The sequence below is a fragment of the Belnapia mucosa genome, assembly GCF_016775475.1.
Lineage (GTDB): Bacteria > Pseudomonadota > Alphaproteobacteria > Acetobacterales > Acetobacteraceae > Belnapia > Belnapia mucosa.
Window position 1 is genome coordinate 55,031 of sequence record NZ_JAEUXJ010000011.1, and the last position, 112,077, is coordinate 167,107.

Sequence of the window (112,077 nt, forward strand, 5' to 3'; positions counted from 1 at the left end):
TCCACGCCTCGGTCCGGTCGTGCCGGGCGGTGAGGGAGAAGACCATCGGCCGGCCGCAGGCCTCGGCGACGCGGCGGAGCATGGCGAATTCGGTGGCCGCATCCGGCAGGTTGAAATCGGAGACGACTTCGAGAAAGCCGGCCCCCACCTCCTTCAGCCCAAGGGCGATGCCGGTCAGCTCATCCTCCTGGGCGCGCAGCGTCGGCGTCGGGTCGCCCGCCAGGGTCTTGTGGCTGATGGTGCGGCTGGTGGAGAAGCCGAAGGCGCCGGCCCGCACCGCCTCGGCCACGATCTGCCGCATGGCGGCGATGTCGGCCTGGTTCGCCGGCTCCAGCGCCAGCGCCCGCTCGCCCATGACATAGACGCGCACCGCGGCATGGGGGACGAGGGCACAGAGATCGATATCGCGCGGCCGGCGGTCCAGCGCGGCCAGGTATTCCGAGAAGCTCTCCCAGGTGAAGTCGAGGCCCTGGGAGAGGACGGGGGCGGGGATGTCCTCCACCCCCTCCATCAGCTCGATCAGCTTGGCCTCCTGCCCCGGCCGGACCGGAGCGAAGCCGACGCCGCAATTGCCTATCACCGCGGTGGTGACGCCATGGATGGCGGAGGGCGCCAGGTGGCTGTCCCACACCGCCTGGCCGTCATAGTGGGTGTGGATATCGACGAAGCCCGGCGTCACCAGCTTGCCGCTTGCGTCGATCTCCTCCGCCCCGCGCGGCAGGCCAGAGCCGATGGCGCTGATCCGCCCGCCGCTGATGGCGAGATCGGCGACGAAGCCCGGGGCGCCGGTGCCATCGATGATGGTGCCGCCCCGGATGACCAGATCCTCTGCCATGGCCCGCTTCCCTTCCCGTGTCGTTTGGCGGGAAGCCTAGGCCCTGGCAGGGGATGCGGAAACCCTAATCCGGGACCGCCGCCGCCTCATAGCCGACCGGCACCGGCACCGGCACCGCCGCCGCCGGCGCCGTGCTGCGCAACACGTTGCGGAGCTGCGCCAGCATGGCCTGCGCCGCCTCGCCCAGCTCTTCCTCCGGTCCGGCCACGCTCTCGACGGCGGCCAGGGCCCGGACGCGCTCTTCCGGCTCCGGCAGCAGGGCCGGCAGGCTCGCCAGCGCCTCGGCCGGGGCCATGCCGGCGATGACGGTCTGCTGCCGGATCATCGCCTGGCGCTCGGCCGGGGTCATGGCGGCGAAGGGCAGCTCGGTCGTCAGCAGGGCGTTGGAGCGGGCGAGGCGCGAACGGCGGACGCCGCCGCGGGCCCGGGCCAGCAGGATCATCATGCGGATGACCGCCGCGGCATAGCCGCCCTCCTGCATTCGGCCGAGCGCCTCGCGCACCTCGGGCGCTTCGGCCTGGGGGGCGGGGGGCGCTTCCTCCACCGGTTCGGTCCCGCCGACGCCCATCGTCCCGAGCGCGCCATAGAGGGCGTGGAAGGCATATTCCGTCCAGCCATCGCGGATGTCGCGATACATGTCGAAGCTGCGCTCGACGGTATCGGCCCAGAGATTCTCCCAGAGCCGGAAGGGGTTGGTCGGCGCTGCCGGGGCGCGGTTGCGCCGCGCCGCCTCCGCCATGGCCGGCACCGCCGCCATGGCCGGATTGTGGTCGCTGAACAGGGTCCGCCGCAGTCGCATCGGGTGCATCTGCCGGCGCAGCTCCGCCGTCTCCTCGGTGGCGAATTGCCGCAGCACTGGCGAGACGAAGAGGTCGTACACGGACTGGTTCAGCGCCGAAATGCGGGCGACCAGCGGGAAGGCCTCGTTCTTGGCCTCGCCGCTGCGGGCACGGATATGCTCCATGCTCCGCTCCTTCAGCTCGACATGCCAGGCGCTCCCGGCCGTGAGGGGCGCATCGCCTTCGGTGGAGATCACCATCTCGTAGAGGCCGGGCGCGACGCTGTCGATCAGCTGCAGCGTCTCGGCGATCTCGGTGTGCTCCTTCAGCGCCACGGCGCCGGAGACGAAGATGCCGAGATGGCCGATATCCTCATGCACGAGGTAGACGATGGTCTGGCCGAGCGACTTGATCTCATGCTCGTCGCGATAGACATCGGCGATCCAGCGCAGCGCCTGGCCGGGCGGGGTGATGTTGTCGCCCGCCGAAGCGAAGACCACGACCGGGCTGCGCACCGCGCGCATGTTGAAGGTGGCGCCGCCGCCGGCCGAGATCTCGCCGCGGGAGAAGCGGTTGCCGATAAACAGGTTCTCGACGATCCAGCGGATCTCGTCGCGGTTCATCAGGAAGTAGCCGCCCCACCACTTCTCGAATTCCAGGAAGCGCGGCGTCTCCCGGTCCACATTGGCGTAGAGGTTGTAGTATTTCTTGAACCAGGTGTTGGCGGGCGACAGGCTCTCGAAATTCAGCACGAGGTTGGCGCCGTCGAAGCGGCCATTGCCGAGATCGGCCAGCATCGCCGCCGGCCAGGACCCGCCGGCGAGGCCGCCCAGATAGCGCATCGGGTTCCGTCCGCGCTCGCCCGCCCAGTAGGACAGCGGGGCGCCGTTCAGCACCAGCGCGCCGGTCAGGTCGGGCTGCGAGGCGCCGAGCATCATCACCGCCCAGCCGCCCTGGCAATTGCCGATGACGACGGGCTTCGGCGCCTCCGGATGCAGCTCATGCACGCGGCGCAGGAAGACGCCTTCGGCCTGGGTGATGTCGAGGATGGTCTGGCCCGGCTCCGGGTCACGGAAGAAGATAACGAAATAGACCGGATGGCCGCGCCGCAGCGCGACGCCGACCTGGCTGTCCGACTTGAAGCCGCCGATGCCGGCGCCATGGCCGGCGCGCGGGTCGATGATGACGAAGGGGCGGAGCTTCGGGTCCTGCGGCGCCGCGCCCTCCGGCCGGCGGATGCGGACCAGGGCGTAGTTGCAGGGCCGCGGAAGGCTGCGGCCATCCACCACCATGTCCCATTGGAAGAACAGCACCGGTGGGCAGCCCGCCGCCTCATGCTCGACGAAGGTGTTGCCCGCCTGGCGCATGGCATCGAGGAAGAGGATGCCCCGCTGCGTCGCATCCACCGTGTATTCGGCTGCGGCCCGCATGAGGGAGAGCGGGTCGGCCGGCACCGGCGGCACGGAGGGCAGGTCGCGCGGCGTCAGGGCCTCGGCCTGGCGCGCGGCGACATCGGCGAGGGTCCGGGCCTGGTCCACGGCGCGGGACATGGTTTCAGCGCCGCGGGCCAGCATTTCGCGGCCCGGAGGGGGAGTGACGACGGTCATTGGCGTGTCCTGATATATTGGTTGGATGCTGCGTCGCAGCATCCACGAAGTCCAGTGCCATGCGTGTGGTCGGGACGGGGACGATGGGGCACGGACAGTGTTCTGGGTTCCTCTCCGGGCGGAACGCCCGGCGGCGCAACGGGTGGGTTGACGATGCCGTCAACGCTGCAATGCAGCAGAAGTTGGGCCGTCACGTCTGGGTCAGCGGATCAGGATGTAGTGCATGCTGAAGTCGATCGTCACGCCATTCGGGTCGGCGCCTGGCGGAAAGGCCGGCAGGGTCGCGTTACGGAACATGGCCATCGTCTGATAATCCAGCCAGACCGAGCCCGAGGGGCTGGTCAGCCGCACCGAGCGGACCTTGCCGTTCGGATCGGCGATGACCTGGACCCGGCTGCGGCCCTGATGGCCGGCGATGACGGCGCTCTCGGGATAGCGCTTGTTCTCCTCCACCCAGCGGCGGAAGGCGTTGCGCCAGTCCGGCCCGACCTCGGCGCCCTTCACATCCGCCTCGGAATCCGGCGTGTCCCGCCCGCGTGAGGCAAGCGGCCCCGGCGTCAGGTCGAGCCGCGGCCGGGCCTGGGCGCTCGGCCGCGACGGCTGGCTCGGCGGGGCGAGGCTGCGCGCCTCGGGCATCCAGACACCCGGCAGGCGCTGGGTTGGTGCCGCCGGTACGGGTGGCCGCGGCTGCGCCATCTGTTCCTGCCGCGGCGCCGGCGGGGCCGGGGGCGGCGGGGGCGGCAGCGGCAGTGCGGCCACCGGCGGAGGAGGCGGGGGCGGTGCGGTCTCGGCCGGGGCCACCTCGCGCGGCGGGGCCGGGGGTGGTGGCACCGAGGGCGCGGGCAGGGGCGGCGCGGTGGCGAGGGGTGGCGGCGGGACCGCCGGCTGGGCCGGGGCGGGCGGCGGCGGGGGCGGCGGCTCCGGCGCCTGCATCTGCGGCAGCGCCTCGCCCGTCGGGTCTCCCGGCCGGTCAGGCGCGCCGGACTGGTATTCCACCTCGAAGGAGGGGGGCGGCAGCGGCTCCGAGGGTTTCGGCCGGGTCAGCGTCGCCAGCACCACCAGGCCGAGGAAGCCGAGATGCAGCAGGACCGAGCCGACCAGGCCCGGCCGCAGCCGGCGCCACGGCCGCTGCCGGCGCGGGACGCGGCGGCGGCCAGCCCGCACCAGGGGCTCGGCTCGGAGGATCGGTCCGCTCACGCCCCCGGGTCAGCCCTGGCCGGAGCCCTTGGGCGACGGGCCACTGCCCATCGGGTTGAACATCCGGAACATGGTGGCCATCGCATCCCGCATCTGCTCGGGCGGGGCCAGCGGCATCCAGGCCTTCAGCAGCGCCTCGGGCGAGACAGCGGCGACACCTTCCAGCATCTGCTCCTGCATCTTGGCCAGCACCGCATCCTGCATCGGCCGCAGGTCGGGCAGGCCGAAGAAATGGCGCGCCTCCTCCGGCGTGCAGTCGATCTCGATATTGACCTTCATGGGACTCCAGGGCTCCGCAACGGCCAGGGCCGATATGGACCGGCACCGCGCCGCAGGCCAGCGCTGGTTACGTTTTGTTGGCAAGGCTTAACGCAAAGGACCCCACGCCCGGGGCCTAACGCCAGGGACGGGTGCGCCATAGCTCCCCATAGCGCCGGTCCTCGCCGGCGGCGAATTCGCGCATGGCGGCGCCGTCGCGGTAGCGGAGGACGACATAATCCCGCTCCGCCTGCGCGCGGAAGGCCGGGTCGGCGGCGGTGGCGGCGATCGCCGCCTCGATCCACTGCAGGATGGCGGGCGGGGTGCCGGCGGGCAGGACGATCCCCCGCGCCGCGCCGGCCACCGCATCGAAACCCTGCTCGCGGAAGGTCGGGATGCTGGGCACCCGGTCCCAGCGGGCGCCATCCATCAGGCCGAGGATGCGCACCTCCCCGGCTTCATGCTGCTTCACCGTCAGGCTGACGGTCGAGACGCCGCCCAGCACATGCCCACCCTGGACCAGTGCCAGGGCCTGGCCAGCGCCCTGCATGGGCACCCAGGTGAAGCGGATGCCGGCCAGGTCCTCCAGCTGCATGAGGGCAAGCTGCGGCGCCCCGCCCGCCCCGGCCCCGGCGATGGCGATCCGCTCCGGCGCCGCCCGGGCCGCGGCGACCAGCTCGCCGAGGCTGTGATAGGGCGCGGTGGCGGCGACGAAGAGGGTATAGGGCTCGTCGGTCAGCATCCCGGCATAGTCGAAGCTCCCCAACCGGTAGCGTGGGCTGCTGTCATGCAGGGCGGTGACGAAGGCGGGGAAGGAGGCGAGCGCCAGGGTATGCCCGTCCGGCCGCGCTGCCGCCGCCTCGTTCAGCATGATGGTGCCGCCGGCGCCCGGCCGGTTCACCACCGCGACCGGGGTGCCTAGCGCCCGTTCCAGGAAGGGCGCCGTCAGCCGAGCCGCAATATCGATATTCCCACCCGGTGCGAAGCCGACCAGGAGTTGGATCGGCCGGTCCGGCCAGGCCAGGGCGGGCGGGGCGACCAAAGGGGCGAACAGCAGCAGGGCCAGCAGCAGCAGGATGCGCATGCGGAAGGCTGGCACCTCGCCGGCGCCAGCGGCAAGCCCCCGCCGCAGGTTGCGGCGCAGCGCAGCTTCGCTAGGCTGGCCGGGCCGCAGCCGGACGGAGCACGCGATGCTGAAATTCAGCAATTTCCTCTTCACCGAAAGCCGCGAGCCGGCGAGCGATGCCCGCGTCATCCAGGAATGCCTGGCGGAGGCGAAGCTCTGCGACGAGCTCGGGGTCGAGGTGATCTGGCTGGCCGAGCACCATTTCGACGGCAATTGCGCCTATGTCGATCCCACCACCTTCGCCGCCGCGGTGCTGGCGGCGACCAAGCGGGTGAAGGTCGGCTTCGCCGTGGCGCAGGTCTCGCTGCACCATCCGATGCGGCTCGCCGAGCAGATCGCGCTGCTCGACAATCTCGGCCAGGGGCGGCTGATCGTCGGGCTCGGCCGCGGCACGGCCTACAACGTCTATGAATACCAGGGCTACGGCATCGACTGGCAGGAGGCGCATGACCGCTATGCCGAGGCCGAGGCGATCATGCTGGAGGCCTGGACCAACCCGCAGGGCGTGACGCATCGGGGCAAGTTCTGGGACATCAAGGCGCCAAGGCTGCGCCCCGACTGCTTCACCAAGCCGCATCCCACCGTGCTGCGCGCTGCTTCCTCCGAGGAGGGGGCGCTGCATCTCGCGCGGCGCGGCCTGCCCTTCATGATGAATGTCCAGTCGCTGGAAGCCACCCGCCAGCGCCTCGCCGCCTATCGCGCCGAGCTCGCCACCGCCGGTCATGACGAGGCGCATATCGCCCGCTGCCTGGAGGAGAGCTGGGTCTGGCGCAATGTCGTCGTCGCCGAGACGGATGCGGAGGCCGCGCGCATCGGCATCCCCGCCTTCGAGGCGATGCAGGAGCAGCGCCGGGTGATGCGCGAGCGCGTCTATGCCGAACAGGGCATCCGCATGGTGAAGGAGACGGTGCCGCCCGCCCGCGTCCAGGTCGAGAGCGCGCTGATCCATGGCTCCCCGGCGACCGTGGCGGCAAAGATGGCAGAGATCGACCGGACCGGCGCCGGCGGTGTCATCTGTTCCTTCCGGCTCGGCCCGATGCCGGCGGAGGTGGCGAATGAGTCGATCCGGCTGTTCATGACCCGCGTCGCGCCGGAATTCCAGCCGCGCGCCGCGGCGGCGGAATAGGCGCCGGGGCAGGGGACCCCGGCGCCGCCTCGGCGATCAGCTCGAGGAGCGACCGCCATGGCTGTTCTGACCGCCCTTGCGGCCGGCTTGGGCGGCCTTCTCGCGGTCATTGGCGAAATTGCCGGGGTTGTTTTCCTTGCCCTGATGCGTGCCGCCCATATGCCCGGCCTCGCGGGCCTTTTCGCGGTCATTGGCGAAGTTGCCGGGATTGCTCTTCCCGCCGCCGCCAGAGCTCTGCTGGTTGGCCATCGGTCGTTTCCCTTCTTCCTTGTGCTGAGGGAGGGTTTAGTCTGGTCCTCCCGTTACCGTTAACGCGACCGGGCGCCGCTGTTTCCGCATGTCGTGCGAAACTGTTGGCGACCCGGGAGGAAGCCCGTCCATGACCGAGGCATCTCCGGCCGATCTCCTCCGCGACCTCTGGCGGCAGGCGGGGCTTGCCCCGGGCGCGCTCGGCGAGGTGGTGCTGGAGGGACGGGAGCCGGCGCTGCCCTCCTCCTTCCGCATCGGCGCGCTGGCCCAGGCGACGATCGGGGCGAGCGCCGCCGCCGCCGCCGCGGTGCATCGCGCGCGCGGCGGACCGGCCCAGGCGGCGCGGGTCGGGATGCGTCATGCAGCTGTCGAGTTCCACTCCGAACGCTATCTCGCCTTGGCTGGCGGGGATGCCGGGGCGCGCTGGGACAACATCGCCGGCACCTATCGCTGCGGCGACGGACGCTATGTCCGGCTGCACACGAACTTCCCGCATCACCGCGCCGGCACGCTCGCCCTGCTCGGCTGCGAGGGCAACCGCGAGGCCGTCGCCGCCGCGCTCTCGCGCTGGGAGGCCTTTGCCTTCGAGGAGGCTGCGGCCGCGGCCGGGATGTGCGTCTCCGCCATGCGGAGCTTCGCCGAATGGGACGCGCATCCGCAGGGCCAGGCCGTGGCCGCCCTGCCACCGCTGCGGATCGAGCGCATCGGCGATGCGCCGCCAACCCCGCTGCCGCCGCTCGCCGACCGGCCGCTCGCCGGGCTGCGGGTGCTGGAGCTGACGCGGGTGATCGCCGGCCCGGTCTGTGGCCGGACGCTCGCCGCGCATGGTGCCGATGTGCTGCACATCTCCGCCGCGCATCTGCCGAGCTTCGACGAGCTGCTGGTCGATACCGGGCGCGGCAAGCGCACCGCCCGGCTCGACCTGCGCGACCCGGCCGGGCAGGACCGGCTGCGGGCGCTGGCGGCCGGCGCCGATATCTTCCTCCAGGGCTACCGGCCGGGCGCCGTCGCCGGCCACGGCTTCGACCCGGCATCGCTGGCGGCGCTGCGGCCGGGCATCGTCTGCACCTCGCTCTCGGCCTATGGCGAGGTCGGGCCCTGGGGCGGGCGGCGCGGCTTCGATTCGCTCGTGCAGACCGCCTCCGGCTTCAACCATGCCGAGGCGGAGGCGGCCGGCACCCTGCCGGAGCCCAAGGTGCTGCCCTGTCAGGCGCTCGACCATGCCTCCGGCTATCTGCTCGCCTTCGGGACCCTGGCGGCGCTGCTGCGGCGGGCCGAGGAGGGCGGGTCCTGGCTGGTCCGCGTCTCCCTCGCCGGCACCGGCGCCTGGCTGCGTCGCCTCGGCCGGCTGGAGGGTGGCTTCGCCGCCGCCATGCCGCGGATGGAGGAGCTTGGCCCGCTGCTCGAGGAGAGCGAGAGCGGCTTCGGGCGGCTGACCGCGCTGCGCCATGCCGGACAGCTCGACCTGACGCCGCCGCGCTGGGTGCTGCCCTCCATGCCGCTCGGCAGCCACGCCGCCGAATGGGCTTGATGGCGGCGTCCGGCGCCGCCATGAGGGGCTGATACCGGGAAGGACACCAAGGATGATCCGTAGGACCCGCTGGCCATTGCTGGCCGCGCTCTGCCTCTTCGCGCTGCCCGTGGCGGCGCAGAATTTCCCCGACCGGCCGGTGCGGCTGGTGGTGCCCTATACGGCGGGCGGCGCCACCGATGTCGGCGCCCGCGTCCTGGCCGAGGCGCTGGCCCAGGTCCTGCCGCAGCCGGTGCTGGTGGAGAACCGGGTCGGCGGGGCCGGCATGGTCGCCGCCGAATATGTCGTCCGGGCTCCGGCCGATGGCCATACCATCCTGTTCAACAACACCAGCCATGCGGTGCTGCGCAAGGTGGTGCCGAATGCCGCGGTCGATCCCATCCGCCAGCTCTCCACCGTCTCCATCCTGTCCGAGATGCCGATGGTGATGCTGGTCTCGAACGACTTCCCGGCCCGCGACGGACGCGCCTTCATGGAGGCAGTGCGGGCGGCGCCCGGGCGCTACGACTATGGCTCGACCGGCGGCGGCGGCACGCTGGGCATGGCGGCGATGCTCTTCCTCCGCTCGACCGGTCTCCAGATGAACGAGATTCCCTATCGCGGCGGCGCGCCGGCGACGCTCGACCTCGCGGCCGGGCGGATCGCGCTGGTCTATGACATCGCGCTGACCGGCCTGCAGACCCACAAATCCAACCAGGCCCGCGCCTTCGCGGTGACCAGTCCGGAGCGCAGCGCGGCCGCGCCCGAGGTACCGACCTGGCGCGAGATCGGCGTCGATGCCGAGATGGTGGTGTGGCAGGCGATCTTCGTCCCCGTGGCGACGCCGGCCCCGATCAAGGCGGCGCTGCATGCCGCGGTGGCGCGGGTGCAGGCCGGCGAGGCGCTGCGGCGGAAATGGGCCGAGCTCGGCGTGGACCGGGTGCTGGCCATGCCGCCCGAGGAGTCGGACCGCTACGTGCTGCGCGACGTGGAGCGCTGGGAAGCGCTGATGTCGCGGTAACGCCGATCCTGCAGCTTTCGGACAAAACCCCCTTCCGGGGCGTTTTCGTCGTCATGGCCGGGCTTGACCCGGCCATCACCTGCCGCGGTCCAGCCCGCGCATGACGAAGGGGGATCAGGCTTGCTGGTCCCGCCCCGGCTCCAGCAGGCTTTGCAGCGGCGGCACGCCGGCTTCGGAAAAGCGGCACCATCCGTTCGGCACGGTGATGCATATATTCCTATAAATGCGCTGCGCCGCCGGCGCAAGCCTAATCGGCGGTGATCCCGGCCTCCCGCACCAGCACCGCCATCGCCGCGCGTTCCCGCTTCAGATACTCGGCAAACTCGGCCGGGCTGTTGCCGAGGCCGATGGCGCCGAGGGCGGTCAGGCGCTCGGCGACCTTGGGCTCCGCCAGCGCGGCGCGGCAGGCGGCGTGCAGGCGCTCGGCGATGGCGGGCGGCAGGCCGGCGGGACCGTAGACGCCGTTCCACTCGGTCTGGTCGTAGCCGGGGAAGCCAAGCTCGGCGACGGTCGGCACATCGGGCAGGGAGGGGATGCGCTCGGCGGTCGAGATGGCGAGGGTGCGGAGCCGGCCCTCCTGGGCCAGGGCCGCGGCGCTGGCGACGGTCGCGAAGCCGAAATCGACATCGCCGGCCAGCACCGCAGCCAGAGCCGGTCCGCCGCCGCGATAGGGCACATGGCTGAACTCCACCTTGGCCCGGTCGGCCAGCACCGCGGTCGCGATGTGGTTCGAAATGCCATTGCCGGAGGAGCTGTAGGTGACGCGCCCCTTCTCGGCCCGCGCCTTGGCCAGCAGGGCGTCGAGGCTGCGCAGCGGGCTGTCCGGCCGGACCACGAGAATCAGTGGATAGACGGTGACGCGGCTGATCGGGGTGAAGCCGGTGGCATAGTCGAAGGGCAGGTTGCGGAAGAGGAAGGGCGCCACGGCCTGGTTGGCGGCATCGACCAGCAGGGTGGTGCCGTCCGGCGCGGCGCGCGCGACCTCCGCCGCGCCGATGGTGCCGCCGGCGCCGGCCCGGTTCTCGACCACCGCCGGCTGGCCGAAGAAGGCGGTGAAGCTCGGGGCAAAGAGCCGGGCGGTGGTATCGGCGCCGCCGCCGGGGGAGAAGGGGACGATCAGCCGCACCTGACGCGTCGGGGCCCATTGAGCGAGGGCGGGCGTGGCGAGAAGGGAGGCGGCGAGGGTGGTCAGGCTGCGGCGGGTGGTGCTGGGCATGGCTGTTTCTCCCCGGTCGCGGCGATGGTGGCGGTGCGCGACATGGGGCGCAACGAGCGGGGCGGTCCCTCGCCCGCAGGCCCTTTCAGGTTCCTTGCGCGCATCGCGGCGAACCGCGCAAGGCCGGACGCATTGAGCTCAGGCTGCGGCGCATCGCATGGCTGCCCGGCGAATGCGAGGACAAGGGCACCCCATGAAGCGTCGAGGGTTTGCGAAGGCCGCCAATGCGGGCATCGGTCGGATCGAAGGTGCCGTGCCGCTGGACCGGCCGGGCTACGCGATCGAGACCGCCATCGCCCGGCCGGCGCAGATCGCAGGGCGTCCTGCGGCAAAGATCGGGGATGCCCTGCATGGCACCGGATTTGGCCACCCCATCCACCCGATGCTGGTCACCATCCCGATCGGAACCTGGACCCTGGCGCTCGGGCTCGACCTCCTGGCGGCGCTTGGTTACCGCTCGCGCGGCGCGGCAGCCGCGGCCGAGATCGCACTGAAGGCCGGCTCCGCGGGCGCCGTCGCCGCGGCGGCGACGGGCCTGGCGGACTGGCAGCATGTCAATGGCCGCGACCGCCGCGTCGGCCTGGTCCATGGCATCGTCAACGGCACCGCGCTCGCCCTGACCCTGGCCTCGATCGGCCTTCGCGGGCGGGGTCGGCTGCGGGAGGGAAGGCTTGCCAGCGCCGCCGGCTGGGCCTGCATGGCCGTGGGCGGCTATCTTGGCGGGCACATGGTCTATCGCCGGCGGATCGGCGTCGACCAGGCGGATCGCAGCCCGGAACCGCGCGACTTCAAGCCCGTGCTGCCGCTCGCCGAGTTGGCGGAGAACCGGCCGCGGCGGGTCGAGATCCGGGACGAGGATACGCGGCAGGATATCGGCGTCGTCCTGGTCCGCCGCGGCGGGCGGGTGCATGCCCTGGGTGCGCGCTGTTCCCATATGGGCGGGCCGCTGGACCAGGGCTGGGTGCTCGGCAACGCGCTGGTCTGTCCCTGGCATGGCTCGCGGTATGACCTGGAGACGGGGTGGCCGGATACCGGTCCCTCGACCTGCCCGCAGCCGCGCTACGAGGTCCGCCTGAGGGACGGCATCGTCGAGATCAGGCGTGAGCAGGAGCCGGGTGACGAGGTCGTCACGGCCGAAACCCTGGCGGCCGCGCCCTGCAACGCACAGCCGGCAGGCACCCAAGCGGGCCGGAAGGCCGACGAGGTGCTGGTGGAGCATCATCAGCTCATCCGCCGGCTGTTCGAGACCATCGAGGCGACGCCGCGCCAGGCGTCGGAACGCCGCGAGCTGATGCGGACCCTCGCCTCGGAGCTCGAGATCCATGAGCATATCGAGGACCACATCTTCTATCCGGCGGTTCGCCCGGTCAGCGAGGATGTCTCCATCGCCCATTCCGAGCATCGCCAGCTGGCCGACCTGCTCGCCATGACGCTGAAGCTGGATACGGCGAGCCCCGAGTTCGACGAGCATCTGCGGGCGCTGCATGCCGCGGTGGACCACCATGCAGGCTCGGAGGAGCGATCGATGTTCCGGGAAGCCCAGCGCCTCGGCGATGCCCGGTTGCGGGAGCTGGGCCGGGCATTGGAAGCGATGATGGAGGAGCAGCGGGTCGGGCGCTTCCAGCGGGCCTTCCGGGACCTCAAGATCAGGCTGCTGGAGGGGGCGTAATGTCCTGGGGTCTTGCTGTCAGGTCCCAAGCCGGCGCGTCAGCATATCCGCCAGCACGGCGTTGAAGCTTTCCGCTGCCTCATAGGCCACCCAATGCCCGGCGCCGGGGATCAGGCCGGTCCAGGCCTCCGGCTGCACCTCGCGCAACGCGGCGAAGCGGCGGTCGATCTCCGGCCAGGCGATGGCGTCGCGCTCGCCATAGATCAGCGCGACCGGGACGCGGGCCTTCGCGATCGCGTCCTTCAGGCTGGTGGTGCTGGCGAAGCCGCGGCTGCGGAACCGGGCGGCGACCGTGTTCGCCTCCTGGATCTCGAGCGCCAGGGCATCGATCCGCCCGGGATCGGCGAACATCAGGGTCGCCAAGTTGTGGCGATGCGCGGCGATGCGGGCCTCGCCGGTCTCGCTGCGGACCTTGACCAGGGGCGTGATCTGCCGCGCCAGGCCGAGCGCGCCGGCACCGACCAGCGTCACGCTGCGCAACTCCTCCCCCGCCTGGGCCGCGACATGGCCGGCCAGCAGCGCGCCGAAGGAGAAGCCGCAGAGGTCATAGCGCGCCCCGGCCAGCACATCGGCCAAGCCCTCCCGCAGGATGGCCGCGACCGGGGCCGGGCTCTCGGCGCGCGGCGGCATAGCGCTGTCGCCGAGGCCGGGGAGGTCCGGGCAGACCAGCAGCCGGCCGCGCGACAGCGCCTCGATATTGCGCGCCCAATGCCGCCAGGAGCCGGAGCCGCCATGCAGCAGGACCAGCGGCGTCCCGCCGCCCGGCTCGCCCCAGACCCGCCAGACCATGCGGCCTTCGCCGCAGAGCGTCTCGATGCGGCGGGAGGCGGCCTCGAGCCGCGCCAGGAATTCCGCCATGCCTGTCCGCTTCCCCTCAGTTATCGCGGTGCAGCATCGGGCGGGCGGTGGCCGCTGTCCAGGCGGGCTCAGCCCTTGCGGTTGGTGAAGCGGGCATTGCCAAGGCCGGTGCCGATGGTCAGCACGCCCCAGTGCTTCACATCGCCCATCCAGGGCACCTCGCTCAGCCCCTGCACCACCGCATCGTTGTGCATGACGACGACGGTTCCATGGCCGCCGATCTCAGGCAGGGCGGCATGCAGCTTGGCGGGCAGGTTGAAGCGATCGCTCTCCCAATTGCCGGGCAGGTTCTGGGCGCCATGGGCGATGCTGCCATCCGGCTCGATATGGCCCGGGCAGCCGATGCCGATGAAGGGCGCGACGGCGAGGCCGCGCTTCTCCGCCTTGTGCAGCATCGCCTGCAGCATGGCGACCAGCCGGTCGATCGCCGCCTCGCGGTCCGGCTTGTCCTCGCGGTGGCGCCAGATCTCGCTTTCCCAGATGCAGGCCTCGGAAAGGTCGGGCGCCTTCTTGAGATGCGGCCGCACCAGCCCGACCCGGATGTTGGATCCGCCGATATCGACCGCGAGCAGCGCATCATGGCCGAGGAAGATCCAGGGCGGGGCGAGCTGCGTGGCGCCGATCATCCCCGCCTCGTCCGGGTCATGCCGGATCGGCACCAGCTCGACCGTGATCTCCTCGCCCTTCAGCAGCATGGCGGCGCGGCCGATCGCCAGTTCACCGACGCGGCTGCCGCGCAGGCCGCCGCCGATCACGATGCGTTCGGTGTCCTGCCACTCCTTCAGCTTCAGCAGGCGCTTGCAGACCGTGGCGAAGGACTGGGCGAATTCCTCGACCACGCCATGCACCAGGCCGGCCAGTTCCGGGTCGCCCTCGGCAAGGAGCTTGTCGAGCTGGCGGCGGGGGATCGTTTCGGGCGCGGCGTCGCCGAAGGGGTCCTCCTTGTCCACGGCCTTCAGGCGCTTCCGCCATTCCGCCAGGATGGCGCGGAAGGCGGTGCTGCTGGCCTTGTCACCGAGGAAGCCCTCCGGCGTGCGGAGCGTGGCGTTGGCCGTATCGACGGTGACGGCCGGAAGCTCGGTCGCGCCATGGGCGGGGAAGCCGGGGGGATTGGGCCGGCGGGCCTGTTCGGTCATGCGGCGCCAACGCCGCTGGCGCCTGGCCGTTTCGCTTCAGGCTCGGGGTAGCGGATCGTGACCACCTCCAGCGTCTCCAGGCCCTGCGGGGTGCGGACCCGGACCAAGTCGCCGATCCCGGCGCCGAGCAGGGCCCGCGCCACCGGCGAGACCCAGGAGATGCGCCCCTGCGCCGTATCGGCCTCATCCACGCCGACGATGGTGATCGTCACCTCGCGGTCATCCTCCCGCGCATAGGTGACCGTCGCGCCGAAATAGACCTTGTTCCGCCGGGGCTGGGCGGCGGGGTCCACCACCTGGACGCGCTCCAGCCGCTTGCGGATGAAGCGGACGCGGCGGTCGATCTCGCGCAGCCGGCGCTTGCCATACTGGTAGTCGGCATTCTCCGACCGGTCGCCGAGGCCGGCGGCCCAGGAGACGACCTCGACCACCTTCGGCCGCTCCTCGGACCAGAGGCGGTGCAGCTCGGCGGTGAGCGCGGCATGGCCGGCGGGGGTCATGTAGAAGGGCGTGCCAGGGGGCAGGCCGGGCGGACCCGCCTCCTCGTCCTCGTCATCCTCGCTCATGGCGTGGCGAGCAGGCGGCGGAGGCCGAGGCCGACCGGGACCATGCCGGGGATGACCTCGCGGCTGAAGCGGGCGATGGCGGCGAGCGCCGCGGGGCCATGGCCATTCGGGACGGGGCCGGGGATGGCGAGCGCCGGGCGGAGCGCATCGGCTTCCGCCGCAGCGAGGTGGACTGCAGCCTCGCGCCCCGCGGCGATAGCGGGCGGGTCGAGCAGCGCCCCGGCCCAGCCGGGCAGGGCGGCGAGCAGGGGCGGCCAATGGGCGAGATGGAGGTAGAGGCTCGGCACCACCGCGCCGCCATGCCGGGCGGCGAGGCCCCGCACCAGCGCGGCGATGGCGGGCGGCAGGTCTTCCAGCCGCGGAAGGGGCGGTGGCGGGGGCAGCATGGCGGGCTGGGGCAGGCGGGGCGACGGCGGGGCCGGGGCAGCCGGTGCGTCCTCCAGCGCACGGCGCAGCGCCGTCAGCAGGATCAGGTTCGTCAGGTTGCCGCGGTTATAGGTCTCGACCAGGGCGGCGATGGCTGGGCGATCCGCCGCGTCGAGTCCGGCCTTCGCCCAGGCCGTGGCGGGGAGGGGAGCGAGCGGCGGCAGCGCCAGGCTGGCCGCCAGCCTCTCTCGCGCCCCGGCCAGGCTGCCATCCTCCAGCGGCGGGCGGATGGCGGACCAGAGCCAGGGCAGCACTCCGTCCATCGTCGCCAGGTGGCGATGGATCAGGTTCACCAGCGGCACGCCGCTGGCGGCGCGGAGCCCGGCATAGATGGCGCCGATCTCGGGCGGCGCCTCGGCCTCGCGCAATTCGGCCAGCGGCATGGGCTCTCCTCTACATGGTCGTCACATTGACGGGCGCGGGATACCACTCGAAGCCCTCGCCGGCCTTGCCCACATGGCCGAGGCCGGGCCAGGGGAAGTGGTAGGATATGACCGGGTGCTTGTCGGCCGCCAGCCGGGTCAGCATCTTGAAGCGCGACTGGGCCGAGAGCTTCGGGTCGGTATCGAAGGAGAATTCCCAGAGCGGCTTCTTCAGCAGCAGCACCTGATGATGCGCCAGGTCTCCGGTATTGACGATGGTGTTGTTGCCGTCGGCGATGAAATAGACCATGTGGCCCATGGTGTGGCCGGGTGTGGCGAAGGCGGTGACGCCGGGCACCACTTCCTTTCCGTCCTGCACCATCACCATGCGGTCGCGATAAGCCGAGAGATTCTTCTTCGCGCCATCGATGAAGGGCACCATGAATTCCGGGCCCTTCTTGTTGGCATCGTCGGTCCAGAATTTCAGGTCGGTCTCGCTCAGCGCCACCTGGGCATTGGGGAAATTGCGGTTGCCCTGCGCGTCGACCAGCGCCCAGCAATGGTCGCAATGCGCATGGGTCAGGATCACCATGTCGATCTGCGCCGGGTCGATTCCGGCGGCCTTCATGTTGCGCAGCAGCCGCCCCGTGGTCGGGCCGAACATCTGGCTCGCGGCGCCCATGCTCTCGCCCATGCCGGTATCGAAGAGGATGAGCTGGCGGCCGGTATTCAGCACCAGCGCATTCTGCTCGAGCGTCGCCGAGGCGGGATCGAGGAAATTGCTGGTCAGCAGGTTGCGGATCTCCTCGGGCGGCGAGGCCGGGAAGGCGGGCTCCGGCTTGCCGAGAGGCAGCGAGCCGTCGGAGATGATGGTGAGTTCGTAGCTGCCGAGCTTGAAGCGGTGCCATGCCGGCGGAAGCTCGTTGCGGAAGGGTGCGGCGGCATGGGCGGCCAGGGGCAGCGCAGCACTGGCGGCGGCCGCGCCGAGCAGGGCACGGCGGTTCAGTTGGAGCATCGTTTCCTCCGAATTCAGTCCCGCAATCGCTTGCGGTACATCAGCATGGCACAACCGAAGCGGGCATCGGCGAGGAAATTCGCATCGGGTGCGCCCGATTGACGGCCGGCCATGCCTGCCGCCACCCTTGGCGGAAAGGGAGGATCATGCATGCCGCAACTGGCCTATTGGGTCGATCGCCAGCCAGCAAAGCCGGCTGCCATCTTTCCCGATACCGGCGTGGTGGTCAGCTACGGCGCGTTGCAGGCGCGGGCGCGGCGGGCGGCGCATTGGCTCATCCACCGCGGCTTGCAGGCGGGCGACGGCATCGCGGTGCTGCTCGACAACCGGCCAGAATTCCTCGAACTCGCCGAGGCGGCGCGGCTGGCGGGACTCTACTTCACCCCGCTCTCGATCCATCTGCGGCCGCATGAGGTGGCCTATGTGCTGAACGACAGCGGCGCGAAGCTGCTGGTCGTCAGCCCGGAGCTGGAAGGGTTGGCCGCGGCGCTGGTGGCGGAAGGCGCGCTCGGCGACCGGCCGCGCTACGCGCTCGGCGCCGGCCTCGCCGGCTATGAGAGCTACGAGGCGGCGCTGGCGGCGGAGGATGCCGAGGCGCCCCTGCCGGAGCGGCCGCTGGGGCGGGAATTCCTCTACTCCTCCGGCACCACCGGCCTGCCCAAGGGCATCCGCCGGCCGATGCTGCCGCATGAGCAGCGCGACGCGCCAATGTGGGACATGACCTGGAAGACGCTCTACGGCTTCGACGAGAGCGTGACCTATCTTTCGCCGGCGCCGCTCTATCATGCCGCGCCCTTCGGCTATGTGGGCCGCACGCTGCTGGAGGGCGGCACCGCCGTCATCCTCCGCAAATTCGACGCAGCGCAATGCCTCGCCGTGATCGAAAGCCACCGCATCACCCATAGCCAGTGGGTGCCGACCATGTTCGTGCGGCTGCTGGCCCTGCCGGAGGAGGTGAAGCACCGGCACGACCTCTCCTCCCACCGCGTCGCCATCCATGCGGCGGCGCCCTGCCCGGTGCCGGTGAAGCGGGCGATGATCGAATGGTGGGGGCCGATCCTCTATGAATACTACGCCGGCTCCGAGGGCATCGGCACCACGGTGATCGACAGCGAGACCTGGCTGCACAAGCCGCGCTCCGTCGGCCGGCCGGTGAATGGCGTGACGATCCATATCACTGGCGAGGACGGGCAGGAGCTGCCGCCGGGCGAGACGGGCGTGATCTGCTTCGAGGGCGGGCCGCGCTTCGCCTATCACAACGCGCCCGACAAGACGGCGGCCTGCTACGACGAACGCGGCTGGGCGACGCTCGGCGATCTCGGCTGGCTGGACGAGGACGGGTTCCTCTTCCTCTCGGACCGGCGGGCGGACCTCATCCTCTCGGGCGGGGTCAACATATACCCGGCCGAGATCGAGGCGGTGCTGGCGCAGCATCCGGCGGTGGGCGAGGTCGCCGTCGTCGGCGTGCCGCATGCAGAGATGGGCGAGCAGGTGCATGCGGTGATCGTGCCGCGTGCCGAGGTCGCGCCGGCGGAACTCGATGCCTGGTGCCGCGACCGGCTCTCCGGCGTGAAGCGGCCGCGCAGCTATGAATTCGCCGAGGAGCTGCCGCGTTCGGAGGCGGGCAAGCTGCTGCGGCGGATCCTCAAGGAGCGCTACCTGCCAGCGGCAGGATAACCGGGGCCCCCACGGTGCCGCGCAGCGGCGCCTTGGGGAGGGAATCACCCCGCGCCGAGGCCGAGGCGCTTCACTCGCGCCTCCTCCATATCGATCGTCTCCGCCATGTTGCGGGCATAGTCGGCGCTGTTCAGGTATTGCAGCGGCTGGTCGAGCTTGGCCAGCACCGCCAGATGCGACGGGTCGTGCAGGGCGCGGCGGAAGCCCTCATGCAGGGCGGCGGTGATGTCGGGGTCGAGGCCGGCCGGCGCGACGAGGCCATAGGGCGAGGTGATGACCATCCCTTGATAGCCAAGCTCCAGCAGCGTCGGGACCTCGGGGAAGCCGGGGCGGCGGTCGGGCGTCCAGACATTCAGCAGGCGGAGCTTGCCTTCCTTGATCAGCTCGTAGAGGCCGGTGCCGGCCGCCGTCGCCTCGATATGGCCGCCGAGCAGGGCGGGCACCGCATCCGCCTCGCCGCGGAAGGGAACATGGACGACTTCCAGCTTCTCCCGCTCGGCGAGGTCGACCATGGCCAGATGCGGGGTGCCGTTGGCGCCGGTATTGCCCCAGCGATGCTTGCCCGGATTGCGTCGCGCATCGGCCACCACCTCCTGCCAGGTTTTCCAGGGGCTCTCGGCGCGCACGACGATGCCGAAGGTATAGCCCGTCAGGTGGATGATGGGCGTGAAGTCCCGCCGCGGATCATAGGCCATGCGCTGCATGAAGGGCAGGCGCAGCGCCGGCAGCGTCATCTGCGAGACCAGGTAGCCATCGGGCTTCGCCCGGGCGACAGCGGCGGGGCCGAGGGTGCTGCCAGCGCCGGGGCGGTTCTCGGTTACGACGGTTTGGCCGAAGGCGCGGCTCGCCGCCTCGGCCAGGGCGCGCATCTGCACATCGGTCGCGCCGCCGGCGGGAAAGGGGACGAGGAGGGTGATCGGGCGCTCGGGGAAGCGCGACTGGGCGCGGGCGGCGAGGGCGGGCAGGGCAAGGCTGGCGCCGAGCAGGGCGCGGCGGGTGGCATGCGGCATGGATCGTTCGTCCCGGATCGTCTTGTCATTGCGGCCCCGCCGCGCGGGCGGCAGGGCCGAGCGGAGCCTACAGCGTCCGGCCGATGATCTCGCGCATGATTTCGCTGCTGCCGCCATAGATCCGGCCGACCCGGGCATCGGCCCAGGCGCGGCCGATCTCGTATTCGGCCATATAGCCATAGCCGCCATGGATCTGCAGGAAATCGTCGAAGAGCCGGTTCTGCATCTCGGCGCCCAGCAGCTTCGCGGTCGCCGCCAGCTCGACCGTGAGCTCGCCGCGCAGATGCAGGGCGAGGCAGTGGTCGGCGAAGACGCGGAACATCGTCGCCTGGGCCTTGGCATCGGCCAGCTTGAAGCGGTTGTGCTGGAAATCGATCACCGGCTGGCCGAAGGCCTGGCGTTCCTTCGCATAGTCCACCGTCTTCTCCAGCATCACCTCCATGCCCATCGCGGCGCGGACGGCGATGACCAGGCGTTCCTGCGGGAGGTTGCGGATGAGGTAGCTGAAGCCCTTGTTCTCCTCGCCGAGCAGGTTGCCGACGGGGACGCGGACATCCTCGAAGAACAGCTCGGAGGTGTCCTGGGCATGCAGGCCAATCTTCTCGAGGTTGCGGCCCTTGGTGAAGCCCGGCGTGCCGGCGGGGACGCAGATCAGCGAGATGCCCTTGCGGCCGGCCGCCGGATCGGTCTTGGCGCAGACGATGACGAGGTCGGCGAGCTGGCCGTTGCTGATGAAGGTCTTGGAGCCGTTGATGACGTAGTGGTCGCCCTCACGCCGCGCCGTGGTGCGCATGGCCTTGAGGTCGCTGCCCATCCCCGGCTCGGTCATGGCGATGGCGCCGATGATCTCGCCGCGCGCCATCTTCGGCAGCCATTCGCGCTTCCGCTCCTCGCTGGCGAGGTCGGCGATGTAGGGGACGACGATGTCGGAATGCAGCGGGAAGCCGGGGCCGGTGCAGTTGGTTCGCGCGATCTCCTCGATGATGATGGCGCTGTAGCCGAAATCGGCACCGGCGCCGCCATACTCCTCGCTCAGCATGGGGCAGAGCAGGCCCGCCGCGCCGGCCTCGAGCCAGACGGAGCGGGGGACGATGCCGTCGCGCTCCCATTGCCGGTGATGCGGGACGATGTGCTTCTCGAAGAAGCGCCGCACCTGGTCGCGGAACATCTCATGGTCGGAGTTGTAGACGGTGCGGGGGCCGGCGAGGCTGCGGCCGGGCAGGGCGGGGTTGGTGTCCATGGCGTTTCTCCCCTGAGCGTGGTCGCCGGAGGCCGGAACGGCCGGAGGCGTGAATCACGCGACCAAACGGAACTCAGATGGCGTCGGCATTGCGGAGGGCGGCGATCTCGGCCGCGCTGAAGCCGCATTCCGCCAGCACCGCCTCGGTCGCGGGCTCGGCCGGCGGGCCGGCCTCGGCCGGGGTGCGGCTGAAGCGCGGGGCGGGGCCGGGCTGCACCACCCCGTCGCGGTTGAGGAAGGTGCCACGGGCGCGGTTGTGCGGATGCGCCGGCGCCTCATCCATGTCGAGCACCGGGGCGATGCAGGCATCCGTCCCCTCGAATAGGGCGGCCCAGTCGTCGCGGGTGCGGCTGCGGAAGATGGCGATGAGCTCACCCTTCAGCGCCGGCCAGGCCTCGGGCGACATCCGGTCCGGGAAGCGGGTGGCATCGAGCCCAAGCTTCTCGCACATCACGGCGAAGAATTGCGGCTCGATCGGCCCGACCGCGATGCTGCGGCCATCGGCGCATTCATAGGTGTCATACCAGGGGGCGGCGCCGTCGAGCCTGTTGGTGCCGCGCTCATTCGACCAGAGGCCGCGCGCCTTCGCCGCATAGATCGGCGCCATCAGCAGCGCCGCGCCATCGACCATGGCGGCATCGACGACCTGACCGCGGCCGCTGGACTTCGCCTCCAGCAGCGCGGCGAGCAGGCCGAGGGCGAGGAGCATGCCGCCACCGCCATAATCGCCGACGAGGTTCAGCGGCGGGACGGGGCGTTCCCCGGCGCGGCCGATGGAATGCAGCGCGCCGGTGAGGGCGATGTAGTCGATGTCATGCCCCGCCGTCTGGGCCAGCGGCCCCTCCTGCCCCCAGCCGGTCATGCGGCCGTAGACGAGACGCGGGTTGCGGGCGAGGCAGGCATCGGGCCCCAGGCCGAGGCGTTCCATGACGCCAGGGCGGAAGCCCTCGATCAGCGCATCCGCGGTCGAGACCAGGCGGAGCGCCGCCTCGATCGCAACTGGCGATTTCAGATCGAGGCCGATGCTGCGGCGGCCGCGGAGGACGAAATCCTCGGCTGCAGGGGGTGCGGCGCCCTTGCGTTCGAGGCGGATCACCTCGGCGCCGAGATCGGCCAGCACCATGCCGCAGAAGGGGCCGGGGCCGATGCCGGCGAATTCCAGGACGCGCAGACCCTTCAACGGACCCATCGGGCTTCCTCCACTCTCGGCGGAAGCCTAGCAGGCTAATCGATTTGCGGAAGCGGAAAGCGAAAAGGGCCGGCATTGCTGCCGGCCCCCCACATTCTCAGGCTCCGGCCCGGGGCTTAGCGGCCGCCGCCGCCACCGCCGCTGGAACCACCACCGCTGTTGCCGCCGCCGCCATGGCTGTGCTGGCCACCGACGCGGCCGGCCTCGGCCGCCTTCCCGCGGTCATTGGCGAAGTTGCCGGGGTTGTTTTCCTTGCCCTGGTGCTGCCCGCCGATGCGGCCGGCCTCGGCTGCCTTCCCGCGGTCGTTGGCAAAATTGGCCGGATTGTTTTCCTTGCCCTGGTGCTGCCCGCCGATGCGGCCGGCCTCAGCGGCCTTCTCGCGGTCATTGGCGAAGTTGCCCGGGTTGTTCTCGGCGCCCTGATGGGTGCCGCCGGTATGGCCGGCGCGCGAAGCCTTCTCGCGGTCGTTGGCGAAGTTACCGGGATTGCTGTTGCCGCTATTGGCCATGGTCTCGTTCCCTGTTTCGTTCGCTGCGTGGCCGCCTTGGTTGCGACCTGCGAGGGGAGAACGTCCACAGGCCCTGAGGTTTGCCGGGAAAGTTGCACAAAAGTGGGAAAAAACACCGAAAAATCAATATTATAAACTATCCGAAGCCGGCATAAGCAGTGGCAGCGCAAGCTGTGGCTCGGCCAGTTGCGAGACCGTGGCCGCAACGGACTCAATGCGGGTTGTGCACCAGTTTTGCTGGCGCGACGATTGGTTCAACGCGGTGCCGTACGGCGGGAGAGGGCGGCGCTGCCGGCGAGCGTCAATGCCAGCGTGACCAGCAGCAGGATGAAAGCGAGCGCCGCGCCGAAAGGCCAGTTGGTCCCGCGCACGAATTGGTCGAAAACGGCCGGCGCCATCATCTTGAACTGCGGTCCGCCGAGCAGCACCGGCGTCGCATAGGCATTCATGCAGAGGATAAAGACGAGCACGCAGCCGGCGGCGATGCCGGGCAGCGCCATCGGCAGCACCACCCGGCGGAAAGCGGCGGCCGGGCTGGCGCCGAGATTGGCCGCCGCTTCCTCGAGGTTGCGCGGGATCGCCTCGATCACCGTCGCGAGCGTCAGGATCATGTAGGGTGCCACCACGGCGACAATGCCGGCGACGACCGCGCCCGGGGTGTAGAGCAGGCCGAGCGGCTCACGGATCAGGCCGAGGCCGCGCAGCGCCGCATTGATGGCGCCGTCGCGGCCGAGCAGCGCCATCCAGCCCGCCGCCCGCACCACATTGCCGACCAGCAGCGGAAACAGGGTGAGGATGACGGCGAGGCTCCGCCGCCGCCCCTCCAGCCGCGCCAGCCACCAGGCGGCCGGAAAGGCGATCAGCAGCGCCAGCAGCGTGCAGAGCAGGGCGATGCCGAGCGTCGTCCCCAGCACCTCCCGGTAATAGGGGTCGGCGATGGCGCGCAGGTAGTTCTCGCCGGTCAGCGCCTCCTGCACCAGCTCGGTCGGGCTGTAGCGGTCGAGGCTGATGCGGAAAAGGATCGCCATGGGCGCGACCAGCAGGCCGAGCACCAGCAGCGTCGCGGGGAGGACCAGCGCGGCCATCGCAGGGGCGTCCTAGCGCTTGAACTCCTTGTTCCAGAAATCGATCAGCGCCGACTGGTTCTTGGCGATGTACTCGTAGTCGGGCGTGCGCAGCTTCGCCTGCTGCTCCGGCGTCAGGCTGATCTGCCTGGCGAGCTCGGGTGGGAGCTGGGCGTCGGTGACGGTCGGTGCATAGCCCATGCGGTCGGCGAAGGCGGTCTGCGCGCGGGCATCCAGCGCGGCGTTCAGATAGGCAAGCGCACCGTCGCGGTTGCGGGCATTCTTCGGTACCGCCATCTCGAAGCAGATGCTGGTCGCGCCCTCGCTCGGCACCGCAGCCTCGACGGGGATGCCGGACTTCTTCCACATGAAGCCGCGGGCCAGCCACATGATGGTCAGCCAGATCTCCTCCGACTTCAGCGCCGCCGCCAGCGCCTCGTTCGAGGGATAGACCTTGGCATCGAGGCTGCGCAGCTCCATCAGCTTCTTCTTGCCCGGCTCGTAGTTGTGCTCGTCGCCGCCGGCGGCGATCGAGGCGGCTTCCATGTTCTGCAGATGCAGGATGTCCACCAGCCCGACCCGGCCGCGGTATTTGGGGTCCCAGAGATCGGCATAGCCCTGCGGCGGCGCGGTGACCTTGGCCGGGTTGTACAGGATCACCTTGGCCGAGTAGATATGCGGCACCGAATAGGGCCGCTTCAGCGAGGGGATGGCCTTGCCGAGGTTCGGCACCCGCGCGGGATCGATCGGCTCGAACACGCCCTGCTGCGCCAGGGTGAACATGTCGACATCCGAGAGGCAGCAGACATCCATGCTGCCGCGGCGCGACTGGCGTTCGGCGATCAGCTTGGTCTTGCGCGGGTCCTGCGGGCCGACATCCTGCACCACCTCGACCCCGCGCGGGGCGAGCAGCGGCTTGTCGATATTCGCCGAGAGCAGGTCGCCATAATCGCCGCCCCAGGTGCCGACCACGACCTGCGCCGATTGCGCGCGGGCGATGCGAAGGGCTGGAAGAGCGAGGCCGGCGCCGAGGGCGGTGCGGCGGGTCAGCATGGTTGCGTCTCCTTCAGGCGGGATCGTCGGGCAGCAACAGGGCGTCCTCGGCTTCCCAGTGCAGGCCGGCCGCATCGCCGGTGCGGAGGCGGTGCAGCGGCTCGGCGGGGCCGGGCGTGTCGCGGATGGCCAGCAGCGGCACCGGGCCGCTGCCCGGCGTGCCGAGGTCGAAGTGGTATTCGGTGCGCGGGCCGAGATAGGCGGTCTGCACCAGACGGGCGGGGATGCCGGACTCGGCGCCGGGCCGGATGCCGATGCGCTCCGGCCGGATGGTCAGCACCGGGCGGGCGGGCGGCGTTGCGGCCGGGCAGGGCAGGGTGGCGGCGGGCCCGGTCGGGCCTTCGGCGAGGAACCGGCCCGGCCCCTCAAGCCGGCCGCGCAGGACGTTGATCCGGCCGATGAAGCCGGCGACGAAGAGATCGGCCGGGCGGGCATAGATCGCCTCCGCCGTGCCGACCTGTCGCACCCGGCCGCGCTCCATCACCACCAGCCGGTCGGCCATGGTCAGTGCCTCCTCCTGGTCATGGGTGACGAAGAGGGTGGTGAGGCCGAGCCGCTGCTGCAGCCCGCGAATCTCGGCCCGCACCTCGGCGCGCAGCTTGGCATCGAGGTTCGAGAGCGGCTCATCCAGCAGGAAGACCGCCGGGTTCACCACCAGCGCGCGGGCCAGCGCCACCCGCTGCTGCTGCCCGCCCGAGAGCTGGCGCGGCAGCCGGTCCTCCAACCCCTCCAGCCGGACCAGGCGCAGCGCCTCCCGCACGCGGGTCTCGCGCTCGGCCTTGCCGATGCCCCGCATCTCGAGCCCGAAGGCGACATTGCGGCCGACCGACATATGCGGGAACAGCGCGTAGGACTGGAACACCATCCCCGTGTCGCGCGCATGCGGCGGCAGGCGCGTCACATCCCGCCCGCCGATCCGCACCGTGCCGCTGCTGGGCGGGACGAAGCCGGCGACCATGCGCAGCGTCGTCGTCTTGCCGCAGCCGGAGGGGCCGAGCAGCGCCACCAGCTCGCCCTCCGCGACCTCGAGATCGACGCGTTCCACCGCAACCGTGCCGCCATAGCGGCGGGAGAGGGAGTCGAGGCCGAGCGTGCCCATTCAGACCACCCGGCTCAGCGAGACGAAGCGGTCGGTGACGAGCATCAGCGCGCCCACCAGCAGGATCTGCACCGTAGCGACGGCCGCGAGGGTCGGGTCGATGCGGAATTCCAGATAGTTGAGCATGGCGACCGGCAGGGTGGTGCGGCCGGGACCGACCAGCAGCAGGGTGAGCTCCAGATTTTCGAAGCTCTGGATGAAGCTGAACAGGCTGGCGGCGACCACGCCCGGGCGCAGCATCGGCAGGGTGACGCGGCGGAAGACGGTGAAAGGCCGGGCGCCGAGATTGGCCGCCGCTTCCTCCGGCGCGCGGTCGAGCCCGGCGAGCGAGGCGAGGACCATGCGCACCGTCCAGGGGATGGTCAGCAGCACATGCGCTGCGACCAGGCCGGGCAGCGTGCCCTTGATGTCGTCATCCACCCAGAATTCGGCGCGGACATAGAAGATATACAGCGCCGTCCCGGCGACCAGCCCAGGCACGGCGAGCGGGCCGAGCAGCAGCGTGTTCAGCGCCCCGCCCAGTGCCTGCCAGCGGCCGCGGAAGCTGCGATCGAGCGCCAGCGCCGCCGCGGTGCCGAGCGGCACGCCGATCGCCGCCGCGATGAGGGCGAGCTGGAGGGAGGTGGCGAAGCCGCGGGCGAATTCCCGCCTGTCCCAGGCATTGCCATACCAGGCGAGGGTGAACCCGTCGGGCGGGAAGGAGACGATCTCCTGCGCAAAGAGGCTGATCAGCATGACGGCGAGCACCGGTGCGAGGATCAGCGCATAGGCGCCCCCCACCGCCAGGCCAAAAGCCAGCCTCTGCAGCCGCCACCCTGCCATTGCACCCCCGAACCCGTCTCCCGCCGGCAGGGTGGTGGGGGAAACCGCCCCGGTCAAGGATTGCAGGGCCATGCAGGGTTTGACGGAGGGTGGCGCCGCCTGTATGAACCGCGCCTGCATACGTCGTGAGCCGTGCTGCACCTGCGGAGGGGTGGCCGAGTGGCTGAAGGCGACGGTTTGCTAAACCGTTATAGGGGGTCAACCTCTATCGTGGGTTCGAATCCCATCCCCTCCGCCACTTGGCTTCCGTTCCGTCCCGCCGGCATCACCACTCAGGCTGGCGATCAGCCTGCACCGGTCCCGGAGTCGGCGGAGGCAGAGTTGCCCTTGCGCTGCGCGGCGCATTCCTTGGCATCCAGGGTCCAGCTCACATAGGTGCCGGCCGAGTCGACATACTGATGGGCTACCCGCGGATCGGCATCGGCATCGGTAGTCTCGAATTGGCCGAGCAACTCGCAGGCCGTGCTGAATTTCGCCTGCTTCTGCCGCTGCGCGTAGCTCCGATGATTGCCCTCGATCGGCGAGGCGAGGGCATAGCGATAGACGATCGTATTGCCTTCGACATAGGTCCGCAGGAGCATGGTCGTGCCATCGATCGGTTTCGGTGCCTCGGCATTGATCCCATCCGAGATGGTCTTGAGCTGCGCTGCCAGGGGCAGGCCGAAGGTTGCTGTGAAGGCGCGGTATCCGCTTTGCCCGAACAGGGCGGCCATCCCGAGCGTCAGGATCGGCGCCCCGATGCAGAGAAGACGCTTGGCCGAATGCTTCATGACACGTCCCTCGATTCCGAACGGGTTATCCCAGTATTCCGGCTTGAACCTGCCGATGGCGTGCTCACCGCCGAAGGAAAGCTCGCAGCGGTGGCGCATCCGTTCTGCCAACTGTTAAGCGGCGGAGGTTCTTCCTCTCGCGAAACCCGCCAGAACCGCTATGCCGAACGCCGGAGCAACTTTGACGGCCACGCCGATGCCGGCATGGGTGGCGATGCCACATAGGAAAGCGACGAGAAGAATGTCGTCCAACACGGTCTACGCCTTTCTGCAATAATTGCTAATTGGATAAGTCTTCAGTTTGGTGCGAGGTCCATTCGGTTCCTGATATATTATATCTATATGAAAATAAAAATCATCTACTCTAGTCCTCGGTTTGTCGGGACTCAGTATGTCGGTTGCCAATGGATGGGCCCCATTGCTGGAGCCTTCATGATGGGAGCGATCGAGACCAGCGACGGGATTGGCACTGAGTGGCCGTCAAGCCGGTGGGATGCGAACCTCTCGCTATTGGAGCAAACATCAGCCCAAGCCGGGCCGACGCAGGACGCCATCGATCTCCGGGCTTCAGCCGTTTGGTGGTCGGGCCGGAGTGGCCAGGGGGCGCTGAAGGTCGACACGCCACAGGTGTGACAGGAGCCGACCCTTGCCTCGTTATTCAGTCGATCAGCAACAGCAGCGCAACACCATAGGCGCACGCCAAGAGCATTACGGCGATCCATACAGCCCAGAGGCGGGGAGGTCGCTGGTCCACCCCGCGAGGATGGCACCAGACAATCTCGTTGCAATAGCCACATTACTACGTGTGAATATTATTTCAGCGGTCTGCTGCTCAATTTGTAATCCTTCTGGCCCCTTGGGCTGGATGAATGGCAGAAAGGATGAGTGATCGGGTACGGAACCGATCACCAGTGGTAGAAAAAGCGACAAGATATGTCGCATTTTGTTAAAGACCGACGGTTGGGCGCAGAGTTTGCACAAGCCTCAGTTGGCGTCGCGGCGTGGCTCGAACAGCCGTTCCTCGGCGCGACGGACCACGTGGTAGCATTCGCAACTCGCGGCCTCGAGCCCGGGCCGGTCGGTGATGGTAACGCGGCCGCTAGCATAGCGAATCAAGCCCGATTTCTGCAGCGCGCTGGCGGCAACCGTCACGCCCGCCCTCCGCACCCCGAGCATCATCGCCAGGAATTCGTGCGTGACGGGGACGATGTCGTCCTCGCTGCGGTCATGGGCCATCAGCAGCCAGCGCGCCAGGCGATGGTTCAGCAGATGACGCCCGTTGCAGGCCGCGGTCCGCGCCACCTGGCCGTGGTGCACCAAAGAATAGCGCCGCAGCAGCCGGGCAAAGCCGGGCAGCTCGTCGAGCGCTTCCCGGAATGCCGGGGCAGCCATCCGGAAGGCGGTGCCGGGGGACTGGACCATGCCTTCCAGGTCGTCGAGCTCGTCATCCAGCAGCAGCGGCAGGCCGATCATGCCCTCCAGCCCGATGATGCCCACCTCGGCGCTGTCGCCATTCTCGAGCGTCGCCACCATGGAGCACCAGCCGGACTCGATGAAATGAACCGCCTGCATGGGCTTGGCCGGCGCCTGCACCACGGCCCGCAGGTTCAGATCGACCGGCTCCAGCCGCGGCCAGAGCTGTTCCAACTCCTCGGGCGGTAGCGCGTTCAGCAGCCGGTTCCGGGGTCGAGACGGTGAGGGGAGGGAATGCAAGAGTCGCTCCTCACAGAGTTGGCGGGAGCACCGGCTTCATTCTGTCCAGCGCAGCCGGAACGGCACAGGTGTATTCGATATCAACCCTCGCTGCGCAAAGGTCTGTACCGCAATGGCCGGACGGGGCACGGCGGGCACACATTGCCGTGCCTGGCGGCAGCGCCTGCGCCCTAGCTGAGGTACATCAGCGGACAGGCGAGCGGCGTGGGATAGGTCTAGGAATCAGGGACAATAACCAAGGGAGGCTGCATCTCATGCCTGCCATTTCGAATTCGGTTGCCACGCGGCGCGCCTTGGCGGCCTCGAGGCTGGCCCAGCACTGCCTGCATCACGGCCTGCCCCTGGCGGCGTTGGCCAGCGCCCGCGCCGCCGCGCGCTCGGCGCTGCTGGCCTTAGGCTCGGCGCCGTCGCGGCCCAAGGATCCGGATGTCCTGGCGATGGTGGACATGGCGCCCTGGCGCCCGATCCAGATCGATCCGGCCCAGCAGGAGCCGCGAATCCGCGGCGTGTTGGATGCGGTGGAGCGGCTGCTGGGGGCGGAGCGCCAGCGCTTGACCTGACCCGACCCCGGCTAGTCCCGCGGCCCCAGCACCGCCATCACCCCGCTGGCCCGGGCCACGCGGCGCCCATCCGCGAGCAGGGCGCCTTCGGTGAAGCAGAGATTGCGGCCGAGGCGGGTGACCTCGGCCCGGATCTCCAGCCAGCAGCCCTCCCGCGCCGGGGCGAGGTAGTCGAGGGCGAGGTTCACCGTCGTCAGCTGGTGGCGCGGCCAGCCGGCCCGCTCGCGCATCACCGCGGCCGCATGGATCAGCCCGAGATCGGCCAGCGTGGCGAGGAAGCCGCCATGCGCGGCACCGACTGAATTGCAGTGCCGGGGCTGCAGCCGCAGGCCGAGGCTGACCTCGGCCTCGCCGCGCTTCGACCAGAATGGGCCGAGCTCCTGCGCATAGGCGCCGCCATGGGTGGCGAGGACGAAGCCCTCGGGCACGTCATCCGGAATGCTCGGATGCGTCAAAGCCATGCCCTCTCCTTCGCCGCCGGTGCGGTGCAGCATGGCAAGCCGCCCCCGGCCGGGCAAGCCGGGGGCAGTCCGGTTCAGTCGCGGGCGAAGGTCACCGAATGGCTGTATTCGAAGCGCGGCACCGGCTGCAGCGCACGGCGCTCCGCCCCGGCCGGGTCCTTGGCGAGCCGCGCCTCATTGCCGAGGCGCATGGTCGGGCGGCTCTCCGCCTCATAGGCGGGCCATTCCGGCAGGTCAGGCCCCTGCGGCCGGCCAGTGCGGGCGAAGCCGGCCCAGAGCGCCATCATTCGCCGCCGCACCGCCGGCAATTCGGGCCCCTGGCCGGTGAATTCGGCCGCCGTGCCGAGATTGCCGAAGACGAAGGGCAGTTCCGCCGTATGCGGGGTGCGCAGCCGCCCGCCCATGGCCGGGCTGCGCCAGTCGAAGAGGTAGAGCCAGGCCGGCGCCCCGCCCGATTTCGCCTTCAACTCGGCGGCCTGGATCATGCCCATGCGGTAATTCTGGTCCGACCCGATCGCCACCAGCAGGTCGCTCGGCGAGGCCTGGGGCAGCGCGGCCCGATACTCCGCCAGGATCCGGTCGGTAGTCGCGGCATCGATGCGGAGGAAGCGCTGCACCCGCCGGCGCAGCTGCTCCTCGCCGAGGGCAAAATTCGCCTCGTTCGGGGCGAGGTAGAAGGTGATCTCGGTCTCGGCCGAGCCGATCAGCAGCGGCACCTCCCGGGCCGGCGCCGGCGCGGCGGTGTCGAAGGGATGCGCCTGGAACACCACGCCATCCAGCACCGGGCGGAAGTTGTTGGCGCCCCCATTGGCTGCGACCACCTTGGCCATGGCCGCCAGCAGCCGGTCGGTGGGGATCTCCCGCAGCCGCGCCGCGTCGCCGGGACGCAGCTCGAATTCCGTGAGCAGCCCATGCGCGGCGCGGGCGGCATCCTCGGGCGAGGCCAGGCGCAGCGCGCCGGAGCCGCTCTGCATGATGGCGCGGTGGAACAACCCCTTCGCCTCCGGGGCCGCCATCATGGCACTGACCTTCGCCGCGCCGCCGGACTGGCCGAAGATGGTGACGCAGCCGGGATCGCCGCCGAAGGCCTCGGCATTGTCGCGCACCCAGCGCAGCGCCGCGATCATGTCCCGCACGCCGTTATTGCCGGCGCCTTGCGGCAGCCCCGAATCCTGGAGGAAGCCGAACAGGTTCAGGCGATGGTTGACGGCAACGACGACGACATCCTGTTCCCGCGCCAGGGCGCTGCCATCGAGCACGGGGACCGTGCCGGCGCCGGTGCTCCAGGCGCCGCCATGCAGCCAGACCAGGATCGGCCGCCGCTTCCCGTCCCGCAGCCCGGGCGTATAGATGCAGAGCGTCAGGCAATCCTCGCTCTGCGGCGTGGCGAGGTCGGTATAGGCGAAGACCGGCAGGTTGCTGCCGCGGAGCTGGGGCGCCGCGGGGCCGTGCCTAATCGCATCACGCTCGCCGGCCCAGGGCGCGGCCGGCTGCGGCGGCGTGAAGCGGGCGGCGCCGAGCGGGCTGGCAGCATAGGGGATGCCCTTGAAGCTCATCACGCCATCAGTGGAGCTGCCGCGCAGCTTGCCCTGGGCGGTTTCGGCCAGCGGCTCGGTCGCCGCCAGGGCGCGACCGCCGAGGCCGGGGAGGGGCAGGGCGGCGAGGGCGGCGGCGGAGAGAAGGGGGCGACGCGGCATCGCGGCTCGGCTTTCGGTCATGGACGGGCTTCCTCGGTCTTTGGCCGGGAGCATGACGCAGCGGGATGGGCGGGAGAAGGCCGGGCTCAGCCTCGTTGCAGCAGCGGCCGCAGCCCGCGCAGAGCCGCCAGCGCCTCGATCTCCAGCGTCGCGGCGGATGAGGCGCCTGGCCTGCCGCTGCAGCGCGGAGCCCGGTGGCGGCCAGCATGCGCCGCCGCGCCGTGCCGATCCTGCTTCCCCCAATTCTGCCCGGCGGTCCAGCATGGCCGCCGAGACAGGGGGAAACGCTACCCCGCCGCGGCCAGGATGCGGTCCATCGCCTCGGTCCGGCCGAGCGCGGCGAGGACGGCATCGATCGGCGGGCTCTGGGTGCTGCCGCTGAGGGCGATGCGCAGCGGCTGCGCCACCTGGCCGAGTTTCATCCCCTTCACGTCGCTGTAGTCGCGCAGCCAGTTCATCAGATCCGTCTGCTCCCAGGGCGCGTCGTTCAGGAATTGCGCGAGGTCGGCGAGCAGGGCCTTGGCCTCGGGCGTGAGCTGCGCGGCGGCCTTGGGATCGAGGGCGGGCGGGCCCTCCTGCGCGGCGAAGGCGGCGGCGGAGGTCAGCTCCTCCAGCGTCTTCGCCCGCTCCTTCAGCGCCGGCATCAGGGCGCGCACGCGGTCGCCGCCGAGCGTGCCGAAATCGACGCCGCGGCGAGTGAGGCGCTTCAGCACCTCCTCCGTCAGCCGCGCATCATCGGCGGCGCGGAGATAGACGCCGTTCAGATGCGTCAGCTTCGCATAATCCATGCGCGAGGCGGCACGGCCGACATCCTTCAGGTCGAAGAGCTCGATCGCGCGCGGGCGGGGGACGAATTCCTCGTCGCCATGGCCCCAGCCGAGGCGCAGCAGGTAGTTGCAGACCGCCTCCGGCAGGAAGCCCTGCGCCTCGAATTCCATCACGCCGACGGCGCCGTGGCGCTTCGAGAGCTTGGCGCCGTCGGCGCCATGGATCAGCGGGATATGCGCGAAATGCGGCCGGTGCCAGCCCATGGCGTCATAGACCATGCACTGACGGAAGGTGTTGGTCAGGTGGTCGTCGCCGCGGATGACATGGGTGATCCGCATGTCGTGGTCGTCCACCACCACCGCATGCAGATAGGTCGGCGTGCCATCCGAGCGGAGGATGATCATGTCGTCCAGCTCGGCATTGGCGACGCGCACCTCGCCCTGCACCAGGTCCGGCACCACCGTCTCGCCGCCGCGCGGGGCCTTGATGCGGATCACTGGCGCGACCGAGGGGGCGGCGGCGGGGTCGAGGCCGATCCAGCGGCTGCCGTCATACTTGAACGGGCGCTTGGCGGCCTCCGCCTCGGCCCGCATCGCGGCCAGCTCCTCCGGCGTGTCAAAGGCAAGATAGGCGGCGCCGCGGGCCAGCAGTTCCCGCGCCACCTCGGCATGGCGGGCCTCGCGGCTGGACTGCATCACCGGCGCCTCATCCGGCGAGAGGCCGAGCCAGGCGAGACTGTCGAGGATCTGCTGCACCGCCTCGGCGGTGGAGCGCGCCTTGTCGGTATCCTCGATGCGGAGGAGGTATTCGCCGCCATGATGGCGGGCAAAGAGGAAGTTGAAGAGGGCAGTGCGGGCCCCGCCGATATGCAGGAAGCCGGTGGGCGAGGGGGCGAAGCGGGTGCGGACGGACATGGCTCGGGCCTGAAGGGGTTGCGCGCCGTATAGCCCCGGCCGGCTGCGGGGGGAAAGCCTGGGGACCGGCAGGTTCCAGTTGCATTCGTTCCGAACACGGTGAAATATCGGGAAAGAAATGTCGTCCGCGTTTGCTCGGCCAGCCCCCCGATGGCCCGGCAAACCCGCGCTGGCGGCCGCGTGGGAACCCCTCCTCGCGGCCGAACGCCCTCGGCTTGCCTTATGGCTGGTCGTGGCTCTGGCCGTGGGCATGCTGGTCTATTTCGCCTTGCCGTCGGAACCCCCACCGGCGGCTTGGTGGCTTGCGCCTCCCCTGCTGCTGCTCGCGCTCTGGCTCGGAGTGCGGCACCCGATGCTTGGCCTCGGCACCGGCCTGCCCGCCGCCGCGGCGCTCGGCTTCGCCGTGGCCGGCTGGACCACGGCGGCCCAGCCGCCGGCGCTGGAGCCGCCACGCACCGCGACCGTCGTGCTGGGTGAGGTTGTGAATGTCGAGGCGCTGCCGGAAGGCCGCCGCGTCACCCTCGCCGCGCCCCGCTTCGGAGAGGGCCCGCCCGAGTCACGCCAGATCCGCATCCGGCTGCGCGCCAATGACCCGGCCCGGCCGCGGCCCGGCGACCGGCTGCGGGTGCGGGCCCTGATCCGGGCGCCGGGCGGGCCGACCCAGCCGGGCGGCTTCGACTTCCAGCGCCATGCCTGGTTCTCCGGCCTCGGCGGCAGCGGCAGCGCGCTCGGCCCGGCGGAGGTCCTGCCGGGCGAGGCCGCGCCGGTCTTCGCTGGCCTCCGCGCCGGAATCGAAGCGCGGGTGGCGGCGGTGCTGCCCGGGGCGCCGGGCGCCGTCGCGGCGGCGCTGCTCACCGGCGGGCAGAGCGCCATCCCGGCCGGCGACCTCGCGGCCATGCGGGATTCCGGGCTGGCGCATCTGCTCTCGGTCTCCGGACTGCATATCGTCGCGGTCATGGGGTTGGGCTTCTGGGTGCTACGCGCGCTGTTGGCGCTGGTGCCCGGCCTCGCGCTGCGGCTGCCGCTGAAGCCGGTGGCGGCGGTGGCGGCGCTGGCGCTGGGCGGGGCCTATATGCTGCTGACCGGCGGGCAGGTGCCGATGCTGCGCAGCTTTCTGATGGCGGCGCTCGGGACGCTCGGCCTGCTGGCGGGGCGGCGGGTGCTGACGCTCCGGGCCCTGGCGCTGGCGGCGGCGGTGGTGCTGTTGGTGCAGCCTGCGGCGATCCTCGGCGCCAGCTTCCAGATGAGCTTTGCCGCGGTGCTGGCGCTGATCGCCGGCTGGGACTGGCTGCGGCCGCGCCTGCCGGCGGCCGGGCCGGGTGCGAGCTGGCGGCGGCGCCTGATACTGGCGGGGTTCGGGCTGGTGGCGACCTCGCTGCTCGCCGGCGCGGCGACGACGCCCTTCGGCCTGCACCATTTCGGCCGGCTCCAGGTCTATGGCGTGTTGGCCAATGCGGTCGCGGTGCCGCTGACCTCGCTGCTGGTGATGCCGGCGGGGATGCTGGCAGCGCTGCTGATGCCCTTCGGGCTGGAACGCTTCGCCCTGCTGCCGATGGGCTGGGGGGTGGAGGCCGTGCTGGCGGTCGCCCATGCGGTCGCCGGCTGGCCGGGCGCTGCGCTCTCCGTGCCGCCGATCCCGGCCTGGGGCCTCGGCGGCTGCGCCTTCGGGATGGTCTGGCTCTGCCTCTGGCGGACCAGCTGGCGGCTGGCCGGCGTGCCGTTGATCCTGCTCGGCCTTGGCAGCGGGGCGCTGGACCGGCCGCCAGATCTGCTGGTCTCGGGCGACGGGCGGCTGATCGCGCTGCGGGCGGGGGGCGAGCTCTACCTGCAGAAGCTCTCGGGCAGCTCCGCGCTGGTGCGGGAGAATTGGCAGCGCCAGCTTGGCGTGGCCCAGGTCACGGCCCTGCCGCGGGATGGCGAGGCAGCCGGCGGCGTCGTGCGCTGCACCGGCGGCGCCTGCCGGCTCGACCCAGGGGAGGGGCTGCCCCGGGCCGTGCTGCTGCGTGGCGAGGCACCTGGAGCGGCCTGCGCCAGCGCCGCGGTGGTGGTCTCGGCGGAGCCGGTGCGGGGCGCCTGCGCAGCGCAGGTGGTGGACCGCTTCGCCGTCTGGCGAAACGGTCCGCATGCCATCTGGCTGGAGCCGGGCGGCGTCCGCGTGCTCAGCGACCGCGCCCATCGCGGCGACCGGCCCTGGGTGCCGCCGGTGCCGCGGCCGCGGGGCCTGGCCTCGGCCGAGCCCCTGGCGGCGGTGGAATAGGCTAGTACTTGCGCAGCAGCCCGATCAGGCGGCCCTGCACCTTCACCCGGTCAGGGCCGAAGATGCGGGTCTCGTAGCGGGGATTGGCCGGCTCCAGCGCGATGGAGTTGTTCTTCCGCCGCATCTTCTTCAGCGTCACCTCGTTGTCGTCCACCAGGGCGACGACGATGGCGCCGTTCTCGGCCGTGTCGCCGCGGCGGATGATGACGGTGTCGCCATCGAGGATGCCGGCTTCGACCATCGAATCGCCAGCGACCTCGAGCGCATAATGCTCCCCGCCCGTGAGCAGGGCAGCCGGCACCTCGACGCTGGCGCCGCTGTCGCGCAGCGCCTCGATCGGGAGACCGGCGGCGATTCGGCCATAAAGGGGAAGCTGGACCGCCGTCGCCTCATTCGCCGCGCGCTGAACCCCGGCGAGGTTCGGCGCGAAGCGGCCCTGGATGACATTGGGTGCGAAGCCGGGTGGCGGGGCTGTGGCCGGCATGGGCGAGGCCGGCGCCTCGGCGGCGCGGCGCGGCGCGACATTCTCCGGCAGCCGGATCACCTCCAGCGCCCGGGCGCGATGGGCGCGGCGACGGAGGAAGCCCCGCTCCTCCAGCGCCGTGATCAGGCGGTGGATGCCGGATTTGGACTTCAGCTTCAGCGCGTCCTTCATCTCCTCGAAGGAGGGAGAGAAGCCGGTCGCGCGCAAATGCTTGTCGATGAAGATCAGCAACTCGTGCTGCTTGCGGGTAAGCATCTTCCCTCCGTCGGCCAGGCCGTGAGCGCTTCGGCGAACAAAGCACGAATCGTCCCGATGTTCTACGGAAGTTCCAGAAAAGCGTCAACCACGCCCTTCAGATACCCAAATCGCCGAGCGGAATCACCTCGATTGATGCGCCTTCCGGCAGGGCCGCGGCGCCAGGGGCGCGGAGGATCAGCGCATCGGCCCGCGCCAGGGTCTTCATCATGGAACTGTCCTGGACCGGGAAGGGGGTGGCGACCGGCACGCCCTCCGGCCCCGGCTCCAGCCGCGCCCGCAGATGGTCGAAGCGGCGATCATTCTCGGGCAGCGGCGCGCCGGCCAGCGCCCGGATCGTGCGCGGCGGTGCCCCAGGCAGGCCGGACAGCCGCTCCAGCGCCGGCAGCAGGAAGAGCACGCTGCAAACCAGCGCCGAGACGGGATTGCCCGGCAGGCCGAGCACCGGCGTCGCGCCGAGTCGTCCCCAGATCAGCGGCTTGCCCGGCCGCATCGCGATCTTCCAGAAATCGAGGGTGAAGCCCTGTGGGCCGAGCGCGCTCTGCACCAGGTCGTGGTCGCCGACACTGGCGCCGCCGGTGGTCACCAGCAGGTCGCAGGCCCGGGCGGCGGTGGCGGCCGCGGCGATGGCCTGGCTGTCATCCGGGGCGATGGGCAGCACCAGCGGGTCGCCACCCCCGGCGCGAATCAGCGCGGCGAGGGCATGGGCATTGCTGCTGACGATGCCGCCTGGCGGGATCGGGTCGCCGGGCAGGGCGATCTCGTCGCCGGTGGCGAGGATCCCGATCCGCGGCGCCCGATGCACCGCGAGCCACGGCACATTGGCGGCGGCGGCAAGGCCGATATCGCGGGCGGTCAGGCGGCGACCGGTCGGCAACACCGCCTCGCCCGCGGCGAAATCGAGCCCACGCCGCCTGATCCAGCGGCCGGGCCGCACCGTCTCCTGCACCTGAACCCGGCCGGGCGAGGCCTCGGCATCCTCCTGCAACAGGATGGCATCCGCCCCGGGCGGGACGAAGCCGCCGGTGAAGATGCGCACCGCCTCGCCGGGGCCGACCTCGCCGGGGAAGGGATGGCCGGCCGGGGCGGTGCCGATGACGGCGAGGCTGGCGCCGGCCACCGCCTCGGCTGCCCGCACTGCATAGCCGTCCATGGCGGAGACATCGGCCGGCGGCTGGTCGAGCCGGGCCTGGACCGGCTGGGCCAGGACCCGGCCCCAGCCGGCAGGCAGCGGCACGGTCTCGGCAGGGGTGGCGGCGAGGGCGGCGAGGATGCGGGCCCGGGCTTCCTCGACCGATATCATCACTCTGCCTCGTAAGTTCCGGATTTTCCGCCGGATTTATGGGAAAGCCGCACGGCCTCGATCCGCATGCCGCGATCGATCGCCTTGCACATGTCATAGACGGTCAGGGCCGCTACCGTCACGGCGGTCAGTGCCTCCATCTCCACCCCGGTGCGGCCGACAAGGCGCACCAGCGCCTCGATCTCCACCGCGTCGGGCGGGGCGGGGGTCAGGTCGACCGTGACCTTGGACAGCATCAGCGGATGGCAGAGCGGGATCAGGTCGCTGGTCCGCTTCGCCGCCATGATGCCGGCCAGGCGGGCGACGGCGAGCACATCGCCCTTGCCGATCTGGCCCTCGCGGATGCGTTCCAGCGTGGCCGGGGCCATGGTGATGCGGCCGCGGGCGATGGCCTGGCGGGCGGTCTCCGCCTTGTCCCCCACATCGACCATGGCGGCGCGGCCTTCCGCGTCGAAATGGGTCAGGGACATGGCGGCCTACAGCGCGTGGACGAGGTCGTATGCGGCGGCGGTGACATCCGCCTGCCGCATCATGCTCTCGCCGACCAGGATGCAGCGGGCGCCGGCGGCGGCCATGCGACGAACATCCTCCGGGGTGCGGATGCCGCTCTCGGCGACCGGGATGCGGTCGGCAGGGATGAGGGGCGCCAGCTCCTCCGCCGTCGTAAGATCGGTCTGTAAAGTTCTGAGATTGCGGTTATTCACCCCAATCAACCGGGTCTGCAGCCCGAGGGCTCGGTCGAGCTCGGCGCGGTCATGCACCTCGGCCAGCACGCCCATATCGAGGCTGCGGGCGATCTCCTCCAGCTCCTCCGCCTGACGGTCGGAGAGGGCGGCCATGATGAGCAGGATGCAGTCGGCACCCATCGCCCGGGCCTCGAAGACCTGCCAGGGATGGACCATGAAGTCCTTCCGCAGCACCGGCAGGGTGCAGGCGGCGCGGGCAGCCTTCAGATGGTCGGCATGACCCTGGAAATAGGGCGCGTCGGTCAGGATCGAGAGGCAGGTGGCGCCGCCACGGGCATAGTCCTCGGCGAGCGTCGCAGGCTCGAAGGGGTCGCGGATCAGTCCGCCGGAGGGGGAGGCGCGCTTGATCTCGGCGATGAGCCCAACCCGGCCATCGGCCACCGCCTCGCAGAGATTGTTGACGAAGGCGCGCGGCGCCGGCGCGGCATGGGCCTGGCGCTCGACCTCCGAGAGGGAGGTAGCGGCGGAGCGGGCCCGCACCTCCTCATATTTGTCGGCCAGAATCCGGGCCAGGGTATCCGGCACGGTGCGTTCGGGGATGACGAGCTGGGGGGCGTTCATGCGGCGGTGGCGTCCTTCAGGCGGGCCAGTACCGCAGATGCGGTCCCGCTGTCGATGGCCTCGGCAGCCCGGGCGGCACCCTCCCGCAGATCGGCACATCGCCCGGCGACGAGGAGGGCGGCGGCCGCATTGAGCAGGACGATGTCGCGGTAGGGGCCCGGGGCACCCTCCAGCAACGCGGTGAGGGCAATGGCGTTCTCGGCCGGCTCGCCGCCGCGGATGGCCTCGGGCGGCGCGCGGCGGAGGCCGGCATCCTCGGGCGCGATGGTGAATTCGCGGATGCCGCCCGCCTCCAGCGCCACCACCTGGGTCTCGCCGGAGAGCGCGATCTCATCCAGGCCCTGGCCATGCACCACCCAGGCGGACTCGGTGCCGAGCCGGGCCAGGGTTTCGGCCATCGGCCGCAGCCAGGAGGTGTGGAAGGCGCCGGTGAGCTGGCGCCGAACCCGGGCCGGATTCGCCAGCGGGCCGAGCAGGTTGAAGATGGTCCGGGTGCCGAGCTCGACCCGCGGCCCGGCGGCATGGCGCAGGGCGGCGTGGTGGCGGGGCGCCATCAGGAAGACCATGCCGACGGTCCGCAGCACCGTTTCCAGCCGATCCAGCGGCACGTCGAGATTGATGCCGAGCGCGGCGAGCGCATCGGCAGCGCCCGAGCGCGACGACAGCGCCCGATTGCCATGCTTCGCCACCGGCACGCCGCAGCCGGCGACGACCAGCGCCGTCGCGGTCGAGATATTCAGGCTGCCGGAGGCATCGCCGCCGGTGCCGACGATGTCGATGGCGCCGGGTGGCGCCTCGATGGCGGTCATCCGGGCCCGCATGGCGCGGACGGCGCCGGTCAGCTCCGCCACCGTCTCGCCGCGGACGCGCATCGCCATCAGCAGGCCGGCGATCTGGGCGGGGGTTGCCTCGCCGGCCATGATGATGCCGAAGGCGGCCTCGGCCTCGCTCTCGGCCAGCCGCTCGCCGGCGGCGAGGCGGGCGAGAACGGGCTTCAGCGTGTTCACGCCGGCACCCGCGCCTTGGCGAGCAGCAGGAAATTCCGCAGCAGGTCATGGCCGTGCTGGGAGGCGATGCTCTCCGGATGGAATTGCACGCCCCAGATCGGCAGGTGCCGATGCGCGAGGCCCATGATCAGCCCGTCCTCGGTCCAGGCGGTGGCTTCCAGCTCCTCCGGCAAATCCTCCCGCCGCACCACCAGGGAGTGATAGCGGGTGGCGCGGAAGGGGTCGGGGAGACCTGCGAAGATATCCGTGCCGCGGTGATGCACGTCCCAGACCTTGCCATGCACCGGGTCCGGGGCGCGGATGACCGTGCCGCCGAAGGCCTGGCCGATCGCCTGGTGGCCAAGGCAGACGCCCATCAGCGGCACGCCGGCCGAGGCGGCGGCGCCGATCAGCGGCAGGCAGATTCCCGCCTCGTTCGGCGTGCACGGGCCGGGCGAGAGCAGGATCGCCTCCGGCCGCATGGCCAGGGCCTCCTGACTCGTCAGCGCGTCGTTGCGCCGTACCTCGATCTCCACTCCAAGACCGCCGAGGAAGTGATAGAGATTGAAGGTAAAGCTGTCGTAGTTGTCGATCAGCAATATCATGCGCTTGGACTTTCGGGCCGCGTCGCGGCCGGGTCAAGCGCGGGCGGCGCCGTCGGGGCGCGCGGCGCCGGCGGGGCAAGAGGCGCCAGGGGGCGTGCCGGCGGCGGGATCGCCGGTCCGCTGATCACGTCGAAGTCGAAATCGCTGCGCTGCATGATGGCCTCCTTCGGTGGATGGGGCCGTCACTGGCTGGCGGTGGGGATCGTGAGGGTCCAGAAACACGAAAGCCGCCAGCGAGTGGCGGCTTCTGGGGTCTGCGTGAATGCGCTGATCCTTAGGCCGCCGGTGTGTACCAGCGGTACCAAAATCGTGCGGCGGGGATCGCGCGTTGGACCATGGCGGAGAGACTAGCCATGGTCCGGCGCGTCGCGCAAGCGCGATCAGAAGCCGTAGAGCCGGGCCGGGTTGTCCACCAGGATCGCCTGGCGTTGTGCTGCCCCGGGCGCCCAGTCGCCGAGCGCATCCATCAGCACGCCATCATCCGGCACCTCCTCGGGCGAGGAGAGGGAGGGATGCGGCCAGTCCGTGCCCCAGACGCAGCGTTCCGGCGCGGCGGCGATCATGGCGCGGGCCATGCCAGCGACATCCCCATAGGGCGCGCCGGCGGCGGAGGAACGGTAGCCGCAGAGCTTGGCCCAGGCCCCGCCTTCCAGCAGCCGGAGCAGCGCCCGGAATGCTGGATGCTCAGGGCCTTGCTGGTCGACCTTCACACCACCCATATGGTCGATCACCAGCAGGCAGGGCAGGCGCGCCAGCACCGGCTCCAGCGCAAGCATTTCAGTGGGATGCGCGTAGAGCTGCAAGTGCCATCCGAGCTCGGCAAGGCACTCGCCCAGGGCTTCGAGCTGCTCGAGCGGAGTGCCGTTGCCGCTGACCGCGTTGAAGCGCACGCCGCAGGCGCCGCGCGCCGCCATGGCCCGGAGCGCCGCCAGGTCGAAGCTCTCATCCACCACGACCACGGCCCGGGCGCGGTCCCGGCCAAGCGCCTCGACGGCATCGAGGCTCACCGCATTCTCGGTGCCGTAGATGCTCGGCTGGACCACCACCGTGCGCTGGATGCCGATCGTGTCGCACATCGCCCGGTAGGCGGCGATGGAGGCCTCGGGCGGGGTATAGGACCGGCCGGGCGAAAGCGGGTAGTGCCCATAGGGGCCGAAGATATGCATATGGCAGTCGGTCGCGCCGGGCGGCGGCTGCCAATGCGGCCGGCTGGTGACGGCGCGGGCGCCGGGGCAGGGGCGGGTCATCCAATTCCTCCCGGTGCGGGCTTGCGGCCCGCCTCGGGCGAAGGGTGGCGAGCCTCCGCGCCGGCTGTCAAATCCGGCGCTGGCCTATCTCCGCCCGGCGGCGAAGCGCACCGCCTCCTCGGCCGCGCGGAACAGGGCGCGCGCCTTCTGCTGTGTTTCCTCATATTCGGCGACCGGATCGCTGTCGGCCACCACGCCGGCGCCGGCCTGGACATGCATGACGCCGTCCTTCACCAGCGCGGTGCGCAGCCCGATGCAGGTGTCCATCCCGCCATCGGCGCCGAAATAGCCGAAGCCGCCGGCATAGATTCCCCGGCGGGAGGGCTCCAGCTCCTCGATGATCTGCATGGCGCGGACCTTGGGAGCGCCGGTGAGGGTGCCGGCCGGGAAGCCGCCGGCCAGCGCATCCAGCGCCGAGAGGCCCGGGCGCAGCCGGCCACGGACCTCGGAGCCGATATGCATGACCTGGGAATAGCGCTCGATCTGGAACTGGCTCGGGACGCGCACGGTGCCGATGGCCGAGACCCGGCCGACATCGTTGCGGCCGAGATCGAGCAGCATCAGGTGCTCGGCACGCTCCTTGGGGTCGGCCAGCAGCTCGGCCTCCAGCGCCTTGTCCTCTTCCGGCGTCGCGCCGCGGCGGCGGGTGCCGGCGAGCGGGCGGATCGTCACCTCGCCGTCGCGCAGCCGCACCAGGATCTCCGGCGAGGCGCCCACCGCGGCGAAGCCGGCGAAGTCGAAGAAGAACAGGAAGGGCGCCGGGTTGATCCGCCGCAGCGCCCGGTAGAGGGCGAAGGGCGGCAGGGCGAAGGGCACCGAGAAGCGCTGGCTGGGGACGATCTGGAAGCAGTCGCCGGCGCGGATATAGTCCTTGGCGCGCTCCACCGCCGCGACGAAGCCCTCGCGGGTGAAATTGCTGGAGGGTTCGGGCAGGCGCGGCAGGCTGACCGGCGCGGCCGGGCGCGGCAGCGGGCGGTCGAGCGCCGCCTCGGCCTCGTCCAGCCGGGCCTGGGCGGCGTCCCAGGCGGATTGCAGATCCTGACCCGGAGCCGGCCAGACGGTGGTGAAAAGGCTGAGCGCATCCCGCACATGGTCGAAGACGGCGACCAGGGTTGGGCGGACCAGCACCGCATCGGGCACGCCGAGCACATCCGGCGCGGTCGAGGGCAGCCGCTCCATGAGCCGGACCATGTCATAGCCGAGATAGCCGAACAGCCCGACCGCGATGGGCGGCAGCCCGGCCGGCAGGCTCATCTGCGTGGCGGCGATGGCGGCGCGGAGGCTCTCCAGCGCATCCTCGCCCGCCGGCTCGAAGGCATGCGGGGCGGCGAGGGCGTGGCGGTTCAGCTCGGCGCGGCCCTCGCGGCAGCGCCAGATCAGGTCCGGCTCCAGCCCCACCGCCGAATAGCGGCCGCGGGCGGCGCCGCCCTCGATGCTCTCCAGCAGGAAGCTGTTGGGCTTGCCGGAGGCGAGCTTCAGGAAGACCCCGACCGGCGTGTCCAGATCCGCCACCCGCTCCCGCCACAGCACCTGGGCCTGCCCGGCGGCAAGACCAGCGCTGAAGGCGGCGAAATCGGGGGAGGGCATGGGCGTTGCTCCTACTCGGGTTATGGCTGGGCGAGGCTGTCCACCAGCCGCGGATTGACCCGGACATCGGCCTGGGCCCGCAGCGCGGCCATGTATTCGATCTCGAGGTCGCCGGCCATGGCCTGCGCCACCTCGCCGCGGATGCGGCCGATCGCCGCCGCATCCACCTCGGGCTTGGTGACCTCGAGCAGTTGCGCGACCGCATAACCTTCCCGGGTCTGCGCCATGGTCGGCTCCTTGAGCTTCAGCTCGAAAAGCGGGGCGAGGAGCTCGGGCGGCACGGCCGGGTCACCGCGCTGCTCGCGGGTGATGGCGCCGATCTCGCGGATGCCGAGGCCGGCTTCCTGCGCCGCCTCGGCCAGGCTCTTGCCGCCCTTCACGGCGGCCAGCAGCCCGGCGGCGCGCTCCTCCTGCGAGCGGCGCTTCGCCTCAGCGATGAAGGCCTCGCGCACCTGCGGCTCGACGCTCTCGAAGGGACGGAGGGCAGGGGGCGTCACCTCCTTCACATCGACCGCGACGAAGCCGGCCTCGGTCTCGCTGAGGCGGGGGGCGGCGCCCCGTTCGGTGGTGAAGACGGCGCGCAGCAAGGGTGCCCGGGCCGCCTCGATCACCGGCAGCTCCACCGCCTTGCCCTCGGGGTCCATCCCGTTGGCATCGGTGCGGAGGGTGGCGAAGCCGAGGTTGAAGCGCTGCGCCACCTCGGCCAGCGTCGCGCCACCGGCCAGCGCATCCTCCACCTGATTGGCCCGCTCGAAGGCCAGGTCGGCGGCCTTCTCGGATTGCAGGTCCTGGCGGAGCTGGTCCCGCACCTCGGCCAGCGGCCGGGCGGCGCCGGGCTCGATCGCCTCGACCTTGAGGACATGCCAGCCGAAATCCGACTTCACGGGCGCAGTGACGCCGCCATCCGGCGCGGCGAAGGCGGCCTCGGCGAGTTGCGGGAAGGGCAGGCCGGCGCGGTCGAGCAGGCCGAGCTCCAGCGCCTGCCCGCCGGCAGCCTCGGTCGCCTGGGTGACGGCGGCGAAATCGGCGCCGCCGGACCAGCTTGCCGCGATTTCCTTCGCCTTATCCTCGTCCTGGACCAGCACCTGGGCCAGCCGGCGCCGCTCCGGCGTCTCATACTGGCTGCGCCGCGCCTCATAGGCGGCGGCGAGGTCGGCATCGGAGATCTCGACCTCGCGGCTGATCCGGTCGGCGCTGAGGACGGCGACGCTCGCCTCCCGGTATTCGGGGGTGGAGAAGCGATCGGGGTTGTTCTCATGGAAGCGCCGGAGCTGCGCCTCCTCCGGGGCCGGCGGCTCCGGCGCGGCCGAGAGGGGGAGGGAGACGATGGCGGCGCCGCGCTGCTCCTGCTGCCATTGCAACAGGGGGCGGGCCAGGGTCTCGGGCGCCGCGGCGCCGGCGCGGACGGCGACCGCCAGCTGCTGCCGCGCCAGATCGGCCCGGACCAGGGCGAGGAAGCCGGCCTCGGTCAGGTCGTTGCTGCGGAGGAAATTCTCGAACACCGCCCGATCGAACTGGCCGGTCATGCCGCGGAAGCCCTGGATCGAGAAGATGAAGTCCCGCACCGCCGAATCCGGCACGGCGATGCCGAGGCGGTTCGCCTCCTGCCGCAGGACGCGGTCGAGGACGAGCTGCTCGATCGCCTGCTGGGCGACGGCGCGGCGGATGCGCGGGTCGTTCTCGAACTGGGCGCCGAGCTGGCGGGACAGGCGCTGCATCTCCCGCCGGATCGCGGCCTGCGCCTCCTCGATCTCGATCGGCGCGCCGCCGACCCGGGCGACGGCATTGTCCCGGCCGAAATTGCGGATGGTGTCGCCGATGCCCCAAACGCCGAAGGAGGCGATCAACACGATGAAGAGAAGCTTGGCGACCCAGGTGGAAGCGAGTCGGCGAAGAGCGGTGAGCATGGCGGTCCGTGACTGGTCCAGCCGGGGTCCATAGCGGAGCGGCGCCCCGTTGCCAAACCGGGCGGCGGCGGATACCGCATTGCATCCAGGACAGGAGGAAGCCGCCATGACCCCCGGAGTGCGCCCGCTGATCGCCGGCAATTGGAAGATGCATGGCTCGTTGACCGAGGCGGCATCACTGGCGGAGGCGGTGCAGGCCGGCGCGGGCGGCGCGGCGGAACTGCTGGTCTGCCCGCCTTTCCCCTATCTGGTGCCGGTGGCGGGCAAGCTCTCGGGCGGCGCGGTGGCGCTGGGCGGGCAGGATTGCCATGCCGCGGCCAAGGGCGCCCATACCGGCGATGTCGCGGCGCCGATGCTGCGCGATGTCGGGGCGCGCTACGTGATCCTCGGCCATTCCGAGCGCCGGGCGAATCATGCCGAGACCGATGCGGCGGTGCGGGCCAAGGCGGAGGCGGCGCTGGCCGCCGGCCTCGTCCCCATCGTCTGCGTCGGCGAGAGCGAGGCGGAGCGGCTGGCCGCCCAGGCGGAGCCGGTGGTCACCGGCCAGCTCGATGGCAGCCTGCCGGACGGGTTTGCGGCGGCTGGCGGCGTCGTCGCCTATGAGCCGGTCTGGGCTATCGGCACCGGCCGGACCCCGACCGAGGCAGAGATCGCCGCCATCCATGCCGCGATCCGGGCCAATCTGAAGACGCGCTTCGGCGCGGCGGGCGGGGGCCTGCGGATTCTCTATGGCGGCTCGGTGAAGCCGGCGAATGCGAAAGCGATCCTCGCCCTGCCGGATGTGGATGGCGCGCTGGTCGGCGGCGCCAGCCTGGTCGCGGCGGATTTCCTGGCCATCGCCGCCGGGGTGCCCGCCACCGCGTGACGCCGCTGCTCATCGGCTCGGAGATCTACCGCCATTCCTCCTATGGGCCGAAACATCCGCTGGCCATCCCCCGGGTCTCAACCGCGCTCGACCTGATCGAGGCGCTGGGCTGGCTCCCGCCCGGGGGCTGGATCGAGGCGCCGATGGCGAGCCCGGCGGAACTCGCCCGCTTCCATGAGCCCGCCTACATCGCGGCGCTGCAGCGGGCGGAGGCGACGCAGCGGGCGTCGCCCGAGGACCAGGCGCGGTTCCATATCGGCGCGCATGGCAACCCGGTCTATCGGGAGGTCTTCTCCCGCCCCGCCACCAGCGCCGGGGGCTGCATGCTGGCGGCGCGGCTGACGGCAGGCGGCGGCACCATCTATTGCCCCGGCGGCGGCACGCATCACGGCCAGCCGGACCGGGCCAGCGGCTTCTGCTACCTGAACGACCCGGTGCTCGGCCTGCTGACCTGGCTCGATGCCGGGCTCGAGAACATCCTCTATGTCGATATCGACGCGCATCACGGCGATGGTGTGCAGGACGCCTTCCGGGACGATCCGCGCGTCTTCACCCTCTCGGTGCATGAGGAGGGACGCTGGCCCCATACCGGGGCGGCCGAGGACCGGGCGGGCGGCGCGGCCCGAAACCTGCCGGTGCCGGCGGGCTTCAACGATTCCGAGATGCTCTGGCTGCTGCACCAAGCGATCCTGCCCCTGGCGCGGCATCTCCGGCCGCAGGCAATCATGCTGCAATGCGGGGCGGATGCGCTGGAGGAAGACCCGCTCTCCCGCCTTGCCCTCTCGAACAACGCGCATTGGGGGGTGGTGCGGGCGCTGATGGGGCTGACGCCGCGATTCCTGGTGCTCGGCGGCGGGGGCTACAACCCCTGGACGGTCGGGCGTTGCTGGGCCGGGGTCTGGGCCACGCTGAACGGCTTCGCAATCCCGGAGCACCTGCCGCCGCCGGCGGAGCAGGTGCTGCGCGGCCTCCGCTTCGGACGCGCCGCCGGCCGCAACCCGCCGGAGCACTGGTTTACGACGCTGCGCGACGCGCCTAGGCCCGGGGTGGTGCGGGCGGCGGTGCAGCGGGTTGCGGCGGCCACGCTGCGCGACCTGCCGCCCCCGTACACTTCCGGACCCTCGGCACGTTAGGGTCCGGCATGCCTCAGCAGGACCCGCGATGCCGCCGCTCAATCCCAGCCTGATCGATACCGGAAGCCCGCCCATCCCGCAGATCCAGGCCTGGGGGCAGGGCTATGATGGCTGGCACGGTCCGCTGCTCAATCTCTGCCAGGCGGTGCCGGCCTATCCGCCGCCGCCCGCGATGCTGGCCCGGCTGGCCGAGGCCGCCGGCAGCGCCGAGGCCGCCGCCTATGGCCCGATCCAGGGCGATGCGGCGCTGCGCGAGGCCTATGCGGCGCATCTCCGGAGCCTCTATGGCGGCGATTGCGCGGCAGGGCAGGTGGCGATCACCGCCGGCTGCAACCAAGCCTATTTCGTCGCCATGATGGCGCTGGCCCGGCGCGGCGAGGCAGTGCTGCTGCCGACGCCCTGGTATTTCAACCACGCCATGACGCTCGACATGCTGGGGATCGAGGCCCGGGCGCTGCCCTGCGACGCCGCTTCCGGCTTCCTGCCCGACCCGGACCGGGCCGAGGCGCTGCTGGACGGGGGCGTCAGGGCCATCGTGCTGGTCACGCCCAACAACCCGACCGGCGCCATCTATCCGGCCGCGCTGATCGAGCGCTTCCAGTCCCTCTGCCAGCGCCGCGGCATCTGGCTGGTGCTGGACGAGACCTATCGCGACTTCCTGCCGCCCGGGCGGGAGCAACCGCATGCCCTGCCGGCGGGAGGCTGGCCGGAGAACCTGATCCAGCTCACCAGCTTCTCGAAATCTTTCGCCATCCCGGGGCATCGGCTCGGCGCGCTGGCGGCGCCGGAGGCGCTGCTGCCCGAGCTCGGCAAGGTGATGGACTGCGTGCAGATCTGCGCCAACCGCCCGGCCCAGGCGGCGGTGGCCTGGGGGATCGAGGCACTGGCCGGCTGGCGGGCGGCGAAGCGGGCCGAGATGGCCGAACGCGCCGAGGCGATGCGCGCCGTCTTCGACCGGCTGCCGGGCTGGCGGCTGGAGGCGCTGGGAGCCTATTTCGCCTATGTCCGGCATCCCTTCGGTGTGACCTCGGCCTGGGAGGTGGCACGGACCATGGCGGCGGGGCATGGCCTGATGGCGCTGCCCGGCCCGGCCTTCGCGGGGGAGGAGGCGCATCTCCGGATCGCCTTCGCCAATATCGACCTGGCGACCATCCGGGCGCTGGAGCCGCGGCTGCGCCGGGTCGCCGAGGAAGCGGCTAGCCCGGCAGGTCGAGAATCGCGCGCGCAAAGGCCTCCGGCGCTTCCTGCGGCAGGTTATGGCCGATCCCCGGCAGCACCCGACGCTCATAGGGGCCCGTGAAGAAGCGGGCGTGACTGGCCGAGGCCTCGGCCGGGCCGACGCCATCGGCGCCGCCATGCGGGGCGATGGTCGGCACGACGATGCGGGGCCGCCTGGCGAGCGCTGCCTCGATCGCCTCCAGCGCCGGGTCGCCCGGGGCATAGCCGAAGCGGTGGCGATAGGACTGGATCACCACCGGGACGAAATCCGGGTTGTCGAAGGCGCTAGCGCTCGCTGCGAAGGTCGCCTCGTCGAAGCCCCATGCCGGCGACCAGAGCCGCCAGAGCAGCCGGGCGATGCCGCGCCGGTCCGCCTCCAGCCCCGCCCGGCCACGCTCGGTATGGAAGTAGTATTGGTACCAGAGCCGGTGCTCCTGCTCCGGCGTTGCCGGCCGGACGGAGCCGGCGATGTCCTGGATATTGTAGCCGGTGCAGGAGACGAGACCCGTCACCCTCTCCGGCCAGAGCGCCGCCAGGATGCAGGCGGCGCGCCCGCCCCAGTCATAGCCCGCGACCACGGCGCGCGGGATCGCCAGCGCATCCAGCAGGTCGCGCAGATCGGCGCCGAGCGCCGCCTGCTGGCCGGATCGCGGCGTCTCCGATGACAGGAAGCGGGTCGGCCCATAACCGCGCAGATAGGGGATGATGCAGCGCCGTCCGGCCGCAGCGAGGATCGGCGCGACGGCCGCATAGGCCTGCGGCGCATAAGGGAAGCCGTGCAGCAGCACGACCGGCGGGCCTTCGGCCGGGCCGAGTTCCGCATAGGCGATCTCGAGGGTCGGGGTGCGGATGCGGCGGAGGTCCTGCATGCGGGCGAGTATGGCCGGCCGGGCGCCGCGGTGCCATGCTGCGCCTCATGCTCCGCCGCTCCCTGCTCGGCCTTGCCGGCCTGCTGTTCGCCCATCCCATCCAGGCCCAGACCGGGCCGCAGCCGAAGCTGCCGGAGGAGCCGCTGGTCATCGTGACGCGCGACGGCAAGCGGCATGAATTCCGCGTCGAGATGGCGCTCAACATGGACCAGCAGATGGTCGGGCTGATGTTCCGCCCGAGCGTCGGCCCGAATGAAGGAATGCTGTTCGATTGGGGCCAGCCGCGCGAATCCAGCATGTGGATGCGCAACACCATCACCTCGCTCGACATGGTCTTCATCACGGCGGATGGGCATATCCACCGCATCGCCGAGCGGACCGTGCCCTATTCCCTGGCCGCCATCGACAGCCGCGGCCCGGTGCGGGCGACGCTCGAACTGGCGGCGGGCACGGCGGAACGGCTCGGGCTCCGCATCGGCGACCGGGTGATCCAGCGCATCTTCGGCAACGCGAACTAAGAGCGCCTATCAAATCCGGCCCCTGCTTGGTGTCCTTCCGCGGCTTTGCCGCGGAAGGCTGTGCGAGGCCTTCGGCGTCAGACGGCAATCCGGGGCCCCCGCAAAGCCGCGTAGCGGTTTTGTGGTGAGTTCTAAAGCCGCGCGACCCGAGCGATGAGCGGGATCGGCGCTGCGCGATAGGCGGCGAGGCCACGGCCGCCGCCCGCACCCGGATTGGCGAGCACCGGTGCGCGATCGGCGCCGTTCGAAAGCATGAAGCCGCCCCCCGCCTGGCCAGGGCGGAAGACGGGCGCGGCCGGGGCCGGCGGCGCGGGCTCCACCGCCCAGGCGGCGGCAACGCGGGCGCGGTAGGGCGCAGCATATTCCGGGGTCTGGGAATGATAGGCGCCAGCGGCGGCCAGCCAGTCCGCACGGGTGGATTTCAGCTCGGTCAGGAAGCGGGCGGCGTAGCGGGCATTGGCCAGCGGGTCGAAGGCCTCTTCCAGGCTGGCGAAGGCCGTGGGGTGATGCCGCAGATTCACCTGCATGCAGCCGATATCGATGGAGCGCACGGCCTGGGCCTGCAAGGCCCGCACGGCGGCAATGGCTGCCGCCTTGTCCGGGAAGAAACTGCCGCGCCCCTCGGCATTGATGGTCCAGGGCCAGGGGCGGGCCTCGCCGCCAGCGTCGCGGCGGCCGGACTCGACGCGGGCGATGGCGCCGAGCAGGCGGGGCGGCAGCCCGGCCTCGCGCTCCACCGTGGCGATCGCGGCGGCGCAGAGCCGGCTGTCATCCGGCGCCGCGGGGTTGGCCGCGGCAAGCGCCGGGAAAAGCAGGATCAGGGTCGCAAGATAGCGCAGCATCGCTCGGCATCCCGGGCCCGCGGGAGGCGGGCCACGGGGAGCCGGAGCGCAAGCGGCGTGCCAGCCGCCCGATCAGGCGGTGGCGGCAGCGAGGCCGGCGCTGCGGCGGGTCCAGCCGCGCGGCACCGGATCGACCGCGGCTTCCGGCCGGCGGGCGCGACGGGCGGTCTCGACCGCGGCCGAGCTCGGCTCGAAGGCGACATAGCCGCGGCCCCAGACCGTGCGGATCATCTCGGCCGCACCGCAATCGGCGAGCTTCCGCCGCAGCTTGCAGACGAAAACATCGACGATCTTGGAATCCGGCGCCGCGCCATCGGCATAGAGGCTGCTCATGAAGCGCTCCTTCGTCAGGAGCACGCCCTTGTGCAGCATCAGCGTCTCGAGGAAGTCGAACTCGCGTGCCGTCAGGTTGACGCGGCGGCCATCGACCACCGCGGCATGCTGCGCCTGGTCGAGCGTGACATTGCCGCAGAGGAGGCGCGAGGAGGCATGGCCGCGGGCGCGGCGGGCAAGGGCCTGGAGCCGGGCCTGCAGCACGCGCAGATGGATCGGGTTGTGCAGCACGTCATCGGCGCCGGCATGGAGCATCGCCTCCTCCTCGGCCGGCTGCGGGGTGCGACCGCAGAGCACGGCGACCGGCACGGTCAGGCCGCGCCGGCGCAGCTCGGCCACGGCCGTCTGGGCGTCGCGCAGGGCGCCATCGATCCGCAGCACCAGCGCATCATAAGGGCCGCTATGGGCGATGACGGAGGCCAGGTCGTCGAGCGTATCCGTGTCGTCGCAGCGCACGCCCAGGCTGGCGAGGCCGTTCACCAGAAGGGTCGAGTTGGCCGAAGGCGAAGCGAGAAGGATATGCATGCTCGTCTCCCGGAAGGTTGGGGCAACGTTGGGGCAGCGGCGGTGTGTTCACAGAATAGTGTGCGGGATATGGAATACAATCCAATTCGCGCATGACGCGCATCCGTAACCTTCGCTGTGGCCGGGACGAAACACCCCGCGAGGGCAGGTCCAGGCGCTTGACGCCCGGTGCCGCCGCCCCTTCTAGGGTTGAGGAGGCCCATCATGCTGATCAGGACCCGCCGCGGCTGGGAGATTCCCGAAAGTGCCGCCACGCCCGAGGCGCTGGCCTTCGGCCGCCGTGCCGCCCTGGCCGGCGCCGCCGCCATGGCCCTTCCTTCCATCGCACGGGCGGAGGACGTGCCCGCCGCCCGCAACCCGCGCTATGTCGCCGGCCGCGCGATCACCGGCGAGCGGGATGCCACGACCTACAACAACTATTACGAATTCGGGACCGACAAGGGCATCTTCCGCCCCGCCCAGAAGCTGCCGCTGCGGCCCTGGACGGTGAAGGTGGATGGGCTGGTCGACAGCCCGATGGAATTCGGCATCGACGACCTGCTGAAGACCATGCCGATCGAGGAGCGCGTTTATCGTCTGCGCTGCGTCGAGGCTTGGTCGATGGTGGTGCCCTGGAGCGGCTTCCCGCTCTCGGCGCTGCTGGCGAAGGTCGGCGTCAAGCCGGAGGCCAAATTCGTCCGCTTCGAGACCGCGGCGCTGCCGGCGGTGATGCCGGGCCTGCGCCAATCCTGGTATCCCTGGCCCTATGTCGAGGCCTGCACGGTGGAGGAGGCGGGGAACGAGCTCTCCTTCCTCGTCACCGGTGCCTATGGCAAGCCGCTGCTGCCGCAGAACGGCGCGCCCATCCGCTTCCACCAGCCCTGGAAATACGGTTTCAAGGCCGGCAAGTCGCTCGCCCGGATCAGCCTGGTGGCGGAGCGGCCGAAGACCTTCTGGGAGGCGATCCAGCCGCAGGAATATGGGTTCTGGGCCAATATCAACCCGGAGGTACCGCATCCGCGCTGGAGCCAGGCGAGCGAGCGTGTGCTCGGCACCGGGGATCGGGTGCCGACCCAGCTCTTCAACGGCTATGGCGAATTTGTCGCCGGCCTCTACACCAATCTCCAGCGAGAGCGACTCTGGACCTGAGCTGCCGCCGCATTGTCATGGCCGGACCTGATCCGGCCATCTGACCCGATATGGGAGAGATGCCTGGGACAAGCCCGGGCATGACGGGGTCGCTGGAGCGACCCGCTAATCGAGCTTGGCGCCGGAGATCTCGACCAGCTGCTTCCAGCGCGGCGTCTCGGCGCGGATGCGCTCGGCCAGCGCCTCCGGCGTCGGGGTGGTGAGCACCCGGTAGCCGAGCGGCCGCAGCCGTTCGACGAAGGCGGGGTCCTCGGCGATCTTCCGCACGGCCTCGTTCAGTTGCCGGAGGATGGGCGCGGGGGTTCCGCCGGCGGCCATCACCGCGTTCCAGCTCTGGATATCGACATCGCCGAGGCCGAGTGGGGCGAGGTCCCGCATGCCCGGCACATCGGGCAGGAAGGGCAGGCGCTCGGCGCTGCTGACGGCCAGCGCCTTGAAGCGCCCGGCCTCCACATGCGGCATCAGCGCCGGCATCACGTCGAACATCATGTCGATGGTGCCGGCGACGAGGTCGGAGATGGCCGGGCCGCCGCCGCGATAGGGCACATGGGTGATGCGCGCCCCGGTCGCCTGGTTCACCGCTGAGATGGTCAGGTGGCTGGTGGTGCCGGTGCCGGAGGAGCCCATGGTCACCGTATCCGGATGCGCCTTCGACCAGGCGATGAGGGTGGCGAAATCGGTCCAGCCGCGCTTGGCCGCCGTCTCGGCATTCACGACGCAAAGCACCGGGCCGGTCGAGATGTTGGAGATGGGCGCCAGGTCCCGCTGCGGGTCGAAGGCCATGGATTTGTAGAGGAAAGGGGCGGCACAGAGCGTCGTCGCGCTGATCAGCCCGATGGTCGAGCCATCGGCCGCCGACTTGGCCAGCGCATCCGCGCCGATATTGCCGCCGGCGCCGCCGCGATTCTCGACCACGACGGTCTGGCCGAGCACCGCCCCCAGCCGTTCGGCGATCAGCCGGCCGAGGATGTCCACCGCGCCGCCGGGCGGGAAGGGCACGATCAGGCGCAGCGGCCGGCCGCCCGCGATGGGCTGGGCGAGAGCAGGGGCGGATAACGGGCTGGCCAACAGCGTGGCCCCGGCGGCGAGCAGGCTTCGGCGTCCCGGCATGGATCGGTCTCCCATTTTGCGGGGAGACTACAGGCGCTGCCGCGCTTCCGCGATAACCCTCAGCACATCCGGCGTCAGGTCGTATTGCGAGAGTTCCTCGGGCAGCGCCCAGGCGGTGGCGGCGACGTCGTCGCCCGGCCGGTCCTCGCCGCCGGACCGCCGGCCGCAGAAATCGACGATGGTGTAGTGGTAGCGGACGCCGCGCTCATCGGTGGTGATGGCATCCACCACGGCGGCGAGTTCGAGCGGCCCGGCCTCGATCCCCGTCTCCTCCAGCAGCTCGCGCCGCGCCGCGGCCTCGGCCCTTTCGCCGAGATGCTGGGCGCCGCCCGGCAGCGACCAGCTGCCGACCCGTGGTGGCTTGCCGCGGCGCGCCAGCAGGACCCGGTCGCCATCGAAGACGACGATGCCGATGCCGACCCAGGGCCGGTCGGGATATTCCCGCCCGGTCATCGCGCCGGGGCCGGCGGCGGCGGCGCCTCGCGTTCCTGCAGATCCTCCAGCCGCGGGGTGAAGGCCTTCTCCTTCCAGACCCCGACCTGATAGGCCCAGCCCTGCCAGCGGGCATTGAGCGGTGCGGCATCCGCCCCGCCTTCCGCCCGCAGCTTGATCCAGAGCGTGTCGCCATCCCGGCTCGGCCAGACGGTGACCGCCATGCCATCGGAGAGCTCGAACCGCGCCTCGCCCAGCGCCGTCCCCGGCACCTCGCGCTCCGGCCTCACCTCGAGGAAGGTGAGGTATTCGAAGGCCCGTGCGACCTCGTCCAGCGAGACGGCGTCGAAGGAAGGCGGATTGGGCGGGACCTGGATGCGGAGCTTCGCCTCCGGCTCCTCGCCGCGGCCGAGCACCAGCTCCGGCTCGCCCACCCGGTGGACGGTGACGCGGCGGATGCGCGCCTCGGCGATATTGGCGATGTCGCGGTCCATCCAGAGCTGCGGATCGGAATCGACCGGCAGCCGGCCCTCGGCGAGCCAGGCCTGGGATTCCTCCGGCCGGCGGACATAGACGGATTCCGGGACATTGCCCTGGGTGCGGACGCGGCGGCGGCCGACCACCAGTTCCGCCAGGGGCTGGCCGCCGGTGCCGAGCACCCGCAGCAGCAGCGCCGTGCTGCCAGGGCGCATCGGATCATCGAGGCCGAGCCGGTCGAGCTGGCCGGGATCGGTGGTGCGCGGCTCGGTCAGGCGAAGCTCCGTGAGGCCGACCAGCAGCTCCCGCACCCGCTCGGCGCGGACGGGGTAGTTGCCCCGTTCGGGCAGCACCCAGGCATCGCCCTGGCGGGCGACGACCAGGCTCGCATCGTGCTTGCGGACCTCGATCCGCTCGGCGCTGGCGAGCCGGGCGGCGAGTCCGTCGAAGGCGAGGCGGGCAGCGGGCGGCGCCACCTCCTGCCGGAGGACGCTGGGTGTCAGCACCAGGGCGGCGCCGAGCGTCACGGCGGCGGCGGTCGAGAGCAGGAGCAGCGTGCGGCGTTGCATGGCGGCGCTCCTCTCAGGCCCGGGCCGCGGCGCGGCGACGGCGGCGCACCACCGCGAGGCCGATGGCGAAGGCGGTCAGCAGCGCCGGGACCAGCGCGATGTTGACGACGCGCAGGATCGTCTCCAGCCCCTCGATGTCGCGGCGCAATTCGAGCTGCACGGCGCGGAGCTGGCGGCGGGTGCGGATGATCTCCTCCCGCGCCGCGTCGATCTCGGCCCGCTGCTCGGGCGTGATGACGCTCTGATTGGCGTTGCGCTCGGCGCCGGGGGCGGTGGGTGTGCCCTGGCGCAGCTCGCGCAGCCGGCGCTCCGTCTCCTCCAGCTTCTGGGTCAGCTGGCGCTCGGTCTGGCGGTATTGCGCATCGGCATTGCGGCGGATGTCCTCCACCAGCTCGAAGGGCCGGAGGCTCTCGCCGCGGGAGCGGAGCGAGATCAGCGCATCCGATCCGCCCAGCGTGTCGACGATATTGCCGACCATGGCGCCGTTGCCGCTGATCGGCGTCGCCATCTGCTGGCCGAAGAAATCCTGCACCCGGACCCAGAAGCGGTCCTCCAGCACGTCGCTGTCGTTGATGACGACGATATTGGCCGGGCCGTTGCTGCGGGCGCGATGGGCAGGGAAATCGGCCGGACGCTCGGCGCCTTCGGGCGGGGCGGGCGGGCCGTCCGGGAAGGCCGAGGCCAGCTCGCCCCGCAGCCGCGCCGCGATGACGTGGCGGCTGCCATCGGCACGGAAATCGGCCAGCAGCCGGGTCGGGTTCGGGTCCTGCCGGACGCGTGCCGCATCCACCACCATGCTCTGCGAGGAGGTGGTCAGCAGCGGGGTGAATTCGATCGTGCTGCCCTCGCGCTTCCGCACCTCGCCGGCCGAGGCGACGGTCACCTGCTCCAGTTGGGCCAGCGCGATCTCGCCCCGATTCAGGCTGTCGCCCTGGAGGTTGTACCAGGCGACATAATCCACCGCCTGCACCCGGTCCTGCGGCCCGGCGCGCACCCGCCAGGCGCCGCGCAGGTCGAGCACGACCTTGTCCGAGGGCGCCTCGACGCCCCAGGCATTCAGCAGGCGGTCGAGCGAGGAGGCAGTGTCGCTGGGCGGCTGGCCGGTCGGGCCGGGGCGCGCCGCCTGGCTTTCGGAATGCGGGTCGACCAGCAGGAAGAGCTTGCCGCCGCGCATGACGAATTGGTCGATGGCATATTGTGCCGCATCCGGCAGGTGCTGCGGATGCGCGACCAGCAGCACCTGCACATCCGGCTCGATCGCCTGGGCGTCGAGCGGGACATCCTTCACGGTGAAGAATTGCCGCAGCTGGGTCATCACCGCCGCCGGCTGGCCGAGCTGCGGCTGGCGCAGCATCATCGCCCGCGGATCGCCGTTCAGCGGCAGGGGCGACATCACGCCGATCACCGGCCGCTGCGGGTTGGACAGCTCATAGACCAAGCGGGTCAGGTCGGCCTCGAGGAAGCGCTCCCGGTCCGGCTGGAAGAAGGGCAGGGTGCGCTCGTCATCGACGAGGTTGGTGCCGGCCAGGCCGAAATAGACCTGCTCCCCGGACTGGTCGACCGGGACACCCTGCAGGCCATAGGCCATCGCGCGGTCCTCGGTCTCGGAGAAGGGCTCGGGGTCGAGCACCTCCAGGCGCACCTTGCCGTTCGAGAGGGAGACATACTCGCCGAGCATCTCCCGCACCCGGTCGGCATAGGCGCCATACATCGGGATCTCGGCGCCCAGCCGGCGCGAGTAGAACAGGCGCAGCGTGATCGGGTCCGCGAGCCCGCGCAGGATCTGCCGCGTGCCGTCGGACAGCGTGTAGAGGCGCTGGCTGGTGAGGTCGATGCGGGCGCGCGGCAGCAGCCGGTCCGCCAGCAGGTTGACGCCGATGGCGAGCACCGCGGCGGCCAGCAAACCAAGCGCCGAGGTGCCGAGGCGCCGGCCACGGGCCGGCGGCGGGGCGGGAGGGGTGGTGTCGCTCATGCGCCTAGTCCGCCTTCCGGTGGTCGAGCACGACGGCATTCACGAAGAGGAAGAAGCCGATGAAGCTGGCGAAGAAGATCAGGTCCCGTGCCGCGATGACACCGCGGGTGAAGCCGCCGAAGCGCTCGGCGACTGAGAGGTTGCGGGCGATCTCGGCCAGCACCGGCAGGCGGGTGTCGAGGAATTCGGTGACGATCGGGCTGCCGGCGGCGACGAAGACGAAGCAGAGCGCGACGGCGAGGACGAAGGCGATCACCTGGTTCCGCGTCAGCGCCGAGACCGCGGCGCCGAGCGCCAGATAGGCCCCGGCGACCAGCAGGCAGCCGACATAGCCCGAGAGGATCACGCCGTTATCGGGCGAGCCGAGGATGTTGACGGTGATCCAGAGCGGGAAGGTCAGCGCCAGCGCGATGCCGCAGAAGGCCCAGGCGGCGAGGAATTTGCCCAGCACCGCCGCCCATTGCGGCAGAGGGAGGGTCAGCAGCAGCTCGATGGTGCCAAGCCGCCGCTCCTCCGCCCAGAGGCGCATGGTCAGCGCCGGCACGAGGAAGAGGAAGAGCCAGGGCACGAAGGAAAAGAAGGGGATCAGGTCGGCCTGGCCGCGGCCGAAGAAATTCCCCAGCGTGAAGGTCAGCGCCCCGGCCAGGACCAGGAAGATGACGATGAAGACGGTGGCGACGGGGGTGGCGAAATAGCCGGCGAGTTCGCGCCGGGCGACGGTGAGCGCGGCGCCCATCACGCGGCCTCCGGCTGGGTCAGGCTGCGGAAGACATCGTCGAGGCTGCGGCCCCGCTCCTCCAGCACCGAGGGCGGCGCATCGACCACGACCTTGCCGCGGGCGATGATGATGGCGCGGGTGCAGACAGCGCCCACTTCCTCGAGGATATGGGTGCTGATGACGATCGCCTTCTCGGGCGCCATGCGGCGGATCAGCTCACGGACCTCATGCTTCTGGTTGGGGTCGAGGCCATCGGTCGGCTCGTCCAGCACCAGCACCGGCGGGTCGTGCAGCAGGGCCTGGGCCAGGCCGACGCGGCGCTTGAAGCCCTTCGACAGTGTCTCGATGGGCTGGAGGCGGACGCCCTCCAGCTGCGTGAGGCCCATGGCATGGGCCACGCGGTCGGTCAGCTCCCCGCCCCGGAAGCCGCGGATGCGGCCGGTGAAGGCGAGGAAGCCGGCCACCGTCATCTCCGGATAGGTCGGCGCGCCTTCGGGCAGGAAGCCAAGATGGCGCTTGGCCGCGACCGGCTGGTCCACCACATCGGCGCCGCAGATGCGGGCGGTGCCGGCCGTCGGCGGCATGAAGCCGGCCAGCATGCGCATGGTGGTGGATTTCCCGGCGCCGTTCGGCCCGAGGAAGCCCAGCACCTCGCCCCGTTCCACGGTGAAGGAGACATCGTCCACCGCGGTGAAGCCGGCGAAGCGTTTGGTCAGGCGCTCGATCTCGATCAGCGCGGCCAAGGCATGAACCCCCCAAAGACACCCCGGCGGGGGGAGTTACCCGGACGGGCGCGCAATGCAAGACCCCGCGGGTTTAACCGGCCCGCAAGGTCTCCATCGCCGCCTCCTTGCCGAAGAGCCTCAGCAGCAGCCGCACCGCCTCGCCGCGGGGGCCGGTCAGGCCCGGGTCCTTCTCCAGCAGCAGGGCAGCGTCGCGGTTGGCCATGGTGACGAGGCCGTCCTGCGCTTCCGCTTCCGGCAGGCCGAGGCGGAAGACCGGGGCGCCGGACTGGCGGGTACCGAGCGCCTCGCCGCCGCCGCGCAGGCGGAAATCGGCGTCCGCAATGGCAAAACCGTCCTCTGTATCGCGCAGGATCAGCAGCCGCTCGCGGGAGGCAAGGCCCAGCGCCTCGTCATAGAGCAGCATGCAGTAGCTCGCCTCGGCGCCGCGCCCGACCCGGCCGCGGAGCTGGTGGAGCTGGGCGAGGCCGAAATGGTCGGCATGCTCGACCACCATCACCGTCGCCTCCGGCACATCGACGCCGACCTCGATGACGGTGGTGGCGACCAGCAGCCTGGTCCGGCCGGCGGCGAAGTCGCGGATGGCCTGCTCCCGCACCTCCGGGTCGAGCCGGCCATGGGCGAGGCCGACCTGGCCGGGGAAGCGCTCGGAGAGCTCGGCGAAGCGGGTTTCGGCGGCGGCCATGTCCACCAGCTCCGATTCGGCGACATGGGGAACGACCCAATAGACCCGGGCGCCGCGCTCCATGGCCCGGCCGATGCCGGCGACCACCTCGGGCAGGCTGCGGAGGCCGTGCAGGGTGGTGGTGATGGGCTGCCGCCCGGCCGGCTTGCCGGACAGGCGGGAAACGGCCATCTCGCCCCACTGGGTCAGCAGCAGGGTGCGGGGGATGGGCGTCGCCGTCATCACCAGCATATCGGCCTCGCCGCCTTTCTCGGCCAGCAGCAGGCGTTGGGCGACGCCGAAGCGGTGCTGCTCATCGACCACGGCGAGGCCGAGGTCGCGGAAGGTGACGCCCTCCTGGAACAGGGCATGGGTGCCGATGGCGATCTGGACGGAGCCGCTGGCAAGCCCCGAGAGGACGCGCTTGCGCTGGGCGCCCTTCACGCTGCCGGCCAGCAGCTCGACCCGTACGCCGGCCGGGGTGCAGAGGCGGCTTAGCGTGCGGGTGTGCTGTCGGGCGAGGAGCTCGGTCGGGGCCATCAGCGCCGCCTGGGTCCCGGCCTCGACGGCACGGAGCATTGCCAGCGCCGCGACCAGCGTCTTGCCGGCGCCGACATCGCCCTGGAGCAGGCGCAGCATGCGGTGCGGCGCTGCCAGATCGGCATCGATCTCCCGCAACGCATGGGCCTGGGAAGGGGTGAGCGGGTGGCCGAAGGCGGCGAGCGCCTGGGCGCGGAGATGTCCGTCGCCCTCCAGCGCCCGGCCCGGTCGCTGGCGGACGCGGCGGCGGACCAGGGCGAGGGCGACCTGCCCGGCCAGCGCCTCGTCATAGGCGAGGCGGGTGCGGTGGATCGGGGGCGGTGGGGCCTCGGGCGCCTGGAGGGCGCGAAGCGCCGGGGCGAAGCCGAGCCAGCCCTCGCGCCGCATCAGGGCCGGGTCGTGCCATTCCGGCAGGGGCGGGATGCGGTCCAGCGCCGGGCCCATGGCCTTGGCGATCTGGCCGGTCCGCAAGCCCTGGACCAGCGGCCAGACCGGCTCCAGCTCCGGCAGCCCCTCGGGCCCGGTGGCGGTGAGGGGGTTGATCATGGAGAAGGCGCCGGCCTCGGATTTCACCTTGCCGGCGAAAAGGCGCTCCGTGCCCGGTGGCAGGATCTGCCGCAGCCATTCGAGGCGGCCATTGATGAAGCGGATCAGCAGCGGCTTGCCACCGGCCTCAGCGCGGACCTCCACATAGCCGCGGCCGGTCCGGGACCGGGCGGCGCGATGGCCAGTGACAAGGGCCGGGAGGATGACCTCGGCCTCCGGCGGCGCCTCGGCGGGGCTGTCGATGCGGATGCGGGTGGCGTAGCGCTCCGGCAGGTGGAACAGCAGGTCGAGCACGCGCGTGCCGCCGACCGCCTCCGCCATGCGTTTGGCGATAATCGGCCCCAGCCCGGGCAGGCTGCCCAAGGGGGAGAAGAGGGGAGTAAGCTCGGTTTGCTCCGGATTCATCGCACGGAACCGCCGCTGCGGCCGCCGCCTCGGGCTGACAGGATTCCCATGGCCCCTTATATGCCAGCCCCCAGGCCAGACAGCGACATGCCCAGCGATCCCTCCGCCTCCGCACCGACTGAACTCGACCCGCGCCGTCGGCGCCTGCTTTTCCGCGCCCGCCATCGCGGCACCAAGGAGGCCGATCTGATGATCGGCGCCTTCGTCGAACGCCTAGTCGCCGGCTTCTCCGAAGCGGAGCTGGACGAGCTGGAGGCGGTGCTGGAATACCCCGATGTGGACCTGTCCGACTGGCTGACCGGCCGCCGGCCCATCCCACCGGAATGCCGGACGCCGATGCTCGACCGCATGGCCGTCGAATGCGCCGCCCCAGGTGCCGGCCTGCCCGAGGGCCTGCGCCGGCCATGAGCGAGGCGGCGACGGCAACCCGCGGCCTGACCGTCCATGGCGCGCCGGAGGGGTTCGATGCGCTGCTGCTGGCCCGGCGCCGGGCGGAGTCGGATGCGCCGATCCTGCATGTCTGCCGGGACGATGCCCGCACCGCCCGGCTGATCGAGGCGCTGGCCTTCTTCGCCCCGGATGTGGAGGTGCTGCGCTTCCCGGCCTGGGACTGCCTTCCCTATGACCGGGTCTCGCCCAACCCCGAGATCGTCGCCGAGCGGGTCTCCACCCTGACCCGGCTGCTGGAACAGGGCGAGCGGCCGCGCATCCTTGTCACCACCGTCAATGCCCTGGTGCAGAAGGTGCCGCCGCGGGCGGCCTTCGGCGGCGCCACCCTGCTGCTGAAGCGGGGCGGCCGGGTGAAGCCGGAGGCGCTGACTGCCTTCCTCGAGGCCAATGGCTATGGCCGCACCGGCACCGTCATGGAGCCGGGCGAATATGCGGTGCGGGGCGGCATCATCGACCTCTTCCCCGCAGGCGAGGCGGATCCGATCCGCCTCGACCTCTTCGGCGACGAGATCGAGAGCCTGCGCCGCTTCGATACCGGCACGCAGCGCAGCGGCGAGGCGCTGAAGGAGCTCTGGCTGCGACCGGTCGGCGAGGTCTTCCTCGACGCCGAGTCGATCAGCCGCTTCCGCGCCGCCTGGCGCGACCTCTTCGGCAATGCCGCGGCCGAGGACCCGCTCTATGTCTCGGTCAGCGCCGGCCGGAAGCATCCGGGCATGGAGCATTGGGCCGGGCTCTTCCATGAGCGGATGGAGACGCTGCTCGATTACCTGCCCGGTGCCTCGGTCAGCCTCGACCACCAGGCCGAGGATGTGCTGTCGGCGCGGCTGGAGATGATCGCCGACCATTACGAGGCGCGGCGCGCCCCGGTGCGGACGAACGAGGGCGAGGTCCCCTACCGGCCGGCACCGCCCGCCACGCTCTACCTGAACCGCCGCGGCTGGGACGGAATGCTGGCGGAGGGACCGCTCTTCCGCTTCTCCCCCTTCGCCCAGGTGGAAGGCGCGGAGGGAATCGAGGCCGGCGGCCGTCCGGGACGGCTCTTCACCGAGGCGCGGGCGGCGGGCCAGAACGTCTTTGCGAGCTATGCCGAGCATGCGGAGGCGATGGTCGGGCAGGGCAGGCGGCCGGTGGTCGCCGCCTGGACCCGCGGCTCGCGGGAGCGCTTGGGCAACCTGCTGCGGGAGAACCGCGTCGCCGCCGAGCCGGTCGAGAGCCTGGCGGAGCTCGGCAAGCTGCCGAAGGGCTTGGTTGGGCTTGCCGTCCTCGGGCTGGAGCGGGGCTTCCTCGCGCCCGCCGGGGCGACGGGGTTCGGCTTCGGGCTCTCCGTCGTCGGCGAGCAGGACCTGCTTGGCGAGCGCATCGCCCGGCCGCCGCGGCGGCGGAAGCGGGCCGACCAGTTCATCGCCGATGCGACGGGGATCGAGCAGGGCGACCTCGTCGTCCATCAGGACCACGGCATCGGACGGTATGATGGCCTGTCCACCATCGAGGTGAACGGCGCGCCGCATGACTGCCTGCGGCTGGTCTATGACGGCGGCGACAAGCTTTTCGTCCCGGTCGAGAATATCGAGGTGCTGTCGCGCTTCGGCACGGAGACGGCGGGCGTCGCCCTCGACAAGCTCGGCGGCTCCTCCTGGCAGTCGCGCAAGGCGAAGGCCAAGCAGCGCATCCAGGACATGGCCGGGCAGCTCATCCGCATCGCGGCCGAGCGGCAGCTGCGCGAGGGCGTGCTGGCGACGCCGCCCGAGGGCGCCTGGGATGAATTCTGCGCCCGCTTCCCCTTCGCCGAGACCGAGGACCAGCAGCGCGCCATCGCCGATGTGCTGGAGGACCTGGCCTCCGGCCGGCCGATGGACCGGCTGATCTGCGGCGATGTCGGCTTCGGCAAGACCGAGGTGGCGCTGCGCGCGGCCTTCGTCGTCGCCATGTCCGGCGTGCAGGTGGCCGTGGTGGTGCCGACGACGCTGTTGGCGCGGCAGCATTATCGCAGCTTCTCCGCGCGCTTCGCCGGGCTGCCGGTGAATGTCGCCCAGCTCTCCCGCATGGTGACGGCAAAGGAAGCCGCCAGGGTGAAGGAGGGGCTGAAGGACGGCACCATCAACATCGTCATCGGCACCCATGCGCTGCTGGCCAAGGGGGTGGAGTTTGCCGACCTTGGCCTCGTCATCGTCGACGAGGAGCAGCATTTCGGCGTCGCCCATAAGGAGCGGCTGAAGAACCTCAAGACCGATGTGCATGTGCTGACGCTCTCGGCGACGCCCATCCCGCGAACCTTGCAGCTGGCGCTGACCGGCGTGCGGGAGATGAGCCTGATCGCCACGCCGCCGGTCGATCGGCTGGCGGTGCGCACCTTCATCATGCCCTGGGATGGCGTCGTCCTGCGGGAGGCGATCCAGCGCGAGCGCTTCCGCGGCGGGCAGATCTTCTGCGTTGTCCCCCGCCTCGAGGACATGGCCAAGGTCTCGGATCGCATGCGGGAGATCGTGCCCGAGGCACGCATCGTCGAGGCGCATGGGCAGATGGCGCCGACCCATCTCGAGAAGGTCATGACGGAGTTCGGCGATGGCAAGCACGACATCCTGCTCTCGACCAATATTGTCGAGAGCGGGCTCGACATGCCGGCGGTGAACACCCTCATCATCCACCGCGCCGATATGTTCGGCCTCGGCCAGCTCTACCAGCTGCGCGGGCGGGTCGGGCGCGGCAAGCAGCGGGGCTATGCCTATCTCACCTGGCCGCCCTCGCACCGGCTCTCGGCCGCGGCGCAGAAGCGGCTGGAGGTGATGCAGACGCTCGACAATCTCGGCGCCGGCTTCACCCTGGCCTCGCACGATCTCGACCTGCGCGGCGCCGGCAACCTGCTGGGCGACGAGCAGAGCGGCCATATCCGCGAGGTCGGCATCGAGCTCTACCAGCAGATGCTGGAGGATGCCGTCGCCGACCTGAAGGCCGGGCAGGGACGGAAGAAGAAGTCCGAGGGCGACTACGCCCGGGAGTTCACGCCGAACATCAATCTCGGCCTGCCGGTGCTGATTCCGGAGGAGTATGTGCGGGACCTGCCGGTGCGGCTCGGCCTCTATCGCCGGATCGGCTCGCTCGCGGGCGAGGCGGAGGTGGAGGCGATGGCGGCCGAGCTGGCCGACCGCTTCGGGCCGCTGCCGGCTGAGGTGGAGAACCTGCTGCAGGTGGTCGCCATCAAGTCGCTCTGCCGCGCCGCCGGCGTCGAGAAGCTGGATGCCGGGCCGAAGGGCGTGGTGCTCAGCTTCCACCGCAACCAGTTCCGCAACCCGGGTGGGCTGATCGCCTGGGTGACGGCGCAGAAGGGGCTGGTGAAGCTGCGGCCGGACCACAAGCTGGCCCTGCTGCGGGAGATGGAGCTGCCGCAGCGCATCCGCGTGGCGAAGGAGCTGCTCGGCGCGCTGGTGAAGGTGGCGACCCAGGCGAAAGCGGCCTAGGCGGGGGCGGCCAGCCCTGCGTAGAGGAAGGGCAGGATCTCCGCCACCGCCCGGTCGAAATCGCCGCTGTCGCAGGCGCCACCGGACATGGCCTCCAGCCGCCCGGTGCGCAGCAAGGTGTAGCGGTAGGCGCCCATCATGAAATAGAGCCGCCAGCACAGCGTCTCATGCGGCACCTGCGGCAGCGCGCGCTGGAACTCGGCGACATAGGTGAGGGTGGTCTCGTCATAGACCGTGCTCAGCACCTCCTTCGCGATGTCGTCCGGCTCGGTATGCAGCCGGGCATGCATGCGCATGGTGGCGCGGCCCTCAGGGGTCTGGCCGTTCAGCATGAAGGGGGTGACGAAGCTGCGGACCAGCGCCTCCAGCGGGATCGGCGCCTCGCCATAGCGGGCGCGGGCCTCGGCCAGGGCGCGGCTGCGCGCCTCGGTCACCTGGGCGGCGCCGCGGAAATAGGCCGCCCGGAACAGGTCCTTCTTGGCGCCGAAATGGTAATGCAGCTGCGCCAGGTTCACCCCGGCCGCCTGGGCGATCGCCCGGGTCGAGGCGGCGGCATAGCCATGTTCGGCAAACAGCGCCTGGGCCATGTCCAGGATCCGGTCGCGGACGCTCGGCCCCGCCTCCGCCGCCTTGGTCTTTTCCGCTACCGCCATGCCGGCTCCAACATCCTTGACACCGGCCGCGCCGGACGCCGACATATGGTCGTTCGACCGACTTCTTGGCAAGGGAGGGGAGCGGCATGAGCGCGGCATTGGAGGTGGATGGCCTGCCCGTCCTGCGGCCCCGGAGCGACCCGGTGGCCCGCGCCAAGGCGCTGCTGCCCCTCATCGCCGAGGCCGCACCACGGATCGAGGCGGGGGGCGCCCTGACGCCCGAGGTGCTGGACGCGCTGCATGGCGCCGCCCTGTTCCGCACCCTGCTGCCGCGCGCCTGCAACGGGGAGGAGGTGACGCCGGTGGCCTTCTTCCGCATGCAGGAAGCGATCGCCTCCGCCGATGCCAGCACCGCCTGGTGCCTCGGCCAGGCCTCGGGCTGTTCCATGGCCGCGGCCTATATGGCGCCGGAGGTGGCTTGGGAGATCTGGGGCCGCGATCCGCGCGCCGCGGTCGCCTGGGGCATGGGCAATGGCGTGGCCGAGGTGGTCGATGGCGGCTACCGTGTCAATGGAAGCTGGCGATTCGCTTCCGGCAGCCGGCACGCCACCTGGATCGGCGCGCATTGCCGGGTGCGGGAACGGGATGGCAGCTTCCGCATGGCGCCCGACGGCATGCCGCTCGAACGTACGATGATGCTGCGGCGCGAGCATGTGGCGCTGCGCGATACCTGGCAGGTGGTCGGGCTGCGCGGCACCGGCAGCGACAGCTACAGCCTCTCCGACATCTTCGTGCCGGAGGAATATTCGGTCTGCCGCGACATGGATGAGGAGCGGCGGCTGCCCGGCACCCTCTACCAATTCACGGCCACCCATCTCTATGCCTCGGGCTTCGCCGGCGTCTCGCTCGGCATCGCCCGCGGCATGCTGGATGAGTTCCGCCGCATGGCCCAGGGCAAGACCCCGGCCGCCACCACCAAGCCGATGCGCGAGAGTGAGGTGGTGCAGAACGGCCTCGCCCAGGCCGAGGCCAAGCTCCGTTCTGCCCGCGCCTTCCTGATCGAGACGCTGGAGGAAAGCTGGGAGGCTGTTTCCGCCCGCGGCGCCATCACCATGGATGAGCGAGTGCTGATCCGCCTCGCCACCACATCCGCCATCCATCGCGCCAAGGAAGTCGCCGAATGGGCCTATCACGAGGCTGGGGCGACCGCGATCTTCGAGAGCGAGCCCTTCGAGCGCCGGATGCGCGACATCCATGCCTCCGGCCAGCAGCTGCAGGGGCGGAGCGTGCATCTGGAGCTCTGCGGCCAGCATTTCCTTGGCCTCGCGCCGCAATCGCGCTTTATCTGAAACGGGGGAAACACCGATGCCGCTGAACGGCCTGAACCACTACACGATCCGCCCGGCGGATCTGGAGCGGACCAAGGATTTCTATGTCGATGTGCTGGGCCTCGAGATCGGCTACCGGCCGCCGCTCGGCTTCGACGGCTACTGGCTCTACTGCGGCGGGGAGCCGACGGTGCATCTGATCGGCCCGCGTGAGCGGGATGCGCATATCCCTCGCAATGCCGGCCCGACCGGGCTGCTCGACCATATCGCCTTCTCCTGCACCGGCCTTGCCGAGATGAAGGCGCGGCTGAAGACGCGCGGGATCGAGCATGAGGAGCGGGTAATCCCGCGGGACCGGCAGACCCAGCTCTTCCTCTTCGACCCCGATGGCGTCGCGGTGGAGCTGAACTACCCGCCGAACGAGACGGTCTAGGCCATGGACCGGCCCTGGTGGCGCATCGCGGTCGATGTGCTGAAGGCGAATGAGGTCCACCTCATCCCCTATGTGCCCGACAATGTCCTGAAGCCGCTGATCGCGGCGCTGCATGAGGATCCCTTCTTCCACGCCTTCACCGTGGCGCGGGAGGAGGAGGCGGTCGGCATCGTCGCCGGCGCCTGGATGGCAGGCACCAAAGGCCTGGTGCTGATGCAGACCAGCGGCTTCGCCACGCTGGCCAATGTGCTGGCCAGCCTGCCCTGCGCCTTCCAGATTCCGGTACTGATGATGATCAGCGAACGCGGCACGATGGGCGAGTTCAACCTGGGCCAGGCGGCGGTCTGGCGCACCATGCGCCCGACGCTGGAGGCGCTGGCGATGGAGCACCATGTCGTCACCCGGCTCGATGAGTGCGAGTTCATCTTCGACCGCACCATCCGCCAAGCGCATCTGACCCAGATGCCCGCGGCGATAATCCTCTCGCCTCTGCTGACCGGCGGCAAAGCGGTGACTCGGCAGGTGGTGGCATGATCGCGGCCCACAACGCGAAGCGGATGTACCGCTTCGACCTGATGCAGCGGCTGGTGGCACGGCTGGAGCATGAGGAAGCCGTAATCGGCGGCATCGGCAATACCAATTTCGACCTCTGGTCCGCCGGGCACCGGCCGCAGAATTTCTACATGCTGGGCAGCATGGGCCTCGCGGTGCCGATTGCGCTCGGCGTGGCGCTGGCGCAGCCGAACCGGAAGGTCTTCGCGGTGGAGGGGGACGGTTCGCTGCTGATGCAGCTCGGCTGCCTCGCCACGGTGGCGACGCTGGGGCCGAAGAACCTAGCGATCCTGGTGATGGATAACGGAGTCTACCAGATCACCGGCGGCCAACAGACGCCGGCGGCACGGGCGGATTTCGTCGCCATCGCGCAGGGCTGTGGCCTCTCGCACGCGGCCTGGGCGGCGGATGAGACGGATTTCGAGCGGCAGGTCGGCCATTGCCTGGAGACAGATGGCCCGCATGTCATCGCGGTGAAGCTGGACGACCAGCCACCCGTGAGCCAGACCGAACGCGACCCGCCACAGATCCGCGACCGCTTCATGCGCGGGATGGGCGCCAAGCGGAGCAAGCTGCCGGGATAGGGGAGGCACATCATGGCCATGGCTTTCGACTGCGCCGGCGTCATCCCGGCGGCGTTGCTGCCTTTCCGGGATGACCTCTCGATCGATGGCCCGGCCTATCGGGGCCATCTGCGGGACCTCGCCGCGGTGCGGGGGATCAGCGCCATCACCACCAATGCCCATGCCTCGGAGGTCGCCTCCTGCGATCCGGAGGAGCAGCGGGAGGTGCTGGCCCTGACCATGGAGGAGCTGGGGGACCGGCTGCCGGTCGTCGCCGGCATCTACGCCGACGGCACCCTGCAGGCGGTGCGGCTGGCGCGTGCCGCGGCGGCGGGCGGTGCCGCTGGCCTGCTGGTCTTCCCACCGACGGTGCTGGCGCGCGGCAATGCGGCACGGCCGGATTGCCTGGCCGACCATGTCCGCGCCATCGCGGCGGCGACCGACCTGCCGCTGATCCTGTTCCAGTATCCGCTCGCCTCCGGCCTCACCTATCCGCTGCCGACGCTGCTGCGCCTAGCCGAGGAGGTGCCGAGCATCCGCGCCATCAAGGACTGGAGCGGCGACCCGGTGGTGGCGGAGCGGCATGTGCTCGCGCTCTCGGCGCTGCGCCGGCCGGTGAATGTGCTGAGCACGCATAGCGCCTGGCTCTTTGCCTCGCTCGTCACCGGCTGCCAAGGGCTGCTTTCCGGTTCCGGCAGCGTCATCGCCGATCTGCAGGTGGCCTTGTTCGAGGCGGTGCAGCGCGGCGACATGGCGGCGGCGCGGGCGCTGAACGACCGCATCCGCCCCACCGCCGATGTCTTCTACGCCGAGCCCTTCTTCGACATGCACAACCGCATGAAGGAGGCGCTGGTGCTGCTCGGCCGGCTGCCGCGCGCGGTGGTGCGGCCGCCGCTGAAGAAGCTGGAGGCGGAGGAGATCGCCCGGATCGGCGCGGCGCTGACGGCGGCGGGGCTGCTGCCGGCGCAGCGCCTCGCCGCCGAGTAGCAGCCTAGGCCCGCTTCCGCCGCTTCACCGGCGCCGCCTGGGCCAGCAGCGGCGTGAGGAAGCGGCCGGTATGGCTCTCCTCGGTCGCCGCCACATCCTCCGGCGTGCCGGCGGCGACGATGCGGCCGCCGCCATCGCCACCCTCGGGGCCGAGATCGAGCAGCCAATCAGCCGTCTTGATGACCTCGAGGTTGTGCTCGATCACCACCACCGTATTGCCGGCATCGACCAGCTGGTGCAGCAGTTCCAGCAGCTTCCGCACATCTTCGAAATGCAGGCCGGTGGTGGGCTCGTCGAGGATGTAGAGGGTGCGGCCGGTGGCGCGGCGCGACAGCTCCTTCGAGAGCTTGATGCGCTGCGCCTCGCCGCCCGAGAGCGTCGTCGCCTGCTGACCGAGATGGATATAGCCGAGGCCGACCTCGCGCAGCACCTTCAGCTTCTCATGGATGGCGGGGACGGCGGAGAAGAACTCGCAGCCCTCATCCACCGTCATCTCCAGCACGTCGGCGATGGACTTGCCGCGGAACTTTACCTCCAGCGTCTCGCGATTGTAGCGTTTGCCCTTGCAGGCGTCGCAGGTGACGTAGACATCCGGCAGGAAGTGCATCTCGATCTTGACGAGGCCGTCGCCCTGGCAGGCCTCGCAGCGGCCGCCCTTGACGTTGAAGCTGAAGCGGCCGGGCTTGTAGCCGCGGGCGCGGCTCTCCGGCAGCTCGCTGAACCAGTCGCGGATCGGGGCGAAGAGGCCGGTATAGGTCGCCGGATTGGAGCGCGGCGTGCGGCCGATCGGTGACTGGTCGATGTCGATGATCTTGTCGAGCTGGTCGAGACCTTCGATCTTCTCATGCGGACCGGGGACTGTGCCGGCGCCCATCAGGCGGCGGGCGGCGGCCTTGTAGAGCGTCTCGATCACCAGCGTCGACTTGCCGCCGCCGGAGACCCCGGTGATGCAGGTGAAGGTGCCGAGCGGGAATTCCGCCGTGACATTCTTCAGGTTATTGCCGCTGGCGCCGATGACCTTCACCACGCGCTTGCGGTCGGTCTTGCGGCGCGCCGTCGGCACCTCGATCCGGCGCCGTCCGGCGAGGTAGTCGCCAGTGAGGCTGGCGGGGTTGGCGGCGACCTCGGCGGGCGTTCCCTGCGCGATGACGCGGCCGCCGCCGGCGCCGGCAGCGGGGCCGATATCCACCAGGTGGTCGGCGGCGCGGATGGCGTCCTCGTCATGCTCGACGACGAGGACGGTGTTGCCGATGTCGCGGAGACGGCGGAGCGTGGTCAGCAGGCGCTCGTTGTCGCGCTGATGGAGGCCGATGCTCGGCTCGTCCAGCACATAGAGCACGCCGGTGAGGCCGCTGCCGATCTGGGAGGCGAGGCGGATGCGCTGGCTCTCCCCGCCCGAGAGCGTCGCCGAGGAGCGCCCGAGGGAGAGGTAGTCGAGGCCGACATCGACGAGGAATTTCAGCCGCTCCGCGATCTCCTTCAGGATGCGGCGGGCGATCTCCTGGCGCTGCGGCGTCAGCGTGTCGAAGACCGTGCCGAACCAGCGCTCGCAATCGCGGATCGAGAGCCGCGCCGCCTCGCCGATATGGCGGCCGGCGATCTTCACGGAGAGCGCCTCAGGCTTGAGGCGGTGGCCGTCGCAGGCAGGGCAGGGCTTGGCAGCCTGGTAGCGCGAGAGATCCTCGCGGACCCAAGGGTTGTCCGTCTCGCGGTAGCGGCGCTCGAGATTGGGCAGCACGCCCTCGAAGGGCTTCTTCACGTCATAGCTGCGCAGGCCGTCCTTGTAGCGGAGCGTGACGACCTCCTCGCCGCTGCCATGCAGGATGGCGTTGCGCACCTTGGCCGGCAGGTCGCCCCAGGGAGTCGCGGTCGAGACCTTGAAGTGGCGGGCGAGGCTTTCCAGCGTCTGGTCGTAATAGGGCGACTGCGCGCCCGACCAGGGGGCGACGGCGCCCTCGGCCAGCGTCCGCAAATCGTCGGGCACGACCAGCATCGGGTCGAAGAAGGTCTGGGTGCCGAGCCCGTCGCAGGTCGGGCAGGCGCCCTGCGGGCTGTTGAAGGAGAAGAGCCGGGGTTCGATCTCCTCGATGGTGAAACCGCTTTCGGGGCAGGCGAATTTGGCGCTGAAGACAGTGCGCTCGGCGGTGTCCGCGTTCTCGGCATAGGCGATGCCGTCGGCGAGGGCGAGGGCGGTCTCGAAGCTGTCGGCCAGGCGCGGGGCAATGCCCTCGCGGACCACGATGCGGTCCACCACCACCTCGATGTCGTGCTTCAGCTTCTTGCTGAGCGCCGGTACCTCGGCGATCTGGTAGAGGGTGCCGTTGACCTTCACACGCTCGAAGCCGCGGCGCTGGAACTCGGCCAGTTCCTTCTTGTACTCGCCCTTCTTGCCACGCACGGCGGGGGCGAGCAGCAGCAGGCGGGTGCCCTCCGGCATAGCCATGACGCGGTCGACCATCTGCGAGACGGTCTGCGCCTCGATCGGCAGGCCGGTCGCCGGCGAGTAGGGCACGCCGACCCGGGCCCAGAGCAGGCGCATGTAGTCATGAATCTCGGTGACGGTGCCGACGGTCGAGCGCGGGTTGTGGCTGGTCGTCTTCTGCTCGATGGAGATGGCCGGGCTCAGCCCCTCGATGCTGTCGACATCCGGCTTCTGCATGAGCTGAAGGAATTGCCGGGCATAGGCCGAGAGGGATTCGACATAGCGGCGCTGGCCCTCGGCATAGATCGTATCGAAGGCGAGCGAGGATTTGCCGGAACCGGACAGCCCCGTAATAACCGTCAGCGTGCCGCGCGGGATATCGAGGTCGAGATTCTTCAGGTTATGCGTCCGGGCGCCGCGGATGCGGAGGAAGCCGGCGCCGGAGATGGGGGAAGGGGTGGCCATACGGGGTCGTGCTCCACGGGGCGCGCGGCCCGCGTTCGCCTTGTGTTCTGGCAGTGATGACATTATATGGGACTGGCGGGAAGGGCCTTCGGCGGGCATGGTCTTCCCCTCTCAGATTCCAAGGGTTCGGACGGCATGGCCGGCAGCGTCAACAAGGTGATCCTGGTGGGCAATTTGGGGCGTGACCCCGAGGTCCGCAACATGCAGTCCGGCGACCGCGTGGTGAGCTTTTCCATCGCCACCAGCGAGTCCTGGGCGGACCGCGCTTCTGGCGAGCGGAAGGAGAAGACCCAGTGGCACCGGATCGCCATCTTCAACCAGAAGCTAGGCGAGATCGCCGAGAAGTATCTGAAGAAGGGCAGCAAGGTCTATCTGGAAGGCCAGCTGGAGAGCCGGAAGTACACGGACAAGGACGGCAATGAGCGCGAGGTCACTGAAGTGGTGCTCAGCCGCTTCCGCGGCGAGTTGACCCTGCTGGATGGCCGCGGCGGTGCCGGTGGCGAGATGGGCGAGGGCGGTGGTGGTGGTGGCTATGGCGGCGGCGGCCGGTCCTCGGGCGGCTATGAGCGCTCGGGTGGCGACCGCGGCGCCTCCTCACGCGGCGGGGGCGGTGGTGGTGGCGGCTGGGACAAGCCGAAGGGCGGGGCGAGCGACCTCGACGATGACATCCCGTTCTGAGCCCGGTTACCCGAAGCCCGGGAAGGGCGCCGGGTCCATGAAGCGGCGGATGGCGTTCAACACCAGCCGGGCGGCCGGGTTGGTGTAGCCATCCACCGGCAGCGCGCCGATATAATTCATCGAGCCGAAGGACAGCACCGCGCCGCCCTTCGGCGCCTCGAAGAAGGTGATGTCGGACCGCATCACCTCGTCATGCTGGCGCGGCCAGAGGGTGTGGTCGTAGCGCTCCTCATTCACCGGGGCATAGCTGGGCTCGGTCACGATGGCGGTGGCCACGATCAGCGCATGATGCGGCGTGCCGAGGCGGGTATCGGCCCGATCCAGCTCATGCCCCGCCGCACCGCCGCCCATGAAGCCGCGTTCGCCGAAGACCCCGCCCGGCACCGCCTCGATCCCCTCGCGCAGGAAGGCGACCCGCGGGTCGAGGATCCCGGGGGCGAAGCGATAGGGGTGGCCGTTATAGTTGCCCTGGGTGCTGAAGCCGATGCCGACGATGCTCTGCGGCGGGCGCCCGAGGCGGCGCCAGAGCCCGCCATAGCTGCCATCGAAGGCATGGTAGGATTCACCCGGCTCGGCGGCCCAGAGGCGGATGCCGCCCTCGGCCCGACGGACCTCCAGCGCCCAGGGGCCCTCCCCATGCGGCACCACCTTCCAATAGAAGCCGTTGCCGCCGAGATAGACGAAGCGGCCCCCGCCGGCGATGTAGCCGGCGATGCCGTCCAGCGTGCGGTCGGAATGGTATTCCGGATGCTGGCCGGTCAGCACGACGCTGTAGGGGGCGAGCGCCGCGGCCCCCTCGGCATGCAGGTCGTGGTCGGTGACGACCTCATACTCGATCCCCTGCTGGTCCAGCATGTCGGTGACGTAGCTGTCGGCGGTGATCCAGTACGTGCCCGACCCCTCCGGCGAGGGATCGATCATCTGGATATGGTTCACCCGCTTGTCGATCATCGGGCGCCACATGGAGGCATAGGCAATGCCGCTGCCATCGCTGTGCCAGTTGTAGGTCGAATGGCCGTAATTTAGGTGCCCGTCCGGTGACTGCTGCAGCGCGCCCCAGGCGACCGCGCGGTCATGGAGCTGCGCCTGGCGGCCGGGCCGGGCGAAATTGCCATAGATCGTGTAGGTGAAGGTGGGCGCGAGGAAAGCCACCCTGGCGCGGACGCCCGGCTTGGCGGCGCGGATATAGAAGGGGATGTTGTCCCGCCAGCCGGCCCCCTCCAGATGCAGGGCATAGACGCCACTCGGCCAGTCCGCGGGAATCTCCAGGCTGAGCGAGGGCTGCCAGCCGGCATCGCCCATATCGTCCTCGTGGAAATGGATGGCGGCCCAGTGCTCCGGCGCCTCGGTCCAGCGCTGATGGGCGGCGGTCCAGCGGCTGCCGGTCATGGCGCGGGTTGGCAGGTTCACGCAGCGCCCGTGCCAGCCGCCGGGCCCGATATCCGCCACCTGGTCGCCGGTGATGCCGATGGCGAAATCCCATTCCGCCAGCACCGCCCCTTCCGGCAGCGCGGCGCCTGCCTCCTGGGCGCCGAGCAGCGCTTCGGCATCGAGGCCGGCGGCGAGGCGGGGCCGCTCGATCTTGCCGTTGAAATGCCGCCCGCCCGGCGCATCCGTGGCGATCCAGCCGCGGCCGAGGCCGGTGGGCAGGCCAAGGAGGGGGGCGCTGGCCGAAGCGGCCTCCTCGCGGTCCAGCCGCGGCTTGCGAGGCTGCTGGCGCAGGCTGAGGGTTCCGCCGGCCGGGTCCACCACCGCCACGATATCATGCCAGGCCCGGCCGGTCAGCGGCTGGCCGGTCGCAACCACCGCACCGTTCACCTCGCAGAAGGCACCTTCCGGCCCCAGCCCGAGCGCGAGGCGGACCCCGTTCCCCTCCCAGGCCAGCACCACGCCCGGCTGGTCCGGCAGGGTCGGCCAGACCGTCGCCGCCAGGCCGATCGCCCGGCCGCCCGGGCCGAGATCCACCGCCGGCAGCGCCACATGGCTGCCCCGGCGGATCGGCTGGTCGAGGCCGGGATGGGTGCCCTCGATGGCGGAGGGCATCCGCACCTCCCGGTAGCCGGGGCCGGCCGGATTCGGGTCGCCGCAATGGATTCGGGCGATCCGGGCGGTGTACTCGGCCCCGCCCTGGACGCTGACCATGAAACGGATGGTCTCGCCCGGCCGGACGCTCCAGCGATCGGCATAGCCGGTGATGGGGAGCAAGGGGCAGCCTCCGTCGCAGCGCAGCCGCGAGTGTTTCGCCCGCCCAGGGGGGGTGTCAATCGCACCCGGCCATTTGGCGATGGGGCCCGGAATGCCTATATAAAGGTGGATGGAACCCGCGGGCCGAGGCCCGCCGGGCGCCCGGCCATTGCCATTCCGGCAGGGCCGGCCGAGCCCCAAGGAAACCGAGACGCGTGAGCGAGACCGAGAACGGCGCCGACGGAGGGCCGGGCGACACCGCCCCGGTGGCGCTCGAGGAGGAGATGCGCCGCTCCTACCTCGATTACGCCATGAGCGTGATCGTGGCCCGGGCGCTGCCCGATGCCCGGGACGGGCTGAAGCCGGTGCATCGCCGCATCCTCTATGCGATGCAGGAAAGCGGCTACACGGCTGACAAGGCGCACCGCAAGTCGTCCCGCGTCGTCGGCGACGTCATGGGCAAATACCACCCGCATGGCGATTCCGCGATCTACGACGCCATGGTCCGCATGGCGCAGTCCTTCTCCATGCGGGTGCCGCTGGTCGATGGCCAGGGCAATTTCGGCTCCGTCGATGGCGATCCGCCGGCGGCCATGCGCTACACGGAGGTGCGGCTGGCGAAATCCGCCTCGGCGCTGCTGGAGGGGATCGACGAGGACACCGTCGACTACCAGCCGAACTACGACGAGAGCGAGAGCGAGCCGCGAGTCCTGCCCGCCGCCTTCCCGAACCTGCTGGTCAATGGCGCCCAGGGCATCGCGGTCGGCATGGCGACCAATATCCCGACCCACAATCCGGGCGAGGTGATCGACGCGACGCTGGAGCTGATCGCCGAGCCGGCGACAGAGCTTTCCCGCCTGATGGAGATCATGCCCGGGCCGGACTTCCCGACGGGGGCGCTGATCCTCGGCCGCTCCGGCATCCGCTCCGCCTTCGAGACCGGTCGTGGCTCCATTCCGCTGCGCGCCAAGTGCGAGATCGAGGAGATGCGCGGCGGCCGGCAGGCGATCATCGCCACCGAGATCCCCTATCAGGTCAACAAGGCGAACCTGATCGAGAAGATCGCGGAGCTGGTCCGCTCCAAGGCGATCGAGGGCATCTCGGACCTGCGCGACGAGAGCGACCGCGACGGGATGCGCATCGTCATCGAGCTGAAGCGCGACGCGACGGCGGAGGTGGTGCTGAACCAGCTCTACCGCATGACGCAGCTGCAGACCTCCTTCGCCGTCAATTTCCTGGCCCTCGACAACGGCCGGCCGCGGCAGATGGGGCTGATCGAGGCGCTGAAGGCCTTCATCGCCTTCCGCGAGGAGGTGATCCTCAGGCGCTCGCGCTTCCGCCTGGCCAAGGCGCGGGAGCGGGGGCACCTGCTGATCGGCCTCGCCATCGCGGTGGCGAATATCGACGAGGTCATCCGCCTGATCCGCGCCAGCCGCGACGGGACCGAGGCGCGGCTCGCCCTGATGGCGCGGGACTGGCCGGCCGGCGATGTCGGCGCGCTGCTCGCGCTGATCGAGGATGCCGGCAATCTGGTGACGCCGGAAGGCACGGTCCGCCTGACCGAGGCGCAGGCGCGCGGCATCCTCGCCCTGACCCTGAACCGGCTGACCGGCCTCGAGCGCGAGAAGATCGCGGCCGAGCTGGAAGAGGTCGGCGGCCGGATCCGCGAGCTGCTGGAGATTCTCGGCAGCCATCCGCGGCGGATGGAGGTGATGTCCGAGGAATTGCGGGCGGTGCGCGACCAGATCGCCTCGCCGCGCATGACGCAGATCGTCGACTATGTCGCCGACCTCGATGACGAGAGCCTGATCGAGCCGGGCAACATGATCGTCACCCTGACGCGGGACGGCTATGTGAAGCGCACGCCGCTCGATGTCTTCCGCGCGCAGAATCGCGGCGGGCGCGGGCGCAGCGCCGCCGGCACGCGGCAGGACGATGTGGTGGTGCGCAGCTTCATCGCGCACACCCATCAATGGGTGATGTTCTTCACCAGCCGCGGCATCGCCTTCCGCGAGAAGATCTGGCAGCTGCCGGAAGGCGGCGCCACCGGCAAGGGCCGCAGCCTGCGCCAGGTGCTGCAGCTGCAGGAGAACGAGCAAATCACCGCCGTGCTGCCGCTGCCGCAGGATGAAAGCCTGTGGGACGGGCTTCACCTAGTCTTCGCCACCGCCTCGGGCGGGGTGCGGCGGAACCGGCTGTCCGATTTCCGCAATGTCCGGGCCGCCGGCCTCATCGCCATGAAGCTCGATGACGGCGACAACCTGATCGGGGTGCAGACCTGCCGCGAAGGCGACGACGTGCTGCTCGCCACGCGCAAGGGGCGCGCGATCCGCTTTCAGGCGACGGATGATGTGCTTCGCGTCTTCGCCAGCCGGGACAGCAGCGGCGTGCGCGGCATCCGCCTCGGCAAGGATGACGAGGTGATCGCGCTGTCCGTGCTGCGCCATGTCGAGGCGACGCCGGCGGAACGCGAGGCGGCGATCCGCAACGCGGCTCAGCGCCGCCGCGCCATCGGCGCCGTCGGCGAGGAGGTGGAGGCGCCGCCCAGCGCCGCGACCGCCGCCGAGGAGGGCGAGGAGGAAGGCGTTGCCGAGATCACCCTCTCGCCCGACCGGGCGAGGGAGCTGGAGGAGGCGGAGGAGATCATCCTCACCGTCACCGATGGCGGCTTCGGCAAGCGCAGCCTCGCCTATGACTACCGCATCACCGGTCGTGGCGGGCAGGGGCTGGAGAACATGCTGTTCAGCCGCCGCACCGGGCGCGAGGTGGTGGCGACCTTCCCGGTTCGGTCCGGCGACGATGTCATGCTGGTGACGAATACCGGGCGGCTGATCCGCCTGCCGGCCGACCAGGTGCGCTTGACGCGGCGCCGCAGCCTCGGCGTGATGATGCTGCGGCTGAATGAGGGGGAAGGCGTGACGAGTTGCTTCCCGGTCGTGGACGACCAAGGCGAGGCGGGGCCTGATTCCGGCGCCGCCCAGACCGGCGCCCTGGCGGCGACCGAGTCGGCCGTGGAGCAGGGGACGCCCCCCGATGCCTGAGGGGGGCAAGCCTGAGGGGGGCAAGCCTGAGCTGGTCGGCCTCTATTCCGGCACTTTCGACCCGATCACCAACGGGCACCTCGATATCATCGGCCGCGGCGCGCGGCTGGTGGACCGGCTGGTGATCGGTGTCGCGATCAATACCGGCAAGGGCCCGCTCTTCCCGCTGGAGGAGCGGGTAGAGCTGGCCCGCGCCGAATGCGAGCCGATCGCGGCCCGCACCGGTGCGGTGATCGAGGTGCGGCCCTTCGAGGGGCTGGTGGTGGCCTTCGCCCGCGAGGTCGGGGCGCGGATGATCCTGCGGGGGCTGCGCTCCGTCACCGATTTCGACTACGAGGCCCAGATGGCCGGCATGAACCGCCGGCTGGATGAGGAGGTCGAGACGGTCTTCCTCATGGCCTCCGAGACGAACCAATTCATCGCCTCGCGTTTGGTGAAGGAGATCGCCCGGCTCGGGGGCGATATCAGCGGCTTCGTGCCGCGGCTGACGCTGGAGCGGACCCTGGCCCGGGTGCGCGAATCCCGGCCCGGCTGATCTAGGAGAGAACGATATGCGCCGACGCGACCTGGCCGGGCTTGCCGCCCTGGCCACGACCAGCAGCCTTGCCACCCCGGCCCTGGCCCAGGCCGAGGAGCGGCTGCTGCTGGAGCTGAAGGATGGCGGCCAGGTGACCATCCAATTCCTGCCCGATGTGGCGCCGAAGCATGTCGAGCGGATCAAGCTGCTGGTCCGCCGCGGCTTCTATGACGGCACGCCCTTCCACCGAGTGATCGAGGGCTTCATGGCCCAGGGCGGCGACCCGACCGGCACCGGCACCGGCGGCGCGCGGGACTTGCCCGACCTCCCGGCCGAGTTCACCAACAAATACCGCTTCCTGCGCGGCACCTGCGGCATGGCCCGCAGCCAGAGCCCGAACAGCGCGAACAGCCAGTTCTTCATCATGTTCGCCCCGGCGCCGAGCCTCGATGGACAGTATACCATCTGGGGCCGGGTGATCGCCGGGATGGATGCGGTGGACCGCATCAAGCGCGGCGACCAGGCCCGCAACGGCGTCGTGGTCGGGCCGGACAAGCTGATCCGCGCCCGCATCGTCACCGCCTGAACCAGAATCGAAGGAGAATTCCATGAGCGACGAATCCGGCAGCCCCGTCGAGATCCCCGGCGAACCGCCGATCGGCGCCCCCGCCGCCGCCACCCCCGCTGCCGCGCCTGATGCTGCGCTGGAGAATACGCTGATCCTGGAGCTGAAGGACGGCAAGGTGACAATCGAGCTGCGGCCCGATCTGGCGCCGCAGCATGTCGAGCGGATTAAGACCCTGGTCCGCGCCGGCTTCTATGACGGCACGCCCTTCCACCGCGTGATCGAGGGCTTCATGGCCCAGGGCGGCGACCCGTCCGGCACCGGCACGGGCGGCGCCCGCGATGCCGGCCATGCCGACCTGCCGGCCGAATTCTCGCCCCCTGCCAAGGCCCGTTTCGTGCGCGGCACCTGCGGCATGGCGCGGACCAACAATCCGGACAGCGCAAACAGCCAGTTCTTCATCATGTTCGGGCCGGCGCCGAGCCTCGACGGCCAGTACACGATCTGGGGCCGCGTCGTCTCCGGCATGGAGGCCGTGGACAAGATCAAGCGCGGCTCCGGCGGCAATGGAATCGTCCAGGGCCCCGACAAGCTGATCAAGGCGACCATCGCCGCGGATGCCCAGGCCGCGGCCTGAGACTTGACAGACGGGCGTCCCCGGGGTTTTGGGGGCGCCCGCCCTTTCTTGCGGCGCCTGTGAGCCGGTAGCTCAGCTGGTAGAGCACGGGACTTTTAATCTCGTGGCCGTGGGTTCGAATCCCACCCGGCTCACCAGCGCCACCCAGCCTCCGGACCACCGATGATGCCCTCCCTGCCGGCGCTCGCCGCTGGCCTGCTTGCCGGCTTCGTCGGCTTTGCCTCCTCCTTTGCCGTCGTTCTGCAGGGCCTGCGCGCCATGGGTGCCAGTCCGGCGCAGGCGGCCTCGGGCCTGATGGCCCTCTCCATCGCCATGGGGCTTGCGGGCATCACCCTTAGCCTCTGGCGCCGCATGCCGATCAGCGTCGCCTGGTCGACGCCGGGCGCGGCGCTGCTGGCAGCCTCCGCCATGCCGGAGGGCGGGTTTCCGGTGGCGGTTGGCGCCTTCCTCGTCACCGGGGCGCTGCTGGTTCTGGCGGGGCTGTGGCGGCCGCTCGGGCGGCTGGTGGCGGCCATTCCGCCGCCGCTCGCCAATGCCATGCTGGCGGGCGTGCTGCTTGGCCTCTGTCTCGCCCCGGTGCGGGCGGTGGCGGAGGCTCCGGCCATGGGGCTGGCCATCATCCTCGCCTGGGCGGTGGTGGGGCGGGTGAACCGGCTGCTGGCGGTGCCGGCGGCGGTGCTGGTGGCGGGCGGGCTGATCGCGGCGACCATTGCCCTCCCGCCGGGCCTCTGGGCCGCGGCGGGGCCGGTGCCGGATTGGGTGGCGCCGCGCTTCACCCTGGCATCTGCGATCGGCATTGCCCTGCCGCTCTTCATCGTCACCATGGCCTCGCAGAACATCCCTGGCATGGCGGTGCTGAACGCCAATGGCTACCGGCCGCAGCCGGGGCCCCTCTTTGCTGTGACCGGGCTGTTTACCCTGGCCGGGGCGCCGCTCGGCGGGCATGCGGTCAATCTCGCCGCCATCACCGCCGCGCTCTGCGCCAACCCGGAGGCGGAGCCGGACCCGGCCCGGCGCTGGTGGGCGGCGGTGGTTGCGGGTGCGGTCTATGTCGGCTTCGGGCTGCTGGCCGGGGCGGCCGTCGCCTTCGTCGGGGCAGCGCCGCCGGTGCTGATCCAGGCGGTGGCGGGGCTGGCCCTGCTCGGCGCCTTCGGCAGCGCCATCGCCGGGGCGGTCGCGGTGCCGGAGCAGCGCGAGGCGGCGGTCATCACCTTCCTCGTCACCGCCTCGGGCCTGTCCCTGTTCGGCATCAGCGGCGCCTTCTGGGGGCTGCTGGCGGGCGGGGCGATGCTGGCGCTGCATCGCCGGCGGGGTTAGTCGACCCGGATATTCGCCGCCTGCGCCACGCGCTGCCACTTCGCCGATTCGGCGGCGATGGTGGCGGTGAAGTCCTCCGGGCTGGTCCAATGCGCGGCGGCGCCCTGTTCGGCCAGGCCGTCGCGCACCGTCGGGGTCTCGCTCGCCGCCTTCAGCACGGTGGAGAGCCGCGACGCCACCGGCGCCGGCAGGCCAGCCGGGCCGAGCAGGCTGTACCAGTTATCCGCGACCACATCCGGCAGCCCCGCCTCGGCGGTGGTCGCCAGGTTGGGCAGCAGGGTGCTGCGCCGGACACTCGCCAGCGCCAGGGCCCGCATCGCGCCGCTGCGGATATGGGGCAGCACCACGGGCAGATCGGCGAAGAGCAGCTGGATCTGCCCACCCAGCAGATCCGTCACCGCCGGCGCACCGCCGCGATAAGGCACGACGGTGATGTCGAGCCCGGTCTGCAGCCGCAGCATCTCCGCCGCTAGGTGCGAGATGCCGGCGGCCCCCGCGGTGCCGATATTCAGCCGCAGGCCACGGTCCCGGCCACGCGCCAGCAGCCCCGGCAGGTCCTTGACCCCGAGCGAGGGCGTGGCCACCAGCGCCTCCGGCACCAGGGTGAGGATGCTGATCGGGGTGAAGTCGGCCGGCACCCGGTAGGGCACGTTGCTGCTGACATGTGGCAGGATCACCAGTGGCCCGCTGCTGGTCACCACCAGCGCATGGCCATCGGCCGGCGCCTTGGCCACCGCATCCACGCCGATGATCCCGCCCGCGCCGGCCCGATTCTCGATCACCACCGGCTGGCCGAGCATCGCCGACATCGGCTGGGCATAGAGCCGGGCGATGATGTCGTTGGGCCCGCCGGGCGGGTAGGGGATGACGAGGCGGATGGGGCGGGATGGCCAGCCGCCCTGGGCCCGGGCCGCGATGGGCAGGGCACAGGCGGCCGCGAGCAGGTGGCGCCGTTGCATGGGTTTCCTCCGGGGCGTCCTTGCCCCGGATGATGCCCCTCCCGGCGCCGGCCGGGAAGCGCGCGCTACCAGCCCTCGGACGGTGCCTCCTGCGGCCTGCCGTAATAGGGGGAGGCATAGGGGTCCTGGTACTGCTGCTGATACTGGGGTTGCTGGTATTGGTACTGCTGCTGGTACTGGGGCTGGGCGTAGTAGCCCTGCGCCTCCGCCGCGTTCCGCTGGTCGGCCGAATTGCCGATGAGCCCGCCCACCAGCGCGCCCGCGGCCGCGCCGCCCAGGACGGCCCCGCCGCCCCGGCCGACCACCGCGCCCAGCAACCCGCCCGCCGCCGCGCCGGTGACCGCACCGGCCGCCGTGCTGGAGGGTGGCGCGGCATAGTAATAGGGCTCCGGCTGCACCACGCAGCCACCGAGCGGCAGCGCCGCCAGAGCCGCCAGCCAGACGCTCGATCGCATCATCCCTCGCTCTCCGATACACCACCGCAACGCGCCAATGGCGGCAGTAGCTGCATCAGCCATGCTTGAGGCGGCCACCGCATGGCGGCGGCATGGCAGGGGCGTGGCAGCGGCCTCGACAGGGCAGGGCTTCGGCGAAAGAATGCCGGCCTGCAAGGCCCAAGGGGAGCATGGTGGGGGAAGCGGTGCCCGATCCTGAAGCGCCGCCGGCGCGCCTGCTCGCAATCCTTGGCGTCTTCAGCCAGCTCGGCATGGCGAGTTTCGGCGGCGGCCTCGCCGGCTGGATGCACCGGGAGGTAGTGGTGCGGCGCCGCTGGCTGAGCGAGGAGGGATTCCTCGCCGGCCTCGCCCTAGGCCAGGTGCTGCCGGGGCCGAACAGCGTGAATCTCGCCCTCTATATCGGCCAGCAGCTCCGCGGCTTTCCCGGGGCGGCGATGGCCTTCATCGGCATCCTCGGCCCACCCTTCCTGTTCATTCTCGGCCTGGCGCTGCTCTATGGCTGGGGGATGGGGATGGCCGGCTTCGGCGTGGTGCTGGGCGGCGTGGCGGCGGCGGGGCTGGCCAATTCCGTCACCACCGGGCTGCGGACGGCCCGCCACATGCGCGGCCTCTGGCCCTGGGTGATGGCGGGGGCAACCTTCATCGCGGTCGGGCTGCTGCGCTGGCCGATGATCCCGGTCGTGGCGGTGCTGATCCCGGCCAGCATCGGCCTGGCCTGGCTGGGCGGGCGGGCGCGTGGCTGAACGGCTCACCGCCCTGCTGCTGGTCTTCGCGCCGCTCTCCCTGGTCTCGCTCGGCGGCGGGCCCTCGATCTTCGCCGAGATGCAGCGCCAGGCGGTCGAGGTGCATGGCTGGATGACCGAGCGGCAATTCATCGACCTTTTCGCCATCTCCCGCGCTGCGCCGGGGCCCGGATCCCTGATCTGCGCCCTGATTGGCTGGCAGGCGGCGGGCTTCGCGGGAGCGCTGGCCGGGGCGATCGGCCTATATGGGCCGTCCTCCTGCCTGTTGCTGGCGGTTGGCCATTGGTGGCGGCGGCGGGGCGACAGCCCGGTGCGGAAGGTGATCGAGCGCGCGCTGGCGCCGATCGCGGTCGGGCTGATCTTCGCCGGGGTCTATACGCTGGTGCAGGCCGATGGAGCGGGCAGGCTGGAGGTGGCGACGCTCCTCCTCTGCACCCTGGCGCTGCTGCGCGGGGCCAGCCCCTATGCGGTGATGGCGGTGGTGGCGCTGCTCTATGCCGGGTTGCAGCAGGCCGGGATCCTGGTCGGATAGCAGCCTATCTGTCCCCGTTGACACGGGAAGGGGCCGGGCAACAGGATGCGCGGCCTGTCATTGCCAAGAATGAGGAACGCCCATGGCCGAAACGCCCCGTTTCGTCGAGCACGCCCGGGACGGGGATGTGCATGTGCTGCGCATCGCCAATGCCCCCGTCAACACGCTGCGGACGGAGGTGCGGGCCGGGCTTCTCGAGGGGCTGAAGGCCGCCGCCGGGGCCAAGGCCGTCGTCATCATCGGCTCGGGGCGCAATTTCAGCGCCGGCGCCGAGATGACCGAATTCGGCAAGCCGCGGGTGCCGCCCTCGCTGACCGATGTCTTCGATGCGATCGAAGCCTCGCCGGTGCCGGTCGTGGCGGCCATCCATGGCAATGCGCTGGGCGGCGGGCTGGAATTGGCGCTGGCCTGTCATGCGCGCGTCGCGGCGCCGGGCGCGCAGGTCGGGCTGCCGGAGGTGAAGCGCGGCTTCGTCCCCGGCGCCGGCGGCACCCAGCGGCTGCCGCGGCTAATCGGGCTGGAGGCGCTGAAGATCATCGTCGGCGGCGAGCCGGTCAGCGCCGAGCAGGCAGTGAAGCTCGGCTTCGTCGATGCGGTGGTCGACGGGCCGCTGGAGAAGGCGGCGGTGGACTGGACGCGGGCCAATGCCGGGCGCCAGTTCACCCTGGCCCGCAACCGCACCGACAAGATCGCCGGCTATGACGCCGCGGCCTTCGACGCGGCGGTGAAGCCGCTGACGGCACGGACCCGCGGGCAGGAAAGCCCGCTCGGCTGTGTCGAGGCGGTGCGCGCCGCCTTCACCATGCCCTTCGAGGAGGGGCTGAAGGTCGAGCGCGACCAGTTCCAGCGCCTCGTCGCTGGCGAACAGAGCCAAGCGCTGCGCCACATCTTCTTCGGCGAGCGCGAGGCGCAGCGCGTGCCGGACCTGCCGGCGGATGCGAAGGGGCTGACGGTCAACAAGCTGGTCGTCATCGGCGGCGGCACGATGGGCGGCGGCATCGCCATGTCGGCGGCGAATTTCGGCCTGCCGGTGACGATCGTCGAGACCTCGGCGGAGGCGCTGGAGAAGGGGCTGAAGCGTTGCGAAGCCAATTGGGAGCGCACCGTGAAGAGCGGGCGGCTGTCCCAGGCGGAGTATGAGAAGCGCCGCGCGCTGCTCTCCGGCACCACGGAGTTCGAGAAGGCGGTGGGCGAGGCCGACCTCGTCATCGAGGCCGTCTTCGAGAATATGGAGGTGAAGAAGGAGGTCTTCGGGCGGCTCGACAAGGCGGCGCGGCCGGGCGTAGTGCTCGCCTCCAACACCTCGACCCTCGATATCGACGGGATCGCCTCGGCCACCAAGCGGCCCGAGCTCGTTATCGGGATGCATTTCTTCAGCCCAGCCAATGTCATGCGGCTGCTGGAAAATGTCCGCGGTTCGGCGACCAATGCGACCGCCATCGCTACCGCGACCGAGGTCGGCAAGCGGATCGGCAAGCTGCCGGTGCTGGTCGGCAATTGCGACGGCTTCGTCGGCAACCGCATGACCGGCAAGCGCGGCCCGCAGGTGGAGAAGCTGCTGCTCGAGGGCTGCCTGCCGCAGGATATCGACCGCGTCATGGAAGGCTATGGCATGGCCATGGGGCCGCTCGCCACGGGCGACCTCGCCGGCCTCGATATCGGCGCGGCGGTGCGGAAGGCGCGCGGCACGGTGGCGCCGATCGCCGATGCGGTGGTGGCCGCCGGGCGCCTCGGCCAGAAGACCTCCAAGGGCTATTACGACTACGACGAGAACCGCAAGCGCATCCCCTCGAAGGAGGTCGAGCAGATCATCCTCGACACCGCCGAGAAGATGCAGGTCCGCCGCCGCAAGATCGAGGATCAGGAGATCCTGGAGCGGCTGCTGCTGCCGATGGTGAACGAAGGCGCGCGCATCTTGGAGGAAGGCGTCGCCTCCCGCCCCATCGATATCGACGTGATCTTCGTCAATGGCTTCGGCTGGCCGGCCTTCCGCGGCGGCCCGATGTTCTGGGCCGACCGGATGGGGCTGAAGGCGGTGCGCGATAAGCTGGCGCATTACGCCGAGGTGACCGGCGACCGCAACCTGCAGCCCTGCGCCCTGATCGAGAAGCTGGCGACCGAGGGGGGCAGCTTCGCCACCCTCAAGCGCGCCGCCTGACCCTCAAACGACAAGGAGAGACCCGATGGACCTCCGCTTCACCGATGAGGAAATCGCCTTCCGCAAGGAGGTCCGCGATTTCATCGCCAAGGAACTGCCGGCCGAGACGCGGGAGCGGATGATCGCCGGCAAGTCCCCCACCAAGGACCAGGTGGTGGACTGGCAGCGCAAGCTGAACGCCCGCGGCTGGGCCGCGCCGGAATGGCCGAAGGAGGCCGGCGGGCCGGGCTGGACGCTCGCCCAGCGCTATATCTTCCGCGAGGAGCTGCAGCAGGCGCCGGCGCCGTCCCCGCTCGGCTTCAACATCAATATGTGCGGGCCGGTCATCATCGAATTCGGCACCGAGGAGCAGAAGAAGAAATACCTGCCCCGCATGTTGAACCTCGATGATTGGTGGTGCCAGGGCTTCTCCGAGCCGGGCGCCGGCTCCGACCTCGCGGGCCTCAAGACCCGGGCGGTGCGGGAGGGCGACCATTATGTCGTCAACGGTCAGAAGACCTGGACGACGCTCGCCCAGCATGCCGACTGGATCTTCCTCCTCGTCCGCACCGATCCGGCGGCGAAGAAGCAGGAAGGCATCTCCTTCCTGCTCTGCGACATGAAGACGCCCGGGATCACCGTCCGCCCGATCATCACCATCGAGGGCGGGCATGAGGTGAACGAGGTCTTCTTCGATGACGTGAAGATTCCGGCGGAGAACCTCGTCGGCGAGGAGAACAAGGGCTGGGACTGCGCCAAATTCCTGCTGGGCAATGAGCGTTTCGGCCAGGCCCGGGTCGGCGCCTCGCGCGAGCGCATCCGCCGGTTGAAGGTTATTGCCCAGGAAAGCATGGATGGCGGCCGGCCGCTGATGGAGGATCCGGATTTCCGCCGCAAGGTGACGGAGATCGAGGTCGAGCTGAAGGCGCTGGAGATGACCGTCATGCGCGTCATCGCCACCGAGACCAAGCGCAAGGACAAGAAGCCGGACCCCGCGACCTCGGTCCTCAAGATCAAGGGCACCGAGATCCAGCAGATGTGCTCCGAGCTGCTGATGAAGGCGGCTGGCCCTTATGCCTGGGTGGATGGCGACCCGGATGAGGAAGGCGCGAGCAACGATGTGGACGTCGCGCCCGACTGGGCCTTCGGTCTGGCGGGCGTCTACTTCAACTGGCGCAAGCAGAGCATCTATGGCGGGTCGAACGAGATCCAGCGCAACATCATGGCCAAAGCGTTTTTGGGGCTCTGAAGACAGATGGATTTCGACCTGACGGAAGAGCAGCGCCTGCTGCAGGACAGCGTGGCGCGGCTGCTGGGCGACAAATACGGCTTCGAGCAGCGCAAGGCCTATATGAAGGCGGGCGATGGCTGGAGCCGCGAGATCTGGTCGCAATTCGCAGAGCTCGGCCTGCTCGGCCTGCCTTTCGGCGAAGATGAGGGCGGCTTTGGCGGCGGCCCGGTGGAGACCTTGATCGTCGCCGAGCAGATCGGGCGGTACATCACCCTCGAGCCCTGGATGAGCACCGTCGTCATCGGCGGCGGCTTCCTCCGCCACGGCGCCTCGCAGGAGCTGCGCAACGAGCTGGTGCCGCAGGTGGCCTCGGGCGAGATGCTGCTGGCCTTCGCCCAGGTGGAGCGGCAGTCGCGCTATGACCTCTTCGACGTGGCGACGACGGCGAAGCGGGATGGTGATGGTTGGGTCATCAATGGCCGCAAGGGCTATGTGGTGCATGGCGACAGCGCCGACCGGCTGATCGTCACCGCCCGCGTGGCCGGCAGCCAGCGCGACCAGAAGGGCATCGGCGTCTTCCTCGTCGATGCCAAGGGGCCGGGGGTGGAGCGGCGCGGTTACCGCACCGTCGATGGGCAGCGGGCGGCCGAGGTGGAATTCTCCAATGCCCGGGCGCTCGCCGTGCTCGGCAACCCGGAGGACGGGCTGCCGCTGGTCGATCAGGTGGTCGATGAATGCATCGCTGCCCTGGCCGGGGAGGCGGTCGGCGCCATGCAGGCGGTGCATGACATGACCATCGACTACATGAAGACCCGCCAGCAATTCGGCCGGCCGATCGGCAGCTTCCAGGCCCTGCAGCACCGCGCGGCGGATATGCTGGTCGCGCTGGAGCAGGCGCGGTCCATGTCCTATTTCGCCGCCATGTCCGCCGCCGAGCGCAACCCGGAGGAGCGGCGCAAGGCGATGGCCGCGGTGAAGGTGCAGATCGGCCGCTCGGCCCGCTTCGTCGGGCAGCAGAGCGTCCAGCTGCATGGCGGCATCGCCATGACCATCGAATACGCCGCCGGCCACTATTTCAAGCGGCTGACGGTGAATGACGCGATGTTCGGCGATGCCGATCATTACGTCCGCTACCTGTCCGAAAGCGGCGGCTTGGTCGCCGCCGCCTGAATGTTCGCGGGCCCCTGCCGAGACGTCTCGGCAGGGGCGCCGTGACGACCCTCCCCGCGGGGCTGGGAGGCGAAGACGCCCTATCTGCGCTATCTGGAGGTGAAGGGGGCGAAAAGGGCCGAAATCCGTTTGCACAATAACGGATATTGCGGTTCCATATCGCCTTCGCAGTCGCAGCGAGACCGGGGGCAGCAATGACGGGACGGGCGATCGGGCGCCGCCAGATTCTGGCGGGCGCCGGGGTGGCGGCATTGGCAGCGCCGAATCTGGCGCGAGCCCAGGCCACGCCGATCCGCATTGGCGAGATCAACAGCTACACCGCCCAGCCTGCCTTCCTGCAGCCCTACCGCAATGCCTGGATCCTGGCGCAGGAACAGGTGAATGCCGCAGGCGGCATTAACGGCCGTCCGATCGAGACCATCTTCCGCGACGATGCCGGCAAGCCGGAGGATGCCGTGCGCCTCGCCGGCGAACTGGTGAATGCCGAGCGCGTCTCGCTGCTGGCCGGCGGGTTCCTGTCGAATATCGGGCTGGCGCTGGCGGATTTCGCCAACCAGAACCGCCGCCTCTTCGTCGCCTCCGAGCCGCTGACCGACGCCTTGGTCTGGAGCCGAGGCAACCGCTACACCTTCCGCCTCCGCGCCAGCACCTATATGCAATCCGCCATGCTGGTGGAGGAAGCAGCGAAGCTGCCCGCCAAGCGCTGGGCCACCGTCGCGCCGAATTATGAATACGGCCAATCCGCCGTGCGCTGGTTCAAGGAACTGCTGACCCGCGCCAAGCCGGGCGTCGAATTCGTCGCCGAGCAATTCCCCGCCCTCGGCCGCATTGATGCCGGCGCCACCGTCCAGGCCCTCGCCGCCGCCAATCCGGAGGCGATCTTCAACGTCACCTTCGGCGCCGACCTGACCAATTTCGTCCGCCAGGGCTCGACCCGCGGCCTGTTCGAACGGCGCCGGGTGGTCTCCCTGCTGACCGGGGAGCCGGAATATCTCGACCCGCTGGGGGATGAGGCGCCGGAGGGCTGGATCGTCACCGGCTACCCGTGGGAACAGATCGACACGCCCAGCCATACCCCCTTCCGCGAGGCCTATCGCAAGCGCTGGAACGACTATCCGCGGCTCGGCAGCGTGGTCGGCTATGACACCGTGATGGCGATCGCGGCGCTGCTGAAGAAGACGCCCTCGACCGAGACCGAGGCGATGGTCGATGCCATGGCCGGGCTGCAATTCAACTCGGTCTTCGGCCCTATCGAGTTCCGCGCCATCGATCATCAATCCACCATGGGCGCCTTTGTCGGCCGCACGGTGCTGAAGAACGGCAAGGGCGCCATGGCCGACTGGCGCTACGCCGATGGCAAGGACTACCTGCCCTCGGACGATGTTGTGCGGACGCTGCGGCCCCAGGCCTGACCGCCGCACCTTGGAGAACCTTCTGCTCCAGGCGCTCAGCGGCCTGGCGAGCGCCTCGTCGCTCTTCCTCGTGGCCTCCGGGCTGACCGTCATTTTCGGGGTCAGCCGGGTGGTCAATTTCGCCCATGGCTCGCTCTACATGCTGGGCGCCTATCTGGCCTTCACCCTCGTCACGCAACTGCCGCGCGGCCATCTCGGCTTCTGGGGCGGGGTGGTCGGGGCGGCGATCATCGTCGGGCTGATCGGCGTAGTGGTGGAGGTGCTGCTGCTGCGCCGCATCTATCGCGCGCCGGAGCTGTTCCAGCTGCTCGCCACCTTCGGCGTGGTGCTGATCGTGCAGGACCTGGCGCTGATGACCTGGGGCGCGCAGGACCTGCTCGGCCCGCGCGCGCCGGGGCTGCGCGGCAGCACGGAAATCCTCGGCCTTCGCTTCCCGCTCTATGAGCTGTTCCTGATCGGTGTCGGGCCGGTGGTTCTCGGCCTGCTCTGGCTGCTGTTCCATCGCACGCGCTGGGGCACGCTGGTCCGGGCGGCGACCCAGGACCGGGAGATGGTGGGCGCGCTCGGCGTCAATCAGCGGATGCTCTTCACCTCGGTCTTCTTCCTCGGCAGCCTGCTCGCCGGCCTCGGCGGTGCGCTGCAATTGCCGCGGGAGAGCGTCAACCTGCATATGGATCTCTCCATCATCACCGAGGCCTTCGTGGTGGTGGTGGTGGGCGGGCTCGGCAGCCTTTCGGGCGCCGCGCTGGCGGCGCTGCTGATCGGGGAGCTGCATGCCTTCGGCATCCTGGTCCTGCCGAAGATCACGCTGGTGCTCGTCTTCCTGGTGATGGCGCTGGTGCTGGTGGTGCGGCCGCACGGGCTGCTCGGCAAGCCGGAAGCGGCGGCGCGGGGCGGGCAGGGGAGCGCGGCGCCGCTGATCGGCCCGGCGCCGCCGGCGCTGCGCCGACTGGGGCTTGCGGCGCTGGCCGTTGCGGTCCTGCTGCCGCCCTTCCTCGGCGATTATGCGCTCTCGGTGTTGACGGAGATGGCGATCCTCGTCCTCTTCGCCGCCAGCCTGCACCTCATCATGGGGCCGGGCGGCATGGCGAGCTTCGGCCATGCGGCCTATTTCGGCCTCGGCGCCTATGGAGCGGCGCTGGCGGGGCAATGGCTCGGGGCACCGATGCTGGCGGGGCTGGCGCTGGCGCCGCTGGCGGCGGGTATCTTCGGCCTGGTCTTCGGCTTCTTCTGCGTGCGGCTGTCCGGCGTCTATGCCGCCATGCTGACCCTCGCCTTCGCCCAGATCGCCTGGTCGGTCGCCTTTCAGTGGGTGGAGCTGACCGGTGGCGACAACGGCATCCTGGGCGTCTGGCCGGATCGTTGGGCGGCGCCCAAGCTGGTCTATTACTACCTTGCCCTGGTCCTCTGCCTCGGGGCGACGCTGCTGCTGCGACGGGTCATTCATGCGCCCTTCGGCTATGCGCTGCGGGCGCAGCGGGACAGCACCCTGCGGGCCGAGGCGATCGGCATCGATGCCTTCCGCATCCGCTGGCTGGGCTTCGGCCTGGCAGCCGCGGCGGCGGGCATCGCCGGCGGACTCTTCGCCTATGCCAAGGGCAGCGTCTTCCCGACCTATATGGACATCCCGCGCAGCGTCGATGCGTTGCTGATGGTGCTGCTGGGCGGGGTGCACACCCTCTCCGGCCCGATTGTCGGTGCGCTCGCCCTGACCGGCTTGCAGGAACAGCTGGTGCGGATCACCGATTACTGGCGGCTGGTCCTCGGCAGCATCATCGTGCTGCTTGTACTGTTCTTCCCCCAAGGCCTCGCCGGCGCGGCCCGGGCAAGGTGGGAGGCGCGCCATGGCGACGCTTGAGGTCGCGGGGCTGGAGAAGAGCTTCGGCGGCGTGCGCGCCGTGCAGGGTGTCTCCTTCGCCGTGCATCCGGGCGAGATGCTGGCGCTGATCGGGCCGAACGGCGCCGGGAAATCCACCTGCTTCAACATGCTGAATGGCCAGCTGCGGCCGGATGCTGGGACGGTGCGGCTGCTGGGCCGCGAGATCACCGGCCTTGCGCCGCGCCAGGTCTGGCGGCTCGGCGTCGGGCGGACCTTCCAGATCACCGCGACCTTCGGCTCCATGACGGTGCTGGAGAATGTGCAGATGGCGCTGCTCTCGCACCACCGACGCCTCGGCGGGCTGTGGCGGCCGGTGGCGCGGCTGGATGCGGCGCCAGCGCGGGCGCTGCTCGGGCGGCTGGGCATGGCGGACCAGGCGGAGCGGCCCTGCGGCATCCTGGCCTATGGCGATCTGAAGCGGGTCGAACTCGCCATTGCCCTCGCCAATGAACCGAAGCTGCTGCTGATGGACGAGCCGACCGCGGGCATGGCACCGCAGGAGCGCGTCGCGCTGATGGCGCTGACCGCCGAGATCGCGCGGGAGAGCGGCATCGCCGTGCTCTTCACCGAGCATGACATGGACGTCGTCTTCAGCCATGCCGACCGCATCCTGGTGCTCGACCGCGGCCGCCTGATCGCCGAGGGGGCGCCGGCCGCGGTCCGCGCGGACCCGAATGTGCGGGAAGTCTATCTCGGCTCCGGCGCGGTGACGGGGGCGCATTGATGCTGAGCGTGTCCGGCCTCTCGGCCTATTACGGCCGCGCGCAAATCCTCGACGATGTCGCGCTCGAGGTCGGGGCGGGCGAGGTGGTGGTGCTGCTCGGGCGCAATGGCGCGGGCAAGAGCACGACCATGAAGGCGATCATGGGCCTGGTGCCGCCCGCTGCCGGCAGCGTCCGCTTCGACGGCGCCGAGATCGCGGGACGGGAGCCCTTCGAGATCGCCCGGCGCGGCCTGGGCTACGTCCCGGAGGAGCGGCGCATATTCACCGAGCTTTCGGTGCTGGAGAATCTGGAGGTCGGCCGCCGCCCGGCGACGGCGGCGCTGCGGCCCTGGACGCCGGAGCGGCTCTTCGCCCTCTTCCCCAGCCTCGGTTCCATGCAGGACCGGCCGGGCGGGCGGATGAGTGGTGGCGAGCAGCAGATGCTGACCATCGCCCGCACGCTGATGGGCAATCCGAAGCTGATCCTGCTGGACGAGCCGAGCGAGGGCCTGGCGCCCGTTATCATCGAGCGCATGGCGGAAGCGATCCGGGCACTGAAGGCGGAGGGGCTTTCCATCCTGCTCTCCGAGCAGAACCTGCATTTCGCCCAAGCGGTCAGCGACCGGGCGACCATCATCGAGAAGGGCCGCATCCGCTGGAGCGGGACAATCCCCGAGCTCCTCGCCGCCGATGAGGTCAGGGAGCAGTATCTGTCGGTCTAGCCAGCAGGCCGGGCGTGCCGACCACGCGGATCCGCTCACCCAGCACCAGCGCCGCACCCTCGATCAGCCCGGCCGAGAGCAGCGCCTCGGCCCGCGCCTCGCCGGCATCGAGCGCCGCCTCCGCCACCGCCTCCGGCAGCGGGCCGACCCCGGTCGTGACCAGCCGGTCGCCGAGATCGCTGTCCGGATCGAGCGAGGCGGCGGGGGTGCGGCGGATGGCCGGATGCTCCGCATCCACCGCATTGGCGATGACGGTCGCCGCCGCATCCGCCGCGGCGGCGCTGGCCGCCAGCACCGTCACCGCATCGGCGATGCCGAGGGAGAAGCTCCGTCCAGGCCAGCCGCTGGTGGCGATGCCGCGCACCGGATCCTCGGCGCGAATGCGGATCAACGCTTCCGGCACCGCGCGCGCCAGATGCGGCACGACGCCGATCCGCAGCGAGGCGCCGGCGGCGAGGTAAAGCGCGATATCACCGCCATTATTCACATGCGCCGCCATCAGCCCGGGCGTGTCGGCCAAGGCTGCCAGCACTTCCTCCGCCACGGCCCCGGCAACGGCCGCCATCGGGGTGATGAAGCCGGCGCGGAAGGGCCAGACGGCGGCAGCCATCCGGCGGGCGACGGGGCCGCTGAAGGCCGGCCGGTCCGGTCCGATCGGCGCACGCAGCAGCGGCAGTTCGGCGACCAGTCCAGCGAGCAGTCCCTCGAAGGCGGCGCGGGCCCGGGTGGCGGCCTCGGCGATGGCGGCGCGCGTTCCCTCCAGCCCGATCACCAGGTCGATCGGGCCTTCCTGCAAGTGCAGCCGCCCATCTGGGAGAGCGGCGGCTAGGGCGCCGGCCATGGGTTGGCCCCCATCCAGGCTTCCTGCCGTGCCGCATCGCCATACTCGGCCAGCAGCAGCTCCAGCGGCAGCGCATGCTCCACATGCCCGCCGAGCCGGGCATAGAGATCGGCCCGCAAGGTGAATTCGATAGGCGCGACCAGGGCGGGCGTCGGGACGTAACCGAAGGCGCCATCCGGCACCCGCAGCACATCCGCCATGACCGTGATGCCGCCACCGGGCCAGAGGGTGCAGGGCGCCCCGCCGATGGTGACGCGCACCAGCGACTTCTGCACCTCCCGCGTCAGCAGCACCGGATTTTCGGTGACGCCCGCCCGCAGCGAGCCGCCGGCACCGGCCATGAACAGGATGGAGGTCAGCGCCGGTTCGCAATTCTCGCCGATCCGCTCGACGGTCTTCAGCACCGCGGGCGGCGTCGCCACCGGCATCGGACGCAGCGCCTCGTCCAGCTCGACATAGAGGTGGTCCTCGCCGGTGGTGCTGGTCAGCAGCAGGCGGAGGCCGGGCCAGGCGGTCTTCGGGTCGATGCTCTCGATGACGGCGAGCGGATCTTCGATATCCGTCCCGCCCCAGCCCTTGCCCGGATGCGCCACCTGGAAATACCGGCCCGGAGTCGAGCGCCGCCCGCGCACGCGGATGCCGGTCGGCGAGACACCGAGGCATTTCCCCGCCTGATGCTCGGACAGCACGCCGGTGATGTGGTCGTCGACCACGATCACCTCATCCACATGGCCATGCCATTGCTGGGCGAAGATGCCGATGGCGGCGCTGCCGCAGCCGACGCGCATGCGCTGCTCCGGCACGCCATCGACGATGGGGGCGGTGCCGGCCTGCAGCATCAGCCGGGCGCCGCCATCCACCTGCACCTCGACCGCCTGCTTGTTGCAGAGGGCCAGCATGGCGGCGCAGGTGACATTGCCCTCGCGCTTCGAGCCGCCCGTCAGGTGCCGCACGCCGCCGAGGCTCAGCATCTGGCTGCCATATTCGGCGGTGGTGACATGGCCGATCTGCTCGCCATCGACGCGTACGGCCGCGGTCTCTGGGCCAAGGTGCCGGTCTGTGTCGATCTTCACCTTCAGCCCGCAATAGCTGAAGATTCCCTCGGTCACGACGGTGACGGTATCGACGCCCGCATGGCGGGAGCCGACAATGAAGGGCGCCGGCTTGTAGTCGGGATAGGTGGTGCCGGCGCCGATGGCGGTGACGAAGACGTCTCCGCGCGGCGTCAGGCCGCCGGCCCAATCCTCCGAGCCTTCGAGGAAGGGCACCGTCTCGCCGCCTGCCTCCACCGTGCGCTGCATCAGCACCAGCGGATCGGTGCGGACCAACGCGCCGTCCTGGTTGGCATAGCGGCTGCAGGCGCCGCTGCGGCCAGGGCGGATGCGGCAGAGCACGGGGCAGGCATCGCAGCGGACGATGCCCTCATTGCCCTCGCGGGCGCCGAAGATGGCGGTGCGGTCGGTGCTCATCCTGCGCCTTCCTTGCGGCGGATCGCCTCGAGAACGCGATGGGGCAAGGCGGGGATGCGGTTGATCTCCGCCCCCGTCGCGTCGCGGATGGCGGAGAAGATGGCCGGCGCGGTCGGGACCAGGGCCGGCTCGCCGATGCCCTTGGCGCCATAGGGGCCGAGCGGCTCGGGATCCTCGATCAGGATGCTCTCGATCGCAGGCACGTCGCCAACGGTCGGGATCAGGTAGTCGTGCAGGTTCTCGGTCCGGCCGGGGAGGTATTCCTCCATCAGCGCGAGGCCGATGCCCTGGGCAATGCCGCCCTCGATCTGCCCCTCGACCAGCAGCGGGTTGATGGCGCGGCCGACATCATGCGCGGCGACAATGCGCTTCAGCCGGATGGTGCCGAGCTCGGTATCCACCGCCAGCGCCGCGATCTGGGCGGCGAAGCCATAGGTCGCATAGGGCACGCCCTGGCCATCGGCATCGAGCGGCACGGTCGGCGGATCGAAGCGGCCGAGCCCTTCCAGCGGTGCCTCGAGATGCAGCGGGCGGCCATCGACGGTCAGCATGCCATCCGAGAGCGCCAGCCGCCCCTCCGGCCCCGCATTGGCGCGGAGCAGGATGGCGTCGCGGAGCGCCAGCCCTGCCTCCATCGCCGCCCGGCCACTGACGAAGGTCTGGCGGGAGGCGCTGGTCTTGCCGGCATCGGCCGTCAGGTCGGTATCGCCCAGCACAAGGGCGAAGGCGCTGGCGGGCAGGCCGAGCGCATCGGCCGCGATCTGCAGCAGCACGGTGGTGCTGCCCTGGCCGATATCGACCGCGCCATTGTGGAAAGCGAGGCGCCCGCCCGGCTCCAGCGTGATCCGCATGGTGGAGGGGTTGGACATGCCGGTATTGCCGATGCCGTACCACATGCAGGCGATGCCGACGCCATGGCGCAGCGGCCCGCCCGCCGCATTCTCTGCCGCCGCCTCTTCCCGCAGCGCGGCCCAGCGTGGCCGCAGCGCCTCGAGGCAGGCGGGCAGGCCCGCGGAGGCGGCGATCACCTGGCCGGTCGCTGTCGCATCGCCGGCGCGGAGCGCGTTGATGAGGCGGAATTCCAGCCGGTCGATCCCGGCGGCATCGGCCAGCCGGTCCCAGAGCGCTTCCTGCGCGATGGCGGCCTGGGGCACGCCGAAGCCGCGGAAGGCGCCGGAGGGCGGGTTGTTGGTCAGCACCGCCCGCGCCCGGCTCCGCACATGCGGCACGCGGTAGGGGCCGGTGGAATGTGCCGGCACGCGCCCGGCCACGGTCGGCCCCCAGCTGGCATAGGCGCCGGTGTCGTAGATGCCCTCGAATTCCAGCGCGGTCAGCCGCCCTTCCGCATCGCAGCCGGCACGGGCCTCGATGCGGGCCGGGTGGCGCTTGGTGCTGCTGGCCATGCTCTCGCTGCGGGACCAAGTGGCGCGCACGGAGCGGCGCAGCAGCCAGGCGGCGATGGCGAGCATCGGCTGCACCGCCACATCCAGCTTGCCGCCGAAACCGCCGCCGCAGGCCGTGGGCACGATCCGCACGGCGGCATGCGGCAGGCCGAGCACGCCGGCCACCTCCTCCAGATCCATGTAGGGGGCCTGGGTCGAGGCGAAGACCTCGATCCGATCGCCGACCCGACGCGCCCAGCCGGCCTCGGGCTCGACATAGGCATGTTCGACGAAGCTGGTTTGCCAGCGGCCTTCGGCGACATGCACGCTCGCGGCGAGCGCCGCCGCCGCATCGCCACGGCGGACGCGGCCGGTGGTGAGCACATTGTCGGGCCAGCGTTCATGCAGGGCAGGCGCCCCTTCGGCCAGGGCGGCGCCGGGCTCGGCGAGGGGCGGCAGCACCTCCCAGTCCAGCGGCAGCTCCTCGACCCTCACCGCCTCCACCGCTTCCCGCGTCCCGACCAGGGCGCAGACGACATCGCCGCGATAGCGCACGAGGCCTTCGGCGAAGACGGCCTGGTCCTTGATGTCGGGATAGATGCCGTAGCCGTTCCGCCCGGGCACATCGGCAGCGGCCAGCACCCGTTCCAGCCCGGGATGCCGCGCCAGCAGCGGCGCGGTGTCGCCCAGGGTGAAGCGCGCATGGGCATGCGGGCTGCGAACGGGCCGCAGCCAGAGCGCATCCGCCGGCGCCGCATCGGCACCATAGGCCTCGCGCCCGTCCAGCTTCGGCCAGCCATCCGCCCGGCCCATCCGGGCGCCCACGGCCTGGCCGGCCTCAGGCAGGGGCGCCGCAGGCGCGTCCAGGAAGCGATGCGCCTCCATCACCGCCGTGACGATCTTGCGGTAGCCGGTGCAACGGCAGAGCACGCCGCCGAGCGCCGCCATCACCTGCGCCTCTGCCGGCCGGGGCGAAGCTTGCAGCACCTCCATCGCCGCCATCAGCATCCCCGGCGTGCAATAGCCGCATTGCGCCGCGCCATGCGCCTGGAAGGCATGTTGCAGGGCGGCACCCATGGGATCGGCGGCCAGACCTTCCACCGTCTGCACCCGCGCGCCTTCGGCCTGGCCGAGAGGGACGAGGCAGGCGCAGACCTGGGCGCCATCGACCAGCACGGTGCAGGCGCCGCAATCCCCGGCATCGCAGCCGATCTTGGTCCCGGTCAGGCCCAACCCATCACGCAACACGGTGCTGAGCCGTGCCTCGGGCGGCGCCGCCACCACCTGTTCGGCGCCATTGACGATCAGCCGGGTCATGCCGCCACCTCCATCGCCGGGGTGGCGAGCCGCGCCAGCAGCCGCCGCAGCAGCACTGCCGCCGCCTCGCGCCGGTACTCAGCCGTCGCCCGAACATCATCGATCGGGCTGAGCGCCGCCAGATGCGCCGGCGCCACCGCCTTGGCCGCCTCCGCCAAGGTCAGGCCTTCCAGCGCCACCTCCAGCTCCGGCAAGCGCAGCGCGACCGGCGAGCAGGCGCCGAGAGCGATTCGGGCGCGGTGGATGCGCCCATCCTCCGCCTCGATCACCGCCGCTGCCATGACGATGGAGATGACGAGGTAGCTGCGCGCCCCGAGCTTTTCGAACCCCGCCCGTGCCGCCGGCGCCGCATGGGGGATCAGCAGGGCAGTGGCGATCTCATCCGGCGCCAGCGCCGTCCGCCGGTTGCCAAGGATGAATTCCGGCAACGCCAGCCGCCGCAGCCCGCGCGGGCTTGCCAGCTCGATCGCCGCATCCAGCGCCAGCAGCGGCGGCACGCCATCGGCGGCGGGGGAGGCGTTGCAGAGATTGCCGACCAGCGTCGCCCGGTTCTGCACCTGGGCGCCGCCGACCTGCGTGGCCGCTTCCTGCAAGGCACGGAAGGCTGGGGGCAGCGCGGAGTCGCGGATCGCGGCCCAGGTCACACGGGCGCCGATCCGCCAATGGTCGCCGCGATCCTCCAGCCCCGCCAGTTCCGGCAGGCCAGAGAGGTCGAGCACGGGCCGGCGCTCCTGGCGCATCCAGGCCTCGGCCGCGGCGCGGGCGGGGTAGAGATCGGTCCCGCCCGCCAGCAGCAGCGGCGGCGCCGGGGCGGCGGCCAGCAGGGCCAGCGCCTCGGCCAGGCTTCCGGGTCTGCGATAGGCTTCCATCCGCCCCGCCACTCGTTATGACGCTAACGAGTTTAGGGGCCGTCCCGGCCCGGCTACAACGGAATTCAGCCCAGCCGGCGCAGGATGGCGCCGAGCCGCGCCACATCCTCCCGCGCCAGCGGGGCGAGGGTGGCGGCGGTGACGGCCCGTGCCCGCTCGACCCAGCCGGGCAGGGCGGCCAACGCCGCCGGGGTCAGCGCCACCCGCAGCAACCGGGCGTCGGCCGGATCCCGCTCCCGCACCACCAGGCCTCGGGCCATCAGCCGCGCCACCACGCCCTTCACCGTCGGCGGGTCCATGGCCAGCATCCGGCCGAGCAGGTTCTGCGACAGCGGCCCCCGCCGCCAGAGCGTGTGCAGCGTCGCGAATTGCATCGAGGTCGGGCCGTCCTCGCCCATGATTCCCTGGAACAGCGCCAGGTGCCGCTGATAGGCGCGGCGCAGCAGGTGGCCCACCTGCTCCTCCAGCAGATACTCCTCCGGCTGGTCCTCCATGGGGCCTCTCCGTGACGCCATTCGTTTCTAGGCTTACGAAGCGGGCGGGGCTAGACTCCCGGGCGGACGGGACCGAAGGGGGGGCAGGGGCGATGGCGGTCGAACAGGCAGCGGGTCCGGCCAAGGGCCGCACGCTGGTGCGCAATATCGGGCTGCTGCTCTCAGGCGATCTGGCGACGCCGATTCTCGATGCCGATGCGGTGCTGGTCGAGGATGGGCGGATCGCCGCTATCGGCCGCGGCGCGGAACTGGCGGCGCGCGGCCCCATGGATCTCGTCATCGATGCGCATGGCTGCGCCGTCTGCCCCGGCCTGGTGGACAGCCATGTCCATCCCGTCTTCGGCGACTGGACCCCACGGCAGAACCAGCTTGGCTGGGTCGAGAGCAACCTCCATGGCGGCGTCACCACCATGATCTCGGCCGGCGAGGTGCATCTGCCCGGCCGGCCGAAGGACATCGTCGGGCTGAAGGCACTCGCCATCACCGCGCAGCGCGCCTTCTTCAACGCCCGCCCCGCCGGGGTGAAGGTGCTGGCCGGCGCGCCGGTGCTGGAGAAGGGCATGGTCGAGAGCGACTTTGCCGAGCTCGCTGCCGCCGGCGTGACCCTGCTGGGCGAGGTCGGCCTCGGCAGCGTGAAGGCGGGCTATGAGGCGCGGGAGATGGTCGCCTGGGCCCGCAAGCATGGCATCCAGAGCACCATCCATACCGGCGGCCCATCCATCCCCGGCAGTGGCCTGATCGACAAGGACACGGTGCTGGAGGCTGATGCCGACATCATCGGCCATATCAATGGCGGCCATACCAGCCTGCCGGAGGGGCATGTCTGCGAGCTCTGCGAGCGCAGCAGCCGCGCCATCGAGCTGGTCCATAACGGCAATGAGCGGGTGGCGATCGCTGCGGCCCAGGCGGCGCGCGACCTTGGCCAGATGCATCGCGTCATCCTCGGCACCGACAGCCCGGCGGGCTCCGGCGTGCAGCCGCTCGGCATCATCCGCATGATCTCGCTGCTCGCCTCCCTCGGCGGCATCAAGCCCGAACTCGCCTTCGCCATGGCGACCGGCAACACCGCCCGCATCCGCAACCTCGATGCCGGGCTGATCGAGCCGGGCCGGGCCGCCGACCTCGTCTTCCTCGACCGTGCGCAGCACAGCGCGGGGCGGGACCTGCTCGACAGCATCGCGCTCGGCGATATCCCCGGCATCGGCGGGGTGATGATCGACGGCGCCATGCGCTGCGGCCGCAGCCGCAACACGCCGCCGGCGGAGCGGGTGCCGGAACTGCTCGGGCATTGAGGGGCCCGGTCCCCGGCTGGCGCCAGGGCCTTCGCAACGGGCTGCTCTTCGGGGTGCTGGCCCTCGGCGCGGTGGTCGCGCTGAATGCGGGGGAGCTGCCCGGGCTCGGCGCGATCCTGGCCGAGCTGCCGCTCGCGGTCGGCATCTCGCTCGCGGTGCATGTGCCGCAGATCCTGCTGACGGCGGCGGCCTGGCGGGCGCTGCTGCCCCCGGCCCAGCGGCCGCCCTTCGGCGCCATGGCGCTGCTGCGCTGGTATCGTGAATCGGCCAATGCGCTGGTGCCGGCCGGGGCGCTGGTCGGGCAGGCGGCGGCGGCGCGGCTGCTGGCGCGGCGCGGTGTGACGGGCGGGCTGGCCGGGGCGACCGCCACGGTCGATCTGACGCTGGAAGCCGTTTCCCAGCTTTTCTTCACCCTGGCGGGGGTGGCGCTGCTGCTGGGCCTCGGCGACGGGCCGGGTCTGCTCGGCTTTGCTGCGGCCGGGTTCGGCATCGCGCTGGCCGGGGCAGCGGCGATGGTGGTGCTGCAACGCCGCCTGCCGCTGGCGCTGCTGGAACGTGGCCTCGCACGGCTGGCGCGGCGCTGGCCGGCGATCGATCCGGGCGGCATCCACCGGCTGCAGGCGGCGATCCTCGCCCTGCATGCCGACTGGCCCCGGCTGGCCGCGGCGACCCTCTGGCATAGCCTCGCCTGGCTGCTGGGCGCGGTGGAGGTGGCCGGGGTCCTCGCCCTGCTCGGCCATCCGATCAGCCTGGCTGATGCATTGGTGATCGAGAGCCTGGCCCAGGCGCTGCGCAATGCCGGTTTCATGCTGCCGGGCGCCCTGGCGGTGCAGGAAGGGGCGATCATCGGCGCTGCGGCTCTGGTCGGGGTGCCGCCGGCCGCGGCCCTGGCGGTCGCCCTGGTGCGGCGGACGCGGGAGGTGGCGCTCGGCCTGCCCGGGCTTATCGCTTGGCAGCGGGCGGAAAGCGGGGCTATGCGATCCGCTGGATCGGGGGACTAGGCATGGCTGGTAAGGCTTCGAATGTGATCGACCTGCTGCGGCTGGTGCCGCGCGGGGGGCCGGCCATCTGCAATATTTCCGTCACCAATATGTGCAATGCAACCTGCGACTTCTGCAATTTCGCCCATGACAAAGGCTTCGTGACGCATCGGAGCTGGCTGGACGCCGCCCGCTTCACCGAGGCCCTGGGGCGGCTGCGGGAGCAGGCCGATGTGCGCTTCGTGACCTTCATGGGCGGCGAGCCGCTGCTGCATCCGAAGATCATTGAGATGGCCGAGGCGGCGACGGCGCATGGCATGCAGCCGACCCTCGTCACCAATGGCTGGCTGCTGCCGCCCAAGGTGGATGCCCTGGCGGCGAGTGGCATCACCACCCTCTTCATCTCGATCGACAGCGAGCATGCCGAACTGCATGAGAAGAATCGCGGGCTGAAGGGCGTCTGCGCGCGCATCCGCGAGGCCAATACCCGGCTGGCCGCCAAGGGCGTGACCGTCATCGCCAGCGTCGCCATGACCCGGCTGGTCAAGGACTACGAGGCGCTGGGGCGCTTCCTGAAGGAGCTGGGCTTCTCCGCCGTCACCTTCTCCTATCCGCGCAAGGCGGCGCTCGGCTCCAACTCCCTCGTCTATTCCGAGGATAGCGAGCTGGTGGACATGTCCCAGGCCGAGCTGCTGACCGCCTTCGAGGGGGTCGAGAAGGCCCGTGCGGTGATCCCGGTCCACAATCCACGCGCCGCCATCGCCGATATGCGCCGCCGGCTGACCGGCCAGGGCGAGCGCTTCATTTGCCATGCCGGCTACAAGTATTTCTACCTGGACTGGAATTACGATCTCTGGCGCTGCGAGGACTGGAAGGCGCCGATCGCGTCGCTCTGGGACTTCACGCCGGAGAAGGCGATGCGGGATGTCTGCCAGGCCTGCACCACCGACTGCTACCGCGATGCCAGCATCATGCTGCATTTCTCCGTCTCGATCGGCGATTCCTTCGCGCGGTTGAAGGAGGGCCGGCCGCTCGCGGCGGTGGCGGCGCTGGCGGACCGGCGTAATCTCGGCTCGCTCGGCGCCGTGATCGGCCATGGCGCGCGGCTGGCGAAGCTGGCGGGAAGGGGATAGGCGATGGCGGCGGTGATCCGGAAACTCGTGGTCCTGCTGGATGAGACGCGTCGGGAGATGGGGCGCGATCTGGCCCGGCCGATCCGCCGCGCCGTCGCCTGCGCCGTCATCGAGAATCCCTTCGCCGGCCGCTATGAGGAAGACCTGTCCGACCTCGTCGCCCAGGGCGAGGAGCTGGGCGCGCTGCTCGCCGCCCGCGCCATCGCCGCTCTCGGCATCCCGGGCGAGCAGGTCGAGAGCTTCGGCAAGGCCGCCGTGGTCGGGGAGGCGGGGGAGCTGGAACATGCCGCCGCCCTGCTGCACCCGAGGATGGGCGCCCCGGTGCGGGCGGCGCTCGGGAAGGGGCCGGCGCTGATCCCTTCGGCGAAGAAGGCCGGGAGCCCCGGCACCGCCATCGACGTGCCGCTCGGGCATAAGGACGCAGCCTTCGTCCGCAGCCATTTCGACGCGATCGAGGCGCGGATTCCGGACGCCCCGCGGGCGGGGGAAATCCTGCTCTGCCTGGCCCTCACGGATGGCGGGCGGCCGAGCCCGCGGATCGGCGGCCTCACCACCGCGGAAGTCATCGGCCAGGATGGGCTTCGCTAGGCTGTAACCCGCGCTCCGCCTTGCATTCGGCGCGGCCGCCAGCCATACCTAGCCGCAACGACGGCCAGAGGCGGCCGCGGCAGGGAGAGCGATCCGGGTGAGCGATTCCATCCTGGAAACAACGGGGCTGACCAAGGAATTCCGGGGATTCGTCGCCGTGAACGGCGTCTCCCTGCAGGTCCGGCGCGGCAGCATCCATGGGCTGATCGGCCCGAACGGCGCCGGCAAGACCACATGCTTCAACCTGCTGACCAAATTCCTCCAGCCGACCCGCGGCACCATCCGCTATGACGGCAAGGATATTACCGGCATGAAGCCGGCCGAGGTCGCGCGGCTCGGCCTGGTCCGCAGCTTCCAGATCTCGGCCGTCTTCCCGCATCTCTCGGTGCTGGAGAATGTCCGCGTCGCCCTCCAGCGGGAGCGAGGCGGCAGCTTCGACTTCTGGCGCTCCGACAGCCTGCTGCGGCGATTCGACGACCGCGCCATGGCGCTGCTGGAGGATGTCGGCCTCACCTCCTATGCCCGGATCCCGGCCGGCGAGCTGCCCTATGGGCGCAAGCGGGCGCTGGAGATCGCGACGACGCTCGCGATGGATCCAGCCATGATGCTGCTGGACGAGCCGACGGCCGGCATGACGCATGAGGATGTGGACCGGATCGTCGCGCTGGTGCGGCGCGTCTCGGCCGGCCGCACCGTGCTGCTGGTGGAGCACAACCTGAAGGTCGTCTCCGGCCTCTGCGACCGCATCACCGTGCTCGCGCGCGGGAGCGTCCTCGCCGAAGGCGACTATGGCGAGGTCTCCCGCAACCCCGATGTGGTCGCCGCCTATCTCGGCACCGAAGCCGCCCCGGAAGGAGCGATGGCCCATGGCTGAGACCCTGGAACGCGCCCGCCCCGCCGATGCCGGCACGCCGCTGCTGGAGGTCCGCGGGCTGGAGGCCTGGTATGGCGAGAGCCATATCCTGCATGGCGTCGATATCGACGTGAAGCCGGGCGAGGTGGTCACGCTGCTCGGCCGCAACGGCGCCGGCAAGACGACGACGCTCCGCGCCATCATGGGCCTGACCGGCCGCCGCGCCGGTAGCATCCGCTTCGAGGGGCGGGAGACGATCAACCTCCGCTCCGACCTCATCGGCCGGGCCGGGATCGGCTACTGCCCGGAGGAGAGGGGCATCTTTGCCAGCCTCAACGTTACCGAGAACCTGATGCTGCCGCCGGTGGTGAAGCCGGGCGGGCTCGACTTGGACACCATATACAAGCTCTTCCCGAACCTGAAGGAACGGGCGAACAGCCAGGGCACCAAGCTCTCCGGTGGCGAGCAGCAGATGCTGGCGATCGCCCGCATCCTGCGGACCGGCGCCAACCTGCTGCTGCTGGATGAGCCGACCGAAGGCCTCGCCCCGGTCATCGTCCAGCAGATCGGCGCCATGATCCGCGAGATCAAGGCGCGCGGATTCACCGTGCTGCTGGTCGAGCAGAATTTCCGCTTCGCCCAGACCGTCGCGGACCGCCACTATGTCATGGAGCATGGCCGCGTCGTCGATATGGTCCGGAACGAGGAGCTGAATGCCTCGCTCGGCCGGCTGCATGAATATCTCGGTGTCTGATCCCGCTTCCAGGAGCCTGTCCCGAATGTCGCTCGACCGCCGCAGCCTGCTGACCGGTGTTGCTGCCGCCCCCTTCGCCTTTGCCCGCGCCGCGCATGCGCAAGGGACGCCGACCATCAAGATCGGCGTGCTGAACGACCAGTCGGGCGTCTATCGCGACATCTCCGGCCCGACCTCGGTCGCCTGCGTGCGCCAGGCGATCCAGGATTTCGGCAGCCATGGCTTCAATGTCGAAGTGCTGGTCGGCGACCACCAGAACAAGCCCGATGTCGGCAGCAACATCGCCCGGCAATGGATCGACCGCGACGGCGTCGATGTGCTGGTCGATGTGCCGAACAGCGCCGTCGGCCTCGCGGTCAATGGCGTCGCGCGGGAAAAGAACAAGGTCTATCTGAACTCGACCTCGGCCACCGCGGACCTCACCGGGGCGCAGTGCTCGCCGAACACGATCCACTGGACCTACGACACCTATATGCTGGCGAAGTCGACCGGCGGCGCCATGGTGAAGGCCGGCGGCGATAGCTGGTTCTTCATCACCGCCGACTATGCCTTCGGCCATGCGCTGGAGCGGGACACGACGAATTTCGTCAAGTCGGCCGGTGGCCGCATCGTCGGCGGCGTGCGCCATCCGCTGAGCAATACCGACTACTCCTCCTTCCTCGTGCAGGCGCAGTCCTCCCGCGCCAAGGTCATCGGCCTCGCCAATGCCGGTGCCGATACGGTGAACACGGTGAAGCAGGCGGCGGAGTTCGGCATTACCCGGCGCGGCACCAAGATCGCCGTGCTGCTGATGTTCTTGAACGACGTGCATGCGCTCGGCCTCCAGGCGGCGCAGGGCCTGGTCCTGACCGAGACCTTCTATTGGGACCTCAACGACCGGACCCGCGCCTTCACCAACCGGGTGAAGCCGCATCTCGCCGGCTCGATGCCCGCCATGTCGCATGCCGGCTGCTACAGCGCGGTGCTGCACTACCTGAAGACGGCGGCGGATATGGGCGCGGCCCAGGCCAAGGCCGATGGCGCCGCGACGGTCACCCGGATGAAGGCGATGCCGACCGATGACGACTGCTTCGGCGCCGGCCGCATCCGCGAGGACGGCCGCAAGCTGCACCCCGCCTATCTGTTCGAGGTGAAGACGCCGGCCGAGAGCAAGGGCGCCTGGGACTACTACAAACTGCTGCAGACCACCCCGGCCGATGAGGCCTGGCGGCCGCTGAACGAAGGCGGCTGCTCGCTCGTCCGCAGCTAGAGGATCGCAGGATACGGGAGACCGGGCGGCAAAGAACCGTCCGGCCCCGCCAACAGGGGGACGGACCGATGGAGACGACGCGCAGAGGTTTGCTTGGGACTGGTGCCGCCGCGGCGGCCGTGACGGCGCTGCCGCGGTTGAGCCGCGCCCAGGCGGCGAACACGATCCGCATCGGCGTGCTGAACGACATGTCCGGCACCTACAAGGACAATACGGGCCCCAGCTCGGTCGCCTGCGCGCAGCAGGCGATCGCCGAGTTCGGCCAGCAGGGCTTCAATGTCGAGCTGATCTTCGCCGACCATCAGAACAAGCCCGATGTCGGGGTGAACCTGGCGCGCCAATGGTACGACCAGGGCGTTGACATGATCCTCGACGTGCCGACCTCCTCGGTCGGGCTCGCGGTGAACAACGTCGCCCGCGAGAAGAACAAGGTGAACATCAATTGCGGCTCGGCGACCTCGGACCTGACCGGGGCGCAATGCGCGCCGACCATGGTCCACTGGTCCTACGACACCTACATGCTGTCGAAGTCCACCGGCGGCGCCATGGTGAAGGCCGGCGGTGACACCTGGTTCTTCATCACCGCCGACTACGCCTTCGGCCATGCGCTGGAGCGCGACACCAGCAATTTCGTCAAGTCCGCCGGTGGCCGCGTGCTCGGTGCGGTGCGCACGCCCTTCCCGGCGACGACCGATTTCTCCTCCTTCCTCGTTCAGGCGCAGAGCTCGCGCGCCAAGGTCATCGGCTTCGCCAATGCCGGATCCGACACCATCAACTGCGTGAAGCAGGCGGCGGAATTCGGCATCACCAAGCGCGGAACCAAGCTCGCCGCCATGCTGATGTTCATCACCGATGTGCATTCCATCGGGCTCGAGACGGGGCAGGGTCTGGTCTGCACCGAGAGCTTCTACTGGGATCTCAATGACCGCACCCGCGCCTTCACCCAGCGCGTCCTGCCGAAGATGCCCAATCTCTACCCGAACCAGATCCATGCCGGCTGCTATTCCGCGACGCTGCACTACCTCCGCGCCGTGCAGGCGATGGGTGTCCCGGCTGCCAAGGCCTCTGGCACCGAGGTCGTGAACCGCATGAAGGCGATGCCGACCGAGGACGATGCCTTCGGTGCGGGCAGCATCCGCGCCGATGGGCGGAAGCTCTGTCCTTCCTACCTGCTCGAGGTGAAGTCGCCGGCCGAATCCAAGCGGCCCTGGGACTACTACAAGGTGCTGCAATCGACGCCGGCCGAGGAGGCCTTCCGCCCACTGAACGAAGGCGGCTGCTCCCTGGTCCGCGGCTGAGGAAGAGAGGAAACCGATGAGCCCGACCCGTCGTAGCCTGCTGACCGCCTCGGTCGGTGCCACCTTGATGCCGGCCCTGCCGAGGCTCGGCCGTGCCCAGGCCGCCAACACCATCCGCATCGGCGTGCTGAACGACCAGTCCGGCACCTACCGGGACATCTCCGGCCCCTATGGCGTGGAATGCACCCGGCAGGCGGTCCAGGAATTCGGCAACAAGGGCTTCAACATCGAGGTTCTCTCGGCCGACCATCAGAACAAGCCCGATGTCGGCGCCAATATCGCCCGGCAATGGTACGACCAGGGCGTCGACCTGATCATCGACGTGCCGACCTCCTCGGTCGGGCTCGCGGTGAACAATGTCGCGCGGGAGAAGAACAAGGCCTATATCAATACCGGCTCCGCGACTTCGGACCTTACCGGCGCCCAGTGCAGCCCGACCACGGTGCACTGGATGTACGACACCTACATGCTGGCGAAGTCCACCGGCGGCGCCATGGTGAAGGCCGGCGGCGATAGCTGGTTCTTCATCACCGCCGACTATGCCTTCGGCCATGCGCTGGAGCGCGACACCACCAACTTCATCAAGGCCGCCGGCGGCAAGGTGAATGGCGGGGTTCGCTATCCCTTCCCGGCGACGACCGATTTCTCCTCCTTCCTGGTGCAGGCGCAGTCCTCGCGCGCCAAGGTGATCGGCCTCGCCAATGCCGGCGCGGATACGATCAACAGCATCAAGCAGGCGGCGGAATTCGGCATCACCCGGCGTGGCGTGAAGCTCGCCGCGCTGCTGATGTTCCTGCCCGACGTGCATGCGATCGGGCTGCAGACGGCGCAGGGCCTGGTGCTGACCGAGAGCTTCTACTGGGACCTCAACGACCGCACCCGCGCGGTGTCGGAGCGGCTGAAGCCCCGGCTGAAGGACATCAAGCCGAACATGGCCTCCATCGCCAACTACTCCTGCACGCTGCACTACCTGAAGGCGGTGGCGGATATGGGCGTGGCGGCGGCCAAGGCCTCCGGCGTCGATGCGGTCAACCGCATGAAGGCGATGCCCTGCGACGATGATGCCTTCGGTCCCGGCCGCATCCGCGAGGATGGGCGGAAGCTTTGCCCCTCCTATCTGTTCGAGGTGAAGTCGCCGGCCGAGAGCAAGGCGCCCTGGGACTACTACAAGCTGCTGCAGACCACGCCCGCCGAGGAGGCCTACCGGCCGCTGAACGAGGGCGGCTGTTCCTTCATCCGGAGCTGAACCGCATGACGCTGCACCGCCGCGACCTGCTGCTCGCCGGGGCCGGCCTGGCCGTTTCCGGTCGCGCCCGGGCGCAGGCTGCGCCGCTGCGGCTCGGCGTCCTCACCGACATGTCCGGCCCCTATCGCGACCTGACCGGGCCGGGCAGCTTCGCCGGCGCCCGCCAGGCGGCCGAGGAATTCTCGGCCGCCACGGGCATCGCGGTCGAGGTCATCGTCGGCGACCATCAGAACAAGCCGGATGTCGGCGCCAATATCGCCCGGCAATGGTTCGACCGCGAAGGTGTCGAGGCGGTCATTGACCTGCCGAACAGCGCCGTCGCGCTCGCCGTCTCCGGCATCGCGCGGGAGAAGAACAAGGTGGTGCTGGGCTCCGGCGTGGGCTCCACCGTCTTCACCGGTGCGCAATGCAGCCCGAACAGCATCCAATACACCTACGACACCTATATGCTCGCCAAAGGCACTGGCGACGCGCTGGTGAAGCAGGGCGCCGATAGCTGGTATTTCATCACCGCCGACTATGCCTTCGGCCATGCGCTCCAGGCCGACACCACCCGCTTCGTCGAGGCGGCCGGGGGCAAGGTGCTCGGCTCCGCCCGCTATCCCTTCCCGGCGACGACCGACTTCTCCTCCTTCCTGCTCGGGGCGCAATCCGCCCGGCCGAAGGTCATCGGCCTCGCCAATGCCGGGGCCGATCTCGTCAACTGCATCAAGCAGGCCCGCGAATTCGGCCTGATGCGGGGCGGGGTGAAACTGGCCTGCCTGCTGATGACGGTGGTGGACACCATCTCCCTCGGCCTGCCGGAGGCCCAGGGGCTGCTCATGACCGAGAGCTTCTACTGGGACCTCAACGACCGGACCCGCGCCTTCGCCGAGAGGGTGAAGAGCAAGCGGCAGGGCGGGGTGGTGCATGCCTCCTGCGCCGGCTGCTACGGCGCCACGCTGCATTACCTGAAGGCGGTGAAGGATCTCGGCCTTGAGCGCGCCCGCGCCTCCGGCCTCGAGGTGGTGGAGCGGATGAAGGCGATGCCGACCGATGACGACTGCTTCGGTCCCGGCCGCATCCGCGAGGATGGCCGGAAGCTGACGCCCGGCTATCTGTTCCAGGTGAAGTCCCCGGCCGAGTCCCGCGGGCCCTTCGATGTGCATAAACTCGTGGCGACCACCCCGGCGGAGGAGGCAGCCCGCCCCCTCGCCGAGGGCGGCTGCCCCTTCGTCCGCAGTTAGGACCTAGCTAGGATCGGGCCATGGACAGCTTCCTCGACCTCATAGAAACCATCAGCGGCAGGCCGGCCCCCCTGCTGTTCGGGCAGTTGCTGCTCGGCCTCATCAACGGCGCCTTCTATGCGATGATGTCGCTGGGGCTGGCGGTGATCTTCGGCCTGCTCAACATCATCAACTTCACCCATGGCGCGCAGTTCATGATGGGCGCCTTCGCGGCCTGGATGCTGCTGGAATGGGCCGGGCTGAACTACTGGTGGGCGCTGGTGCTGGTGCCGATCGTGATCGGCTTCACCGGCGTGGTGATGGAGAGGCTGATGATCAGCCGGCTCTACAAGCTCGATCACCTCTATGGCCTGCTGCTGACCTTCGGCCTCGGCCTCATCATCGAGGGCGTGTTCCGCAACCAGTTCGGCTCCTCCGGCCTGCCCTACCGCATCCCGGACCAGTTGCAGGGCGCCTGGGATCTCGGCTTCATGTTCCTGCCCGTCTATCGCGGCTGGGTGGTGATCGCGGCCCTCATCCTCTGCCTCGCGACCTGGCTGGTGATCGAGAAGACGCGGCTCGGCGCTTATCTGCGGGCGGCCACTGAGAATGCGCCGCTGGTCCAGGCCTTCGGCGTCAACGTCCCCCGCATGGTGACGCTGACCTATGGCTTCGGCGTGGCGCTGGCGGCCATCGGCGGGGTGCTGGCGGCGCCGATCTACTCCGTGAACCCGCAGATGGGCACCAACCTCATCATCGTGGTCTTCGCCGTGGTGGTGATCGGCGGGATGGGCTCCATTCTGGGGTCGATCATCACCGGCTTCGGCCTCGGCATCGTCGAGGGGCTGACCAAGGTCTATTATCCGGAAGCCTCCGCCACCGTGATCTTCGTCATCATGGCGATCGTGCTGCTGGCACGTCCCGCCGGCCTGTTCGGGAGGGCCTGACATGGCCGATTCCACCGCCATCACCGCCAATGCCATCCCGGCCACGGACCGGGAGGATCATGGGGTTTGGGGCTTCTCCCGGGCGCAGTTCGGCGCGCTCGGGGTCATGGTCGTCTTCCTCGCGGTGGCGCCCTTCCTGCTCTACCCCGTCTTCCTGATGAAGCTGCTCTGCTTCGCCCTCTTCGCCTGCGCCTTCAACCTGCTGATCGGCTATGTCGGGCTGCTGAGCTTCGGCCATGCGGCCTATTTCGGCATGGGCGGCTATCTGGCCGGCTATGCCGCTAAGGCCTGGGGGCTGACGCCGGAGATCTCCATCATCATCGGCGGCGCGACCGCGGCGGCGCTCGGCGCGGTCGCGGGTTGGGTGGCGATCCGCCGCCAGGGCATCTACTTCGCGATGATCACCCTGGCGCTGGCGCAGATGATCTACTTCTTCTGCGTCCAGGCACCCTTCACCGGGGGCGAGGACGGCATCCAGGCCATCCCGCGTGGCCGGCTGCTGGGCTTCCTGCCGCTCGACCGCGACCTGACCCTCTACTGGGTGGTGGCCGGCATCTTCCTGCTCGGCTTCCTGATGATCCACCGGATCATCCATTCGCCCTATGGCATGGTGCTGAAGTCGATCCGCGAGAATGAGCCGCGCGCGATCTCGCTCGGCTACCGGACGGATGACTACAAGCTGCTGGCCTTCGTCCTCTCGGCGGGGCTGGCCGGCGTCGCCGGTGCGACCAAGTCCATCGTCTTCGGCATCGCCACCCTCACCGATGTGCACTGGTCGATGTCGGGCGAGGTGGTGCTGATGACGCTGGTGGGCGGGCTCGGCACGGTCTTCGGCCCAGTGGTCGGCGCCGCGGTGATCGTGACCATGCAGAACTACCTGGCCGAGCTCGGCGCCTGGGTCACGGTGATCCAGGGCGTGATCTTCGTGATCTGCGTGCTCGCCTTCCGCCGTGGCATCGTCGGCGAGATCGCCAACCTGCTGA

At 70.4% G+C, this 112,077-nt stretch carries 101 protein-coding genes and 2 tRNA genes (2 of these 103 only partly in view); 48 read left to right on the forward strand and 55 right to left on the reverse strand.

What is annotated here, in order from left to right; all coding sequences use genetic code 11:
• The 5 genes from JMJ55_RS21605 to JMJ55_RS21625 all read right to left on the reverse strand — a co-directional run.
• Positions 1-835 carry the beginning of an N-acyl-D-amino-acid deacylase family protein gene (locus tag JMJ55_RS21605; RefSeq protein WP_202827678.1) on the reverse strand. 866 nt of this gene lie to the left of the window's left edge, so 835 of the gene's 1,701 nt are visible here — the first part of the coding sequence; the start codon lies at positions 833-835; its stop codon lies beyond the left edge, outside the window.
• Between the two features lie 64 nt (positions 836-899).
• A complete protein-coding gene (locus JMJ55_RS21610; protein WP_202827679.1) occupies positions 900-3,221 on the reverse strand; it encodes a DUF3141 domain-containing protein in 2,322 nt (773 codons plus the stop codon).
• Between the two features lie 201 nt (positions 3,222-3,422).
• A complete protein-coding gene (locus tag JMJ55_RS31950) occupies positions 3,423-4,418 on the reverse strand; it encodes an energy transducer TonB (RefSeq protein WP_202827680.1) in 996 nt (331 codons plus the stop codon).
• Positions 4,419-4,427: 9 nt separating this feature from the next.
• On the reverse strand, positions 4,428-4,697 hold the full coding sequence (locus JMJ55_RS21620) for a DUF6489 family protein (protein WP_202827681.1): 270 nt from the start codon (positions 4,695-4,697) through the stop codon (positions 4,428-4,430).
• Between the two features lie 115 nt (positions 4,698-4,812).
• Positions 4,813-5,883 (reverse strand): tripartite tricarboxylate transporter substrate binding protein, encoded by a 1,071-nt coding sequence (locus tag JMJ55_RS21625; protein WP_202827682.1) that lies wholly within the window; start codon positions 5,881-5,883, stop codon positions 4,813-4,815.
• On the opposite strand from JMJ55_RS21625, the gene JMJ55_RS21630 reads away from it, so the two are divergent.
• A complete protein-coding gene (locus JMJ55_RS21630) occupies positions 5,867-6,928 on the forward strand; it encodes an LLM class flavin-dependent oxidoreductase (RefSeq protein WP_202827683.1) in 1,062 nt (353 codons plus the stop codon). The two genes, JMJ55_RS21625 and JMJ55_RS21630, sit on opposite strands and share 17 nt — an antisense overlap.
• A 36-nt stretch (positions 6,929-6,964) precedes the next feature.
• Here the strand turns inward: JMJ55_RS21630 and JMJ55_RS21635 are convergent, their stop codons facing one another.
• Entirely contained in the window at positions 6,965-7,177 is a 213-nt protein-coding gene (locus JMJ55_RS21635) for a con-10 family general stress protein (RefSeq protein ID WP_202827684.1), read from the reverse strand.
• A 130-nt stretch (positions 7,178-7,307) separates the two neighbouring features.
• On the opposite strand from JMJ55_RS21635, the gene JMJ55_RS21640 reads away from it, so the two are divergent.
• A complete protein-coding gene (locus JMJ55_RS21640; protein WP_202827685.1) occupies positions 7,308-8,708 on the forward strand; it encodes a CoA transferase in 1,401 nt (466 codons plus the stop codon).
• A 52-nt stretch (positions 8,709-8,760) separates the two neighbouring features.
• Positions 8,761-9,708, forward strand: a complete 948-nt coding sequence (locus JMJ55_RS21645; protein ID WP_202827686.1) for a Bug family tripartite tricarboxylate transporter substrate binding protein — start codon at positions 8,761-8,763, stop codon at positions 9,706-9,708.
• Positions 9,709-9,955: 247 nt separating this feature from the next.
• Here the strand turns inward: JMJ55_RS21645 and JMJ55_RS21650 are convergent, their stop codons facing one another.
• Positions 9,956-10,924, reverse strand: coding sequence for a Bug family tripartite tricarboxylate transporter substrate binding protein (locus JMJ55_RS21650; protein ID WP_202827687.1), 969 nt, complete (start codon positions 10,922-10,924; stop codon positions 9,956-9,958).
• Positions 10,925-11,117: 193 nt separating this feature from the next.
• Here JMJ55_RS21650 and JMJ55_RS21655 point away from each other — a divergent pair, with 193 nt between their 5' ends.
• On the forward strand, positions 11,118-12,593 hold the full coding sequence (locus JMJ55_RS21655) for a DUF2231 domain-containing protein (protein ID WP_202827688.1): 1,476 nt from the start codon (positions 11,118-11,120) through the stop codon (positions 12,591-12,593).
• An 18-nt stretch (positions 12,594-12,611) separates the two neighbouring features.
• Here JMJ55_RS21655 and JMJ55_RS21660 read toward each other — a convergent pair whose 3' ends face one another.
• The 5 genes from JMJ55_RS21660 to JMJ55_RS21680 form a co-directional block, all read right to left on the reverse strand.
• Entirely contained in the window at positions 12,612-13,451 is an 840-nt protein-coding gene (locus JMJ55_RS21660) for an alpha/beta fold hydrolase (RefSeq protein WP_202827689.1), read from the reverse strand.
• 68 nt (positions 13,452-13,519) lie between these two features.
• Entirely contained in the window at positions 13,520-14,587 is a 1,068-nt protein-coding gene (locus JMJ55_RS21665; protein WP_202827690.1) for an ROK family protein, read from the reverse strand.
• Positions 14,584-15,153: a transcription elongation factor GreB gene (gene greB, locus JMJ55_RS21670; RefSeq protein ID WP_202827691.1), complete on the reverse strand. Its 570-nt coding sequence runs from the start codon at positions 15,151-15,153 to the stop codon at positions 14,584-14,586. The genes JMJ55_RS21665 and greB overlap by 4 nt, the downstream gene beginning before the upstream one ends.
• Entirely contained in the window at positions 15,150-15,962 is an 813-nt protein-coding gene (locus JMJ55_RS21675) for a hypothetical protein (RefSeq protein ID WP_202827692.1), read from the reverse strand. The genes greB and JMJ55_RS21675 overlap by 4 nt, the downstream gene beginning before the upstream one ends.
• A gap of 10 nt (positions 15,963-15,972) precedes the next feature.
• Positions 15,973-16,956, reverse strand: a complete 984-nt coding sequence (locus tag JMJ55_RS21680; protein ID WP_202827693.1) for an MBL fold metallo-hydrolase — start codon at positions 16,954-16,956, stop codon at positions 15,973-15,975.
• 150 nt (positions 16,957-17,106) lie between these two features.
• Between JMJ55_RS21680 and JMJ55_RS21685 the strand changes: the two genes are divergently transcribed.
• On the forward strand, positions 17,107-18,633 hold the full coding sequence (locus tag JMJ55_RS21685; protein WP_202827694.1) for an AMP-binding protein: 1,527 nt from the start codon (positions 17,107-17,109) through the stop codon (positions 18,631-18,633).
• Between the two features lie 44 nt (positions 18,634-18,677).
• On the opposite strand, the gene JMJ55_RS21690 is transcribed toward JMJ55_RS21685, so the two are convergent.
• From JMJ55_RS21690 to JMJ55_RS21725, 8 genes are all read right to left on the reverse strand, one after another.
• Entirely contained in the window at positions 18,678-19,643 is a 966-nt protein-coding gene (locus JMJ55_RS21690) for a tripartite tricarboxylate transporter substrate binding protein (protein WP_202827695.1), read from the reverse strand.
• Positions 19,644-19,710: 67 nt separating this feature from the next.
• Positions 19,711-20,883 (reverse strand): acyl-CoA dehydrogenase family protein, encoded by a 1,173-nt coding sequence (locus JMJ55_RS21695; RefSeq protein ID WP_202827696.1) that lies wholly within the window; start codon positions 20,881-20,883, stop codon positions 19,711-19,713.
• 73 nt (positions 20,884-20,956) lie between these two features.
• A complete protein-coding gene (locus JMJ55_RS21700; RefSeq protein ID WP_202827697.1) occupies positions 20,957-22,072 on the reverse strand; it encodes a CaiB/BaiF CoA transferase family protein in 1,116 nt (371 codons plus the stop codon).
• Positions 22,073-22,188: 116 nt separating this feature from the next.
• Positions 22,189-22,581, reverse strand: coding sequence for a con-10 family general stress protein (locus tag JMJ55_RS32075; RefSeq protein WP_202827698.1), 393 nt, complete (start codon positions 22,579-22,581; stop codon positions 22,189-22,191).
• Positions 22,582-22,835: 254 nt separating this feature from the next.
• Positions 22,836-23,666 (reverse strand): ABC transporter permease, encoded by an 831-nt coding sequence (locus JMJ55_RS21710; protein WP_202827699.1) that lies wholly within the window; start codon positions 23,664-23,666, stop codon positions 22,836-22,838.
• Positions 23,667-23,678: 12 nt separating this feature from the next.
• Positions 23,679-24,698, reverse strand: coding sequence for an ABC transporter substrate-binding protein (locus tag JMJ55_RS21715; protein ID WP_202827700.1), 1,020 nt, complete (start codon positions 24,696-24,698; stop codon positions 23,679-23,681).
• Between the two features lie 13 nt (positions 24,699-24,711).
• Positions 24,712-25,797 (reverse strand): ABC transporter ATP-binding protein, encoded by a 1,086-nt coding sequence (locus tag JMJ55_RS21720; protein WP_202827701.1) that lies wholly within the window; start codon positions 25,795-25,797, stop codon positions 24,712-24,714.
• Positions 25,798-26,691, reverse strand: a complete 894-nt coding sequence (locus JMJ55_RS21725; RefSeq protein ID WP_236033914.1) for an ABC transporter permease — start codon at positions 26,689-26,691, stop codon at positions 25,798-25,800.
• Between the two features lie 73 nt (positions 26,692-26,764).
• On the opposite strand from JMJ55_RS21725, the gene JMJ55_RS21730 reads away from it, so the two are divergent.
• Positions 26,765-26,857 (forward strand) — tRNA-Ser (locus tag JMJ55_RS21730).
• 46 nt (positions 26,858-26,903) lie between these two features.
• On the opposite strand, the gene JMJ55_RS21735 is transcribed toward JMJ55_RS21730, so the two are convergent.
• On the reverse strand, positions 26,904-27,488 hold the full coding sequence (locus JMJ55_RS21735) for a hypothetical protein (protein WP_202827702.1): 585 nt from the start codon (positions 27,486-27,488) through the stop codon (positions 26,904-26,906).
• Positions 27,489-28,373: 885 nt separating this feature from the next.
• Entirely contained in the window at positions 28,374-29,102 is a 729-nt protein-coding gene (locus JMJ55_RS21740; RefSeq protein WP_202827703.1) for a Crp/Fnr family transcriptional regulator, read from the reverse strand.
• A gap of 254 nt (positions 29,103-29,356) precedes the next feature.
• Between JMJ55_RS21740 and JMJ55_RS21745 the strand changes: the two genes are divergently transcribed.
• Positions 29,357-29,662 (forward strand): hypothetical protein, encoded by a 306-nt coding sequence (locus JMJ55_RS21745; RefSeq protein WP_202827704.1) that lies wholly within the window; start codon positions 29,357-29,359, stop codon positions 29,660-29,662.
• 11 nt (positions 29,663-29,673) lie between these two features.
• Here the strand turns inward: JMJ55_RS21745 and JMJ55_RS21750 are convergent, their stop codons facing one another.
• The 3 genes from JMJ55_RS21750 to gltX form a co-directional block, all read right to left on the reverse strand.
• Complete coding sequence (locus JMJ55_RS21750) at positions 29,674-30,123, reverse strand: PaaI family thioesterase (RefSeq protein ID WP_202827705.1); 450 nt, start codon at positions 30,121-30,123, stop codon at positions 29,674-29,676.
• A gap of 74 nt (positions 30,124-30,197) precedes the next feature.
• On the reverse strand, positions 30,198-31,841 hold the full coding sequence (locus JMJ55_RS21755) for a carboxylesterase/lipase family protein (protein WP_202827706.1): 1,644 nt from the start codon (positions 31,839-31,841) through the stop codon (positions 30,198-30,200).
• A 266-nt stretch (positions 31,842-32,107) separates the two neighbouring features.
• Entirely contained in the window at positions 32,108-33,502 is a 1,395-nt protein-coding gene (gene gltX, locus JMJ55_RS21760; RefSeq protein WP_202827707.1) for a glutamate--tRNA ligase, read from the reverse strand.
• Positions 33,503-33,734: 232 nt separating this feature from the next.
• Between gltX and JMJ55_RS21765 the strand changes: the two genes are divergently transcribed.
• On the forward strand, positions 33,735-35,759 hold the full coding sequence (locus JMJ55_RS21765; protein ID WP_328702740.1) for a ComEC/Rec2 family competence protein: 2,025 nt from the start codon (positions 33,735-33,737) through the stop codon (positions 35,757-35,759).
• A gap of 1 nt (position 35,760) precedes the next feature.
• On the opposite strand, the gene lexA is transcribed toward JMJ55_RS21765, so the two are convergent.
• The 10 genes from lexA to JMJ55_RS21815 all read right to left on the reverse strand — a co-directional run bounded on the left by lexA (position 35,761) and on the right by JMJ55_RS21815 (position 45,440).
• Complete coding sequence (gene lexA / locus JMJ55_RS21770) at positions 35,761-36,498, reverse strand: transcriptional repressor LexA (protein ID WP_202827709.1); 738 nt, start codon at positions 36,496-36,498, stop codon at positions 35,761-35,763.
• A gap of 97 nt (positions 36,499-36,595) precedes the next feature.
• Positions 36,596-37,801, reverse strand: coding sequence for a molybdopterin molybdotransferase MoeA (locus JMJ55_RS21775; RefSeq protein ID WP_202827710.1), 1,206 nt, complete (start codon positions 37,799-37,801; stop codon positions 36,596-36,598).
• Positions 37,801-38,271 carry a cyclic pyranopterin monophosphate synthase MoaC gene (gene moaC, locus JMJ55_RS21780; RefSeq protein ID WP_202827711.1) on the reverse strand — a complete coding sequence of 157 codons (471 nt, stop codon included), beginning with the start codon at positions 38,269-38,271 and terminating at the stop codon, positions 37,801-37,803. The genes JMJ55_RS21775 and moaC overlap by 1 nt, the downstream gene beginning before the upstream one ends.
• 6 nt (positions 38,272-38,277) lie before the next feature.
• Complete coding sequence (trpC, locus tag JMJ55_RS21785) at positions 38,278-39,108, reverse strand: indole-3-glycerol phosphate synthase TrpC (RefSeq protein ID WP_202827712.1); 831 nt, start codon at positions 39,106-39,108, stop codon at positions 38,278-38,280.
• Entirely contained in the window at positions 39,105-40,115 is a 1,011-nt protein-coding gene (trpD, locus tag JMJ55_RS21790) for an anthranilate phosphoribosyltransferase (RefSeq protein ID WP_202827713.1), read from the reverse strand. Before trpD ends, trpC begins: the two co-directional genes overlap by 4 nt.
• A complete protein-coding gene (locus JMJ55_RS21795) occupies positions 40,112-40,699 on the reverse strand; it encodes an anthranilate synthase component II (RefSeq protein ID WP_202827714.1) in 588 nt (195 codons plus the stop codon). The genes trpD and JMJ55_RS21795 overlap by 4 nt, the downstream gene beginning before the upstream one ends.
• Positions 40,696-40,854 carry a hypothetical protein gene (locus JMJ55_RS21800; RefSeq protein WP_202827715.1) on the reverse strand — a complete coding sequence of 53 codons (159 nt, stop codon included), beginning with the start codon at positions 40,852-40,854 and terminating at the stop codon, positions 40,696-40,698. The genes JMJ55_RS21795 and JMJ55_RS21800 overlap by 4 nt, the downstream gene beginning before the upstream one ends.
• A gap of 225 nt (positions 40,855-41,079) precedes the next feature.
• The gene (locus JMJ55_RS21805) at positions 41,080-41,946 is read right to left on the reverse strand and encodes an amidohydrolase family protein (RefSeq protein ID WP_202827716.1); all 867 of its coding nucleotides are present in this window, start codon (positions 41,944-41,946) and stop codon (positions 41,080-41,082) included.
• 84 nt (positions 41,947-42,030) lie between these two features.
• Complete coding sequence (gene trpE, locus JMJ55_RS21810) at positions 42,031-43,533, reverse strand: anthranilate synthase component I (RefSeq protein WP_202827717.1); 1,503 nt, start codon at positions 43,531-43,533, stop codon at positions 42,031-42,033.
• A 20-nt stretch (positions 43,534-43,553) separates the two neighbouring features.
• Positions 43,554-45,440, reverse strand: a complete 1,887-nt coding sequence (locus JMJ55_RS21815; protein WP_202827718.1) for a SurA N-terminal domain-containing protein — start codon at positions 45,438-45,440, stop codon at positions 43,554-43,556.
• Between the two features lie 118 nt (positions 45,441-45,558).
• On the opposite strand from JMJ55_RS21815, the gene tpiA reads away from it, so the two are divergent.
• Genes tpiA through JMJ55_RS21830 form a run of 3 tightly spaced genes read left to right on the forward strand, consistent with a single transcriptional unit; the run spans position 45,559 to position 48,738 of the window.
• Complete coding sequence (tpiA, locus tag JMJ55_RS21820) at positions 45,559-46,305, forward strand: triose-phosphate isomerase (RefSeq protein WP_202827796.1); 747 nt, start codon at positions 45,559-45,561, stop codon at positions 46,303-46,305.
• Positions 46,302-47,438, forward strand: a complete 1,137-nt coding sequence (locus JMJ55_RS21825) for an acetoin utilization protein AcuC (protein WP_202827719.1) — start codon at positions 46,302-46,304, stop codon at positions 47,436-47,438. The genes tpiA and JMJ55_RS21825 overlap by 4 nt, the downstream gene beginning before the upstream one ends.
• Before the next feature lie 28 nt (positions 47,439-47,466).
• A complete protein-coding gene (locus JMJ55_RS21830) occupies positions 47,467-48,738 on the forward strand; it encodes an aminotransferase (protein ID WP_202827720.1) in 1,272 nt (423 codons plus the stop codon).
• Here the strand turns inward: JMJ55_RS21830 and JMJ55_RS21835 are convergent.
• Complete coding sequence (locus JMJ55_RS21835; RefSeq protein WP_202827721.1) at positions 48,635-49,525, reverse strand: alpha/beta fold hydrolase; 891 nt, start codon at positions 49,523-49,525, stop codon at positions 48,635-48,637. The genes JMJ55_RS21830 and JMJ55_RS21835 overlap by 104 nt on opposite strands.
• A gap of 35 nt (positions 49,526-49,560) precedes the next feature.
• Here JMJ55_RS21835 and JMJ55_RS21840 point away from each other — a divergent pair, with 35 nt between their 5' ends.
• Entirely contained in the window at positions 49,561-50,043 is a 483-nt protein-coding gene (locus tag JMJ55_RS21840; protein WP_236033916.1) for a DUF192 domain-containing protein, read from the forward strand.
• Between the two features lie 131 nt (positions 50,044-50,174).
• Here the strand turns inward: JMJ55_RS21840 and JMJ55_RS21845 are convergent, their stop codons facing one another.
• Complete coding sequence (locus tag JMJ55_RS21845) at positions 50,175-50,885, reverse strand: lytic transglycosylase domain-containing protein (protein ID WP_202827722.1); 711 nt, start codon at positions 50,883-50,885, stop codon at positions 50,175-50,177.
• Positions 50,886-50,957: 72 nt separating this feature from the next.
• On the reverse strand, positions 50,958-51,743 hold the full coding sequence (locus JMJ55_RS21850) for a response regulator transcription factor (protein WP_202827723.1): 786 nt from the start codon (positions 51,741-51,743) through the stop codon (positions 50,958-50,960).
• A gap of 204 nt (positions 51,744-51,947) precedes the next feature.
• On the opposite strand from JMJ55_RS21850, the gene msrP reads away from it, so the two are divergent.
• Positions 51,948-52,871 (forward strand): protein-methionine-sulfoxide reductase catalytic subunit MsrP, encoded by a 924-nt coding sequence (gene msrP / locus JMJ55_RS21855; RefSeq protein ID WP_202827724.1) that lies wholly within the window; start codon positions 51,948-51,950, stop codon positions 52,869-52,871.
• Between the two features lie 105 nt (positions 52,872-52,976).
• Here msrP and JMJ55_RS21860 read toward each other — a convergent pair whose 3' ends face one another.
• From JMJ55_RS21860 to recG, 7 genes are all read right to left on the reverse strand, one after another.
• Positions 52,977-53,981, reverse strand: coding sequence for a Bug family tripartite tricarboxylate transporter substrate binding protein (locus JMJ55_RS21860; RefSeq protein ID WP_202827725.1), 1,005 nt, complete (start codon positions 53,979-53,981; stop codon positions 52,977-52,979).
• A 27-nt stretch (positions 53,982-54,008) separates the two neighbouring features.
• On the reverse strand, positions 54,009-54,434 hold the full coding sequence (locus tag JMJ55_RS21865) for an NUDIX hydrolase (protein ID WP_202827726.1): 426 nt from the start codon (positions 54,432-54,434) through the stop codon (positions 54,009-54,011).
• Entirely contained in the window at positions 54,431-55,459 is a 1,029-nt protein-coding gene (locus JMJ55_RS21870; protein WP_202827727.1) for a DUF4340 domain-containing protein, read from the reverse strand. Before JMJ55_RS21870 ends, JMJ55_RS21865 begins: the two co-directional genes overlap by 4 nt.
• Before the next feature lie 13 nt (positions 55,460-55,472).
• Positions 55,473-57,431: a Gldg family protein gene (locus JMJ55_RS21875; protein ID WP_202827728.1), complete on the reverse strand. Its 1,959-nt coding sequence runs from the start codon at positions 57,429-57,431 to the stop codon at positions 55,473-55,475.
• Between the two features lie 4 nt (positions 57,432-57,435).
• Positions 57,436-58,167, reverse strand: a complete 732-nt coding sequence (locus JMJ55_RS21880) for an ABC transporter permease (protein WP_202827729.1) — start codon at positions 58,165-58,167, stop codon at positions 57,436-57,438.
• Complete coding sequence (locus JMJ55_RS21885; RefSeq protein ID WP_202827730.1) at positions 58,167-58,892, reverse strand: ABC transporter ATP-binding protein; 726 nt, start codon at positions 58,890-58,892, stop codon at positions 58,167-58,169. The genes JMJ55_RS21880 and JMJ55_RS21885 overlap by 1 nt, the downstream gene beginning before the upstream one ends.
• A 73-nt stretch (positions 58,893-58,965) precedes the next feature.
• The gene (recG, locus tag JMJ55_RS21890) at positions 58,966-61,047 is read right to left on the reverse strand and encodes an ATP-dependent DNA helicase RecG (protein ID WP_202827731.1); all 2,082 of its coding nucleotides are present in this window, start codon (positions 61,045-61,047) and stop codon (positions 58,966-58,968) included.
• Between the two features lie 87 nt (positions 61,048-61,134).
• Here recG and JMJ55_RS21895 point away from each other — a divergent pair, with 87 nt between their 5' ends.
• Together JMJ55_RS21895 and mfd are read left to right on the forward strand one after the other, a co-directional pair.
• Positions 61,135-61,455 (forward strand): FAD assembly factor SdhE, encoded by a 321-nt coding sequence (locus JMJ55_RS21895; protein ID WP_202827732.1) that lies wholly within the window; start codon positions 61,135-61,137, stop codon positions 61,453-61,455.
• Entirely contained in the window at positions 61,452-64,952 is a 3,501-nt protein-coding gene (gene mfd / locus JMJ55_RS21900) for a transcription-repair coupling factor (protein WP_202827733.1), read from the forward strand. The genes JMJ55_RS21895 and mfd overlap by 4 nt, the downstream gene beginning before the upstream one ends.
• On the opposite strand, the gene JMJ55_RS21905 is transcribed toward mfd, so the two are convergent.
• Positions 64,949-65,605, reverse strand: coding sequence for a TetR/AcrR family transcriptional regulator (locus tag JMJ55_RS21905; protein ID WP_202827734.1), 657 nt, complete (start codon positions 65,603-65,605; stop codon positions 64,949-64,951). The two genes, mfd and JMJ55_RS21905, sit on opposite strands and share 4 nt — an antisense overlap.
• 86 nt (positions 65,606-65,691) lie before the next feature.
• Between JMJ55_RS21905 and JMJ55_RS21910 the strand changes: the two genes are divergently transcribed.
• The 5 genes from JMJ55_RS21910 to JMJ55_RS21930 are packed head-to-tail and all read left to right on the forward strand — an operon-like array spanning position 65,692 to position 69,408.
• On the forward strand, positions 65,692-66,894 hold the full coding sequence (locus JMJ55_RS21910) for an acyl-CoA dehydrogenase family protein (protein ID WP_202827735.1): 1,203 nt from the start codon (positions 65,692-65,694) through the stop codon (positions 66,892-66,894).
• Positions 66,895-66,910: 16 nt separating this feature from the next.
• Entirely contained in the window at positions 66,911-67,306 is a 396-nt protein-coding gene (locus tag JMJ55_RS21915; RefSeq protein WP_202827736.1) for a VOC family protein, read from the forward strand.
• Positions 67,307-67,309: 3 nt separating this feature from the next.
• Complete coding sequence (locus tag JMJ55_RS21920) at positions 67,310-67,840, forward strand: thiamine pyrophosphate-binding protein (RefSeq protein ID WP_202827737.1); 531 nt, start codon at positions 67,310-67,312, stop codon at positions 67,838-67,840.
• Positions 67,837-68,442 carry a thiamine pyrophosphate-dependent enzyme gene (locus tag JMJ55_RS21925; protein WP_202827738.1) on the forward strand — a complete coding sequence of 202 codons (606 nt, stop codon included), beginning with the start codon at positions 67,837-67,839 and terminating at the stop codon, positions 68,440-68,442. Before JMJ55_RS21920 ends, JMJ55_RS21925 begins: the two co-directional genes overlap by 4 nt.
• 12 nt (positions 68,443-68,454) lie before the next feature.
• Positions 68,455-69,408: a dihydrodipicolinate synthase family protein gene (locus tag JMJ55_RS21930; protein ID WP_202827739.1), complete on the forward strand. Its 954-nt coding sequence runs from the start codon at positions 68,455-68,457 to the stop codon at positions 69,406-69,408.
• Between the two features lie 4 nt (positions 69,409-69,412).
• Here the strand turns inward: JMJ55_RS21930 and uvrA are convergent, their stop codons facing one another.
• Complete coding sequence (uvrA, locus tag JMJ55_RS21935) at positions 69,413-72,295, reverse strand: excinuclease ABC subunit UvrA (RefSeq protein ID WP_202827740.1); 2,883 nt, start codon at positions 72,293-72,295, stop codon at positions 69,413-69,415.
• Between the two features lie 135 nt (positions 72,296-72,430).
• On the opposite strand from uvrA, the gene ssb reads away from it, so the two are divergent.
• Positions 72,431-72,973, forward strand: a complete 543-nt coding sequence (ssb, locus tag JMJ55_RS21940) for a single-stranded DNA-binding protein (protein ID WP_202827741.1) — start codon at positions 72,431-72,433, stop codon at positions 72,971-72,973.
• Positions 72,974-72,979: 6 nt separating this feature from the next.
• Here ssb and JMJ55_RS21945 read toward each other — a convergent pair whose 3' ends face one another.
• Positions 72,980-75,178, reverse strand: a complete 2,199-nt coding sequence (locus tag JMJ55_RS21945; protein ID WP_202827742.1) for a N,N-dimethylformamidase beta subunit family domain-containing protein — start codon at positions 75,176-75,178, stop codon at positions 72,980-72,982.
• A 194-nt stretch (positions 75,179-75,372) separates the two neighbouring features.
• Between JMJ55_RS21945 and gyrA the strand changes: the two genes are divergently transcribed.
• From gyrA to JMJ55_RS21975, 6 genes are all read left to right on the forward strand, one after another.
• Entirely contained in the window at positions 75,373-78,198 is a 2,826-nt protein-coding gene (gene gyrA, locus JMJ55_RS21950) for a DNA gyrase subunit A (protein ID WP_328702741.1), read from the forward strand.
• Positions 78,191-78,733: a pantetheine-phosphate adenylyltransferase gene (coaD, locus tag JMJ55_RS21955; protein WP_202827743.1), complete on the forward strand. Its 543-nt coding sequence runs from the start codon at positions 78,191-78,193 to the stop codon at positions 78,731-78,733. Before gyrA ends, coaD begins: the two co-directional genes overlap by 8 nt.
• Positions 78,734-78,749: 16 nt before the next feature.
• Positions 78,750-79,301, forward strand: a complete 552-nt coding sequence (locus JMJ55_RS21960) for a peptidylprolyl isomerase (protein ID WP_202827744.1) — start codon at positions 78,750-78,752, stop codon at positions 79,299-79,301.
• Positions 79,302-79,323: 22 nt separating this feature from the next.
• Entirely contained in the window at positions 79,324-79,917 is a 594-nt protein-coding gene (locus JMJ55_RS21965) for a peptidylprolyl isomerase (RefSeq protein ID WP_202827745.1), read from the forward strand.
• A 61-nt stretch (positions 79,918-79,978) separates the two neighbouring features.
• Positions 79,979-80,054: transfer RNA gene (locus tag JMJ55_RS21970), tRNA-Lys, on the forward strand.
• A gap of 25 nt (positions 80,055-80,079) precedes the next feature.
• Positions 80,080-81,234 carry a benzoate/H(+) symporter BenE family transporter gene (locus JMJ55_RS21975; protein WP_202827746.1) on the forward strand — a complete coding sequence of 385 codons (1,155 nt, stop codon included), beginning with the start codon at positions 80,080-80,082 and terminating at the stop codon, positions 81,232-81,234.
• On the opposite strand, the gene JMJ55_RS21980 is transcribed toward JMJ55_RS21975, so the two are convergent.
• Entirely contained in the window at positions 81,231-82,193 is a 963-nt protein-coding gene (locus JMJ55_RS21980; protein WP_202827747.1) for a Bug family tripartite tricarboxylate transporter substrate binding protein, read from the reverse strand. The genes JMJ55_RS21975 and JMJ55_RS21980 overlap by 4 nt on opposite strands.
• 65 nt (positions 82,194-82,258) lie before the next feature.
• The gene (locus JMJ55_RS21985) at positions 82,259-82,651 is read right to left on the reverse strand and encodes a glycine zipper domain-containing protein (RefSeq protein WP_202827748.1); all 393 of its coding nucleotides are present in this window, start codon (positions 82,649-82,651) and stop codon (positions 82,259-82,261) included.
• Between the two features lie 182 nt (positions 82,652-82,833).
• Between JMJ55_RS21985 and JMJ55_RS21990 the strand changes: the two genes are divergently transcribed.
• The 9 genes from JMJ55_RS21990 to JMJ55_RS22030 all read left to right on the forward strand — a co-directional run bounded on the left by JMJ55_RS21990 (position 82,834) and on the right by JMJ55_RS22030 (position 93,177).
• The gene (locus tag JMJ55_RS21990) at positions 82,834-83,391 is read left to right on the forward strand and encodes a chromate transporter (protein ID WP_202827749.1); all 558 of its coding nucleotides are present in this window, start codon (positions 82,834-82,836) and stop codon (positions 83,389-83,391) included.
• Positions 83,384-83,923, forward strand: coding sequence for a chromate transporter (locus tag JMJ55_RS21995; RefSeq protein ID WP_202827750.1), 540 nt, complete (start codon positions 83,384-83,386; stop codon positions 83,921-83,923). Before JMJ55_RS21990 ends, JMJ55_RS21995 begins: the two co-directional genes overlap by 8 nt.
• An 82-nt stretch (positions 83,924-84,005) precedes the next feature.
• A complete protein-coding gene (locus JMJ55_RS22000) occupies positions 84,006-86,081 on the forward strand; it encodes a 3-hydroxyacyl-CoA dehydrogenase NAD-binding domain-containing protein (RefSeq protein ID WP_202827751.1) in 2,076 nt (691 codons plus the stop codon).
• Between the two features lie 25 nt (positions 86,082-86,106).
• Entirely contained in the window at positions 86,107-87,309 is a 1,203-nt protein-coding gene (locus JMJ55_RS22005) for an acyl-CoA dehydrogenase family protein (protein ID WP_202827752.1), read from the forward strand.
• Between the two features lie 6 nt (positions 87,310-87,315).
• Positions 87,316-88,461: an acyl-CoA dehydrogenase family protein gene (locus tag JMJ55_RS22010; RefSeq protein ID WP_202827753.1), complete on the forward strand. Its 1,146-nt coding sequence runs from the start codon at positions 87,316-87,318 to the stop codon at positions 88,459-88,461.
• Between the two features lie 194 nt (positions 88,462-88,655).
• On the forward strand, positions 88,656-89,873 hold the full coding sequence (locus JMJ55_RS22015) for an ABC transporter substrate-binding protein (RefSeq protein ID WP_202827754.1): 1,218 nt from the start codon (positions 88,656-88,658) through the stop codon (positions 89,871-89,873).
• A gap of 10 nt (positions 89,874-89,883) precedes the next feature.
• Positions 89,884-91,731, forward strand: coding sequence for an ABC transporter permease (locus tag JMJ55_RS22020; RefSeq protein WP_202827755.1), 1,848 nt, complete (start codon positions 89,884-89,886; stop codon positions 91,729-91,731).
• On the forward strand, positions 91,718-92,476 hold the full coding sequence (locus JMJ55_RS22025; protein ID WP_202827756.1) for an ABC transporter ATP-binding protein: 759 nt from the start codon (positions 91,718-91,720) through the stop codon (positions 92,474-92,476). Before JMJ55_RS22020 ends, JMJ55_RS22025 begins: the two co-directional genes overlap by 14 nt.
• Positions 92,476-93,177 (forward strand): ABC transporter ATP-binding protein, encoded by a 702-nt coding sequence (locus tag JMJ55_RS22030; RefSeq protein WP_202827757.1) that lies wholly within the window; start codon positions 92,476-92,478, stop codon positions 93,175-93,177. Before JMJ55_RS22025 ends, JMJ55_RS22030 begins: the two co-directional genes overlap by 1 nt.
• On the opposite strand, the gene JMJ55_RS22035 is transcribed toward JMJ55_RS22030, so the two are convergent.
• The 5 genes from JMJ55_RS22035 to JMJ55_RS22055 form a co-directional block, all read right to left on the reverse strand.
• Positions 93,152-94,018 (reverse strand): UPF0280 family protein, encoded by an 867-nt coding sequence (locus JMJ55_RS22035; protein WP_202827758.1) that lies wholly within the window; start codon positions 94,016-94,018, stop codon positions 93,152-93,154. The genes JMJ55_RS22030 and JMJ55_RS22035 overlap by 26 nt on opposite strands.
• Positions 94,003-95,487: a 6-hydroxynicotinate reductase gene (locus JMJ55_RS22040; protein ID WP_202827759.1), complete on the reverse strand. Its 1,485-nt coding sequence runs from the start codon at positions 95,485-95,487 to the stop codon at positions 94,003-94,005. Before JMJ55_RS22040 ends, JMJ55_RS22035 begins: the two co-directional genes overlap by 16 nt.
• A complete protein-coding gene (locus tag JMJ55_RS22045; protein ID WP_202827760.1) occupies positions 95,484-98,186 on the reverse strand; it encodes a molybdopterin-dependent oxidoreductase in 2,703 nt (900 codons plus the stop codon). The genes JMJ55_RS22040 and JMJ55_RS22045 overlap by 4 nt, the downstream gene beginning before the upstream one ends.
• Positions 98,183-99,055, reverse strand: coding sequence for an FAD binding domain-containing protein (locus JMJ55_RS22050; protein ID WP_202827761.1), 873 nt, complete (start codon positions 99,053-99,055; stop codon positions 98,183-98,185). The genes JMJ55_RS22045 and JMJ55_RS22050 overlap by 4 nt, the downstream gene beginning before the upstream one ends.
• A gap of 65 nt (positions 99,056-99,120) precedes the next feature.
• A complete protein-coding gene (locus tag JMJ55_RS22055) occupies positions 99,121-99,549 on the reverse strand; it encodes a MarR family winged helix-turn-helix transcriptional regulator (protein WP_236033917.1) in 429 nt (142 codons plus the stop codon).
• Between the two features lie 92 nt (positions 99,550-99,641).
• Between JMJ55_RS22055 and JMJ55_RS22060 the strand changes: the two genes are divergently transcribed.
• From JMJ55_RS22060 to JMJ55_RS22115, 12 genes are all read left to right on the forward strand, one after another.
• The gene (locus JMJ55_RS22060; protein WP_202827763.1) at positions 99,642-100,841 is read left to right on the forward strand and encodes an amidohydrolase family protein; all 1,200 of its coding nucleotides are present in this window, start codon (positions 99,642-99,644) and stop codon (positions 100,839-100,841) included.
• The gene (locus JMJ55_RS22065; RefSeq protein WP_202827764.1) at positions 100,838-101,842 is read left to right on the forward strand and encodes a lysylphosphatidylglycerol synthase domain-containing protein; all 1,005 of its coding nucleotides are present in this window, start codon (positions 100,838-100,840) and stop codon (positions 101,840-101,842) included. The genes JMJ55_RS22060 and JMJ55_RS22065 overlap by 4 nt, the downstream gene beginning before the upstream one ends.
• 2 nt (positions 101,843-101,844) lie before the next feature.
• Positions 101,845-102,954 carry a radical SAM protein gene (locus tag JMJ55_RS22070; RefSeq protein WP_202827765.1) on the forward strand — a complete coding sequence of 370 codons (1,110 nt, stop codon included), beginning with the start codon at positions 101,845-101,847 and terminating at the stop codon, positions 102,952-102,954.
• A gap of 3 nt (positions 102,955-102,957) precedes the next feature.
• Positions 102,958-103,542 (forward strand): amino acid synthesis family protein, encoded by a 585-nt coding sequence (locus JMJ55_RS22075; protein ID WP_202827766.1) that lies wholly within the window; start codon positions 102,958-102,960, stop codon positions 103,540-103,542.
• Between the two features lie 97 nt (positions 103,543-103,639).
• Complete coding sequence (locus JMJ55_RS22080) at positions 103,640-104,416, forward strand: ABC transporter ATP-binding protein (RefSeq protein ID WP_202827767.1); 777 nt, start codon at positions 103,640-103,642, stop codon at positions 104,414-104,416.
• The gene (locus JMJ55_RS22085) at positions 104,409-105,149 is read left to right on the forward strand and encodes an ABC transporter ATP-binding protein (RefSeq protein ID WP_202827768.1); all 741 of its coding nucleotides are present in this window, start codon (positions 104,409-104,411) and stop codon (positions 105,147-105,149) included. Before JMJ55_RS22080 ends, JMJ55_RS22085 begins: the two co-directional genes overlap by 8 nt.
• A gap of 25 nt (positions 105,150-105,174) precedes the next feature.
• The gene (locus JMJ55_RS22090) at positions 105,175-106,398 is read left to right on the forward strand and encodes an ABC transporter substrate-binding protein (RefSeq protein WP_202827769.1); all 1,224 of its coding nucleotides are present in this window, start codon (positions 105,175-105,177) and stop codon (positions 106,396-106,398) included.
• A 68-nt stretch (positions 106,399-106,466) separates the two neighbouring features.
• Positions 106,467-107,696: an ABC transporter substrate-binding protein gene (locus JMJ55_RS22095; RefSeq protein WP_202827770.1), complete on the forward strand. Its 1,230-nt coding sequence runs from the start codon at positions 106,467-106,469 to the stop codon at positions 107,694-107,696.
• 16 nt (positions 107,697-107,712) lie between these two features.
• Positions 107,713-108,942, forward strand: coding sequence for an ABC transporter substrate-binding protein (locus tag JMJ55_RS22100; protein WP_202827771.1), 1,230 nt, complete (start codon positions 107,713-107,715; stop codon positions 108,940-108,942).
• A 5-nt stretch (positions 108,943-108,947) separates the two neighbouring features.
• Positions 108,948-110,168 (forward strand): ABC transporter substrate-binding protein, encoded by a 1,221-nt coding sequence (locus JMJ55_RS22105; protein ID WP_202827772.1) that lies wholly within the window; start codon positions 108,948-108,950, stop codon positions 110,166-110,168.
• 20 nt (positions 110,169-110,188) lie between these two features.
• Positions 110,189-111,094, forward strand: a complete 906-nt coding sequence (locus JMJ55_RS22110) for a branched-chain amino acid ABC transporter permease (protein WP_202827773.1) — start codon at positions 110,189-110,191, stop codon at positions 111,092-111,094.
• A 1-nt stretch (position 111,095) separates the two neighbouring features.
• Positions 111,096-112,077, forward strand: partial view of a branched-chain amino acid ABC transporter permease gene (locus tag JMJ55_RS22115; RefSeq protein WP_202827774.1) — the 5' portion only. It continues 14 nt past the right edge of the window; 982 of the gene's 996 nt are visible here — the first part of the coding sequence; the start codon lies at positions 111,096-111,098; its stop codon lies beyond the right edge, outside the window.

Excerpts from the sequence above, each read along its gene's own strand:
- JMJ55_RS21610 (WP_202827679.1), bottom strand. The coding sequence starts at position 3,221 with ATGACCGTCGTCACTCCCCCTCCGGGCCGCGAAATGCTGGCCCGCGGC.
- JMJ55_RS21620 (WP_202827681.1), bottom strand. The coding sequence starts at position 4,697 with ATGAAGGTCAATATCGAGATCGACTGCACGCCGGAGGAGGCGCGCCAT.
- JMJ55_RS21630 (WP_202827683.1), top strand. The coding sequence starts at position 5,867 with ATGCTGAAATTCAGCAATTTCCTCTTCACCGAAAGCCGCGAGCCGGCG.
- JMJ55_RS21635 (WP_202827684.1), bottom strand. The coding sequence starts at position 7,177 with ATGGCCAACCAGCAGAGCTCTGGCGGCGGCGGGAAGAGCAATCCCGGC.
- JMJ55_RS21640 (WP_202827685.1), top strand. The coding sequence starts at position 7,308 with ATGACCGAGGCATCTCCGGCCGATCTCCTCCGCGACCTCTGGCGGCAG.
- JMJ55_RS21645 (WP_202827686.1), top strand. The coding sequence starts at position 8,761 with ATGATCCGTAGGACCCGCTGGCCATTGCTGGCCGCGCTCTGCCTCTTC.
- JMJ55_RS21650 (WP_202827687.1), bottom strand. The coding sequence starts at position 10,924 with ATGCCCAGCACCACCCGCCGCAGCCTGACCACCCTCGCCGCCTCCCTT.
- JMJ55_RS21655 (WP_202827688.1), top strand. The coding sequence starts at position 11,118 with ATGAAGCGTCGAGGGTTTGCGAAGGCCGCCAATGCGGGCATCGGTCGG.
- JMJ55_RS21660 (WP_202827689.1), bottom strand. The coding sequence starts at position 13,451 with ATGGCGGAATTCCTGGCGCGGCTCGAGGCCGCCTCCCGCCGCATCGAG.
- JMJ55_RS21665 (WP_202827690.1), bottom strand. The coding sequence starts at position 14,587 with ATGACCGAACAGGCCCGCCGGCCCAATCCCCCCGGCTTCCCCGCCCAT.
- greB (WP_202827691.1), bottom strand. The coding sequence starts at position 15,153 with ATGAGCGAGGATGACGAGGACGAGGAGGCGGGTCCGCCCGGCCTGCCC.
- JMJ55_RS21675 (WP_202827692.1), bottom strand. The coding sequence starts at position 15,962 with ATGCCGCTGGCCGAATTGCGCGAGGCCGAGGCGCCGCCCGAGATCGGC.
- JMJ55_RS21680 (WP_202827693.1), bottom strand. The coding sequence starts at position 16,956 with ATGCTCCAACTGAACCGCCGTGCCCTGCTCGGCGCGGCCGCCGCCAGT.
- JMJ55_RS21685 (WP_202827694.1), top strand. The coding sequence starts at position 17,107 with ATGCCGCAACTGGCCTATTGGGTCGATCGCCAGCCAGCAAAGCCGGCT.
- JMJ55_RS21690 (WP_202827695.1), bottom strand. The coding sequence starts at position 19,643 with ATGCCGCATGCCACCCGCCGCGCCCTGCTCGGCGCCAGCCTTGCCCTG.
- JMJ55_RS21695 (WP_202827696.1), bottom strand. The coding sequence starts at position 20,883 with ATGGACACCAACCCCGCCCTGCCCGGCCGCAGCCTCGCCGGCCCCCGC.
- JMJ55_RS21700 (WP_202827697.1), bottom strand. The coding sequence starts at position 22,072 with ATGGGTCCGTTGAAGGGTCTGCGCGTCCTGGAATTCGCCGGCATCGGC.
- JMJ55_RS32075 (WP_202827698.1), bottom strand. The coding sequence starts at position 22,581 with ATGGCCAATAGCGGCAACAGCAATCCCGGTAACTTCGCCAACGACCGC.
- JMJ55_RS21710 (WP_202827699.1), bottom strand. The coding sequence starts at position 23,666 with ATGGCCGCGCTGGTCCTCCCCGCGACGCTGCTGGTGCTCGGCCTGCTG.
- JMJ55_RS21715 (WP_202827700.1), bottom strand. The coding sequence starts at position 24,698 with ATGCTGACCCGCCGCACCGCCCTCGGCGCCGGCCTCGCTCTTCCAGCC.
- JMJ55_RS21720 (WP_202827701.1), bottom strand. The coding sequence starts at position 25,797 with ATGGGCACGCTCGGCCTCGACTCCCTCTCCCGCCGCTATGGCGGCACG.
- JMJ55_RS21725 (WP_236033914.1), bottom strand. The coding sequence starts at position 26,691 with ATGGCCCTGCAATCCTTGACCGGGGCGGTTTCCCCCACCACCCTGCCG.
- JMJ55_RS21735 (WP_202827702.1), bottom strand. The coding sequence starts at position 27,488 with ATGCGCCACCGCTGCGAGCTTTCCTTCGGCGGTGAGCACGCCATCGGC.
- JMJ55_RS21745 (WP_202827704.1), top strand. The coding sequence starts at position 29,357 with ATGCCTGCCATTTCGAATTCGGTTGCCACGCGGCGCGCCTTGGCGGCC.
- JMJ55_RS21750 (WP_202827705.1), bottom strand. The coding sequence starts at position 30,123 with ATGGCTTTGACGCATCCGAGCATTCCGGATGACGTGCCCGAGGGCTTC.
- JMJ55_RS21755 (WP_202827706.1), bottom strand. The coding sequence starts at position 31,841 with ATGACCGAAAGCCGAGCCGCGATGCCGCGTCGCCCCCTTCTCTCCGCC.
- gltX (WP_202827707.1), bottom strand. The coding sequence starts at position 33,502 with ATGTCCGTCCGCACCCGCTTCGCCCCCTCGCCCACCGGCTTCCTGCAT.
- lexA (WP_202827709.1), bottom strand. The coding sequence starts at position 36,498 with ATGCTTACCCGCAAGCAGCACGAGTTGCTGATCTTCATCGACAAGCAT.
- JMJ55_RS21775 (WP_202827710.1), bottom strand. The coding sequence starts at position 37,801 with ATGATATCGGTCGAGGAAGCCCGGGCCCGCATCCTCGCCGCCCTCGCC.
- moaC (WP_202827711.1), bottom strand. The coding sequence starts at position 38,271 with ATGTCCCTGACCCATTTCGACGCGGAAGGCCGCGCCGCCATGGTCGAT.
- trpC (WP_202827712.1), bottom strand. The coding sequence starts at position 39,108 with ATGAACGCCCCCCAGCTCGTCATCCCCGAACGCACCGTGCCGGATACC.
- JMJ55_RS21795 (WP_202827714.1), bottom strand. The coding sequence starts at position 40,699 with ATGATATTGCTGATCGACAACTACGACAGCTTTACCTTCAATCTCTAT.
- JMJ55_RS21800 (WP_202827715.1), bottom strand. The coding sequence starts at position 40,854 with ATGCAGCGCAGCGATTTCGACTTCGACGTGATCAGCGGACCGGCGATC.
- JMJ55_RS21805 (WP_202827716.1), bottom strand. The coding sequence starts at position 41,946 with ATGACCCGCCCCTGCCCCGGCGCCCGCGCCGTCACCAGCCGGCCGCAT.
- trpE (WP_202827717.1), bottom strand. The coding sequence starts at position 43,533 with ATGCCCTCCCCCGATTTCGCCGCCTTCAGCGCTGGTCTTGCCGCCGGG.
- JMJ55_RS21815 (WP_202827718.1), bottom strand. The coding sequence starts at position 45,440 with ATGCTCACCGCTCTTCGCCGACTCGCTTCCACCTGGGTCGCCAAGCTT.
- JMJ55_RS21830 (WP_202827720.1), top strand. The coding sequence starts at position 47,467 with ATGCCGCCGCTCAATCCCAGCCTGATCGATACCGGAAGCCCGCCCATC.
- JMJ55_RS21835 (WP_202827721.1), bottom strand. The coding sequence starts at position 49,525 with ATGCAGGACCTCCGCCGCATCCGCACCCCGACCCTCGAGATCGCCTAT.
- JMJ55_RS21840 (WP_236033916.1), top strand. The coding sequence starts at position 49,561 with ATGCTGCGCCTCATGCTCCGCCGCTCCCTGCTCGGCCTTGCCGGCCTG.
- JMJ55_RS21845 (WP_202827722.1), bottom strand. The coding sequence starts at position 50,885 with ATGCTGCGCTATCTTGCGACCCTGATCCTGCTTTTCCCGGCGCTTGCC.
- JMJ55_RS21850 (WP_202827723.1), bottom strand. The coding sequence starts at position 51,743 with ATGCATATCCTTCTCGCTTCGCCTTCGGCCAACTCGACCCTTCTGGTG.
- msrP (WP_202827724.1), top strand. The coding sequence starts at position 51,948 with ATGCTGATCAGGACCCGCCGCGGCTGGGAGATTCCCGAAAGTGCCGCC.
- JMJ55_RS21860 (WP_202827725.1), bottom strand. The coding sequence starts at position 53,981 with ATGCCGGGACGCCGAAGCCTGCTCGCCGCCGGGGCCACGCTGTTGGCC.
- JMJ55_RS21865 (WP_202827726.1), bottom strand. The coding sequence starts at position 54,434 with ATGACCGGGCGGGAATATCCCGACCGGCCCTGGGTCGGCATCGGCATC.
- JMJ55_RS21870 (WP_202827727.1), bottom strand. The coding sequence starts at position 55,459 with ATGCAACGCCGCACGCTGCTCCTGCTCTCGACCGCCGCCGCCGTGACG.
- JMJ55_RS21875 (WP_202827728.1), bottom strand. The coding sequence starts at position 57,431 with ATGAGCGACACCACCCCTCCCGCCCCGCCGCCGGCCCGTGGCCGGCGC.
- JMJ55_RS21880 (WP_202827729.1), bottom strand. The coding sequence starts at position 58,167 with ATGGGCGCCGCGCTCACCGTCGCCCGGCGCGAACTCGCCGGCTATTTC.
- recG (WP_202827731.1), bottom strand. The coding sequence starts at position 61,047 with ATGAATCCGGAGCAAACCGAGCTTACTCCCCTCTTCTCCCCCTTGGGC.
- JMJ55_RS21895 (WP_202827732.1), top strand. The coding sequence starts at position 61,135 with ATGCCCAGCGATCCCTCCGCCTCCGCACCGACTGAACTCGACCCGCGC.
- mfd (WP_202827733.1), top strand. The coding sequence starts at position 61,452 with ATGAGCGAGGCGGCGACGGCAACCCGCGGCCTGACCGTCCATGGCGCG.
- JMJ55_RS21905 (WP_202827734.1), bottom strand. The coding sequence starts at position 65,605 with ATGGCGGTAGCGGAAAAGACCAAGGCGGCGGAGGCGGGGCCGAGCGTC.
- JMJ55_RS21910 (WP_202827735.1), top strand. The coding sequence starts at position 65,692 with ATGAGCGCGGCATTGGAGGTGGATGGCCTGCCCGTCCTGCGGCCCCGG.
- JMJ55_RS21915 (WP_202827736.1), top strand. The coding sequence starts at position 66,911 with ATGCCGCTGAACGGCCTGAACCACTACACGATCCGCCCGGCGGATCTG.
- JMJ55_RS21920 (WP_202827737.1), top strand. The coding sequence starts at position 67,310 with ATGGACCGGCCCTGGTGGCGCATCGCGGTCGATGTGCTGAAGGCGAAT.
- JMJ55_RS21925 (WP_202827738.1), top strand. The coding sequence starts at position 67,837 with ATGATCGCGGCCCACAACGCGAAGCGGATGTACCGCTTCGACCTGATG.
- JMJ55_RS21930 (WP_202827739.1), top strand. The coding sequence starts at position 68,455 with ATGGCCATGGCTTTCGACTGCGCCGGCGTCATCCCGGCGGCGTTGCTG.
- uvrA (WP_202827740.1), bottom strand. The coding sequence starts at position 72,295 with ATGGCCACCCCTTCCCCCATCTCCGGCGCCGGCTTCCTCCGCATCCGC.
- ssb (WP_202827741.1), top strand. The coding sequence starts at position 72,431 with ATGGCCGGCAGCGTCAACAAGGTGATCCTGGTGGGCAATTTGGGGCGT.
- coaD (WP_202827743.1), top strand. The coding sequence starts at position 78,191 with ATGCCTGAGGGGGGCAAGCCTGAGGGGGGCAAGCCTGAGCTGGTCGGC.
- JMJ55_RS21960 (WP_202827744.1), top strand. The coding sequence starts at position 78,750 with ATGCGCCGACGCGACCTGGCCGGGCTTGCCGCCCTGGCCACGACCAGC.
- JMJ55_RS21965 (WP_202827745.1), top strand. The coding sequence starts at position 79,324 with ATGAGCGACGAATCCGGCAGCCCCGTCGAGATCCCCGGCGAACCGCCG.
- JMJ55_RS21975 (WP_202827746.1), top strand. The coding sequence starts at position 80,080 with ATGATGCCCTCCCTGCCGGCGCTCGCCGCTGGCCTGCTTGCCGGCTTC.
- JMJ55_RS21980 (WP_202827747.1), bottom strand. The coding sequence starts at position 82,193 with ATGCAACGGCGCCACCTGCTCGCGGCCGCCTGTGCCCTGCCCATCGCG.
- JMJ55_RS21985 (WP_202827748.1), bottom strand. The coding sequence starts at position 82,651 with ATGATGCGATCGAGCGTCTGGCTGGCGGCTCTGGCGGCGCTGCCGCTC.
- JMJ55_RS22000 (WP_202827751.1), top strand. The coding sequence starts at position 84,006 with ATGGCCGAAACGCCCCGTTTCGTCGAGCACGCCCGGGACGGGGATGTG.
- JMJ55_RS22005 (WP_202827752.1), top strand. The coding sequence starts at position 86,107 with ATGGACCTCCGCTTCACCGATGAGGAAATCGCCTTCCGCAAGGAGGTC.
- JMJ55_RS22010 (WP_202827753.1), top strand. The coding sequence starts at position 87,316 with ATGGATTTCGACCTGACGGAAGAGCAGCGCCTGCTGCAGGACAGCGTG.
- JMJ55_RS22015 (WP_202827754.1), top strand. The coding sequence starts at position 88,656 with ATGACGGGACGGGCGATCGGGCGCCGCCAGATTCTGGCGGGCGCCGGG.
- JMJ55_RS22025 (WP_202827756.1), top strand. The coding sequence starts at position 91,718 with ATGGCGACGCTTGAGGTCGCGGGGCTGGAGAAGAGCTTCGGCGGCGTG.
- JMJ55_RS22030 (WP_202827757.1), top strand. The coding sequence starts at position 92,476 with ATGCTGAGCGTGTCCGGCCTCTCGGCCTATTACGGCCGCGCGCAAATC.
- JMJ55_RS22035 (WP_202827758.1), bottom strand. The coding sequence starts at position 94,018 with ATGGCCGGCGCCCTAGCCGCCGCTCTCCCAGATGGGCGGCTGCACTTG.
- JMJ55_RS22040 (WP_202827759.1), bottom strand. The coding sequence starts at position 95,487 with ATGAGCACCGACCGCACCGCCATCTTCGGCGCCCGCGAGGGCAATGAG.
- JMJ55_RS22045 (WP_202827760.1), bottom strand. The coding sequence starts at position 98,186 with ATGACCCGGCTGATCGTCAATGGCGCCGAACAGGTGGTGGCGGCGCCG.
- JMJ55_RS22050 (WP_202827761.1), bottom strand. The coding sequence starts at position 99,055 with ATGGAAGCCTATCGCAGACCCGGAAGCCTGGCCGAGGCGCTGGCCCTG.
- JMJ55_RS22055 (WP_236033917.1), bottom strand. The coding sequence starts at position 99,549 with ATGGAGGACCAGCCGGAGGAGTATCTGCTGGAGGAGCAGGTGGGCCAC.
- JMJ55_RS22060 (WP_202827763.1), top strand. The coding sequence starts at position 99,642 with ATGGCGGTCGAACAGGCAGCGGGTCCGGCCAAGGGCCGCACGCTGGTG.
- JMJ55_RS22070 (WP_202827765.1), top strand. The coding sequence starts at position 101,845 with ATGGCTGGTAAGGCTTCGAATGTGATCGACCTGCTGCGGCTGGTGCCG.
- JMJ55_RS22075 (WP_202827766.1), top strand. The coding sequence starts at position 102,958 with ATGGCGGCGGTGATCCGGAAACTCGTGGTCCTGCTGGATGAGACGCGT.
- JMJ55_RS22085 (WP_202827768.1), top strand. The coding sequence starts at position 104,409 with ATGGCTGAGACCCTGGAACGCGCCCGCCCCGCCGATGCCGGCACGCCG.
- JMJ55_RS22090 (WP_202827769.1), top strand. The coding sequence starts at position 105,175 with ATGTCGCTCGACCGCCGCAGCCTGCTGACCGGTGTTGCTGCCGCCCCC.
- JMJ55_RS22095 (WP_202827770.1), top strand. The coding sequence starts at position 106,467 with ATGGAGACGACGCGCAGAGGTTTGCTTGGGACTGGTGCCGCCGCGGCG.
- JMJ55_RS22100 (WP_202827771.1), top strand. The coding sequence starts at position 107,713 with ATGAGCCCGACCCGTCGTAGCCTGCTGACCGCCTCGGTCGGTGCCACC.
- JMJ55_RS22105 (WP_202827772.1), top strand. The coding sequence starts at position 108,948 with ATGACGCTGCACCGCCGCGACCTGCTGCTCGCCGGGGCCGGCCTGGCC.
- JMJ55_RS22110 (WP_202827773.1), top strand. The coding sequence starts at position 110,189 with ATGGACAGCTTCCTCGACCTCATAGAAACCATCAGCGGCAGGCCGGCC.